Below are 115,343 nucleotides of genomic sequence, written 5' to 3' on the forward strand. Positions count from 1 at the left end.
GGGAAGCGAAGTTTCCCGTCCCGCCGCCGGCTCCGAACGATCCCCCTCCCGATCCGCGAATCGCGCAGGCCCAGGACGTGGTCGGCCTGCAGGACCGGATCACGCCGGAGTGGGCGACGATGCACAAGGTGGGCGCCGAGCTGCCCGTCGAGTGCATCGAGTGGACCTACTCGTCCTTCGTGTCCTACGCGTTCTCGGCCTCGTTCTACGTCCCGAACTACACGAAGTACGTGGCGAGCAACGACCACCGCTCCGCCTTCGCCTGGCACAAGAAGATCCTGCAGCTCCTGCAGTCCACCGGCCGGCCCGGGCACTGGCTCCTCAAGGGCCCGACGCACCTCCCGGTTCTGCCCGCCCTCTTCGAGGCCTATCCCGACGCGAAGCTCGCGCTCATGCTGCGCGACCCGGTGAAGTCCGCCGCGTCGGTCGTCGACGTGTCCGGCGTGCTCTACTACATGCGGAGTGACGACACTTCCCTCGGCAAGGGCTTCGGCAAGTCGATCGACGGCAAGGAGACCTACCAGACCCTCCAGGACATGATCGAGTGGATGGAGGACGGCACGATCCCGAAGGACCGGGTCTTCCCGATCGACTACCTCGCGTTCTTCGCCGACCCGGACGCTGCGCTCGAGAAGCTCTACGGCGAGCTCGCGCTCCCGCTGCCGCCGGAATCGAAGCGGGCGATGGTCGACTACGTGGCGAACAAGCCCAAGGACAAGTTCGGCAAGCACGACTACGAGATGGGCGATCCCGAGACGATCGCCGCGGCCCGCGCGGCGTTCCGACCCTTCCAGGAATACTTCGGCGTCGCGAGCGAGGTCTAGGCGCCGTCGGCAGAGGCGGTCAGGCCGCCCTCACTGGGCTCTCGCCTTTTGGGCTCGGGTGGAGCCCCCGGTTGCCGAAGCGCGCCTGCAGGCCTTCCCAGTCCATCATGAGCTCGCCGCCCATCGCCTCGTGCTGCTTCTGCCAGTTGATCAGCAGGTCGAGGCAGGCGTGGTCGATGTAATCGAGGCCGTGCAGGTGGACGTGGAGCTTCATGTCGTTCGGAAGCTCCTCGAGCGTTCCGGCGAGCTTCGGGAGCGAGACGACGGTCGCGGAGCCGGAGAGCCACATGTCGTGGTGGGAGCCGTCCGGAGCCGCCTCGATCTTCACGTCGAGGTTCGCCATGTCGTAGAGGATCCGCGCGAGCGAGAGCGCGATGCCGGCGACGACGCCGGTCAGGAGATCCACGGCGACGATCCCGATCACGGTCGCGGCGTAGATCCCGACCTCCTGGCGGCCGAGCTTCGCGATGCCCTGGAGCGCCACGATGTTGACCAGCTTGTAGCCGGTGAAGACGAGGACCGCGGCGAGGACCGAGGTCGGGATCTCGCGCAGCACGAAGGGCATGCCCACGCAGAAGAGCAGGAGCCAGCCGCCGTGGAGGATCGCCGAAGCGCGGGTCTTGCCGCCGGCTTCGACGTTGGCGGAGCTTCGGACGATGACGCCGGTCATGGGCAGCGCGCCGAGCGCACCGCAGATCATGTTGCCGACGCCCTGTGCCGCGAGCTCCCTGTCGAACTTCGCGCGCGGGCCCGTGTGCATCTTGTCGACGGCGGTGGCGCAGAGCAGCGTCTCCGCGCTCGCGATGAACGCCATGGCGAAGCCGGAGCCGAGCACGCCCCAACCGAGCGCGGTCAGCGATTCGACCGGCGGGACCGCGATCGCGTCGAGCATGCTCTCCGGAACGTTCACGCGCAGCAGCTCGAGGTCCAGAAACGAAGCGACGAGCGTGGCGCCGATCACCGCGGCGAGCGGCGGCGGCACCGACTTCAGCTTGCCCGGCACGACGAACTTCCAGGACACCAGGATCGCGAGGGTGAACAGGCCGATCATCGCCGCGTGGAAGTGCACGGAGTCCTCGGTCGGCGTGTAGCCCTTGATGATCGCTTCCGGGATCGCGAGCAGGTTGGCGAGACCACTCCCGCGAGGCGCGTCGTCCACCATCACGTGGAACTGGCTCGCGAAGATGAGGATCCCGATTCCGGCGAGCATGCCGTGGATCACCGCGGGAGAGACGGCGCGGAACCAGCGACCGAAGCCGATCAGGCCCGCGACGATCTGCACGCCGCCGGCGACGAGGACGATCCAGCCGAGCGCGCCGTAGCCGTGGGTCTGGATCAGCTCCCAGACGATCACCGAGAGGCCGGCGGCGGGGCCGCTCACCTGAAGCGGGGCGCCGGCGATGAAGCCGACGACGAGTCCACCCACGATGCCCGTCACGAGACCGGCGGCGGGCGGCGCACCGGAGGCGATCGCGATGCCCATGCAGAGCGGAAGCGCCACCAGGAAGACGACCACCGAGGCGAGCAGATCGCTCCGGAGGATGGTTCGGAAGTCGATCGCGGAGGACTCGTTGGACATGGGCTCCCTCTCTTCTCTCTATCTCTTCGCTCGCGCTCGCGGGTCAGCGGCCGTGAGGGCGGTTCAGATCTTGGAGAAGTTCCCGTTCTCGTCGCAGGCGTAGACGTCGCCGCGCTCGAAGTCGTAGACCCAGCCGTGCAGCCGGAGCGTGCCCGCCTCCAGCCCCCTGGCGACGCTGGGATGGCCGCGGAGATGATCGAGCTGCTGGCAGACGTTGGCCGCGACGAGCTTCGTCAGGTCGTCGTCGAAGCCACTCACATGCTCCCGACGGTCGAGGCTTGCGGTCGAGGTCTCGATCCACGCCTTCACCGAGGGCAGACCGTCGGCTGAGCCGGGCTGACCGAGGGCCGCCATCGCACCGCAGTGGGTATGTCCGCAGACGACGATGTCCGGGATGCCGAGGGCCTCGATGCCGTACTCGATGGTCGCGGCTTCCGCGGAGGGGGCGGCACTGTGGGGCGCGACGAGGTTGCCGGCGTTCCGCACGACGAAGACCTCACCGGGATCGGTCTGGGTGACCATCGAGGGATCGATCCGGGAATCCGAGCAGGTCACCAGCAGGATCTTCGGCTGCTGTCCGCCGCCCAGCGCCTCGAACGCCTCGCGGCGGTCGGGAAAGACGCTCGTCCGAAAACGCTCGATGCCCTCGAGAATGGACTCCATACGACTCGACCTCTCCTTCGCTCGTTAGCGTCCGAGCGTTCCAGGAACCATCGTCCGGATTCTGGATTAGACAATATGAAAATTCACAAGATTCGATTCGCTAATCCCTAACCAAGAGTAGAATACACCGTAAGCATCTGATTTCTCGGACTTTTCTCTCTTTCGTAAGAGATTGACGAATTTTGCGAATTCAGATTAGATTATCGTGAACCGATCGATCAACCCTGCATGGCACTCGACTGGCTGAACTTCCACCACCTCCTCTACTTCCGGGCCGTCGCCCGCGAGGGGGGTGTCGTCCGTGCGGCGAAGCGTCTCAACGTGAGCCCGCCGACGGTCTCCTCCCAGCTGAAGCAGCTCGAGGAGCAGATGGGGGGCCAGCTCTTCGTCCGGACCGGACGCAGCCTGGTCCTGACCGACCTCGGCCACGTCGTCCTCCGCTACGCCGACGGCGTCTTCGAGCTGGGCGAGGAGCTGAAGACCGCCGTGCGGACCGGCGAGGACGCGCACGCCTCTCGCTTCACGGTCGGCCTCTCGATGTCGGTGCCGAAGCTGATCGCCCACCGACTCCTCGAACCGGCGCTCGAGAGCGAGGTCCCGATCGAGCTCGTCTGCATCGAGGGCGAGCCCGAGCAGCTGATCGCGAAGCTCGCCACCCACTCGATCGATCTCGTCCTCACCGACGCCCCACGCGGCGCCGACGTCGCCGTCCGGGCCTTCGATCACCTGCTCGGTGAGTGCGGCGTCACCTTCTTCGCGACGAAGGCGCTCGCAGCACGCTTCCAGCCTGGCTTCCCCATGAGCCTCGACGGCGCCCCGATGCTCTTTCCGACGCCGATCGCCGCGCTCCGCACCGCCCTCGAGCACTGGTTCCAGGATCTCGGAATCCGGCCACGCAGCGTCGCCGCCTTCGACGACTCGGCCCTCATGAAGGTCTTCGGCGCCACGGGCCTCGGCGTCTTCGCCGCCCCGAGCACGATCGAAGACGAGATCGTCGAGCAGTACGGTGTCGAGGTGATCGGACGGACGGACGACGTCCGCGAGCGCTTCTACGGCGTCTCCGTCGAGCGCCGCCTCCAGCATCCCGCGATCGTCGCGATCTCGGAGAATGCCCGCGGTCGCCTCTTCACCGCCCCCCCCGATGAGGAAGGTCAGAGCGCGGCGAGCTGATCGAAGGCGACCCGCCGAACGGTCGGCGCGGGATCGTGCGACGCCTCGAGGAAGCGCAGCGTCCAGACGCCGCGATCATGGCCTGCCGTATCGAGCCAGTTCGTTTCGGCGATCCCGGGATTCCGGTGGGCGATCAGGATCCGGACCGAGCCATCGGAGCGAAGACACGCCGTTCGGTCGTTCACGTGGATGTTCCAGTACCGGTAGTCGAAGGAAGCGCCCCAGTAGTCGCAGAGCGCGAGCCCCCAGTAGCGGCACGCCGGCGGCTCGAAGTCGACGACCAGCGCCTCGTCGGGACCGACCTCCCACCAGCCGCTCCGGTAGAACTGATCGGGAATCCCCAGCGTCGACGCAGCCTGCTCCCTGTCGCCCTCCTGGAAGACGTTCGGCTCGGGGACCCAGGCGTCGACGATGTCGAAGAAGGTCTTCGCACTCCCGCGCATGAAACGGATCGACCGACGGAAGGCGTTCACCACGAAGTCCGCGGAGAGCGGCGGCGGGGCGTCGTCGGCGAGGCACTCGATGTGGAGCACGGCCCGCTCCTCTTCCGACTTGCGCGTGAAGGTCTCCCGGACCATCAGGGTCGTCGCGTCTTCTTCGAGGGGAATCCAGTTTCCGGGCTTCTCTTCCTTCGAGAGGACGACCTCGAAGCGACCGTCGACCCCGACCTCGAGGTCCTCGATCTTCACGAAGGCGACCGTGCGTCGTCCACCGTCACGCCCGAGCGATCCGCCATAGACCGCGAAGCTCATGGTGTGCGCGTCTCCGATCCGCCCCCACACTCGATAATCGTGGTTGCCGTTGATGTAGGCGTTCGTGTGATGGTTGTCGGGATTGTCCCAGCCGCTCTTCTGGACCTCGCACAGGCTCGGGAAGAAGACCGGGAGCCTCGGGTCGCCGGCCTCCATGATGTGTTCGAGACCGAAGCGGACCATGCGCGCGAGGTAGCGGTGGCCTTCGGCCAGATCGAGCGGGCCCTTCGGCGCGAGCTCCCGGAAGAGGTCCTGCCCGCCGGCCTTGATGCCTTCGCAGTAGTCGGCCCAGGCGTCACCGGAGGCGAGGTACTCGTCGGGGTCGCGGCTCATGTCCATCGGGCGCTCCTCGTTCGCGAACGGAATCGATCGCGCGAGTCGATGATGACACCCGGGCGGAACCCATGCCCGATCCCGACCCGCTACCGTCGAGACTCGAACGGAGGATCCGCAGACCGATGGAATTCGTGATCAGCTACGACCTGCGCGCCCCGGCTTTCGGAACGCCCGCGCGCGAGATCTATGCCGCCACCCTCGACCAGTGCGAATGGGCGGACGCGCTCGGCTTCGACGCCGTCGGACTCGGCGAGCACCACGCCTCGGAGGACGGATATCTGCCGTCGCCGATTCCCATGGCCGGCGCGATCGGCGGCCGCACGAAGCGCATACTCGTCCGACCGAACGTCCTGCTCGCGCCGCTCTACGAGCCGGTGAAGCTCGCCGAGGATCTCGCCGTCCTCCAGTACATCTGCGACGGACGACTCGAAGTGGTGATCGGCGCCGGCTACGTCCCGTACGAGTTCCAGATGTTCGGCAAGCGGCGGGAGGATCGAAAGGCGCTCTACGTGAACGCCTTCGAAGTCCTCAAGAAGGCGTGGAGCGGCGAGACCTTCGACTACGAGGGGCGGAGCGTCACGGTCCGTCCGGTCCCGGACCCGCCGCCGCGTCTCCTGCTCGGCGGAACGCACAAGGCCGTCGCGAAGCGCGCCGCGAAGATCGCCGATGGCTTCTATCCGCCGGCGGGGGAGAACTGGGACGTCTATCGGGAGGCCTGCCTCGAGCTCGGCAAGCCCGACCCCGGGGCTTCCTTCAAGGCCCTCGGCCCCATCTACACCCACGTGACCGAAGACCCGGACGGCGACTGGGCGAAGATCGCCCCCCACGCGAAGCACGTCGTCGAGTCCTACGCGAAATGGACCGTCGAGGCCTATGGACGCGCCGCCGGCCCCTTCGCGGGGGGCGTCGACATCGACGACCTGAAGGCGAGCGGGAGCTACCTCTGCCTCCGACCGGAGGAGGCCGTCGAGATGATCGAAGGGCTCGGCCGCGACCGGACCTTCATCCTGACCCCGCTCCTCGGGGGCCTCGATCCGGAGCTGTCGTGGTCGGGTCTGCGTCTGTTCGAGGACCGGGTATGGCCCCACGTGAAACACCTGCAGGATGGAACGAATCGCGGCGATTGATCGGGATCTGAACCGAGGAGGACTCAGGATGTTCGACCTGACCGGCAAGGTCGCGCTCGTGACGGGCGCGGGCCAACACGTCGGCCGCGGGATCGCCGAAGCGCTCGCGGCCCAGGGAGCCGCCGTGGCTGTGAACGACATCGTGCCCGACCGCGCGGAAGAGGCCGCCGAGGCGATCCGGGCGACCGGTGCCCGGGCAATCGCCGCGCCGGCGGACGCCACGGATCGCACCGCCGTGGACGAGATGGTCGCGAGGGTGGCGGCGGAACTCGGCCCCGTCGACATCCTCGTGTCGAACGCGGGGAACTCCGGGGCCCGACCGGCCCGGCCCGCGAAGCTCGTCGACATGGATCCGAGCGACTGGAGCCAATACGTCGACATCAACTTCTACGCCGTGCTGAACGGAATCCACGCCGTGCTGCCAGGGATGATCGATCGCGGCGGGGGCCGGATCATCACGATCTCTTCCGACGCCGGCCGCCAGGGCATCAACATGGGCATGTCGATCTACAGCGGCGGCAAGGCCGGCGCCCTCGGCTTCCAGCGCTCGCTCGCGTGTGAAGTCGGCAAGCACCGGGTGACCGTCAACGCGGTCTCCCTCGGCATGATTCCCGGCGACTGGGACCCCGGGCCGCCGAAGGGGATCCCGATCGGACGCTACGGCCAGCCCTCTGACGTCGGCCCCGCGGTCGTCTATCTCGCTTCCGACGAAGCGAGCTGGGTCACCGGCCAGATCCTGTCGGTGAATGGCGGCGTCTACCGGAACGTCTGAACCGCAGCTGATCCCGAAACGGTTGAACGGGCGCGGCTCTCGCGCCCACGGAGAAATGCATGACCGATGCTCTCGTCCTCGCCCACGGAGAATCCCATGACTGATGCTCTCGTCCTCGCCCACGGCGCCTTCCACGGTCCCTGGTGCTGGCAACCGACGATCGAACGGGTCGAGGCGCGCGGCGTGCACTGCGTCGCGGTCGACCTCAACCGCGGGGGACTCGAAGCGGATCGCGACGCGCTCCAGGAGGCCGTCGACGCGCTCCGGGAGTCGGGCCATCGCGTCCACGCGATCGGGCACTCGCTCGGCTGCTGCTCCGTCGCGGCGCTCGATCCGTCGACCCTCGCGACAGCGATGCTTCTCGCCGGCCCCGTCGCGAACCACCCCGATCTCCCGCACGACCGGGAATTGATCACCGACGGCTTCATCGAGAACCTGAAGCCCCAGGACGACGGGCGCGCGATCCTGCCCCGCGACTTCGCCCGCGCCGCGTTCTACCACCGCTGCACGGAAGACGAGGCCGAAGCCGCCCTGGACCAGCTCCGCCCGACCTTCGTCTACGGAACACAGCCTGCCGATCCGCCCTTCTGGGAGCAGCTCCCGGTCACCTACATCGCCTGCTCCGACGACCGGGCGGTCCGCTTCGCCTACCAGGAGGCGGTCGCGAAGCGCCTCCCCCATTCGACGATCCTCGACTTCGATCACTCGCCGATGCTCGGCCACGCCGAGGCGCTCTCCCAGGCGATCTTCGAGGCCATCGCGCAGACGAGCGCGAGCTAGGCCCGAAACGCCGATCTGCTACACCTCCGCCGCGCCCGCCGCCGGAGGTGTCCCATGTCCACCCGTCCCGCCGCGCCCTCGTCGCTCTCGCCGCATCAACGCCATTTCGTTCGCCTGGCCCAATACAACACCTGGTTCAACGGTGAGCTCTTCGGACACGCGTCGAGCCTCGGCGAGACCGAACGCAAGCGCGATCGAGGCGCGTTCTTCGGCTCGATCCACGACACCCTCGACCACGTCCTGCTCTGCGACCGGAGCTGGCTCGGACGGGTGCGGAAGTCATCGCTCCGCTTCTCCTCCCTCGAGGACGCGGACCTCGTCGAGAACCTCACGGATCTGCGCGCGGGCGTGACCCAGGACTGGGACGAGCTGGTCGAGTTCCGCCGCGAGACCGATATCGTCCTCGAGCGCTTCGTCGACAAACTCACGCCCGATCTGCTCGCCTCCGATCTGGAGTACCGAAACAGCAAGGGCATTCCGTTCGCGCAGCCCCTCTGGCACGTCGTCGCCCACGTCTTCAACCACGGCACCCACCACCGCGGCCAGGTCACGACCCTCCTCATGCAGGCGGGCGTCGATCCGGGCCCGACCGACTTCCTGATCACCGCCATGATGCCCTTCCCCGGCGCCGACTGAGCGGGAATCCGCACCTTGAGGGAGCCACCACGAGCCGACTACCCTCGCTCCTCCACGACGCGAACGAAGCGGGAGGGAAGGCGATGGGAAGCCTCGAAGGAAAGGTGGCCTGGGTAAGCGGCGGCAGCGGCGGAATCGGCTCTGCGACACTGCGCCGGTTCGTCCAGGAAGGCGCGGCGGTCGTCTGCTCCGACATCAACGACGAAGGCGGCGAGAAGCTCGTGGCCGAGCTGCAGAGTTCCGGCGGACGCGCGATCTACTCCCGCTGCGACGTGGCGAACCTGGACGAGGTGAAGGCCAGCGTCGACCTCGCCGTCTCCGAGTTCGGTCGGATCGACGTGCTCTTCAACAACGCCGCGACGAGCACGGGCGGCTACGTGGCCGATCTCGATCCCGAAGGCTGGGACCACAGCCTCCGGGTCATGCTCACGGCGGCGATGTACGGCATGAAGGCCGCGATTCCGCACATGATCCGGCAGGGGGGCGGTTCGATCGTCTCGACGAGCTCGATCTACGGCCTCGTCTCGAACGCCGGCAACGCGCCCTACTCGACCGCGAAGGCGGGCCTCATCAACCTGACGCGAACCGCCGCGCTGGAATACGGCCGCAAGGGGATCCGCGCGAACTGCATCTGTCCGGGAGCGGTCGAGACGCCGATGCTCGACGCGGTCGTCGGGATCGGCCTCAAGAGCCGCGAGGCGATCGCGGACATGCATGCCCTCGGCCGCACGATCCAGCCGGAAGAGGTCGCGAACCTCGTGCTCTTCCTGGCGAGCGACGAGTCCTCGGCCATCACCGGCCAGGCGATCCCGGTCGATGGCGGCCTGCTGGCCGGCTGTGACCTCACCGGCATCCCGCCCCTCCAGTAGGAGACCCGCAGACCATGCCCGAATCGAACACGCTTCCCGAGTCCATGCGCGCCTGGCGCGTCCACGAGTGGGGCGACAACCCGAGCGAGGCTCTCCAGCTCGACACCGTCCCGCTCCCGGAGCCGCAGCCGGGCGAGGTCATGGTGCGCGTCGAGGGCCTTGCCCTGAACCTGAACGACCTGGAGCGGATCAACGGCGAGAACATGATGGTCCGGCCGGAGCTCCCCTGTACGCCCGGCATGGAAGTGATGGGAACGATCGCCGCGTGCGGCGAAGGCGTTCCGGAAGACCAGCTCGGACGACGCGTCGTCGCGACCACCCGTCAGGCGACGGGCGGCTTCGCCGAGTACGCCTGCGGTCCCGCGACCGCGGCCTTCGACATGCCGGAGGACATCGCTTTCCCCGATGCGGCCGCGCTCTATTTCCCCTTCCACCTCGCCTGGCTCGGACTCGTCGACCGGGCGGAGCTCGCGGCCGGGGAGAGCGTGCTGATCCACGCAGCCGCCGGCGGCGCCGGCTCCGCCGCGGTCCAGCTCGCCAAGAGCCTGGGCGCGACGGTCTTCGCGACCTGCGGCGGACCGGAGAAGGTGAAGCTCGTCGAAGGGCTCGGTGCGGACGTGGTCATCGACTACGAGAGCGAGGACTTCAAGTCGATCGTCCTCGAGAAGACCGCGAACCGCGGCGTCGACGTCGTGTTCGACGGCGTCGGGGAAGCCGTGATGGACGCGTCGATGGCCTGCACGGCGTACAACGGCCGATACCTCATGATGGGCTTCGCGTCGGACAAGAAGTACGTCGACGAGAAGTTCATCGTCCCGCGTAAGGTCTCCGCCGGAAACTTCCGACTCTGCGGCGTGCTGCTCTCCTACGCGAACCCGGTCATGGCGGGCGTCATGAAGCAGGCGACGGGCTGGAACTTCGCACCGGACTCCCTGGGTGCTGCGATCACCGCGGGTGTGGTCGAGAAGGTTCGTTCGGGCGACGTCAAGCCGGTGATCGGCGAGGTCGTCGAGTTCGAAGGCTTGCCCGACGCGATGACGCGGATGCGGGATCGCGGGACGACGGGCCGCGTGGTCGTTCGCGTCGGCTGAGCGCGGATCCTCGACGGTCTTCGAGGACCTGCCGGTCGCGCCGTCGATCCTGATTTCCCGGGCGGCGCGAGCGGCGGCTAACGCCAGCGGAACTCGCTGAAGCCGCCGCTGATCGCGCCGGCGAACTCGTAGAAGGTCGGCGTGTGTTCGATCATCTTCTTCGTGACCGCGGGATCGCCGAAGTACCGCGTGTCGTCGACGAAGACCTCGAGCGAAGGGAAGCGCTCGATCACGATCCCGAGGTAGCGCGGCGCGTCGGGCGTGAGCGGCCGGGTGATCGCGTTCCGGATGTAGGAGTCGCGCTCCGGATGGAGATCGAAGGAGATCTCGGAGTGGACCGCCCACTCCCGGTAGAAGTCGTCGAGGGCGACGGCCTCGGGCTTGTCGTTGATCGTCCACTGCGAGACGCCGGGAACGCGCGCTCCCCCATCGAGATCGTGGGGACACGGATCCATCGTCGACTCGGTCACGAGATAGCCCCAGAGCGTCTCGCCGTGCTTCGCGAGCGCCTCTTCGATCTCACTGCGCCGATCGACGGTCGGCAGCCAGCACTCGAAGATCGCCGCCACCCGACCGAACTCCCCCATCAGTCGCGCCGGACATCGGTCCGCGATCGCGTCGAACTCGTCCGGCAGCAGGAGCGCCATCCGCTCGCCGCCGACGCCGCGCGCCGCAGGAACGACGTCCGCCGCGAGTCGGTCGAATCGTCCTTCGATTGCGTCCGTGGCCCCGACCAGGACGTAGATCAACTTCTCCATGCTTCCTCCCCTCGGCTTCGATCGGATCCCGCGACCTGCGGAATCGTCCGCCGCTCACGGAAACGAGGCCCGTCACCCCTGTGTGTACCGTCTGGTTCACGCAACTCACGAGCAAGTTCGCGTGACGAATCCGATCCGCCCACGCGGCGCGCGATCCGACGACCCTGTTCATGCGGCCGTTGACCAAAAGTCACGGGCGGTCCGATTCTGTCGCTTGACTCCCGCAACGAATAATGGCGAATTGGACTGGGTGGGTGCAGTGATGAGGCCGACCCCTGGGCTGACCTCACGAGGATCGCTGCACCCGCCCCTTTCGGGACCAGAAGCGCGCCGCGTCGCCGGATCCTCTACCGAGCGAGCGCTTCGAGCTTGCTCCGGGAGGCACGCAGGTCCGCCTCCAGCAGGCCGATCTCGCTGTAGTTGCCGAGTCCTTCCCTCGCCCCGACGAGCAGGCGCTCGACCGCTTCGATTCGCGTCTCGAGCACGCACCGGCTCTCGTTCCCCGCGGCGACGTCGAGCAGACGGATCGCCTCGAGCGGCTTGTCCTTCTTCAGGTAGCGCCGCGCGCGGTCGGCGATCTGGTTCGGCCCCCCGGCCATGTCGACGAGGTCCTCGTGCACCGCGGTCGGTGGCACGTGATAGAGGTTCGCGATCGTGTCGTAGTAGTACCAGCCGGCCACGAGCTCCCAGGCGGCACGCACCGACCACGAGACCTTGCCGTGTCCCTGCGAAAGCTCGAGCTCCGGCGGGAGCTGGATGTCGCGCATCAGCTCCCACACGGTCTTCCCACCGTTCATCCCCTTCCGAACCTCGTCCCACATGTACTGCACGGCGTCGCGCATCTTCGTCACGCTGGCCTGGATGTAGGCCTCACCCTCGGCGTTCCGGAAGTGTGAGTGGGCGATCGTCCGGGGCTTCAACTCGAGCACCCGGTCGAGCGCATCGATGTAGTCGAGGGGGTCCCGCACCTTCTCACCGCGCACCGTGTAGAGGTTCGGGAACATCGGATAGAGCGTCCCGAAGAGATCCCCCGTGAAGAGGATGCGCGACTCCGGCAGCCAGACGAGAATGCCGTCCTCGCCTTCGCCGCCGTTCTCCGGCGCGATCACGACGAATTTCACGCCGCCGAGCTCGAACGCGTAGTCGTACCCCGGGAAGACCGGACGGGTGGGCTCCATGTTCCAGTAGGGTCGCGGCTTCTCGGGACCGAGATCGACCCGGTTCGGATAGAGCACGTGATACCGCGTCTTGAAATAGGGCAGGAAGTCGTCCTGGAGGCGCGACATGTAGCCGTAGCGATGGTGGGCGACGAACTCGATCTCGCCTGCGTCGATCCGGTCCTCGAACCGCGGCAACCCTCCGGAGTGGTCGCCGTGGGCGTGCGTCACGATCACCTTCCGGATCGGCCCGGACGCATGCTCCGCGACGAGGCGCATCTGCTCCTCGTTCTGGGGAAGCGACGTGCCGGTGTCGACGAGGACGGCGCCTTCGCTCGTGTTGATCAGAAAGAAGGCGCCCTCTCCCTCGATCCGGTAGACGAAGTCGTTCATCGGCACGGCCGCAGCACCCATCCGCTGCAGATCGTCGACCCGCACGTCGACGTCCTTCTCGACCTCCTGGGCCGGGAGCGCCGGCACGATCAGGAAGAAGCTCATCAGGCTGAGCACGAGCGATCGAATCCTCATCGGGTCCTCCAGGCGGCGGTTCGAAATCTGCCGGAAGGGGCAGCGTAGCGCCCGCCGAGGCGCCTATGCTCGGGCGTCTGCGCGTCCTGGTTCGGCGAAGCGAACCGCGGAGGCTTCGTGCGAACCCAGGATCGGCTCACCAGCTCGACGCTCTTCGGCTACGGCATCGCCGTCACGCCGGTCATGTACAGCTACGTACTGATCCTGATCATGTACATGAAGTACGCGGCGGTCGAGCTCGGCGCGTCCACCGCTGCGGTCGGCACGGTCTTCCTCCTCGCGAAGGTCTGGGACGCCGTCACGGACCCCGCCGTCGGCAATCTGAGCGACCGGACCCGTCATCGCCTGGGAAGGCGAAGGCCCTGGATCATGGCGAGCGCGCCGCTGCTCGCCGTCTTCAGCGTGATGGCCTGGTCCCCGCCGAGTTCCCTGGACGGCGCCGCGCTGATCGCGTGGATCACCGTCGCGGTCTTCGGTTTCTACACCGCGTACACCGCTTTCGAGGTGCCGCATCTATCGCTGGGGGCGGAGCTCTCGCTCGATGGCGCCGAGCGCAATCGCCTCTTCGCCGTGCGTCAGTTCCTGAAGACCCTCGGACCGCTCTCGGCGGGACTCGCCGGGACGGCGATCGTCGCGATGGGCGCGGGACCGACGCGCTCGATGTCGTTGGTCGTCGCGGGCATCACCCTCGTGATGATTCTCGGGGGCGTGCGTCTCCTTCCTCCGGAGCGAGCCGAGTTCCAGGGCCGGGGCGGCGAGAACCCGTTCCGTGCCGTCGGCGACGTCCTCTCGAACCGGCACGCCCGTCTGCTCCTGCTCGTCGTGTTCATCGACGCGATCGGGACGGGCGGCATCGGCGTGCTGACACCCTTCGTGGTCGACTACGTCGTCGGCCGGGAGGACCTCATCCCGATCCTGCTCGGCGTCAACATGCTCGCGACCCTCGCTGCGATTCCGCTCTGGCTCTGGCTCGGACGGCATTTCGAGAAGCGCCGACTGATGATGGTCTCGATGTTCGGCAGCGCGCTCGGCTACGGCCTGATCACGCTGGTCGGCCCCGGCAACTGGCAGATCATCGCCATCTCGGGCCTGATCGCGGGCACCGCGTCGAGCTGCCCCAACGTCCTGGGCTACACGCTGAAATCCGAGATCGTCGACTGCGACCAGCACGCCACCGGAGAACGCAAGGAAGGCGCTTACTTCGCGGGCTGGAGCTTCGCCAACAAGCTCGCCGCGGGCATCATGATCGGTGTCGTCGGTTGGGCCCTCGAGTGGTCGGGCTTCGACGGAGACGCGGAGACCCAGAGCGAGCTCGTGAACACGACCATGATCGTCCTCATGGGCGGCTTCCCACTGGTCTGTTACCTGCTCGGCGCGCTGCTCTTCAGTCGCTTCAACCTGACCGAGGCCGAGCACGCGAGGATCCGGGGCGAGCTCGATGCACGACTCCGGGACGACGCGACCCGCGCCTGATTGCCCTATTCTCCTCGGCTCCTGACAACCTTCCGGAGCCCCCCCGATGACCGCGCCCACCGATCTCCCCGAGAACCCGAACCACCCCGGAACCTGGGCCGCGCGCACGCCGGACAAGCCCGCCGTGATCATGGCTTCGAGCGGCGAGTCGATGTCCTACGCGGAGCTCGAGGACAAGGCGAACCGCCTCGCCCAGCTCTTCCGCGCCGCGGGTCTCCAGCCCGGTGACCACATGGCCTTCTGCATGGAGAACCGCCTCGAGTACCTCGCGGTCCTCTGGGGCGCCCACTACGCGGGCCTCTACTACACCGCGATCAGCTCCCGCCTCACGACCGACGAGCTCGGGTACATCCTCGAGGACAGCGGCAGCCAGGCCTTCATCTCGAGCCCCTACAAGGCCGAATCGATCGCCGGGCTCGGTGACGTGCTCGACAAGATTCCGACGAAGCTCGCGATCGGTGGCGAGATCGAGGGCTTCGAGGACTTCGAGGCGGCGATCGCGAAGTACGACCCGACGCCGCTGCCGGATCGGATGGAAGCGCAGCCCATGCTCTACTCGTCCGGCACGACGGGTCGTCCGAAGGGCGTGAAGCCCGCCTTCTCGGGAGCGCCGCTCGGCGCGACGGACGGCTTCGCGATGATGATCCAGGCGCTCTTCGGGGCGACCTCGGATTCGGTCTACCTCTCGCCGGCGCCGCTCTACCACGCAGCCCCCCTCCGCTACTGCGCGACCTTCCAGCGCTTCGGCGCGACGATCGTCGTGATGGAGCGCTTCGACGCGGAAGGAGCGCTGGCCGCGATCCAGAAGTACGAGGTCACCCACAGCCAGTGGGTGCCGACCATGTTCGTCCGAATGCTGAAGCTCGAAGACGAGGTGCGCAACCAGTACGACGTGAGCAGCCTGACTTTCGCGATCCACGCGGCGGCGCCCTGCCCGGTCGCGGTCAAGGAGAAGATGCTCGACTGGTGGGGACCGGTGATCCACGAGTACTACGCGGGAACCGAAGGCAACGGCATGTGTTACGCCTCGCCCCAGGACTGGCTCGCCCACAAGGGAACCGTCGGCAAGGCCCTGACCGGCGAGGTCCACATCGTCGACGAGAACGGCAACGAGGTCCCGGTCGGCGAAGAAGGCGGGGTCTACTTCGGCGCCGGCAACATGCAGCAGTTCGAGTACCACAACGCCCCGGAGAAGACGAAGGACGCCTTCCTCGCGAACGGCTGGTCGACCCTCGGCGACATCGGCAAGCTCGACGAGGACGGCTTCCTCTACCTGACCGATCGCAAGGCCAACATGATCATCAGCGGCGGCGTCAACATCTATCCGCAGGAGACGGAGAACGTCCTCACGATCCACCCGAAGGTCGCCGACGTCGCGGTCTTCGGCGTACCGAACGCCGACTTCGGCGAAGAGGTGAAGGCCGTCGTCCAGCTCGTCGACCCGTCACAGGCCAGCGAGGCGCTCGCGCTCGACCTGATCGCCTACTGCAAGGAGCACCTCGCCGACGTGAAGTGCCCCCGCTCGGTCGACTTCCGCGAAGAGCTTCCGCGGCATCCCACGGGCAAGCTCTACAAGCGTCTGCTCAAGGATGAGTATTGGGCGGGCCACGAAACTCGATTGCTCTGAAGTCGGCCGCCGCTAGCGGCGGATCTTCGCGAGCTTCTCGCTGCGGCCTGCTCGCCGTACGGGAGTACGGCTGCGCGGGCCTTCGCTCCGAGGCTCGCGAATCTCCACCCCTATCGACGCCCTCAGGCGGTTGGGGTTTGGTGGGCGTTCGGCGCGTTGCTGTTCGCTAGGCCGTCGGGCTTCGGCGGAAGGCGTAGGCGACTACGGCGCTGCAGGGGACGACGAGGACGCCGTAGAGCAGGGGGGCGACGAGGACTTCGGGGGCCTGATCGGCGGGGAAGCTCAGGGTGACGACGGCGAGGGCGAGGGGGGCGTTCTGGATGCCCGTCTCGAGGCAGACGGCGCGGCGCTGGGGCGTGTCCAGGGAGAGCAGACGGGCGCCGATCCAGCCGAGGCCGAAGCCGAGAGGGCCGAGGAGCGTCGCGGCGAGGTAGACCTCGGGCGGGATGCTCAGCAGGATGTCGGCGTCGCGGATCACGCCGCCGAGGATCACGAGGGCGAGCACGCCCCAGCCGCAGAGGCCCCCGAAGCGTTCCGCCCGGGAAGCCCAGAGCACGCTCCGAGACCGGAGCCAGACACCGAGGGCGACGGGTACGATCACGGCGACGAGCGTCGTCACGATGCTGGTGTACGGGATCTCGAGGTCGGGGCGCGTGAAGGGCCGCGTCCAGATGGAGAGCACGAGCGGGATCGCAACGACGCCGACGACCGTCGACGTCACGGTCATCGAGATCGACAGAGCGAGATCGGCGCGCGCGAACCAGGTGAAGAAGTTCGAGCTCGTTCCTCCCGTCGAGCACCCCATGATCACGAGCCCGATCGCGACCGCGTCGGGGAGCTCGAGGGCCCGTGCGATCACGAAGGCCGCGAAGGGCATCCACAGGAACTGGCTCACCAGTCCGATCAGGAGCGGCCTCGGGGCCGCGACGACCGTCGCGAATCGTTCGCGTGACAGCGTCGCGCCCATCCCGAACATCAGGAGGAGCAGGAAAGCGGCGACGAGGGTCGACTGGAGCGCGGAGAGCGTCACGGCGCGAAGCTGGAGCGACCCCTGATCCCCCAGTGGGGCGCGCCGTGGGCACCGGCCTCCAGGGTGAGGACGTAGAGGGAGTCGAAGCGCTTGATGACGCTGCCGTCGGCACGGAGTCGGACGAAGGTGGTCGCGACGTGAACCTTCTGGTCGTCGGCCTGCACGATGTCGCGGCGGGTCCATTCGCTTCGGACCCAGTCGGGCTCGAGGACGGCGCGGACGGCTTCGAGGCGATCCGCCTCGGGCAGTGCGAGCACGGGCAGCGCTTCTTCGGGGGTCGCCCAGACGACGATCCGTCCGCTCGCGTGGCGATAGTGCGGAAAGTGGTAGGTCGACACGTGGCGTTCGAGGTCGAGCGCGTTCAGCCCGTCCATGTAGCGGTCGAGCACCGCCATGATCGCCGCGTCGCGCTCCGCGTCCGGGGCCGCGAGCGGCGGACCGGACGAGGACACGCAGGCCGCCAGGAGACCGGTCGCCCAGAGTCCGAGCGCCAGGCGAACCCGTCGTCGATACATGAAATGGCCCTCCGTCGTAGCCGATCGCGCTTCTCGCGCGACGGACGTCCGTCTCCGGGCCGCTTCGGGTCCGACCCGGCGTTGACGCCCGACTTCCCCATCGTACCGTCGATGCGGTTCCGAATCCTGCGCCCCACCCCATGCACGGAGACTCCGATGTCCGAACCCTCTCGCGCCCAGAAGGCCTGGAACGAATTCGCCGACGCGCTGAAGCGCATCGGCGACAAGATCGTCGCACCGACCGGTGCCCGAGGCGAACGCGAACGCGCCGAGGGCTACCGCTATCTGCTTCGTCTCATCTCCGCTGCCCACGACCTCGAGATGGAGTCCGACCGTCGATTCCCGGAGCTCAAGCGGATGATGACGCCGATCCGGAAGTTCAAAGGGGATGGAACGGACACGCTCTACCGCGAGGCGAAGCTCGACGAGAACCTCGTCTACAAGTACGCCATCCGACGCGGCGACGACCTGTTCTTCTCGGCGACCGTCTACGCCTACGACGAGGAGGACACCTACTACATCGTCGATCACCTGATCGACGACGATCTCGTTTGGGACAACGTCTTCGGGCAGCAGATCGCCGAGGTCTACCTGTCCGAGAAGCGCCCGGACGGTGCCCGGAACTGGATCGAGCTCAAGGGTCGGAACCCGATCCTCTTCACGCGAGAGTACTTCGACACCTTCGTGGACGCGGTCGATCGCGGGGAGAAGCGATCGGCGGCGATGACCCTCGAGTGCCTCTCCGAGACCGCCCCCCTCGCCCACTACGACGAAGAGCAGCTGGAGAGCGGGCTCCGCCGGGTCGTCGACTTCGTCGAGGATGCGACGGACGTTTCCCTGGGCCTGTCGATCTTCATCGGCTTGAATCGGATCGAGTACGAGGGAACGAGCGAACGCAGCGGGAGCATGACCCGGATCGAGGAGGGCGAGCTCGTCCTGGACGAAGCGTCGTCGGACGAGTACACGCCGGAAGAGCTCGCGGCCATGATCGACCCGAAGCTCGTCCGCAACAATCTGCCCGGGCCGGGGATCCAGTACATCGGCGGCACGTTCAAGATCGCCGCGGACGAAGTGATCCTGGTCGAGGGGAAGGACGTCCCGTGCCGCTATTGGAACCTGCAGATCCTGACCCGCTATCTCGAGAGCGGCGATTTCCGGCACTACAAGGTCGGCATCCAGGGCAGCGACGTCGTGTCGAACGCCGACGGCAGCTTCAGGATCTACGCCGCGCCCGAAGACCCGGGGACCCTCAACTGGATCACCACACAAGGCAACAAGAACGGCCAGATCCTGATCCGTACCCTGCTCGCCGACCCCCTCATGGAGGCGACCTTCAAGGTCATCAAGGCCTCCGACATCCCCGCGGCGGACCGACGTCCCGCGTAGCGCCCTCGCCGCCGGCGAAGACGCGAACCCGAAAATAGGGAAGGGTGATCTCTTCGGACATCTCCTCGAAGAACACTTCGAGCGGCGTGCCGATCGCGACGTCCTCCGGCTCGACGCCGATCAGGTTCGAGAGCATGTGGTAGCCCTCTTCGAGCTCGACGATCACGACCGTGTAGGGCGTCTCGAAGACCGGCTGCTGGGGGCGATAGACCGTGGAGAAGCTGTAGAGCGAGCCGCGCCCGGTCGACTCGACCCACTCGAGGTTCTCGCCCATGCACTCGCCACAGCAGGGCTGCGGAATGAAGGTATAGGCGTCGCAGTCCTGGCATCGCTGGACCGTGAGGCGTCCTTTCTTGCAGGCGTCCCAGTACGGCTGCGAGATGGGCGTCGGACGCGGGAGGGGGATCTGTTTCCCGGCGCTCATACGGGCTCCTTTCCGAGGGCCATGACGTCGCAGAAGAGCGCGCCGGAACCGCCGTTCGTCGCCAGCGCGACCTTCGGTTCGTGCAGTCGGAGTTCGGGGGTGATCTGTCCGCGCAGCTGCTGGACCGCCGCGATCGGCTTCTGGAGGAGCTGCGCCACGCCCGCGTGGGAGTAGGACATGATCCCGCCGTTGGTCGCGACGGGGAGGTCCCCGTCGATGCGGATCCGTCCCTCGAGCACGAAGTCGGCGCCCTCCCCTTCCTTGCAGAACCCGAAGGCTTCGAGCTGGCGGATGATCTCGAAGGAGAAGGGGTCGTAGAACTCGGCGAAGTCGACGTCCTTGTGGGACAAACCGCTCTGCTCGAAGGTCATCTCCATCGCGCGGCGCCCGACCCAGCCGTAGCGCTCCCAGACCGGCGCGGTCACGTAGGACATGCCCTGGCGATCCATCCCGCCGCCCAGGACGTAGATCGGTTCGCAGTCGAGATCCTTCGCGCGCTCGGCGGTCGTGAGCACCATCGCCGCACCGCCCTCGGAGGCGATGCAGCAATCGAGGAGATGGAAGGGGTCCGCGACCATCCGCGAGGCTTCCACCTCCGCCGGCGAACACTCGCGACCGAAGAAGACCGCGTCGGGGTTCAGCGCGCCGTTGCTCCGGATCGAAGCGGCGACCTCGGAGAGCGCGGCCCGGGGTGTGCCGTAGATGTGCATGTGCCGCTGGGCCATCAGCGCGAACTCCGCGGCCGTGTAGAGGCCCCAGCACTCGACGAACTCGTTCTCGGGTCGCGTCCACGAGACGGTCGACTCACGGTCGGTGTACTCGCCGCACTGCGCCGTCGCGATCACGATCGTCTCGGCCTGCCCGGTCTGGATCGCGGCGGCGGCTTCGAGCACGCCCTCGACGCCCGGGGACGCCGTCCCCGTCCAGGCCGGTCGACCTCCGAACCACTGCGCCGTGGTGCGCGAAGCGATTCGCGTGACCCAGCTCGAGATGTTCACGCCATCGACGTCGCCCGGGGTGAGGCCCGCGTCGGCGAGTGCGCCGCGGATCGCATCGAGGACGAGGCCCTGCTCCGTCCAGTTCGGCAGCTGCTTCGCCTGGACCGTGTTGTATGCGCCGACGATCGCGACGCCATCGAAGGGATTCCTCATGCGATCGATGTTGCCACAAAGCACCCGTCCGGACGTCCCCATCCAAGCCGTCGGAATCGAAGAGGAAAACGAGACGCCGGCCGCCTGGGTGTCCGACGGAGCGCCGTCGCTTCGCTTCGCTGCAGACGCGCTATTCGGCTTCGGGCTTGCGGTACAGGTGGAAGAAGCGGTCGGTTCGTCCGCGGAGCTCGGGGTCGAAGGCGCTCCGCGAGAGATCGTCGGCTGGATTGCGGAGGTGCGGGGACACGTCCTCCAGGACGAAGCCGGCGGCGGTGACTTCCTTCTCGACGACGCGTGGCGCGATCCGGTGGAGCGATTCGACCACCGACGTCCCGGCCGCGGCCTCCGCCCGGTGATCGATCACGACGAAGGTCCCCCCCGGTCGCAGCGCTTCGAAGATCCGCCGATTCATCTCGACCCGGTCCAGCGCCATCCAGACCGTGTCGTGATAGAAGAGCGCGAGGAAGATCGAGTCGAAGCGCTGCGAGCCGAGATCGAGTTCGTCGAGCTCCTGCACCACTTCCTCGACCCCCTCCAGGCCCCCCGTCGCTCGCCGTTCCGCGATCCGTTCGCCGTAGCGTTCTGCGACGAGCGCGCTGTTCTGGGAGACGACGTGGCCTTCCGGGCCGACCGCCGCAGCGAGGACCTCGCTCCACCAACCGTCGCCCGCCATGAGGTCCGCGACCCGATCGCCCGACTCGATCCCGGAGAGCGCAATCGCGGTCAGGGGCTCACGCAGTCCATCCTTCTCCGGATCGGCGCCGACGCGCGCCTGGACACGTTCCGCCATTGCGTCCACCGGCCGCGCCCAGGGGCGGCTCAGCAGCAAGCCCCCGCTCGCACGCAGCGCCTTGCGATCCCCGGGAAGCAGACGATCCGCGAGCCCGTAGAGCGGCGCGACCCCCGACGTGAGCGCGGTCCCGAGGCTGCTCAGGATCGTGCCGTCCGCGAGCACGACGGTGATCCCGGTCGAATCGTCCGGGAGCTCGAGGAAGTCGCCGATTCCCCGGCCCGTCGCCCCATCGATCTCCACGAGCGCGGACTCGACCGGCCAGGGAATCGTCCGACCGAAGAGCTTCGTCTCGTAGCCGTAGACGACGGGGACGACGACGTTTCCGCCGACCACCGTCGGATTTCCGTTCCCGATCGCCTGCGGCTCGCCGAGCCAGAAGCTCTTCGGGAGCCTGGCCTTCGCGAGGTGGGCGAGCTCGCTCTCCCACCGGACGGTTCCGTCCTCGCGCATCGCGATCAGCGCCGGCCCGAAGGCCTGCAGCGCGTAGACGTCTCCGTTCCCCCCGACCGCCGCCGCCGCGGAGGTCGCTTTCGTGTCGACCTGCCAGACGATCGATCCCGCGCGCGCATCGATCCCGTAGAAGACGCCGTTCTCGTCGGAGACGTAGACGCGATCCCTGGCCGGCGAGAGCGTCGGGCTCGAGCCGCTCCCGGGGCCCATGTCCGTGACGAAGGCCGTGCGGATGACGACCCGGCGCGCTTCGCCCTGCCCCTGCGTCTCGAGGTCCAGCGCGTGGAGGGCCCCGAGCCCCTCGGTCGTGGAGGTCGCGGCGACGAAGATGCGTCCCGTCTCGACGTCCACCGCCGGCGTGTTCGCCGACGGCATCGCCCCGCCCGCCAACAGCTGCCAGGCCCACTCGCGGATCGCCTCCGCCACCAGCCCTCCTTCGAAGATCGAAGGCGGGCGCGGCATGACCCCGGACTCCGGCGGGACGTGGCCGGGAAGGCGGAGGTCATCGTTCAGGCGACGTCCGGTCGCGCGATCGAAGACGACGACGTCCCCGAAGTTCGTGACGCCGAAGACGTCGCCGTCCCGCGTGAACACCGCCGTCGTCAACGCATTGACCGGGAGCGCCTCGGACACGATCCAGTCCCCGTCCCGGGTCGGCGGGAGATCGACGGTCCACTTCGATCGGCCGTCCGCGTGGAAGGCGAAGAGCTGGTTGCAGTCGCCGATGTAGACGTCGCCGGCCGCGTCGACGATCGGGCTCGAGAGGATCGCGCAGGGATCGACGCCAGCGGCCGGATCGGTCCAGGCCGGGGCACGCCAGAGCGGAGTCCCTTCGCGGTCGAAGGCGTGGAGGTTCGAGGCGCCCTCGCCCTGACCGGTCGTGACGAAGAAAGTCTCGCCATCCGGCGTGAAAGTCGGCGCCGTCAGTATGGCGGCTCCCTCCAGCAGGTGGCGATCGGTCCGAGCGATCCGGAGCGGCGCCGACGGCACGAACTTCCGGTTCGCCGGACTCCGGTGGAGCGTCGACCAGCCGCCCTCGGCGTAGACGCCGCCGATCGGCGAGGCGTCCGCGTCGACCGGTGCTTCTTCCGGCGCGATGAAGGTCGCGCTCGCCACGAGCGGCGCCAGGACGCCCCCCGCGACGAAGGCCACCGCCTGCCGAACCGAATGCCATCTCGTCACGCGTCCCCTCCTCGTCCCGCGTGCCTACGCGGGTCGCGAGCATAGACGAAGGGATCAGCAGACGACGCGCGACGTCGGCTCGCCGATCTGTCTCGCGAGTTCGAAGAGGCGATGGGCCTCGCGATCGGTCCCCGCGGCGGGCGGATCCGCTCAGTCCGCGTCGCGATGCCGGGCGAGGAATCCGGGCCACCCCTTCTCCGCCGCGCGCATCATCGCCGGGTAGACGATCGCGTGGCGGAACGGCCCGATCGCCGCCATGTACAACCGACCGAATACGCCCCGCGGCTTGACGTAGACCGCCATCTGCGGGGACCAACCGCCCTCGACTTCCACGCGACCCAGGTGCATCAGGGCGTGGACCGTCGCGTTCCGGATCTCGCCGAGGCTCTCGTTCTCGTTCCGATAGATCGCGTCGAAGCCGATGTCGCCGTCGATCCGCAGATCCGCCATCGGGTCCGCCGCGTCCCGGTCCGCCGCCGGGAGCCGGGCCCGAAGGGACTCGCGTTGCGGCGTATCCTCGTCGGGCCTGCTCTCTTCGCGATCCCAGCCGAAGCGCTCCCCGAGCCATCCGCGCAGGCGGAAGAGGCGGGCCGCCGGCCCGTTTCCAGAGACGAGGGCTCGCTGGGACTCGACCATGAACTCGAGGAAAGTCGCGAAGGCGACGTCCTTCGGCGCGACGATCGGGTAGCGCCAGACGTCGAGCAGCTCGAAGTCCGGCGCGAGGGCGTGCACGCGATAGGGCTGGGCGAGGTGGTCGTCGTTCGGTCGTCGCATGGCGGGACGACTCCTTCGGGCGCTCTCCGAAGGTAGGGAAGGCTTGCGCGGCGCCAGTGCAGCGAATCGGGGCGTCCGGGACGGGACTTGCGCCGGACCGTCGATCGACGACGATCGAGCCGAGGCCCGGAACGAGGAGGAGATCCGACATGCTGCGAGGTGCGATCATCGGCTTCGACGGCAGCCGGGACCCCGGATTCGTCCGGGACGCGGGTGCGCTGATCGAAGAGCTCGGCTTCGACTCGCTCTGGGTCCCGGAGCATGTCCTCTTCTTCCCGGAGTACGAAGCGAAATATCCCTACTCGGACGACGGTCGGTTGCGTGGCGATCCGAAGGGCGTGCTGGATCCCTTCGCGGCCCTCACCTTCCTCGCCGCCACCACCTCCCGCATCCGCCTCGCAACCGGCATCTGCATCGTCCCCCAGCGTCACCCCGTCTACCTCGCCAAGGCCGTCGCCGATCTCGATCGTCTCTCCGGCGGCCGCTTCGACTTCGGTGTCGGCGTCGGCTGGCAACGCGAAGAGTACGAAGCCCTCGGTTTCCCCTTCGAAGAGCGCGGACGACGCATGGACGAATCGCTCGAGGCGATGAAGGTGCTCTGGACCGACGAGGTGTTGACCTTCGAAGGCGAGTTCCATTCCTTCCGCGGCGCCTGGGCGCATCCGAAGCCCGTGCAGACGCCCTATCCGCCGATCCTCGTCGGCGGCGAGAGCCCCGCAGCCCTCCGCCGCGTCGCCACCCACGCCGACGGTTGGTTCGGCTTCGACCTCACCCCGACCCGCTGCGCCGAGCATCTCGAGCACCTGTCCGAACGTCTCTCGCGCGTCGGTGCATCCCTCGCAGACCGGCGGATCATCGCGTCACCCTCGAAGGACGCGAAGAGCGCCGCCGCGGTCGCCGAGTTCGCGAAGCTCGGCGTCGAGCAGATCGTCGTACCGGTCGTCGGTCGCGATCTCGACGGGCTGCGCGCCCACGGCGAGCGCATCCTCGACTGGCTCGGCTGAGCTCGGATCGGAGCCCCGGCGTCAGTCCCGGTCGAGGCGTTCGATCGTGCCCCGATCGCCGTCGAGGACCACGCGTTCGCCGGTCCGGAGGATCTCGGTCGCGTTCCCCGTGTTGAGGACGGCGGGCAGGCCGTACTCCCGCGCCACCACGGCGCCATGGGACACGGCGCTCCCCACGTCCGTCACGAGGCCGCCGATCACGGCGAAATAGGGCGTCCAGCCCACATCCGTGATCGGAGCGACCAGGATTTCGCCCGGTTTCAGGGATTCGGCCTCCTCGAGGCGCTTCACCACCCGGACCCGGCCCTCGACCCTTCCCCGGCTGACCGGCTTGCCGACCACGACGCGGTCGTCCCCACCCGAGAGGTCGATCGGCTCCGGCTGCGGATGTCCGACGGCGACCTCCGGGAACCGGAGCGTCTCCTGATAGGCCAACGCCTCACGACGACCGAGGGCTTCGTCTCGCAACGGGTGTCCCGGCGCAGCCGCGGCGAGCGCCTCGAGCTCTTCGTGCAGCAGGAAATAGACGGCATCGGCGTCGGGCAAGCGCCCCTCCGCGACGAGCTGCGCGCCGAGCGCGCGATAGGCGCGCTTGAAGAGCGCCGTCGTCTCGACGAGGAGCGACTTGGTCCGCTCGCGATTGCGGACCGCAGCGTGCGCGAGGAACTGGAAGCGATCGAAGCGTGCCGCCCCGGCCGGTCGCTGGGCGGGCGCGCTCGCGCGCGTTGGCGTCGACCCGGCCTGCGAATCGAGACGACCCCGCACCTGCGTCTGCAGCGATCGGAGGACCGGCGTCGGGTCTTCGCGCCACTCGGGCTGACGGATGTCGAGCTCCCGGAGGCTGCGATGGCCGTGGCGCGCCAGATAGTCCCGGAAGGCGGTGCCGGCCCCGCCCGACACGTCGCCCGAAAGCCAGGCCTGCGCCGACTCGAGCGTCGAGGCCGCGAAGGTCGCCGCCGACTCGGGCTCTGCGAGGATCGCCTCGAGCACGCGCTCGGCGCCGAGCGCGATGTCGGCGCTCTCGACGTCGGTCGCCCCCGAGAGAACGGACGCCACGACGGCATGGTGCTCGTCGCTCGGCGCTTCGCCCCGCGCGAGGATCTGCAGGAGGATCGGCGACAGGGCTCCGGCGGTGGACGAGACGACGAGGTGAAGCTGATAGGCCTCGAAGAGCTCCCCGATGCGTGCATCGATCGCGCGCCAGGACGCGAGCCCGTCCTCCCCGGCCGGAACCGGCCCCTTCGCGACGAGCGCCTCCATCCGGCGGATCCGCGGACCCGGTCGGAGCATCGACGTGATCTGGCGCAGCAGGCGCGGAATCCGCTGCCAGAGCGGCGCCGCGGGAGGCTCGACGATCTCGGGCACGATCCGGCCACAGAGCGCGAGGCTCTGTTGATCCGCCGTCCCGCCGCTGACGCCGGAGGCGAAGCGCACCCCCTCGCTCATGTTGATGAAGAGGTGGCCATGGGACATCGCGAGATAGGGCTCGGCGGGGAAACGATCCCGCGGCATGCGCAGATCGTCCTTGATGCGCTGCCAGCCTTCGTCGATCCCGCGCGCGCAGGTCGAGTAGGTGAGCGGAGACACGGCCCCCGGCATCATCTCGCCGACGTTGCAACGGGTGTGCACGTCGGAGGCGAAGCGCAGCGGCGTATCGAGCGCCTGCGGATCGGGGCCGAGGGTCGTGATCGGCCGCGCCTGCAGCCACCAGAGGGTGCCTTCGCGATCGATGGACCACTCGAGATCGAGGGGGAGACCGACCGTCTCTTCGGCGCGGATCGCGTCCGTCGCGATCGCGCGACGTTCGGCGTCCTCGAGAACCGCCTTCTCCCCGGCACATTGGGTCGGCGCGAAGATCTCTTCGCGGCGCAGGAGCTCTTCATGGTCCGGACTCGCCGCCCCCGAGACCAGCGCTTCCCCGAGACCCAGCGCGGCATCGATCACGAGGCGGTTTCGACGATGGGTGACCGGGCAGGCCGTGAAGCAGACCCCCGACACCCGTGCGTCGACCATCCGTTGAACGACCAGGGACATGACGGGCTCGCCCTCGTCCGCCGATTCGTCCTGCGTCTCGCGATAGGCGCTGGCCCGTGCGTTGTGGGCGGAGGCCAGACATCGTTCGATCGCCGCAACGAGCGCAGCCTCGCCCTCCACCTCGAGCACCGTCTCGTACTGCCCCGCGAAGGACGTCTCCGCACCGTCCTCCCCGATCGCCGAAGAGCGCACCGCCAGCCGACCCGGACCGAATCGCGCGAGGATCGCTTGCGCACATCGCGCGCGCGCCGCCGAGTCGCTGTCCTCGCCGAGCCCCACGACCGCGATCGCGTCCGGCACCCGCAGCCCCATGGCCATCAGCCGGGCGAGCCCCTCCGCCTTGCCACCGACGGGCGCACCCGCGATCGCATCGAGCTCGAGGAGTTGGATGGAGGAGGACAAGCGGAATCCGGAGGGAGGACGAGGGAGGCACGCCCGCGGCAGGGCATCGGCGCGGCGGGAGTATGCCCCAGCTGCCGGCGCGAGCGACGCCGCGAAGGCCACCCGCGCGGACCGGCAGACGCCGCGCGGAAGCCCGGCACCGGTGATCGCCGTCACCCGCACCGGCCCCGCGACGCCGATCCGTCCAGAACCACCCGATCGACCGGCGCGGACCGGTCCGGAGATTCCCGTGGCGACGCCCCTGCGCCCCGTGCGCTCTCGCGAGTACCAGCTCCTGACCGACGCCCATCGCGCCCGCACCCGGGGCAAGGCGCGCGCCGCGATCCGGCTCTATCGCCGCCTCCTCGTCGAAAACCCGGCGAACCTCGAGGTCGCGCTTCGGGTCGCACCGATGCTCGCCTGCGCGGGGGAGCCCTTCGAGGCCTGGCAGCTCTATCGCCGGGCCGCGATGGACTACGCCCGCGCGCGACAGTACTCCGAGTGCCTCGCGGTCTATCGCGAGGCCTGCCGATTCGTTCCCGGCGAGTTCGAGGCCTGGCGACTCTGCGCCGAGCTCCAGCTCAAGATGAAGAAGCCGGAAGGCGCCTTCGAGACCTTGATCGAAGGGCGCATGCATTTCGGTGGACCGAACCAGCGCGGCCAGGCGATCGCGCTGCTCACCCGCGCGCGGGAGATCGAGCCCTGGGACGATGACCTGCTGATCGATCTCGCGGCGCTCTACGCCGCGAGCGATCAGCCGGAGCTCGCCCTCGAGCTGCTGGCGACGCTGGCGCTTCGCGTGCGAGGGACGATGCTCCGCCGCGTGCGCGCGCTGCAGCTCCGACTCACCGGATCCCCGCGCTTCGCCTGGCTCTGGCTGCGCAGCTTCGGACGGAGCGAGTCGCTTCCCCCGATCGTCGAGCGGGACTTCGAACCGCTCGTCGAATCGCTGGCCGAAGTGATCGAGTCGCCCCCGCGACTGCGTCGCGTTTCGACGGGCTGACCCCCTCCGACGGGAGGCGCGGCTACTCGGGCCGCGACCCCTCCCAGCGATTCCAGTGCGTGACCTCCGCCGCACCCTTCCGATCGGCGGGTCGAAGAACCGCTCCCTTCGTCCAGGCCACGGGCAGCAGGATCGTCTGCGTCACGTCCTCCGGAATCCCGAGCGCCTGCGCGACGCGCTCCTCCTCGCTCACGAGCAGCGTCGTCCAGGTCGTCCCGAGCCCCGACGCGCGCAGCGCGAGCATGAGCGACCAGGCCGCCGGCAGGACCGAGCCGTAGAACGCGACCTGCATCGCGGTATTCGCGGGGTCCGGCCGACCGAGCGAGCAGACCAGGATCAGCGCCGGCATCCGCTGGAGATTCTCGGCGAGCCCCACGTACGTCGGCCGCTCACTCGGGAGCTTCGCGCCCTTCATGGCCTCCGGGAGCCGGTTGGCCATCCGCTCGGCCAGCTGGGCCATGCTCTCGCGATAGAGCTCGGCGACCGCTCGCTTCGGTTCCGGATCCGTCAGCACGACGAAGCGCCAGGCCTCGCGGTCGAGCCCGGTCGGCGCCTGGACCGCCGCGTCGATGCAACGTTCGATCAACGACGGCGCCACCGGGCGATCGAAATCGAGTCGCCGCCGCACCGATCGCGCCGTCGACACGACCTCGAAGAAGTCATCGCTGGCGGTCCCCTCCTCGAGCCCCGCGTCCGTTCCGTCGCTCATCCTCTTCCCTCGCCGAGCCGTTGCTCCCGGACCCTAGACTAGGCGATGCTCCGCGCTCCACGAGGAGCAGCCCCACCGATGACCGCGCGCATCCGATCGATCGACTACGACCACGACGGCCACCCGCTCCGAGGCGAGCTCGCCTGGGACGACGCGTGGACGGAGCCGCGGCCCTGCGTCGTCGTCGTGCACGACGCGATGAAGAGCAACCAGGGATTCGAAGAGGAACGCGCCGTGACCCTCTCCGGCCTGGGCTACGCCGGCTTCGCCCTCGACGTCTACGGAGCGGACGTGAAGGGCACGGACGACCAGGAGGCCTATCAGCTGATGGAGCCCTTCCAGGCGGACCGACGCCACCTCCAGGCGCGACTGCGCGCCGGCCTGGAAGCCGCCGCAGCGCTCCCGGAGGTCGACGCCACGCGGATGGCCGCGATCGGGTACTGCTTCGGCGGGATGTGCGTGCTCGACCTCGCGCGCATGAACGCCGACCTCGCCGGCGTTGCGAGCTTTCACGGTCTGCTCGCCGCCCCCGCGCTTCCGGACGGAAGCGAAGCGCTCGCCGGGCCGATCGAGCCGAAGGTGCTCGTCCTGCACGGCTGGGACGACCCCTACGTCCCGCCGGAGGCGATCCCGGACTTCGCCGCGGAGATGAGCGCGCGAGACGCCGACTGGCAGCTCGTCGCCTACGGGAACACCGTGCACGCCTTCACGAACGCGCGATACCAGGAGCCCGGCGGCGCCGCCCTCTACTCCCCGTCCGCCGATCGCCGCTCCTGGCAGACGCTGACGGATTTCCTCGCCGAGCTCTTCCCGTCCTGACCCGGCGGACGCGGCGCGCGCCCCCTAGACTGGCCCCATGTCCGACCTCGGCCCCCACGACCTCGTCTTCAACACGACCAACATCCTGGGAGGCGGCGTCCGCGAGATCGTCGCCGCCGCCGTCGCCGGCGAGTACCAGGGCATCACGATCTGGCCCTCGGACGTGGCCCGCGCGGAGTCGGAGGGCCTGTCCCTTCGCGACGTGAAGGCCTTCATCCACGATCACGGGCTCGTCGTGACGGACGTCGATTGTCTGCTCGGCTGGACCGAGCAGGCGCTGCCGAAGCCCGGAGAGGCGATGGTGGAGATCGTCGGAACCGATCGCTTCCTCGAGATCGCCGAGGCCCTCGACGCGGACGCGATCAACGTGGCGCAGGGGTTCGGCAGCGAGCTCGACCGCGACCGCGCCGCAGAAGATCTCGCGAAGATCGCCCGGCGGGCCGGCGAGCAGGGGCGGAACGTCAACTTCGAGTTCCTGCCCTGGTGCGGCGTGCCCGACGTGACGACGGCCCTCGACCTCCTCGAACGCACGGGCTGCCCGAACACCACGATCATGTTCGATTCGTGGCACTGGTTCCGCGGCGCGCGGGATCTCGAGGCTTTGGCGAAGATCCCGGGCGAACGGATCGGCAGCACCCAGTTCAACGACGCGCCGGAGCGACCGGGCGAGAACCTGATGGTCGAGGCGATGGAGGCGCGACGGCTTCCCGGCGACGGGGACATCCCGCTCGTCGACCTCGTGCAGACGCTCGACTCGATCGGGTCGCTCGCGCCGATCGGCGTCGAAGTCATCCAGAAGGACCACGAGACGATGTCGCCCGAGGAGGTCGGTCGTCGGACGGCGGACGCGATGCGCGCGGTTCTCCGGGAAGCGCGCGGAGAGAGCGCTTGAGCGACGAGATCAACGCCCTGGCCGCCGATCCGGAGCTCTGGCATCTCGAGGACTACGCGGAGGCCCTCGAGGCGGGCCGGCGACTCGAAGGCGGACGCTACGTCGTGACCGAGGAGGAGATCCTCGAATTCGGCCGCCGCTTCGACCCGCAGCCGATGCACACCGACCCGGTCGCCGCGAAGGACGGCCCGTTCGGGGGACTCGTCGCGCCGGGCTGTCTCACCTTCGCGATCCGGAACGCACTCCACAACCAGCTGCCCGTCCGGCCGGCCCTCTACGCCGGACTCGGCCTCGACCAGCTGCTCCTGCCGAGCCCCGTGCGTCCGGGCGACGTCCTCAGCCTGCGCCTCGAGGTCGTCGAGGCGCGGCGCTCGAAGTCGCGTCCCGAGACCGGCGTCGTCCAGACCCGCCAGACCGTGCTGAACCAGGCGGAAGAGACCGTCCTGACGATGGACGCGAAGATGATCGTCCGCGCGAGAAACGCGAGCTAGGCGCTTCCGAGCCGCGAGCTAGGCGCTTCCGCCGGATCCGTCGTCCAGCATCTCGAAGTCGTCGAAGTCGAAGCCCGGCGAGACGACGCAGCCGACCAGGGCGTAGCCCGCCGGACCCTCGAGCGCCCGGGCCGTCTGCCAGTGCCCCGCCGGCACGATCGCCTGCAGCACGGCGGCCGGATCCTGCCCGAGCGTCGAACGTCCGGCCTCTGCCCTCGCGGCCTCGATCGTCGGTCCGATCCCGAGCTCGACGGCGTCCCCCTGATGATGGAGCCACAGCTCCTCGGAGCGGACGCGATGGAGCGCCGACGACGCTCCCGTCGGCAGCAGGAAGAGGATCGACGTCATCGCCGCCCGCGGTCCCGGGTAGCCCTCGGGCAGGGACTCCGCCGCGAGCTCGATCGGCGATCGCCAGGTCTCGCGAAAGAAGCCGCCTTCCGGATGCGGCACGAGCGCCAGGCGCTCGACGAGCTCGCGGACCGCGGGCGCGAGGGAGGTCGCCGCGTCGCTCATGCGGCCTGGTAGCGGCCCGGCTCGACCTCGCTGGCCTCGCCGCGTTCGAGCATGCGCGCGATGTGGAGCTCGGCGCTCCGGCGTTCGACCGGGTCGGCGATCGGCGTCTCCGCCGTCGGTCGGTAAATGAAGCGGTGGCGGACCATCTCGTCGATCGAGCGCGGTTCGGCGAGGAACTCGAGCATGGCCCCGTGGCGCCGGTCGATCACGCCCGCGAATCCGTCGAGTCGCCTCAGGAAGTCTTCACGTCCTTCGATCACACCCTTCTGGTGGAAGGTCACGTAGTAGGCGGCTTCTTCGTCACGGACGCAGCGCAGGCTCTCCTCGAACTGATCGAGGTCGCTCCAGGCGTCCCCGTAGTAGGGACCGAAGCCGGTCAGGTCGATGTCGGCGAGGAAGAACACCTCGCCCTCGATCCGGAAGCCGCTGTGGCCCCGGGTGTGTCCGGGGAGATGGACGGCTTCGATCGCGATCCCGCCGAGGTCGAAGCGATCGCCGCCGGCGAAGCCCTGCGCGTCGGGCCGAGGCTCGAAGTGGAACTCTTCGAGGACCATCTTCTCGAATCCTGCGGCGACGCCGGGATCCTCGATTCCGTAGATGCCCATCAGACCGTCGACGCTCTGGATCCCGACCAGATCCCGTTCGTGGATGTGGACCCGTGCGTCGGGAAAGAGGCGGTTGCCGCACATGTGGTCTTCGTGGGCGTGGCTGTGCAGGAGCGCGTCGACCGCGGCCGGGGCCCCGCCTTTCGAGACGACGGTCACGGACGGATCGATCAGGAAAGTCTCGCTCGTACCGCGAACGAGGACGGAGTTGCCGTGCGGATAGCCGCCGCCCTTCTCCCCGATCAACACGCTGACCCGATCCGTCAGCTCGCGTTCCTGTTCGCCCCAGTCGATGGCCATCGCGGGGAGGCTAACCGGCCGTCCCCGGGCCTGCGACGCGCGCCGCGGTCGCCCCCCCCGCGGGCTGCGTGCCCGTGTATCGAAGAAGGGGATCCGTTCCCACCAAAAAGATGACCTTCGGACGCAAATGAACGGGCACGGGCCGCAGACGGGAGATCACCCATTCTCCGAACCCCATGGGAGTCGAGTACGCCATGCGTGCCAGCGAGAACGAAATCGAAACCACCGTCCCGACGCAGCTGGAAGACAGCCCGGCGCGCTTCGAGGACCCCGACGCGGAGCTCGTCCGACGCTGCCAGGCGGGAGGCCCGGACGCCGCTCTGGCCTTCTCGCTCCTCGTCGAGCGCCACGCGGGCCGGATCAAGGGCCGCGCCACCCGCATCCTCGGGGACGAGAGCGAAGCCGAGGACGTCGTCCAGGAAGTGTTCGTGAACGTCCACCGCTTCCTCCATCGCTACCGCCCCGACCGGCCCTTCTCCCATTGGCTCTCCGTCGTGACCCTGAACGCCTGCCGCATCGAGCTCCGCCGACGCGCCGGCCGCGATCGCCGCCACGAGGCCTACCGGCTCGATCCGGGCCGCGACAGCGAAACGCACATCGACGGCGATCCGCTCCTTCGCGACTGGCTCGATTCCGCCCTCGACGAGCTCCATCCCCTCACGCGGCAGGCGATCCTGCTGCGGGCCCTCGACGGCCTCGGCTACCGCGCGATCGCGGAGCGCCTCGGCCTCTCCGAGCCCGCCACGAAGATGCGCGTCCTGCGCGGACTCAAGGATCTGCGCGCGCGCTACGACGCGGCGGACGGCGACGGAAAGAAGCGCGCGGCCCGACGGCGGAGCCCCGTCGCCGCCTGACCTACGGGGGCCGCCTGCGGGACCCTGCGATCCCGACCGTCTCGCGCCGCTTCAGTCTGCCGCGGGCGCCGTGGACGTTGCGGGGGCCGCAGACGTCGTGGGCGCTGCGGGCGCCGCAGACGTCGTGGGCGCCGCAGGCGCTGCGGGCGCGGGTGCCTCGCAGGCACGCTCGAGGCGCGCCAGGACCTCGCACACCGGGGGAATCGAGCGACCCGCCGCGCCGGCGCCCGCCGCACGGAAGAGCTCGCCGCGCGCGAGCTTCGGATCCCCGGTCACGCTCGTGAGCACGGCCAGCGAGCCGGTCACGTGGGCGGCTGCGAGGCTCGTCCCGTTCCCGAACGCGAAGGCGCTCCCAGGGACCGTCGAGAGGACATCGACGCCGGGCGCCATCAGCTCGACCCAGGGTCCGCGATTACTCGCCTCGAAGAGCCGGCCCTCGCGATCCACTGCGCCCACCCCGATCACGGAGGGATAGGCCGCGGGATAGCGGCGATCGCGCGTCCCTTCGTTCCCGGCGGCGGCCACGACGACGGCCCCGAGCTCCTCGAGGCGGGCGACACCCCGCTCGAGCAGGACGTTCGCCGGCCCCGAGAGCGAGAGGTTCACGATCTGCGCCTGGGCGTCCCAGGCCTGGTCGAGGCCCTGGAGCAGGTCGTAGATCGTACAGCGCCCGCCCGCGCCGGCCGTCGGACGGCAGACGGGGATCGAGACGAGCGCCGCCCCCGGAGCGACCCCGGCGATTCCGAAGCCGTTGTCTTCGATCGCGTTGATCACGCCGGCCATCAGCGTGCCGTGGACGCCGACCTCTCGCGCCGGTCCGCTGGCGAGCGGCACGATCCGGGCGGCGGAGAGGTCGCGGTGCTCGGTTTCCGGTGCGGAGTCGAGGAGCGCGACGGTCACGCCCTCGCCGCTCGAGATCATGCGTGCCTCGCGCACGCCGGTGACCGCCAGGCCGTATTGCAGGCTGGCGTAGGGGTCGGGCTCGACCTCCGCGGTGTCGGGCGCGTCGAGGGTCTCGATCTCCGCCGCAGCGCTCGCGTAGACGTCGTTCGGCACGAGGGCGCTGCCGTCGGGCAGGACGGTCACGAGCTGGTCGATCGGCGTTCCGGGCGGGCCGGCGATCCTCGCCACCGTCGCGCAGACCACCGGGCTCCAGTAGCTGTCGGCGACGCGGGTGTCGGGCGCGAGCTCGAGGTCCTGCGGAAGCTGACCCGACGGGTCCTTCGGCAGCGCGAGGATCGCTTCGCTCGGACCGCCCGCCGCGGGCGAAGCACCCGTCGTTCCCGGCGCCGGCAGCGGCACGATCGAGCCGGGATCGCCGGCCGTACGGCCCGCGCTGATCCCGGGTTCGGCGAGCTCGCTCACCGCCTGCGCGGCGGCGCCCAGCGCGAACGGACCACAAAGGGAATCGTCCCCTGCAAACGCGACGAACGGCGTGCCGAAGAGGCACGCCGCTGCGACGAGCGCGAGCTGCAGGGAACGTCGGATCATGGCGAGGCAGGCTCCGCGAAGAGGGCGAGCGGCGTCGGCCCCTCCCTGAGTCGGGACGCGATCACCTGGAGGTCCGCCTCGGCTTCGGGCCCTTCGATGCCCGTCGCGCGCAGACGGTACCGACCCACGCTGGACGGACCGGACACGATCTCGAGCCCCGCCGCGCGCAGCCCTTCCCCGATCTCCCGGGCGGTCACGCCTTCGACGAAGACCACGTCGAGGAGCGCGCCGGAAGCGACTTCCGCCGGCGCCGACGCGAGGGTGTAGTCGGCGCTCTGCACGAAGGGGTTCTCGACCACGGCGCCGCCGAGGAGGCCGAGGCCGAAGATCGCGGCGGCCGCGGCGGCGATCTGAACCGGACGGATGCCCCAGGGGCCGCGGACGACGTCGTCCACCGCGGAATCCGTTCGGATCTCCGCTTCCCGCTCACGCTCTTCGCTCAGCACCCAGCGGGTCAGCTCGCGGACTTCGTCCTCGGTCAGCGGCGCGGCGGCTTCGATCGGGACGACCTCCGCCTCGGCGGGCGAGGCGGACGGCGCGGGAAACGGGGGGGCCGTGTCGACTCCATCGGCCTCGCCGGCGTCGATTCGCGCCGTGATCTCGTCGAAGACCCGGTCGGGATCCGGCAGGGCGACATCGATCTCGAAGGGCGCGCCGGAGATCATGTCGAGCTCGGCGCGACAGTCCGCGCACTCCGCGGCGTGGGCCTCGACGGCGCCCCGCTGCCGGGCGTCGAGCAGGCGTTCGCCTCGCTCGTCGGTCTCCCCGTACCAGGGAATCCAGCCGAGAACGCTCTGCGGACAGCGAATCGATCGCGCCTCTCTCGTCATGCCCCCTCCTGATCCATCGCGCCCTCCGGCGCCGAGCCCATCATCCGTCGGAGCGCGCGTCGCGCCCGCGAAACCCGGGTCTTCACGGTCTCCCGCGTGACCCGCTGCCGCTCCGCCACTTCTTCCAGGGACTGCCCCTCGATCACCGTCCAGAGGAGCGCATCCCGCTGATCGGAAGGGATCCGGTCGAGCATCCGCCCGACGCGCCGCAATTCTTCCCGTGCATCCAGCTGAGTCGCCGATGCACGCTCTTCCGGGACCTGCGCGATCACCTCGTCTTCGGTCGCGATCACCCGCGAACGCTTCAAGCGGCCGCGTTGGCGCAGGGCCTCGAGGCACTTGAAGCGCGCGATGCCGAAGATCCAGCTCGAGATCTTCGATTCGCCCCGAAAGGTCGGGGCGCTCGCCCAGACCTCGAGAAAGACGTCGCTGGTGATCTCTCGCGCCAGTTCCTGATCCTCCAACCTACGACGTACAAAGACGAAAACGCGCGGGTAGTAACGGTCGAAGAGCGACCGGTACGCGTCCCGGTCCCGACGGGCGGCCACGGCCTCGAGCAGCTGCGCGTCCTGGTCGTTCCGGCCCTCCGCCTTCTGATTCATCCGAGTCGTTTCCGTAGGTCGTCGCGAGCGGCGATCGGGTGCCCGAAACCGCTCCGGTCCGTGAAGAAAACCCGCCCCTCCGGAAGGGCCGGCTCACACGACCGAGGTTACCCGGAAACGCGCGAGCAGCGGACCTCGCGGACGTTGGGACCCGGCCCGTCCCGGATGATTGCCCCGCGGGTCTAGCGTGCGCGGGCGGGGCGGCCACCGGGGACGACCGGTCGCGGTTCGGGCGGCGGCGGGGCGCCGGGCAGGCCGAAGCCGGGCTCGGTCGAGCCGCCGCGCGGTCCCGGGATCACGGGGCGAGTCCCGGGCGAATCCGCGAGGGCTCGCTGGCAGGCGGAGCCCCCAGCCTCGCAGGCGCCCGGATAGCGAACCGCCGTGGCGGCGCTCGGCGCCGGGCGTGCCGGCGCCCCGGGCGCCGCAGCGACGTCGTTCGGGCTGAAGAAGCTCTGGAGCGGACCGACCATGTCCATCGGAGAGGCGCTCCCACTCCCGGGAGCCGCCGTTCCCGACACCGCTTCCCGCGGCTCCGCGCAGGGGCCGGGCGGGGCCAGACCCGCAGGCAGCTCGGCGGTGGCGCTCGACGCGATCCAGAAGATCGAGGCCGCGACGAAGGCGCACTTCCGCGTCAGGAGGGAGGGTCGCATGCCGGCATCCTAGCAGGACCTGGGGCCCATATGGGTGCAAAAACCACCATTTCAACCACCACTTCAGCCACCGAGGCCGACCCGGACCGAGAGCCCGAAGAGATCCCGGGTGTAGTCGAAGACTTCGGCGCTCGAGCGATTGCGGGTCCGGCTGTAGCGGGCCGTGACCCGCAGGTGCTCGCCGATCGCCCGCGAGAGGGAGATCCGAACGCCCGTCTCGTGCTCTTCGCGATCGTCGTCGTCTGGTACGAGCGTGCCCGGATCCGGGAAGACCGTCGGATTGCCATAGGGCACCCAGGCGTAGCGACCGCTCACCCGCAGACCGATCTCGAAGGGCAGCGTCGCACCGACCCCGACCTCGATCTGGTGGCGTTGATGGTCGTATTCGCTGCCCTCGCTCCAATAGCGCTGGTAACGGTACTCGCCTTCGAGCCACCCGTCTTCGACGCCGGGAACCCGTAGCGCGAGCGGGGCGTGGTGGAGCGCGCTCGCGCTCACGCCGACCCCGTCGCGGTCGGTCGCCTCCTCCTCGTTCCGGTCGGGCGGCGGCAGCGCGAGATCGAAGCGCTCGTACTTGTAGTCGTCGACGCCGACGGAGGTCCCCAGGATCGTGTACTGCCCGCCCTTCCACGGCTTGAAGATCGAGGCACCGACGACGTGGCTGATCACGAAGGGGTCGAGGTTCTGGTCGCGCGGCGCGTCGATGAACGGCGCGTCGAAGTCGTACTGCAGACGCAGCGAGGCGTCGGTCTCCGGGATCGCGCGATCGAGCCAGAAGGTGAGTCCGGGGGCGAGCGTGTCGAACTGCTCGAGATCGACGTGCTCGGAGCCGGCGAAGCGGAGCGTCCCGCCACCGGTCACCTCCTCGAACTCGAGGAAAGAAGCGCCGGCGTCGAGGAACCAGAAACCACGAACGTCGCTCTGGCCGGACACTTCGCTCGGCAGGCCGACGCCGCGTCCGCGGAGAAGCGCATTGTCATCGACCTCGAGGCCGAGCTCCGCCGTCACCCACCAGGGAACGTCGCCCCCGCTCTCCATCTCTTCGAGCGCCCGCGCCGCTTCGGTCGCCCACGGCGTTCCGGGATGCTCCTGCACGACCTTCTCGAAGGCCTCGCGCGCACGCACCGGTTCCTCGGCACCCAGCCGCGCGCGCCCCAGGAAGAACGAGGCCATCGGCTCGACCGGCGCCTCCGACAGCTGCGAGGCCGCGTCGAGCCGACCCACCGATGCCACGTAGTCGGTCTGTGCGTAGGCCACGAGTCCCGAGTAGAGCAGGAACTCCGCGCGATCCCCGTCGCTCGCCCCCGCCCGCGTCAGGGCCTCCGCCGCGTCGTCGATCCGACCCGCGTGGTAGTAGGCCATCCCCAGAAAGAGATCGACCCCAGGGACGAGCGGGTCGAGGTCCCGGGCGTCCTCGAGACTCGCGATCGCACGACGGAAGTCCTGGAGACGGATCGAGCAGAGCCCGTCGCGAAGCGCGACTTCCGCGTCGTCGGCCGGGTCGCCCTGCACCCGCGCGAGCACCTCGAGGGCCGGCCCGCATCGTCCCTCGTCGGCGAGCCGCAGTCCGAGCGAACGCTCCGCCTCGTCTGCGACGGCCGTGAACGCGACGAAACCGATCGTCACGACGACGAGGGTCGCGAGCCGAACGGCGCCGACGGGGAAGACGGCGACGCATCCGTCAGCGGGTCGCTTCACGGGAGCGGCGGGGAGCATCGGGCGCGGCAAGGGCAAACGGGGTCGGATCCTCGGGTCGGGTGCAGAGTCGTGAGCGATCCCGATCCTGGCCTCGGGTTCGTCGCGCGAAGGTACCCCGGTCGGGACAGCGAGACACATCGATGCGAAACCGGGAAGGCGACGGAATGCCAAGACTTTCGTGGGCTAAGTTCCGATCCAGGACACCAAGGGCCGGCGCACGCCCCCGCTTCCGCCCGGTCCGCTCACCGTCGCCAGGAGGGCGCCGCACATCATGGCCAGGCTCTTCCCGCATCCCCAGGACAAGTATCCCGTCATCCACATCGAGGACACGGACCTCGATCTGCCGAAGCACGTCCGCAACACAGACATGCGGTACACGCAGTTCAAGACGATCGCGAAGGGCGGCAAGTGCCTGATCCAATCCTGCAAGGACTATCACCTTTCCCGGGTCGTGGCCTACAAGAGCCTGCTGAAGGAGATCGCCGACGACCCCTTCGAACAGAACCGCTTCCTGCGCGAGGCGCGGGTCACGGCGATGCTCCAGCATCCCAACACGATCCCGATCTACGAACTCTCCCGAGACAACCGCGGCCACTACTACTTCACGATGAAGCTCGTCGAGGGCTACACGCTTCGCGAGGTGATCGACCTCTCGATCGAAGAGGGCACCCAGGCGGTCGACGGATACGGCTTCCACCGCATGGTGACGCTCCTCATCCAGGTCGCGAACGCCCTCGACTACGCCCATAGCCACGGCGTCGTCCATCGTGACGTGAAGCCCGCCAACATCCTGATGGGCCCCTTCGGCGAGGTCCTGCTCCTCGACTGGGGCCTCGCGAAGGTCTGGAGCGAAGCGCCGGAGGAGACGCCGGAGATGCCGCTCCTCGGCGACGCCGACCCGTCGCTCACGGCCCAGGGCAAGCTGCAGGGCACCGCCCACTACATGTCGCCGGAGCAGGTCGAGCAGTCGAAGGACCTCGACCATCGCTCCGACGTCTACTCGATGGGCGCCGTGCTCTACGAGATCCTCGCCGGCCGCACGACCTTCGAGGGCGAGAAGGTTTCCGAGGTGCTCGCCCAGGTCCGCAACGACCTGCCGCCGAAACCCTCCGAAGTCGCCCCGGACCGCGACATCCCTCAGGCGCTCGAAGACATCTGCATGCAGTGCATCGCCAAGGACCCCGACGAGCGAATCCAGTCGGCCCGCCGCCTCGTCGCCCAGCTCCGCAGCTGGCGCCTCCGCTGGGCCTCCGAGACGAGTTAGGCGTTCGCCGAACCCGCCGATCCGAGACCCGAGCCCTCAGCGCGAGTCGCGTCCCAGAAAGGACGCGACGAGAGGCGCTTCGCGCCGACCGATAATCAGTGAATCGTCCGCCCACCCGTGACGAGCAGGTGCTCTCCCGTGACGTACGAGGCGCCCGGGCTCGCGAGGAACGAGACGGCGTGGGCGATGTCCTCGGGCTCACCGATCCGGCCGGCCGGGACGGAGGCGATCGACTTCTCGATGCGCTCCTTCGGCATCGCGTCGGTGAGCGGCGTGCGGATGATGCCGGGGCAGACGGCGTTCACGGTGATGCCGTGCTTCGCGACGTCGAGCGCCAGGGCCTTCGTGAAGCCGAGCAGACCCGCCTTCGCCGCGGAGTACTCGGTCATCCCCGGCGCGGACAGGAAAGCCCGCTCCGAGCTGGTGTTGATGATCCGACCGGCACCCCGCTCGATCATCTCCGGAAGAACCAGCCGGCTGCAATCCGCGGCGACGCGTAGATTGAGATCGAGATAGGCGTCCCACTGCGCCGCATCGGCCTTCGGGAACGTCTTCGGCGTCCCACCGGCGGCGCCGCCCGCGTTGTTGTGCAGGATCTCGAGGAAGCCGAGCGCCTCCCGCAGGCGATCGAAGGCCGCCGAGGTCGCCTCGCGATCGGTCAGATCGACCGCGATTGCCTCACAGCGTCGCCCCTCCTGCTCGACCAGCGACTGCGTCTCGGCGAGCGCCTCCTCCTTCAGGTCGAGCACGCCGACCTCCGCCCCGTCGCGGGCCAGGCGGATCGCGCAGGCACGCCCGATGCCCCCGGCGGATCCGGTGACGACGGCGACCTTGCCTTCGAGACTCATCGCGATCCTCCTCGGCCCTTCAGCAGCACGACTGCCCGCCGTCGACGCAGATCGTCTGACCGGTGATGAACTTCGCGAGCGGGCTCGCCAGGAAGACGTAGAGCGGCGCCACGTCCTCCGGCGTCCCCCAACGCTTCATGGGCGTGCGTTCGATCTCGGGATCCTCGAACTCGGTTCCCCTCATGCCTTCGGTCATGTTGCTCAGGACGAGACCCGGCGCGGCAGCGTTCACGCGGACGTTCTCCTGCGCCCAGGCCGCCGCCATGTTCTTCGTCATCTGCACGACCGCCGCCTTCGCCGCGCCGTAGCCCGGCACGACGGTCACGGCGCGGAACGCGGACATGCTCGCCATGTTCAGCACGCTCCCCCCGCCCTCGATCGCGCTCTGCGAGATCCGGTCCTTGAGCCTCACCGCGAGTCGGAACGACCCGAAGAGATGGAGCGACACCGCGCGCTGGAACACCTCGGGCTCCCACTCGTTCTCCGCCATGAGCGACGCCCCCGCGTTGTTCACGAGTACGTCGAGGGAATCGAAGGAAGCCGCGAGCTCGTCGAGCCCCGCCTCGTCGGTCATCTCCGCCTGCCGGTAGCCGAAGCCCGAGAGGTCCGATTCGTATTCCGAAGCGCTGGCGCGCCGGCCGGTCACGGTCACCTGCGCGTTGGCTTCCGCGAAGGCCCGGGCGATTCCCAGGCCGATCCCGTTCGAGCCACCGGTGACGAGGACCGTCGCCCCGCCGAAATCGAAGCTCGTCTCAACCTTCATCGTTCCCTCGCCTCCCGCCCCGGCGCCGTCGCGCGGCGCCGCGTCGTTTCTCGTCCATGCCCGTCGGTTCTAGAGCGCCTTCAGGCGCTCGCCGAGCTTTCCCGTCTCGTTCCGAAGCCAGGCGGAGAGCCAGAAATTCGTGCTCTCGGGCTGCAGCGCTTCGTGGATCTCGATCCCGAGCTCGAGCGCCGCCGCGCTCGGCTCCTCCTGCGAGAAGAGGACATCCAGCAGATGCAGTGCTTCCTCCCGATCCCCCGCCCCGAAGCGCGCGCGAGCGCGTTCGACGATCGCGTCCTGCCCGCCCGCGAGCTCGATCAGGTCGCCGTGGATCGACCGCTGGGGAACCGAGTAGAGCTCGGTCGTGGATTCGTGGTGGAACCAGCCGGCGTAGTGCTCCCAGATCGCCTGCACGTCCCAGCGCACCATGCCGTAGCCTTCGCCGACGGCGAGCTCCGGCGGGAGCTGGATCTCCTGCTTGAGGGTGAAGAGGTCCTTGCCCTCGTTCATCCCCTTCACCGTCTCGTCGTGCACGTAGAGCGTCGCGTCGCGAATCCGAGCGAGCTCGCGCTGGATCAGCGCCTTGCCCTCGATCGGGCCGTGGTGGCCCGGCAGCAGGAGCTTCGGCTGGAGCGCCGCCACGACGTCGCAGGCCGCGGCGCAGGTCAGCGCGTCCCGGTAGCGATCGCCGCGAACGGTCACGAGGTTCGGGATGTGACCGATCAGGCAGCCGAAGAGATTGCCCACGAAGCAGATCTCGTGGTCGGGCAGCCAGACGATCAGCGAGTCGTTGGTCTCGGCGCCCGGGACGGCGATCAGCTCGACGCGCAGGCCGCCGAGGGTGAAGGCGTATTCGTCCTCGAAGGTGATGTCCGGGACCGGCTCCGCCTGTGCGGGCAGCTCGCCGTAGTCCGCCATCGCCTGTCGGATCGTCGCGCCGTTCTTCTGCAGGAACGCGAAGCCCGATCGGGAGGCACGGAACCTGAACAGCCGCTTGTCGTATGCCTGGTGCTCGACGTTGCCGGCCTGCGCGATGACCTCGGTCGAGTCGTCGCGCAGGAAGTCGGTCCCCCCGACGTGATCGACGTGTCCCTGCGTGAAGATGATGTACCGGGTCTCCGCCTGACTGACGGCGCGATAGCTGTCCCGGTGATAGGGCGCTTCGAAGAACATCCCGGTGTTGACGATGATGTTCCCTTCGTCGGTCGTGATCAGGAAGCTGTTGGACAGCCCCTCGGAGAGGTGGATGAAGTCGTTGATCTTCTCGGTCCCGACGACCGCAGCGAACATCTCGCCCGGACGGGATTTCCAGATCGGCTCTTCGTCGACGAGGGCAGACATGCGGAACCTCCGGCAACGACCCGCGCGGGGCCGGAAAACAGGAGGACCATTGATACAACGACGGCCAGAAGCTGGCCAAGCGGGCGGGATCGAGCGCGTCCGTCCAGGCGCTCGGGAACGAGGAGACTTCGGCGAGCACCCACCGGCGATGGAGATGGAGATGGAGGGAGGATCAGTCTCCGCTGTAGCCGAAGAGACGGCCCTTGCGGATCACCTCGGCGACGCCCGGCTCGACGTGCTTCTCCCAACGCGGGTTTCCGTCGCGAATCCACTGGTAGATGTGGTCGGACTTCACCCGGAGCGCGTCGTCCGAGAGGCCCTCGAGCGGCTGGACGTAGCCGCGATCGCGGAGGTAGTCGAAGAGCTGCCGGACGGTGTCGGGCATTTCGATCGTGTCCAGCGCGAGTCGCTTCCCCGTCTCGGAGTCGAGCCAGGGATAGACGTAGACCTTCACGCCCTGCCCCATCAGCCGGCCGGTCGCCTCGAGGAGCCCACCCGGGAGGTGCTCGTATCTCGATTCGCGGATCAGCTCCGTGAAGTTTCCGATGCCCATCGGGAGCGCGATCTGCGTCGCCGAGTAGCGCGCGAGGTACTCGGCGACGAGGTAGTACTCCGGATAGTCGGAGACGATCACCGATTGGTTGCTCGCGGTCAGCGCGTCGAGTCGATCGAGGAAGTCCTGCACGCCGACCTCGGCGGTCTTCCGGAGCTCACCGACCGAGATCTCGAGCAGCGACACGATCTTCGACGCGTCGACCTCCGGATCGGCCGCGAAGCGCTCGAAGGCCCGGCGCTGGATGTCGGCGTGAACCAGGTTCGGAGGACGGAAGCGACCCCGCTGGAGGATCACCGGCTTCTTGTAGAGCATCTCCGAAGGGCGCAGGACTTCGCCCTTGGCCGAGAACATCGCGGCCTTCGACAAGCCGTACTCGACGAGCCGCAGGCTCAGCAGCCGGTGGTCGATGTCCTCGAAGGCCCGCCCGCTGAACTCGATCATGTCGATCTCGATCCGGCGTCGACCCAGGTTGTCGAGGAGCGAACCGAGGAGGATCTCGGGTCGGTCGTGGTGCTTGAAGGCGCCGTAGATCAGGTTCACGCCGAGGATGCCGAGGGCCTCCTGCTGCATGATTCCATCCGGGTCGAGCATCCGGGTGTGGAGGATGATCTGGTTCGATTCGGACTGGGGATGGTCCTGGAAGCGGATCCCCATCCATCCGTCGCAGTCTGCGTCCCCGCGATAGTTCTGGGCCGTGACCGTGTCGGCGAAGGCGAAGAACGCGCTCTCCTCTCCGCGCTCGGGGTCGAGGCGCTCGATGAGCAGATCGTACTCGTGGTCGAGCATGGCGATCAGCCGACCGCTCGAGACGTAGCGTTCGGCGGTCCCGTAGATCGCGTCGCTGACCTTCTTGTCGTAGGCCGACATGGTCTTCGCGATCGTCCCGGCGGCACCCCCCACGCGGAAGAACCAGCGGCCGACCTCCTGACCGGCGCCGATCTCCGCGAAGCTGCCGTAGATCCCGGGATCGAGATTGAGCGCGAGCGCCTTCGCCTGCGTTGTCATCGGCTCGGACACGTCACCTCCACAATGGGCCCATCGGCTGGAAAGTGCCATGCCCGAAGCAGGATTCCCATCCGAACGAGCGAGAAGGGGCGCCGAGCGCGCTACCCGAGGCCGGTGAGCCCCGCGGAGGCGAGCGCCTGATCGAGATCGTCGAGCAGATCGTCGACGTGCTCGATCCCGACCGAGAGCCGCACGAGCCCGTCCCGGATGCCCACCTTCTCCCGTTCGGGCCGCGGGATGCTCGCGTGGGTCATCGACGCCGGATGGTCGATCAGGCTCTCGATCCCGCCGAGGCTCTCGGCCAGGGCGAAGACCTCCAGTCCGGAGACGAAGGCCGTCGTCGTTTCGAGATCCGCATCGAGCTCGAGGGTCACGATCCCGGAGCCCCCGCTCATCTGCTTCTTCGCCACGTCCACGTGCGGGTGCGAGGCCAGGAAGGGATGGCGTACCCACTTCACCGAAGCGCAGCCCTCGAGCTTCTCGGCGATCGCCAGGGCGTTCGCGTGGTGCTGGTTCATCCGGAGGGCCAGCGTCTTGACGCCACGCTGGACGAGCCAGGTATCGAAGGGCGACGGATTCAGGCCGACCGCCTTCTGGGCGAAGATCATCTTCTCCTGCCAGGCGGGATCGTTGGTCACGACGACGCCCCCCAGACAATCCGAGTGCCCGTTCACGTACTTCGTCGTGCTCGAGAGCGAGAGCGTCGCCCCGAGCTCGAGGGGACGCTGGAAATAGGGAGAGGCGAAGGTGTTGTCGACGAGGACGGGCGCCCCGACCTTCGCCGCCTCCGCCGAGATCGCCGCGATGTCGAGGATCTTGAGCATCGGGTTCGTCGGCGACTCGAGCCAGACGAGGGCCGGCGCCTCCTCCGCGATCGCCGCGTGCTGCGATTCGTCCGCGAAGTCGACGTAGCGCACGCGCAGGCCGAACTTCTCGAAGACCTGCGCGAAGATGCGGAAGGTGCAGCCGTAGACGTTCTCCTCCGCGAGGACGAGATCGCCGCTCGACAGCGTCGACAGGACGGCGGTGATGGCGGCCATCCCGTTCCCGAACACGGTCGCGAACTCACCGCCTTCGAGGCTCGCGAGGGTCCGGCCCAGGCGCGTGAAGTTGGGGTTGCCGGAACGCGTGTAGTCGTAGCCGCGGGTCTCGCCGGGGCCGGTCTGCGCGAAGGTCGACGTGGCATAGATCGGCGGCATGACGGCACCGGTCTGCTCGTCGGGCTCCTGGCCAACGTGGATCGCGCGGGTCTCGAACTTCATGAGGGCCTTGCTCCCGACCCCGCGCGTCGTGCGGGGTCCGATCGAAGCGCCGGACGATAGCGAAGGCGCGTCGTCCCTTGACCCGACTCCCGCTCCGGAGAAACCCGCAGGCGCGCCCCCGTTCCCGGGCATGGAACGCATCCACGCTTGCGTTGGATGTCCGGCGGGCCGAAAGCCCGGACATGGAGTCCCTGGCGGCCGTTCGCAGACGCACGTTCGAGGTCCTCGAGACGGGCGCCGAGGGCGACGAGCTCTCGCGCACGATCGACGTGATGATCATGGGCCTCGTGCTCGGGAACGTCGTCGCGGTCGTGCTCGAGTCGGTCCCCTCGATCGGGCGCGCCTATCAGGATCTCTTCATCGCCTTCGAGAAAGTCTCCGTCGCGGCCTTCTCGGCCGAGTTCCTGCTGCGCTTCTGGTCCGTGGCCTCCGATGCGTCCCCTCGCGAACACGCCCTCGCTCGGCGCCTCCGCTACCTCGGCTCGCCGATGGCGATCGTCGACGTGCTCGCGATCGCCCCCTTCTATCTCTCCGCGTTCTTCGCCCTCGACCTTCGATTCCTTCGCGTCCTACGCCTGCTCCGAATCGTGAAGCTGACCCGCTACTCGGCGGCGCTCGGTCGCCTCTCCGAGGTCTACCGCCTCCAGCGCGCCGCCCTGACCGCGTCCTTCTTCGTGATGGCGGTCGCGATCGTCCTCTCGGCGAGCTTCGTGTACGTCGCCGAGAACCGCGCCCAGCCCGATGCGTTCGGCTCGATCCCCGCGGCGATGTGGTGGGCCGTCTGCACGCTGACGACCGTCGGCTACGGCGACGTCACCCCGACCACGCCCCTCGGCAAGATCCTCGCGTCCGCGATCCAGATGGTCGGCATCGCGATGGTCGCCCTCCCGACCTCCCTCTTCGCCTCCGGGTTCGCGCACATCATGGACCGGAACGAGGAGACCCTGAAGGAGGAGGCGATCGAGGCGGCAGCGGACGGCATCGTGACCGCGGACGAAGCCCACGCCTACGCCGAGCTCGCGGAGCAGCTCTACGTGGAGCCCGAGGTCGCGGAAGAGATCATCGCCGCTGCGATGCGCCGCCAGGACCTGATGGACCACACCGGCGCCTGCCCCCACTGCGGCAAGGCCCTGGGCGGGTCGTAGGCTTTTCGACGCGACGAAGCGTCCTCGCCGGCCGGGTCGCCCGGATACGGCAAGCGACGCCCAATCTCCCCGTCCGCGCTCACGAATCCGGTTCAGTTCGCGGTCTCCCGGTCGATGTAGAAGGCGGGGAGCCGGCCTCTGTGCACGTCCCCCAGACGGGAGCCCGGACGTGTCCGAAAAAGAGCCGAACCAGACGGTCGAGGAAGCGCGAGCGGCGGACTTCGTCCTGCTGACGCTCGCGATGGTCGTCTCGCCTCTGGCCTTTCGGGGCTTGCAGGCCGCTCACGCGAACGTCTCGATCGGCTACGGCGACGTCCGCGGCCTGCTCGCCGACCTCGGGCTCGCCCTCGCCCTCGCCGGCCTCGTCGCCGGCGCGAACCTGCTGCTCGGTCGAACCCGTGCCCTGGCCGTCGCGGTGCCGCTCGTCGCGCTCTGGGTCTTCGGCAACAACGCCAACCTCGAGCACGTGCGCAATCTGGGCACGCTGCTCGGTGCGGCGAACATCGCCTTCCTCTTCGACGACACCTTCGTCTCCGGGTCGGCGACGCACCTGAGCCATCCCCTCGCTCTCGCCCTCCTCTTCGCCGCGACGGCCGCCGCCGGCTTCGCATCCACGCGACGCCGCTTCGATGGACACCGCGCAACCGCCCTCGTCGCGATCGGCGCCGTGGTCCTCGGCCTGCGCCTCGCGCTCCCGGCCGCGAGCGACGCGGCGACCTGGCGCCAGACGCACTTCGTGCTCGAGAACCTGCGCTGGCTGACGAGCGCCGGGGGCACGGCCGTCGCCGCCCCGGAGCGACCGATCCCGGGGCTCTTCCCTGCGACCCTCGACGGACAGGCGATCCTTCCGCTCGATCATCGCGGCGAGAACGTCTTGCTCGTCGTCCTCGAAGGCGTCTCCGGCGCCTACGTCGATCGTCTGGCGGCGATGCAGGGCCTCGACGGCGAACGCCCCCGCCTGCCCTCCCTCGACCGGGCGAGTCGCCGAGGCGTCACCCTCGTCAACTTCGCCAACCAGCAGCGACAGACGAACCGCGGGCTCTACGCCCTCGTCTGTGGCGACCTCCCGAAGCAGACGACCGCCGCTCCCAAGATGTCGGACGTCGGCGCGATCGGGCAGGACGCCGAGTGCCTCCCCCGCGCGCTGGCCCGCAACGGCTACGCGACCGCCTTCCTCCAGTCGGCGCCACTCTCGTTCATGGCGAAGGACAAGTTCATGCCCTTCGCCGGCTTCGAACGCTTCCACGGGATCGAGTTCTTCGACGCCTCGAGCGAGAAGCAGGCCTGGGGCGTCGACGATCGCGCGTTCCTGCAACAGTCGATGCGTTTGATCGACGAGCTCGACCGGGGCGAGAAACCGTGGTTCCTCACCCTGCTGTCCAGCGGGACGCACCACCCCTTCCACGTGCCGACAGATCTGCTCGAGGAGGGCGAGGTCCCGAGCTTCTCCCGCGCGATCGAGTACCTCGACTTCGCGTTGGACGAGTTCCTTTCGAACCTCGAACGCGAAGGCGTCCTCGAAGACACCGTCGTCGTCCTCACGAGCGACGAGTCCTTCGGACTCGACACCCGGAGCGGCGACCTGAGCGATCCCGAGCTGATGCTGTCGCAGGCCTGGGGCGTCCTCGTCACGCTCCTCCCGTCCGGCGAGCAGATGGACGTGACCACACCCACCTCGCAGACGGACGTCGCGGTCTCGATCCTCGATCTCCTCGGACTCCAGCACGAGACGCGACACTTCCGCGGGCGCAGCGTCTTCCGCGAATACGCCCAGCCGCGGGCGGTCCCCTTCGCGAACACCTACATGCGCATGAGCGCACTCGCCGAAGCGGACGACACGCTCCTCTTCTGCAGCGAGGACCGCAGCGACTGTGAACGCGCGCGCCTCACGAATCCGCCCTTTCTCTTCGCGGGACACGAACGGATCGAGAGCGCAGTCCCGACGACCGACCCCGGTCGGGCCCTGCTCGCCCGGATCCAGGCGCGGAGCCTCGAGCTTCCGGTCCTGCAGGATGCGAACGCCGCCCAGAAGCGGATCGAGTACGCGCTGATCGAAACGCCCTCGACGATGATCCTGGACGCGGACCACTTCCGGGAAGAGCTCGCGCGGACTCGCAGCGAGCGGAACCAACAGGGTCGCGACACCATCGACTTCCTGAGCTTCCAGCCGGTCTTCGCGAACCAGTACCTGGCCCTGCCGAAGGGGTACGTCGCCCGCGTCGAGATCGAGGCGGAGGTGAAGGGGAACGTTCCGCTCGACCTCTACCACTCGCTCCGGGCGGTCCCGCTTCGTGCGATGCCGTCGACCGCCGAATACCGGTCGGCGGCCGCCGCGGGCGCGGAGATCCGCGGCCTCTCGGACACGTTCGGCATGCGGCCCCGATTCCTCGAGCGAACCGTGGACCTCGCCCTCACGGGCCGCTCGGTGGCGCCCGACGAGCCCTTCGTCCTCGTCTACGAGTACTCCGCCGCCGAGGACTTCGAGCGACTGAACGCACGCATGGGCGCACGCAACGACCTCGAGGGCATCGCGGGACTCGTCCTCCGCCGGGCCCAGCTGACGATCGAGCCCCTGCCGGAAGGCCAGGCGCCTCGTGGCCTCGAGATCCTCGAGTACAGCCACCGCAACGATCGCAACAGCGTGGCGGCGAGGCGCTGAGATCGTCGTGTTCGGGAAGTACCTCGTCGACCGCGGCCTGCTCCGCGAAGAAGCCCTCCTCGAGGCGCTCGAGAAGCAGGCGAAGATGACCGTCTCCTTCGGTCGCCTCGCGCACCAGCTCGGATTGATGACCCTCGACCAGGTCGTCGACGTGCTCCGCACCCAGGAGAAAGAGCCCGTCCGGTTCGGCGTCCTCGCCGTCGCGAAGGGCTACCTCGAGCCGCAGCAGGTCGACGCGATCCTCGAGACCCAACGCGAGACCCATCTCCCGCTCGGCCAGGTCCTCGCCCAGCTCGGACTCCTCGACCCGGAGACCCTCGACCGGGAGCTCGGTCGCTACCTGGAGCAGCTCCGCGCCGAAGACGGGACCTAGCGCGTCGCCGGGGCGAGGCGTGGGCTAGCCTCCCCCTTCCCGCGCCGGAGTCCCTGCTTGTCCGACACGTCCCGCCCCCGCGAAATCGACGTGGTGCTCTTCGATCTCGGAGGCGTCCTGATCCGCCTCGGCGGCATGGGCGACATGGCGATGCTCGCCGACGAGCCGGACGAGGACGAGATCTGGCGCCGCTGGCTCTCCTGCCCCTGGGTCCGCCGCTACGAGCGCGGCGAGTGCGGGGAGATGGAGTTCGCACGCGGGATGGTCGAGACCTGGGCGATGCCCGCCTCCCCCCACGAGTTCCTCGATGCGTTCATCTCCTGGCCGAAGGGACTCCTGCCCGGCGCGCGCGAGCTCGTCGCCGACCTCCACGGCCGGACCCGACTCGCGTGCCTGTCGAACACCAACCGCGCCCACTGCGAACGCTACGAAGAGCAGTTCGGCCTGATGACGCTCTTCGACGAGCAGTACCTCTCGTACGAGATGGGGCTCGTGAAGCCCGATCGCGAAGCCTTCGACCACACCGTCGAAGGACTCGGCTGCGACCCGCGACGCGTGCTCTTTCTCGACGACAACCAGATCAACGTCGAGGGCGCGCGAAGCGCCGGATTGACGGCCGAAAAGGCCGTCGGTCCCGAGGAAGCGCGCGTGGTGCTCACGCGATACGGGGTCTTCTAGGGCGTCTCCGCGCCGAAGCCCGGGTGGGTCTCTTCCCAGCGCGCGAGCCAGGCGGGCTCGGCCAGGAGGTCGATCCGCTCGTTGACCCGGTAGGAGACGGGATACGTTCCGGTGCCCGAATGCTCGCCGCGGGACAGCGCCTGCAACGTCGCGCCGAGATCGTGGACGTCCTCCATCGCGAGCCGAGGAGCGCCCGGCGGCTCGACGCGATGCGCACCGAAGAGACGCGCGTCCGGGGCGACGCGCGCCAGCACCGTGCTGGCGGCGCGCTGGTAGTCGCCGAGGCTGCTGTTCGACAGGAACGCGAAGAGCGGCCCCGGGTAGAGGAAATCGCCCGTGAAGAGCAGGGACGCTTCGCGATCGAGGAGGGAGATCGAGTCGGGCGTGTGTCCGGGCGTGTAGAGCACCTCGAGGCGCCGCCCGCCGAGCTCGATCGACTCCCCGGGCGAGAGCCAGCGGTCGACCTCGAGGGGGACGGGCGCGACGCCCTCGGTCACCCCCAGATGTTCCTCCCAGGAGAGGGCCAGGCGTCCGTCCGGCGCCCGCTCTCGCAATCCGGGCAGGTCGATCACCGCCACGTCCTCGAACGTGACCTCGTTGCCGACGTGGTCGTAGTGGAAGTGCGAGGGGATGAAGAGGATGGGGCGCATCGTGAGCGAGCGCGCGACCGGGCGCAAATCCCGTACGCCGGGTCCTGCGTCGAAGAGCACGGCCCGATCCGCCCCCTCGATCAGGTAGCTGAAGTTGAACTGGGCGTACCGGGGCTCGCCGATCGCCCAGGTGCCGCCCGCGAGCTCCTCGACGGTGAACCAGTCGTCGAACCAACGAACGCCGGGCCCCTCGTCGGTCTTCGGAAGCGGAGGGGGCGGGCCGTCCGTCGCGATGGCGCGGACGATCAGCGCATGGCGGTTGTGGATCGCCAGCCCGAAGGCCATGGCCAGCACGAGAACCAGGCCGACCGAGATCAGGAGAGGACGTCTAGGCATGCGTCGCGCGTGCTCCGGACCGCGCGCCCGACCGTCCGATCGTTCGCTCAGCCAGGACGACGAAGCCTGCGGGCGCGGACGGCGAGGAGCACGGCACCGAAGCAGATCGCGCCGCCGACGGCCGGCTCCGGCACGTACTTCCGCTCGAGAGCCTGGAAGCCCGAGATGAACTCGTAGTCGCGCCCCATCGCGCTCGTCCGACCGTCTCCGAGGAAGTAGGCGTCGATGAACGAGACCTCGTGGATGTAGGTGTTGCCGGGCACGATCCCGTTCGGGGTCCAGCTCGTCGCGGCCGGGTTCGTGAAGAGCGCCTCGTCGATCCCGTCGTCGATCGCGGCATCGACGAGATCGACCGAGATCAGCTCGGTCCAGGCGGGCGCGGTCGCCCAGACGAACGTATTCCCGGGCGGCAGGTTCGTGTCGCCGGCGGCGGGAGCGACCATCACGGGCCCACCCGGCTGCCCTGCGCCGTTCTCGTAGTCCGCGACGGGCACGACGATCGTGTCGAGCTCACCGAACTCGCCCAGGAAGTCGAAGGTCAGCGCGCCCAGCGCGTCGATCTCCGCGAGCGAGTCGAAGCGGCGACAGAAGTCGCCGGCCGGGTCGTCCCAGACGAACTCGTCGTCCTCGACCTCGGTCATCGGCAGGGTCGCGCCGGATCCCGTGTCGAGCGCGACGCCCGCGATCCCGCTCCCGAAGACGACCGGGTCGAAGAAGAAGCCTTCGTGGACGCCGTCGAGGGTGCAGGGCCCCGACGTCACGATGACTTCGTCGATCACCATCTGCGCGCCGGCGCCGGGCGCGAGCACGAGCGAGGCGAGACCGAGCGCTGCGAGCCCGGGGCCGAGTCGGAGAGAGCCGTTCATGCGGAACCCCTCGTGGTCGCGGCGCGCCCCTCGCCCTGGGCCGCTCCGCACACACCGCCAGTCTACCGGGCCTCGTCCGGCCGCTCGAATACCCCGCGGGAGCCTATACAGAACGGTGCGTCTCGTATATAGTCGGCGGGCGCGGTTCGCACGGAATCGCCCCTCCACCCCCCGCCGCACGCCCCTCGCCACGATCGATGGCGACCCGTACGCGGCGGCCCCAGGAGTCCACGTCATGGATTTTGATTTCAGCCCCGAAGAACAGAAGTTCGCCGAAGAGGTCGACGCCTGGCTGGTCGAGAATCGCGACCCGGTCGTGATGGACCACCACCGCGAGAACTTCACGCAGCTCTCCGACACCCCCGAGCGACGCGCCTTCATGAAGAAGCTCGCCGCGAAGGGCTGGCTCGGCATGTCCTGGCCGAAGGAATTCGGCGGCCAGGAGATCGAAGGCGTCTACGAGTACATCCTCAACGAGGCCCTCTCGAAGCACGCCGCGCCGCAGATCGGCAAGGGCGTCGGCATCATCGGCAAGACGCTGATCCGCCACGGCAACGACTTCCTCAAGCAGAAGTTCCTGCCGCTGATCCTCGACGCCGAGATCGAGTTCGCGGTCGGCTACTCCGAGCCGGAAGCGGGTTCGGACGCCGCGAACATGCAGCTTCGCGCGGACAAGGTCGAAGGCGGCTGGCTCCTGAACGGCCAGAAGATGTGGACGACCTCCGCGCACTTCGCGGACTGGTACTGGGTCGGCGCGCGGACCGACCAGGACAAGCCGAAGCACGACGGCCTCTCCCTCTTCCTGATCGACATGGACAACCCGAACCTCGAGGTCCAGAGCCTGCCGACGATCGGCAAGGACACGACCAACCAGGTCTTCTTCGACGACGTGTTCGTGCCCGACGAGTATCTCGTCGGCCAGCAGGGCAAGGGTTTCCAGATGATCTCGGAAGCCCTCGACCTCGAGCGCTTCACGATGTTCACCCTCTCCCCGATCGCGAACCGCTCCGAGGTTCTCGTCGACTGGGTGAAGGAAGCGAAGCGCGACGACGAGCCGCTGAAGGACGACACGAACGTGCGCCGCACGATCGCCCACATCATGACCGATACTGCGGTCGCGAAGGCGCTCTCGACGCGCTTCGTCTGCGCGGCGAAGTCCGGCGGCAAGCCGCCGACGATCGAGTCGTCGCAGTACAAGCTCTTCACGACCTCCCTCTCCCAGCGAGTCTGCAAGGACGCGCTCGATATCCAGGGTCACGAGGGAACGATCATGGAAGGCCAGGACGACGCACCGCTTCGCGGACGTTTCGAGGGTGCGTATCGCGCCACGATGAACGAGACGGTCGGTGGTGGTTCTTCGGAGATCCAGAAGAACATCATCGCGCGGCGACATCTCGGACTGCCCAAGAATTTTTGACAGACTGTCAGCCATGGCGTCCGGTATGGGCGCGATCTCCCCAGCTGGCGGTTTCCCGGGAAGCAGCAACGTCCCGTTCGCTCGACTCGGATAGCCACCGGCTCCGGACATAGGAGAATCCAAGATGGATCTCGAACTCGCAGAAGAACAGCAGATGGTGATCGACATGGCGAAGGCGATGCTCGAAGAGCATTGCCCGACCCAGCTCGTTCGCGACATGGAAGACGATGCGCACGGCGTCCCGGCCGAGCTCTGGAGCCAGATGAGCGACCTCGGCCTGAACGGCCTGCTCATCCCGGAGGAGTACGGCGGCGGCGGCCTCGGTCTCCTCGAAGGCGCGTTCGTGTACGAGGAGCTCGGCCGCGCGATGGCGCCGGTCCCGCACTTCGTGTCCTGCGTGCTGAGCGCGAAGGTGCTCCTCGCCGCGGGCAGCGACGCCCAGAAGGAAGCCTGGCTCGGCAAGATCGCCGACGGCTCGGCGATCCTGACCCCCGCATGGCTCGAGCCCGAACGGGGCCAGGGCGAGAAGGGCATCGCCCTCGAAGCCAAGTCCGAGGGCGCCACCTTCAAGCTCACCGGCCGCAAGCGCTCCGTGCCCTACGCCTCCGCCGCGGACCAGCTGGTCGTCCTCGCGCGCACGGACGCGGGCGTCGACCTCTTCCTGGTCGATCCAAACGCTTCGGGCGTCACCATGAAGCAGCTGCTCTCCCAGGGCCGCGAACCCCAGTACCAGATCGACTTCGACGGCGTGGCCGTCTCGGCCGAGAACCGGATCGGCGAAGCCGGTACGGGCTGGGCGACCTGGAACGCGGCGATGCACGAGGGGATCATCCTCCTCGCGGCGCAGGCGATCGGCGGCGCGGATCGATGTCTCGTGGAGACGGTCGACTACGCGAACCAGCGCATCCAGTTCGACAAGCCCCTCGGTGCTTTCCAGGCGCTGGCCCACTACATGGCCGATGCCTCGACGCGCATCGACGGCGGGCGCGTGCTGGTACACGAGGCCGCCTGGAACGCGGACCAGGGCCGCACCATCGCGCGCTTCGCGCCGATGGCGAAGCTCTTCTGCTGCGAGGCGTACCGCGAGACGACGCGGGTCTGCGCCCAGATCTGGGGCGGCGTCGCCTTCACGATCGAGTACGACCAGCAGATGTTCTTCCGCCGCGCCAAGGCGCTCCAGCTCTCCTGGTGGGACACGCCCTACCTCGAAGAGCTGATCGCCAGCGACGTCCTGGACTAATCCTCCGGCTGCGGGCGCTCGCCGGGGTCCTCCGACTGCGGGCGCCTCGATCGGATCGAACGAAGGAACGCCTCGGGTCCTCTGGGTCCGGGGCGTTCTTCGTTCGGGAGCGGAGCCGGCTCGACTAGTGCTTGCTCACGAAGACGCGGACGCGTCCGTCGGACTGCGCCGAGCGTTCCGAGAGCAGGTGGACATAGGGGACGCTCGTCGTCGTGATCACGAACGCGTCGTAGTTCGAGAGCGACCGCGGCGCGTACCAGGGCCGGATCGGCTCCGCCTTGCGCGCCTCGACGGCCCCGATCGATCCGGCCGCCGGTCCGAGCCGCAGCTTCTCCTTCTGGCGTTCCACCCAGCTCCTCGGCGCCACGATCTCGAACGCCCAGTCGTCGGTCGTGACGATCCCGATCCGGAAGCCGTAGGTCACGACGACCGAGTGGACGACGTCGACGCCCGGCGGAACCGCCTCCCGGAAGATGCGCTGGTAGTTGGCCGCGTCGTCGGACTCGAGGACCGTCGCCGGCGTCGAGTTCGCGTACTGCTGACAGCCCCCGAGAACCGCGAGCAGGAAGAGCGCGACGAGCCCGGAACGGCCCCCGCGATCACGCATTCATGCTGCCCAGCCGCCACTCGGTGGACTCGAGCAGCCGGTCGTAGAAGGCCTGCGTATAGGCACCCTCGGGATCCTCGCGGAGCATCCGGTCCAGGACGTGCGCATCGTCGCCGACGAGGATCCGCCAGCGCCCGGCCTTCACGCCGTCGAGGATGATCGCTGCAGCCTCGCCCGCGGTCGTCGGCGCGTCGTCGCGGAACGACTCGCCCTGCATGATCAGGCCCTGTCGGATCTGGTCGTTCGTCGCGTTGCCGAGGTCGAGGCCACGCCGTTCCAGTCCTGCACGCATCTCGTCGAGCTGCTCGTCCGACATCTCCTTCGGGTCGTTCCCGAGGACCTTGCCCGAGTTCGCGATGATCGAAGTGCCGATGTGGCCCGGCATCACGACCGAGGCCTTCACGTGAGGCGCGTTCAGCTCGAGGTCGTTGATCAACGCCTCGGTGAACCCGCGCACGGCAAACTTCGCGGAGGCGTAGGCGGAGTGGGGAATCCCGGGGCCGAGGGCCGCCCAGAGGCCGTTCACGCTGCTCGTGTTGACGATGTGCCCCTCCTCGGCGGCGACGAGCATCGGGAGGAAGGTCCGGGTGCCGTAGTACACGCCGTACCAGCAGATGCCGAACGTGCGCTCCCAGGTCTCGCGATCGCCGTCGATCATGCTGACCATCGCGCCGATTCCGGCGTTGTTGAAGACGAGGTGGACGCAGTCGGTCTCGTGGTCGCGCATCACCTGGTCGCGGAACCGGAGCAGGTCCTCCTCTCTCGAGACGTCGGCGACGCAGGTCGTGACGCGGATGCCTTCCGGACTCTCCGCGTCACACAGCGCCTTGGTCTGGGCCATGTTGTCGTCGGACACGTCGCAGATCGCCACGTGGCAGCCCGCGGCGGCGAGCTGTCGGGCGAGCTCCCGACCCATGCCGGTTCCGCCGCCGGTGATGACCGCGATCTTGTCGTCGAAGGAGTCCATCGTTGCCTTTCGTCCCGGGCGCAGACCGGGCAGCGCGCCGCGGCGCGTTGGTGTCGGGGTGCGCGACGCCCCGCGTGATCATCCCCCGGATGCCTCGATCGCGCCGCTCGCGACGAAGCGATCGATCTCGTCCCGGGAGAGGCCCAGGATCTCCGTGAAGACGCTTTCGTTGTCGTGGCCGATCGACGACCCGGAGTGGGTCGTCTGCCCCGGCGTTCCGGTCAGCCCGAGCGGAATCCCCGAAGCCGTGACGCGGCCCCGCTTGAAGTGCGGGATCTCCTCGAAGAAATCTCGCGCGGCGAGCTGGGGGTCGCGGCGAAACATGTCCTCGGTGTTCTGGACGACGCCCGCGACCAGTCCGAGCTCGCGCGCATCGTCGACGATCGCGTAGTCGTTCCGGCTCGACGTCCACTCGGCGAGATGCGCGTCGATCGCCTCGCGATCGGCGACGCGGCCGGCGGCTTCGTCGTAGCGCGGGTCGCGCGCCCAGTCCGGATCGCCGACCAGTCGGCGCAGCCGGCCCCAGTCCTCGTCGTCCTCGACACAGAGCACGACCCAGCGATCGTCGCCCTCGCACGGGAAGCAGCCATAGGGCGCCCGGTCCGCCTCCCCGTTCCCGAGCCGCGAAGGCTCCCGCCCCGTGCCCGCGAACCCCGTCATCAGGCGGCCGATCGACGCGACCGTCGTCTCGAGCTGGGAGAGGTGGATCACCTGGCCCTCGCCGGTGCGGTCCCGCGACGCGAGGGCCGCCATCAGTGCGACCAGCCCGTGCAGCGCCGAGAGCGGATCCGGGTAGGCGAAGTGGGAGATCGTGCACTCGTTCTCGGGAAAGCCAGACAGACTGCAGAGCCCGGAGAGCGCCTCGATGTTCGGGCCCCAGGTCACGTACTTCGAGAGCGGTCCGGATTCGCCGTAGCCGCTCGACTCGAGCATCACGAGCGCGGGATTGCGCTTCGCCAGGGTCTGGTAGCCGACGCCCAGCTTCTCGAGCACACCGGTGCTGTAGTTCGCGATGACCGCATCGCTCTCGTCGATGAGTCGCCGAGCGAGCTCCGCGCCGTCCTCGTTGCGCAGGTCGAGGGAGACGAAGCGCTTGCCCGCGCTCCAGTCGGTGAACCAGGGCGAGCACTCCGGCTGCGTGCCCTCTTCCGGAGAGCGCGGAGGAACGAAGAGACGCGGCACGTCGGGATGGCCGTGGGACTCGACCTTGATGACCTCGGCCCCGGCCCAGGCCAGGATCCGACCGATCCAGGGTGCGGCGAGGCCCGTCCCGAACTCGACGACGCGCAGGCCTTCGAGGGCACCTCCATTGCGCGGCCCGCGGGTCGCCGACGGCCGATCGACGAGAGGGCGCGGCGGGGGTCTCACCTCGGCGCGCACCGCCTCGCCGTGCTCGTCGGGGGCCGGCAATCCGCGCGCCTGGCGCCAGGGCTGCTTCGCCGGGCGATACGGCGCCCCCGGCACGGCAATCGTTCCGGCCGCGCCGTCCTCGATCTCGACGAAGAAGCCCCGCGCCTCGAGCTGCGGATCCTTGGCGAGGCGGGCAGCGGTCTGCACCGGAGTGAACGCGATGTGGCGGCGCTGGCCTTCGTGATAGGCCTCGTCGACGGTGAGCGTCGCCGTCAGATCGCTGATGAAGAGGTCGAGCAGCTCGCGATAGGGAAGGCGCGCCGAGGAGGGTCCGTGGAACACGTCCATCAGGACTTCCTCGTTGCCGGTCACCTCGTGGATCCAGTTCGCCAGGGCGAGCCAATGGGCCGGGCGATTCACCATGAGATAGACGAGACCGTCCTTGCAGCGATAGGCGCCGGAGGGCACCGAGGCCACGAGCCCGGTCCCGACCCGTTTCGGGATCACGTCGTCCTCGAGCCACTTCCCGACGCCCGCGATGTGCGTGATCGCCGCGATCGTCTCGAGGCTCGACACGTCGACGACCTGCCCTCGCCCCGACCGCGCGGCGTGGTGGAGGGCGACGAGGGAAGCCGCCGCGGCGTTCGTCGCGGTGATGACGTCGGCCTGGTGGCTCGCGAGCCGGACGGGGGGATCCGCGGGATCCCCGATCGACGTCATGGCGCCACCGAGCGCGCTCGCCACCAGATCGTTCGAGCGCAAGCCGGCCAGCGGCCCGGTCCGTCCGAAGCCCGAGAGCGAGGTGACGACGAGGCGCGGGTTCTCCGCGGACAGGATCTCGAAGCCGAGCCCGAGCCCCGACAGACCGTCGCCGGGCAGCGCTTCCAGCACCAGGTCGGCGTCCCGCGCCAGGGCACGAAACGCCTCCGCGCCCTCGCTGCGCCCGAGGTCGAGCACGAGGCTCCGCTTGTTCGTGTTCTCGTACCGGAACGGAAGGCTCGTGCCGTCCGGGCCGAGGGGCGCCTCCCGGCGCGCGGGGTCACCGCCCGGCGGCTCGACCTTGATCACGTCGGCGCCGAGATCGGCCAGCAGCTTGCCCGCGTAGGCGGCGCTCGCACTGGTCGCGTCGAGCACGCGAAGGTGGGAGAGCGCGCCCGCCGTGGCTTCGGCGAGCCCGGTCGCAGCAACCGATCCCCCGTTCATGCCGCCCGCCCCGCTCACCGGTCGCTGGTCCTCCCGCCGTCCTATGGGGCGTCGACGTGGTCGCCCGGCAACGCCGTGACCCGCAGGGTAGATCGCGCGGATGCGGACCTGCCACCGACGGATTCTCATCAATCTAGAGGGAATACCCCAGGAAGAAGTCGGAGAAAAACCATTCGAGAACCAGAAAACCCGGAGCCTCTCAGGGTTCTCCCCCATGGCAGGCTCGGGGAATTCCATAGCTTCGTGACCAGCGCCTGAACGCCACGCAGGGAGGAAGCGACATGACTTCCGACGCTCTGGTCTTCCGTGCCCCCCGAACGGCCGCCGTCCTGGCGACCCTGTTCCTCGTCACCGCGGGCTGCGCCGCGCTCCGAATGCCGGACGCGACCGCCCCCGCCCCGACCGCCCCTCCGCCCCTCGTGGGCATGATGGAGGTCGACACCGGCGGCCGCGGCCTCTTCCTCCTGCGACCGGACCACGAGCTCGGCCGCTACGACGACGTGCTGATCGAAGAGGTCGGCTTCCGCTACAGCCCGAACCAGCGATGGCTCTCGTACCGCGACGAGGACCGCATCAACGCGATGCTGACCGCGGCGGTCCAGGGCACGCAGGACGGCACCGTCGGCGTCGTCGACGAGGCGGGGCCCTGTGTGCTCGGCGTCCGCTTCTACGTGACCGATCTCGAGCTCCATACACCGGACGTCGAAACGGGCTCGAACGTCAGCTTCGTTCGGTCCTTCGGGCAGGCGACGATGATCCTCGAGCTGACGGACAGCGAGACGGAAACTCCGATCGCGCGCTTCCTGCAACGCCGGGACCTCGGCGGTGGGACCGCGCACGGCATCACGGGCACGAGCATCAGCAGGCTCGGCTCCGTCGTGGGCGTCGCAATGCGCGACATGGGACGTCAGCTCCAGAGGATCACGCCACCCACTTCCAGCGGCTGGAACGCCGAGTGCAAGGGGAGCATGGCGAAGGCCGCCAACGGCTTCCGCTGAATCCCGACGAGGAGACACGCAGGGTCACGGATCGCAGACAGGCATCCACCGCGGTACGCCGCGGAGGTCCGGCGCGAGTGCGCGCCCGACCGAGGAAGGGCCGCGACCCACCCCGCGTCCACGCCCCGGCGCCGACTCGATCCCCGTCGAGCGGCGACCGGGGCATTCGTCTCTTCACGCGTGGCCCCGTCCGGGCCCGGCGAAAGGCGGCCGGCTCAGGCGCGGCCCTTCGTCTTCTGCATGTCCTGGATCGCCTTCATGCCGCGCCAGTCCGAGATCCCCACGATCGGCCGCTCGCCACCCTCGCCGGGATCCTCACCGTAGAACGCGATCGCCCCGTGGACGTTGGCGAGATAGACGGTCTCCTCCGGATGACTCGTCGCTTCGTGAACCGCGCCGTTCGGCTCGTAGATCCAGTCCCCCGCCTTGGAGCTGCCGCCGCGATAGTCCATCGCGCCCGAGAGGACATAGAAATCCGCCGGGCCGAGGTGGATGTGCGGCGGGTTGACGGTCCCCTTCTCCGCCTTGAAGAGCGCCGTGTAGGAACCGGTCTCTTCCGAGACCCGCAAGACCTTGATCGAGTTGCCTCCGGGCGTCTCGAACCACTCGATTTCGTCCGGGTCGACCAGGGTTCCGAAGCCTTCGATCTCCATTTCTTCTCTTCCTCGTGAGCGGACGCACCGCGGGGTCGAGCCAGTCTATCACCGGCCGGAACCCGCGCCGGCCACCCCCGCCGGCGCCGTACGGGGCCCATTTCGCTGTGATAACGTCGATCGCATGGGAATGCCGACCGACGCACCGATCATCGACCTCATGCTCTCCTTCCCGATCCTCGACCTCGAGAAGACCTACGGGAATCTGCGCGCCGCCGCGAAGGACAAGGACTCGAAGGAGTTCGAGTTCCCGGCGCAGTACATGTTCAAGGGCGTCCCACACGGCTGGGGCGAAGGGCGCGACCCGGTCGAAGTCACCCTCGAAGAAATGGACAAGTGGTCGATCAAGCAGGCCCTCGTCGGCGTCGGACCGCTCGGCGGCCCCTCCGCAAAGGCGCTCGCGAACCACCCCGATCGTTTCCTCGGCAACGTCCACGTCGATCCGAACGACGTGATGGGCGCCGTGCGACAGATCGAGGAGGCTCACCAGGAGTTCGACGTGCGCATGGCGACCACGTTCCCGGCCGGAAACCTGCCGCAGATCATGGTCGACGATCCGCAGATGTATCCGATGTACGCGAAGTGCTGCGAGCTCGACATCGCAGTCGGTCTCAACATGGGCGTGCCCGGTCCGCGGCTGCCGATGGACCCGCAGAAGGTCGAGCGCCTCGACCGCATCTGTTACGACTTCCCCGAGCTTCGGATCGTGACCTACCACGGCTGCGAGCCGTGGGAGGATCTCGCGGTCAAGCTGATGCTCAAGTGGCCCGGACTCCACTACTGCACGAGCGCCTTCGCGCCGAAGCACTATCCGGAAGCCATCATCAAGTACGCGAACACCCGCGGTGCCGACAAGATCCTCTACGCCGGCTACTTCCCGATGGGCCTCTCCCTCGAGCGGATCATGACCGAGATGAAGGACGTCCCCTTCCGCGACCACGTCTGGCCGAAGTTCCTCTACGAGAACGCGCGGCGCGTCCTCAAGATCGAGGACTGAGGCGGACCCGGCGGGCGAGACGGAGTCGATCGGGGTGACCAGCGAGAGCGAAGCGGGAGACGCTGGCCCGACCGATTCGATGGACGCGGCGGCTTCGACGAATGGGGCGGGGCTTCGCGCGCGCGCGAAGACGGTCCTGCCCTGGCTCGTCGCCGCCGGCCTCGTCTACTACGTCTTCACCCGTGTTCCCTTCGCGCAGGCGTGGGAGGCGGCGCGAGAGGCGGACCTCGTGCGCTTCGCCGGCGTCGTCGGAGCCGCCGTCCTCGCCTGGTTCGCGATCGAGTCGACGCTCTACGCCTGGCTCTTCACGCGCTTCAACGCCCCCGTCGACCGCGCGGAGGCCCGCGCGCTCCGCGGCATGTCCTACCTGCTCACGCCGATCAACTGGAACGTGGGCAAGGCCGCGGTGATCCTTCGACTCAAGCAGACGAAGGACGTGCCGCTCCTCGAGTCGACGAGCACCGTCATGTTCTACCAGTCCGTCGACGGAATCATCCTCGCGGGATTCGCGACGGCGGGGATGACGCTGCTCCCGACGCTCGTGGTCGGCGCCGAGGATCTGTCGGAGGCGCGCGGGTGGGCACTCCTCGTGATCGGACTGACGATCGTGAACCTGGTGATCCTGCGCGCGAACTGGCCGACCTTCCGCTGGCTCCGCTGGTGGCGCGAGATCGCCCTCCATCAGGCCCATCGCCGCTTCGCGCCCCGCGACCTCGGGATCCTGCTCGCCGGCAAGGCCACCTACCACTTCCTCTACATCCTCGTCTTCTACTTCGGCACCCGAGCCTTCGGAATCGACCTGCCCTTCCCCCTCGCCCTCGCCGCGACGCCGATCATCCAGGCGGTCGGGGGGCTCCCCATCTCTCCGGCCGGCCTCGGGACCCAACAGGCCGCGATGCTCTACTTCTTCGGGACCCGCTTCGGCGGCTCGGATTCGGAGGCAGCGATCGTCGCCTTCGGATTCAGCTTCCCCGTCGCCTTGATCGTCGGCCGCTGCCTCGTCGGCGTCTTCTATCTCAAGGAGTTCGCCGCGGTCCGGTCGAGCACGAGCCCGGCCTAGAACCGCCCGACCCCCTACTCTCTCCGAGTCACTCGCTCCAGGAGCCCATGATGACCACGCCCGCCCTCGGCTACATCCCGCCCATGACCAAGGGGATCACCGACGACCCCGCCTACGTGATCGCGCTCGTCGAGATGCTCGAAGAAGAGGGCGTCGAGAGCGTCTGGACCGTCGAGCACGTGATCATGGCCGACCAGTACGAGCCGCTCTATCCCTACTCCGAAGACGGCCGGGCGCCGACCGCGCCCGATACCTTGATGCCCGACCCGCTCGAGTGGCTGGCCTTCGCCGCGGCTCGGACCGAGCACCTCCGCCTCGGAACCGCCGTCGTAGTCGCCTCTCAGCACAGCGCGGCGATCCTCGCCAAGCGGGTCGCGACCCTCGACGCCCTCTCCCGCGGGCGCCTTCGCCTCGGCGTCGGGATCGGCTGGCAGCGCGAGGAGTACGAAGCGATCGGCGTGCCCTATCGTGATCGCGGGCGGCGACTCGACGAGACGATCGAGGCGATGCGCATTCTCTGGCGCGAGGAATTCGCGACCTACCAGGGCAAGCACGTGACCTTCGAGAACGTCCACATGGACGCCAAGCCTGCCAACGGCGAGAGCGTCCCGATCCTGATCGGAGGCAGCTCCGAGTTCGCCGCCCGGCGCGCCGGCCGGCTCGGCGACGGCTGGTATCCCTACGTGATCTCGCCCGAAGCCTTCACGGAGGGCGCCGAGACGATCGCGCGGACCGCGAACGACGCGGGCCGAGACCCCGCCGAGATCGAGCTCACGATCTGGCCGGCCAGCTTCGACTTCATGCGGACGATGGACGTCCCCTTCGTCCGGTCCTACGTCGACGCCGGCGCCAGCCGCGTGATGATCAGCCAGGGCGAGTCCCAGACGATCGAGATCGAAGGCCAGCGCGCCTTCGTCAAGCGCTACCAGGACGAGGTGCTCGCGAAGCTGTAGAGGCCGAGACGGCGCGTCGCGCGGGACTCAGAGCGCCTTGACGGCCTCTGCGACGACGGTGTCGTCGAAGAAGGACGGGTTCGCTTCGCGCCACATGCTCGCCGCGTTCACGAAGGTGAAGTCCCGGAAGTCCTCTTCCGAGAGGAGTCCCTCGTCGACGAGCTCCCAGGCCTCCTCGACGGTCTCGGACATGTCGGTCACGTCCCAGTGGCCGATGTCGGAGCTGAAGATCGCGCGGATCTGCGCGCCCATGGGATTCACCGAGCGGTTGAAGCCGACCGCGTTCATCGGGTCGTCCGCCTCGCATCCGAACCGGAAGTTCCGCTCGAAGATCGTCTTGATGTCCTCGGCGCTCCCGATCCCGCTCGCCTCGAAGTCGTCGCGGAAGAGCCCGGGTCCCGACAGGTGGGAAAGGCCTTCCTCGAGCTCGTCGAGGTGCTTCTTGAAACGCGCCGAGCCGTGGCTCTCGAAGAGCGCTCGGATCATGTCACGGTCGATCTTGTCCGGATCGTAGGCGTGGACGCCGGGCACCCCGCGCTTCTCGAAGTGGCCCACGAAATCCGAGTAGAGGTTCGCTGCCCAGGCGACGCCGCCTTCGAGGAACGCGCAGCGCAGCGCGGGGAAGCGCATGGGCACCCCGTGCATCACCAGCGACCGACAGGTCGCTTCACCGGCCTGCGCGAAGTTCCCCAGATGGTTGTAGACGTAGTTCGTCTGGGACATCCGCGAGCCCCAGCCCATCGCGCTCGAATGGAAGGTCGGCGCGACCCCGAGCTCGACGCATCTGGCCCAGACCGGGTCGTAGTCGTAGGGGCTCTCGGGCCCGAAGGTGTCGACCCATCGCGCGCCCCTCGGCGCCGCGGCGTCGTCGACGAGCGGTCGGTACACGAGTCCGTTCAGGAGCACCGCCTTCAGCCCGAGCTCGGTCACGCAGTACTCGAGCTCGTCGATCGCCTCCCCGGGGTCGTACATCGGGATCATCGCCACCGGCGACAGACGATCCGAGTAGGGCGCGTACATCTCCGCAGCGCAGCGATTGAACGCGCGGATCGACGCGCGGCGCAGGTCGGTCTGATCGAGGCTCATGCCCGTGAGCCCCATCGTCGGATAGAGCACGGCGTAGTCGATGCCGAACTCGTCGAGTCGGTCGTAGAGCAGACCCGGCAGCATTCCCGTGGCGCGGTCGCGGGTGTTCTCCGCCGGATAGGGCCACCAGGTGAGCTTGAAGGCCCCCATCGCCCGCCGGTCGTCGATCGACAGCGACTCGAGCGCACGCCCCGCTTCGACGACCTGATCGAACTGCGCCGCGAGTTCCCGGCCTCCTTCCTCGACGAGGAAGTCCCGGACCGCGGGCAGGAACTCGATGATGTGTCCGTCGGCGTCGATCACCGGATGATCGAGGCGGGCGCGGATCTCCTGGGACGTGGCATGGGGCGTGCTGGACATGGGACCTCCGGAGTCGGTCCTTCGACGCTACCGCGTCGCGCCCTCTCGCGTCACGGCTCCTGCCGGGCAACGCCGCCCGAGATCGGCCCGGGCCCCGCGAGCGGCGCCGAGGGTTCTCCCTCTTCCGGCAGGTTGTGCGCCCAGACCCGCTGGTTCCGCCGTTCGACGATCGCCCAGGATCCGTCGCGCAAGGCGAAGCGATCCTCGTAGCGCGTCCCGCTCACGTTCTGCATCACGAGCCCCGCGGCGTCGGGCGGATAGGTCGCGGAGTTGATCGAGTAGGTGTCGACCCGGGCCTCCCCCGCTTCGAGGTCGAGCTCGATCCAGGGCGTCCCGAAGACATGGAGCGTCGACTCGAGCTCGGGCAGCGATGCGGACAGGAACGACATCGTCGCGTCGAGGTCGCCCGTGAAGAAGTCGCCGTAGTGGACGCGCGCGTCCGCGTGGAAGCAGGCGCGGACCGCCTCGAAGTCCCGCGCGTCCACCGCGCGTGCGTAGCGCTGGATCACCCGCGTGATCGCCCGCTCCGCGAGCAGGATCGCCAGCGCTTCGCCCTCTCCCATGCCCGATCTCAGCCCAGCTTCGACGTCTTCACGACCTTCGTCCGGACCCGCTTGGGTTTCGAGGTCGGGAAGATGTAGCGCCAGTAGATCGTGCCGGCGCCCTGCCCTTCCGTGTCGAGCCAGTTCGGCACGCCCGGGTCCTCGTGGGCGATCACGATCCGGAACGAACCATCGTCCTCGTAGGTGATCTGGTTCCGGTTGAGCGAGATCTGGCGATTCGCGTAGTCGTAGCTCTGCATGAACGCGTTCCAGAGCACGACGTTCGCGAAGCGGCAACCCGGGAAGCGGCCGGTCATGACGAGGGCCTCGTCCGGTGCGAGTTCGTACTTCGTCTGCGCGTACCAGGCGTGGGTGTTCCCGTAGGCCTGGTCGCCGGACGCGCTCGCCCACTGGCCCGGCGCCGTGAACTCGTTCTTCTCGAGCGAGACCCAGCCGAGCTTCTTCGCCATCTCCGGGCTCGTCTTCTGGAACGTCATCGCAGAATGCTCGCGCACGAAGTTGGCGACCCACTCGAGATGCTTCGCGACGCCCTCGTCCCCTTCGTTCGGCGGAAGCGGTTCGGGATCGATCACCTCGAGGTTGATCGGGATCACGCGACCCGGGATCGCCGCCACGTTCTGGCGCGCTTCGTGGTAGTGGCGCGTCGTGATCTGGCTGGCGCCGTCCTCGAGCTTCATCCAGTTGCCCTTCGCGGGCTTGTCGCGGCTGACGATGATCTCGTAGCTGCCGTCGCCGTTGATCTCCATGTCGAGATCACTGAGCGCCGAGATCGAGCCACGGGCGGCGTGACCCTCGTGGCTGCCGCGTTCGATCGTGAAGGACGTGAAGACCGCCGCCCCGACGTTGCCGGTGACGCGATAGGCCATGTCGTCCCGGATCGGCGCGAAGTAGTAGACCGAATCGGGATTGCAGCCGAGCAGCTTCCGGGTCGGCGTGACGTACGGACGGAAGACCGGACGGTGGGGCTTCGCCTCGAGCCAGAAGTCCAGCGCCGTATAGAGGATGTGCGCGAGCGAGCGCTCCGCCTCCGCGAGCTCCGCCTGCGTGAAGCCGCGATCGGCGCGAATCAGCTGGTCCTCGACGCCGCGGATCGTGTCGAGGAGACCGCGCATCGCCGCCCGGGCAGCCGTCCCGCTTCCCTCGGCGTGTCCGTCGGCGCTCGCCATTTCGGCCAGGCCCCCCGTCATCATCGACAGGCCCCCGGCTGCTCCGACACTCTTCATGAAATCCCGTCGATCCACGGCGCCTTCCTCCTCGGTTCCGGTGGATGGCCTACGATGGACACCTCCGTCGGGAATTGCAAGTCGCGCGCGCCCGCGCGGCGTAGGCAGGAGTTCTCTCATGAAGGTCCTTCGTCTCCTCCTCGTGCTCGCCGTCCTCACCGCCGCTGGCGTCGGTATCGCCCTCGTCGCGACGCGGCCCACGCCCCTCGACCCCGGCACGACGAGCGCCGCCCGCCTCGAGCCCGGCCCCTACGCCGTCTCGACGACCGACTTCACGTGGGTCGACGAGACCCGGCCGACGGCAGCGAACGGCGACTTCGCAGGCAGTGCCGATCGGACCTTCGCCGTGACCCTCTGGTCGCCCGAGGACGCGCCGGGGCCGCATCCGCTGCTCGTCTACAGCCACGGCTTCATGTCGAATCGCCACGGCGGAAGCCACCTCGCGGAGCACATGGCGAGCCACGGCTACGTCGTCGTCGCGACGGACTACCCGCTCTCCCACTTCGGCGCGCCCGGCGGCCCGAACGCGATGGACGTGGTGAACCAGCCCGGCGACGTCTCGTTCCTGATCGACTCCGTGCTCGGGCTGACCGCCGACGCGCGCCCCTTCGAAGGCGGCATCGATCGCGGACGCATCGGCGTGATGGGCCTCTCCCTCGGCGGCCTGACCACGACCCTCGCCGCCTTCCACCCGGACCTCGGGGATCCACGGATCGCCGTCGCGATCTCGATCGCGGGCCCGTCGGCGATGTTCGGTCCCGACTACTTCGATCAGGCGGACGTCCCCTTCCTGATGATCGCCGGGACCCACGACGCGATGATCCGCTACGAGGAGAACGGCGCACCGATTCCGGACCGGATCGCCGACGGCGGCCTCGTCACCCTCGACGAAGCCAGCCACGCTGCGTTCTCGAGCATCGCGGCGGGACCGATGCGGCTCCTGGGCAACCCGGACGGCCTCGGCTGCCAGAGCCTCGTCGCGAACCTCGACCTCGAGCCGGGGGACGACCCCTTCCCGAACCTGGGCGGCCCGGACGAGGGGCTGCTCGATGCATCGGACGCGACGATGCCCTGCGAGGTCACCTTCGACGACGCGATGAGCGCCGGGCGACAGCACTGGCTCACGACGCTCGCGGTCCGCGCCTTCTTCGGCCAGCACTTCGCGGCCGATCCCAGGGAACGGGCCGGGCACGCGACCTTCCTATCCGAGACCTTCCCCGCGGAGCACGACGACGTGCACTACGCGTCGGCGCGGCGCGCGACCCGAAGCTGAAGGTCCGTCCACGCGCCGCCCGCACGCCCGGATCGGCCGGGGCGCGCACCGATCACATCGCGCCGGGCCCCCGCGCTTCCGGCGTCCCGACCGCGCCGAAGACGCGACGGAGCAGCGCCGTCGATCGCGCGGCAGGATCTTCCCGGATCCGCCCCTCCTCCTTCGCGATCTCGGTGAAGAGCGCTGCCAGGGTCTGATCCGCGACGTAGCCCTCGAGATCGACCGCCGGCGGCTTCGTGAAGGGGATCTGGTCGTATCGCGCGACGATCTCCGTGTAGATGCTGTAGAGCCCGACCTCTCGCATCGCGTTCGTGGCGACCGGGCGAAACCGCGCTCGAAGCGCCTCGCTCGTCCGCTCCCGGAAATACTGCGTCGCCGCGTCGTCGGGTCCGTTCAGGATCTGGAACGCATCGGCGATCGTCATCTGGGTGATCGCGCCGGTGAAGACCGGAACCGCCTGCGCCGCCGCTTCTTCTGCCGCCCGGTTCATCGAGTTCTCGAGCGCATCGACCTGCGCCCCGAACCCGACCCCCCGGAGCACTTCGGCGACCCGCCCGAGCTCGCCGGGCAGGCGCAGCCGCAGAATCGGATCGTTCCCGAACGCGCCCGGACGCGAGAGCGTCGTCGTCGTCCGCTGGGTCCCGACCTCGAGCGCCTGCTTCAATCCGGTCGCCACCGTCGGACCGTCGAGGGGCGCGCCGGCCACGAGGATGTCGTTCATGTCGATCCCGGCGGCCTCCATCCGGGCCTGCATCTCGGCGCAGCCTAGGAACGAGAGTCCGACGAGAGCAAGGATGCCGGCGCGGAAGGCGTGGGAGCGAGGACGGCGAGCGAAAGCGTGCATGAGAACCCCTCTGGGCGTGCGGTGGGACGAAGGAGGGCCGAGCCTAGCCCGAAGCCGGACTCGCGCTCGTTTCGAGTCGGACGGAAAGCGGCGCAGAGCGTTGATCCGAAGCCGGGACACGCCATCCTCGCGCGCCATGAGCGAATCGCAAACGCCTGCTTCGAAGACCGCCCTCGTGACCGGCGCCAGCTCCGGGATCGGCGAGGCCGCCGCCCGCGCCCTGGCCGAGAAGGGCTACGACGTCGCCCTGGTCGCCCGCCGCACCGACCTCCTGGATCTGTGCGCGAAGCGCGTCGAGGAGCTGGGACGCCGGGCGATTCCGATCGCCGCGGACCTCGCGGACGAGGTCCAGACCGAGCGGGTGGTCGCAGAGGCCCACGAGCGGCTCGGTCGGATCGATCTGCTCGTGAACAATGCGGGGTATTCGCCGGGGGCAGCGATCGAGCAGTTCTCCCGCGCCGAGCTGCGACACATCTTCGACGTGAACCTGCTCTCGGCCCTTCAGCTGATCGGCCACGTCACACCGATCATGCGAGAACAGGGCGGAGGCCGGATCGTCAACGTCGGCTCCGTCGCCGGCATGATCCCGGCGCCCCTCGCGATCCCCTACGCCGCGACCAAGGTCGGGATGCACGCGGCGACGGACGCCCTCCGCCTCGAGCTCCTGCCCTTCGGCATCCGGCTCTCCCTGGTCATCCCGGGCTTCGTCGATACCGCGGTCTTCGACAACGCCCGCGACGGCGCGCAGCACCTGCGCGAGGATCCGGACAATCCGTACCGCAAGACCATGTTCGACCTCGACGAGCTGGCCAAGAAGAACCTCGAGAACCCGCTCTCGCCGGAGGACGTCGCGAAGGTGATCGTCCGCGCGGCCGAGGCCCGACGCCCGAAGGAGCGCTACTACACGCCCTTCTCGGCCCACGTGCAGGCGGTCGCGATGCACCTGATGCCCGCGCGTCTCAAGGACCGGGTCCTCTCGAGGGTCTATTCGCTGACGACCTAGTCGGATCGCGGGGCACGCGCACCCGGGAAGCGTTCGATCCAAGGCGCGCACCTGGAGCGGCTCGAGACCGCGTGTCCGATCGGACACGCGGCCGGACCTGAGCGCGCCCGAACCCCACCGGGACTCGATTCCCCACGGTGGTCTGCCTACTCTGCACGCCTGAGCCTGAGGGGGGCGAGGCATGCCGGAGAACGATCCGCGACTCGAAGCGATCGAAGCGCGACTGGCCCGAATCGAGGCGGCCCTCGGGCTCCACGACGCGGAGGAAGGAGCGGCATCGGCCTCCGCCACCACCTCGGCGACCGCGACCTCCGCCGACGACGGTCGCGCCGCTCGCCGCGAGCCCGCGCGCCGTCCGCGCCCGAGCGGGCCGCGCCTCGATCCGACGCAGCTGATGGCCTGGGGCGCCAGCTTCGCGTTCATCCTGGCCGCGGGCTACTTCGTGAAGCTCGTCTACGACGCGGGTTGGCTGACGCCCGAACGTCAGATCGGCCTCGCCGGACTCTGCGGCATCGCCCTGATCGGTGGAGGCCTGGCCTTCGCCCGCGTCGATCGAAGCTATGCCGCCTATCTCCCGGCGGTCGGAACCGTCGTCCTCTACCTGGCCGTCTTCTCGGGCCACGTCTTCTACGACTTCTTCGGTCTGATGACCGCGCTCGCCGCCGTCGCCGCGATCACGTTGACGGCGATCTGGCTGGGTCGACGACTCGGGAACAGCGCCTACTCCCTGCTGGCCGCGACGGGCACGTACCTCACGCCGCTGCTCATCGACGCGGCCCGCGCCGACATCATTGACCTCGTCGTGTACTTCTCGGCCTGGGGTCTGCTCTTCTCGTTCGTCGCCCTGCAGGAAGGTCGCCGAACCACCTATCTCGCCGCGCTCTACTTCGCCCTCTTCGGCTTCGACATCGCGTTCCGCATGACCGACGAGTCGGCCTGGGCGCTCGCGGCCGGCTATCAGCTCCTGCAGTTCGCCGTCTTCTCGGCGACTTCCGTCGCCTTCACGATCCGCCACGAACGACCGATGACCTCGGGCGAGGCGGCGACGCACGGACTCGCACTCTTCTACTTCTACGCGATCGAGTTCCTCGTGCTGAAGGAGCACGCACCGGCGCTGGCGCCATGGCTCGCCCTGGCGAGCGTGGCCGCGGTCGTCGTGCTCTATCTCTTCGCCCGCTCGCGGATGGACGACGCCGGTCGTCTCGAGGCGGGTGCGCTCCTCACGAGCACCTACGCGTCGGTCGTCACGGCACACATCGTCTACGTCGAGCTGATGCCCGACGGATGGCATGCCTGGGCCGGCCTGCTGGTTCCGCTTGCCTTCGGGTTCGTGCTCCGCACGACGCCCCGTCCGAGTCGCGCGCTCCTCCCCGCGGCCGCCGTCTCGGGGATCGTCTTCGTGGTGTCCTTCTTGCGAGCCATCTTCGGCCCCGAAGGTGGCGACGACGTCCCGATGCCGGCGCTCCTCCTGATGCTCTACGCCGCCGCGCTCTACGGGATCTACGGCGTCTTCCGTTCGCGCCCGGAGGGCTTCCGCGCGGCGCCGCTCTCGCTCTACGCCGGACACGGCGCCCTGCTGACGGCGAGCGTACGCTTCCTCGACAGCGCGATGGCCATCTCCGTCGCGTGGGCGGTGCTCGCGATCCTGCTCCTGCTCTACTCGATCAAGCGCCTCGATCGTACGGTGGGCCAGTCTTCGCTCGTGATCTTCACGGCCTCGAGCCTCAAGGTCCTGATCCACGACCTGTCGGACAGCACGCCGATCGTGCGCGTCGTCACCCTCGTCGTGCTCGCGGCGAGTCTCTACGCGGGAGGCTGGCTCTACCAGAAGATCGGCGGCAACGACGACGCCTATCATCCCGATCCTCGCGTGAACGAACAGCTCAACCTCATCCGACGACTCGCAGGCCCCGACCGGAGCGACGAGGACGTCGCGGCGGAGCTGGTCCGGCGCGGCGTCGAGTGCCTCGACCCCGGCAAGGAGTGGACGGCCGACCTGGTCGCGCGCATTCGCCAGGAATTCGGCTTCCGCTGAGGCGCGGAAGCCTGGGGAGCGACGCGCTCGCGAGGCCTCTCCCGGGTCTGCCCGATCTCGCCCCGGTCGGGACGCCGAGTGCGGAATCGGCGCGGGCCGCGACCGATCGTCAGCTCCTCCGGGCGCCCTAGCGGAACACGCCCAACAACATGACCGAGTCGTAGAGCTGGCTCGACGAGGGCGGCGGGCTGTATCCCGGATCCTGTGCCCAGCCGAGCGTGTGATCGCCCGCCTCCAGGAGCGCGCTTCCCGCGTAGGCGCGTCCGTCATGGAAATCCGTGATCGGCTGGGTCGGGTTCGCGTAGGTCGTCAGCCCGTCGCCGACGGGTACGGAGTCGATCGCAGCGCTCGAGGAGAGAAAGCTGAGCACGATCGACTCGGTCGTCAACGTCACGTCGAGGGTCACCTCGAGGACAGAGGGCGACTCGTCGGTCACCAGCACCCGGTCCTGCTCCAGGGCCGAAGCGCCCGCCAGGGTGACGGCGGACAGCGTGGGGCGCCGCGCCCTCCCGCCGACGAAGTCGACCTGGATCGTCCCCGAGTCGCCGCGCAGGACGGGCAGCATGTACATCGCGCCGTGGGTGAGTCGCAGGCCGGGCGTCGCGGTCTCGCCCTCGGCCACGAACGTCATCGGCGTCCCACCGAAAGTCGGCGTGAGCGCCTCGGACGGGTCGTACCAGCTGACCGTGAGCACGAGGAGTCCGTCGCTCTCGACCGAGTAGGGGAGCGAGATCGCCGACACGCCCCAGGTCGGAATCCCCGCGGTCCGGACGTTGTCGAGGAAGAGAGGGCCGCCGGTCGGCGCCGTGCACGTGAAGCCGTTGCCCACCATTCCCGCCGGGCATTCGCATCGGAAGCTGCCCGGCGTGTTCGTGCAGAACGCGACAGGGTCGCAGCCCGCCGTGCCCGTCGCGCACTCGTCGACGTCGGCGCAGTCGTAGCCGTCTCCGGAGTAGCCCGGCGCGCAGGCGCAGCTGAAGTTGCCCGGCGTATTCGTGCAGATGGCGTTGGCGCGGCAGTCGTCCGTGTCGAGCGTGCACTCGTCGATGTCCGCGCAGCTCCGTCCGCTGCCCTCGTAGCCGGGCCCGCATTGGCAGTCGAACCCGCCGAACGTGTTCGTGCAGACCGCGTTCGGATCACAATCGTCGAGCGACTCGGCACATTCGTCGACGTCCCGGCAGTCGAGACCGTCCGCCCGAAAGCCGGCATCACAGACACAACCCGCGGGTTGACAGGTGGAGTGCGCACGGCAGTCGCTCTGGGTGGTGCAGGCACCGGCGATCTGACTGCTCGGCGGACCGACCGAGCCGACGCCCGCCGCGGAGTCGCCACCGCCCCCGCTCGGGCAGCCGCCGAGCACGAAGACCAGGCCGAGCGCGAGCGCCGAGGCGAGAATCACGCCCCGTATCCCACCCCGACATCGTCCCGGTCCCGTCGACATTCGCCTCTCGCCCCTCTGACTACAGGCCACATCGCTTCAATGCGGGCGCCTCCCGCATCGACACATCGAGCGGTTCCGACGCCTCACCGTGGCATCGGTCGAGTCGTCGCCGCGCCCCATGACGCGGATCACGACTGGGACGCTCGTCCGTCGATGGAATTGCGGTTTGGAGCCCACGCGGGCGGCGCGATGATAGCCCGATGCGCTCGTCGCGCAGCGTCCACTCGGGGCGAAGGCCGCAGAGGAGACCTTACGCTCCGTCAGCAACCGGCCTCTCGCTGAGGGTCTGCACCGCGCAGATCAGTGCCGGCGGACGAAGGGCTCCGCGGCCACGTCGAAGCGCTCTCGGTAGCCCTTGAACGCCGCGTTCACGGCGTCCTCCTCGAGACCGAAGGCCTCGAGGCTGTAGTGGTGGGTCCCGAACTCGTCCTTCGGATGAAGGGCGAGGTACTTCTGCATGCGCGCGCGGGCCTCGTCCGAGAGGTCGAGCTCGAAGTGGCGGTAGATCTTCTCGACGCACGCGATCGGGTCGCCCACGACTTCGCCCATCGACAGATCGAGGATCCGCGCCTCGCGCTCGGGATGACGATCCCGCGCCGCCATCCCCTGGTCGAGAAGCTTCGACCAGACCGCGAGCATCTGGCGCCCGACCCGCGCCGGGTCGACGTCGTCCGACGAGACGAGTCGCATGGTGTACTCGAGGTGTGCGACCGACGGGATCACGCGGATCGGGTCGCGGTGGGTCTGGACGACCATGGCGTCGGGATAGGTCTCGAAGAGCGCGTCGATCGGCCCGAGATGACCGGGCGATTTGAGGATCCACCGCTCGCACGCGTGGCGGGACTGCATGTGCTGCAGGAAGCGCCGATGCCAGGCGTAGGTCGGGCGCATGTCCTGCTCGAGCAGCCACTCGTCGTAACGCTCGACGTCGAAGGCCATCTGGAAGCGGATGCTCATGAACTCCGAGGCCGTCGGGACGATGCACTCCTGGGGCATCAGCGCACCGACGGGGTGGATGGTCTGGAATCCCGGCGCGAGGGTCTTCACCTGGTCGAAGCGCGCCTGGGTCGTGGCGATCCGGGGATCCGTCTCGTAGGTCGCGCTCTCGGCGGGCGGACTCGGCTGGTCGATCTCCCAGGAGAGCGGCGCGCGGTTCGCCGGGTCCTCGGCGAGCAGGCCGTAGAGAAGCGTGGTCCCCGTCCGCGGGAGCCCGAGGATGAAGAGCGGCCGTCGGATCTCGACCTCCGCGATCTCGGGACGACGCTTCCGCCAGTCGGTCAGCTCGAGACGATGGGAGAGCAGCTCGAGGAGCTGACGTCGCGCGAAGAAGCGGCCGAAGAGTGTGAGCCGACCGTCCGTCTGCACCGAGTCGAGGAGCTTGCGCAGGCCGGGCTCGAACGTGTCCGGACCGAAGTCGGACAGCCCCGTGTCCTTGCGCGCGGTCTCGAGGAGCTCGTCCGGATCGAGCGAGATCGGCACGATGCCCACGCGCGCGAGACCGCGACCGATCGCGTTCATCGCGCGAATCGGAAGGGGCCGGAACGGTTTCGAGAGCAGATCTTCGTCCACGCGAGCGTCGTCCTCGGGCGCGGACGGAGAACCCGCCCGCGGTCGCGCAACACTAGACAGGGATCCCGCGACGCGCCTTCACGAAGGCGAAGGATGCCCGACTCGGGCGCAAAATCGGTCCAACGACGGCGCACGCCCGCGAGCGGCGGAGTCCGGTCGGGTCAGCGGAACGCGGCGCGCGCCTCCGCGAGCTTCTCGCGATAGGCGGCGGCGCGTTCGAGCTTCAGGTCCTCGTAGCCGCGAACCGAGTCCGGCAGCGACGCGAGCGCCACCGCGGCCTCGAGGCTCGGCGCATCGAGGCCTTCGAGGACCTCCTCGATCGCGTTTCGGTACTCCCCCGGGAGCGCCCGCTCGACGCGCCGGACTTCGGCGTAGCCGAAGACGTCGAAGGGCGTGCCGCGCAGGAACCGTCCCTTCGCGAGGAGCCGGACCAGCGGCGCGGCCCCGAAGCCGACCCGGATCTTCGTGCGGAGGCCGAGGGCGCGCAGGATCGGCGGATGGAGACGCCAGGCGATCCGGCCGTTCTCGCCCGCGACTTCACGGGCAGCGGCCAGCCCGTCCGGATTCGTCATCAGGCGCGCGACTTCGTACTCGTCCTTGTAGGCCGTCAGCTTGTAGAGCTGCTCGGCCACGACCCGGGTCAACCGACGACTCCCCGGGACCACGCGTTCCTCGCTCGCGAGGGTCGACTCGACCAGGTCGAGCCATCGTGCGGCCTCGGCCTGCCCGCCCCAGGCGACGAGCTCGCTCGCGAGCCGCCGGAGATCGGCGGCGAGGGCCTCGTCGACGTCGAGGCGCACGACCCGGGCTTCGAGGGGCGCCGGGACCGGATACGAGATCGAAGGGGCCACCGGGACCGGCGCCCGCGCGCCGGCGCGACGGGCTTCCGCGACGTCCTCGGGACACGCGACCTGCGCCCGGCCCCACCGGAACGCCGCGAGATTCGCGTCGACCGCGACGCCGTTCAGACGGATCGCTTCCTCGAGGCGTTCGGCCGCGACCGGCAGGCAGCCCGCCTGGATCGCCATGCCGACGACGAAGAGGTTGGCCGTCGTCGCGTTGCCGAAGAGATCCTCGGTGATCGCGGCGGCATCGGCCCAGAAGCTCGCGTTCGGCCGGGTCCGCGCGCCGATCCGCTCGCTCAGCGCGGCCGCCGAGGGCAGCTGGACTTCCGGGTGCGTGATCATCTCGCCGGTGGGCGTCGCCGTCGTCGAGCCGACGACCGTCGTGCGCTCGGGGTCCGTCGTGAGGAGCCCCTTGTCCGAGGCCGCGACGAGCTGATCGAAGGCGAGGAGGAGGTCGGCCTGCCCCTCGCCGAGCCGATTCGTCGACGTCGGCGCCGTGCGCGAGAGACGCAGGTCGCTCACCACCGGACCGGCCTTCTGCGAGAGGCCGATCTGGTCGAGCCCGCGCACGTGGAAGCCGTCGAGCATCGCCGCCGTCCCGACGACCTGGGCGACGGTCACGACGCCGGTCCCGCCGATGCCGGTGATCCGGACCGCGAAATCGTCCTCGGGGACGATCCGCGGAGGAGTCGGAGAGACCGGCGGCTCGGGCACGGGGTCCGGGGCGGACGACGACGCCTTCTCGCTCATGCCCGTCACGGTCATGAAGGACGGACAGTCGCCTTCGAGGCACGAGTAGTCGAGGTTGCAGGTCGTCTGGTCGATCTCGGTCTTGCGTCCGAAGGGCGTCTCCACCGGCTGGACCGAGAGGCAGTTGCTGACCTGGCCGCAATCGCCGCACCCCTCGCAGAGTCGGTGGTTGATGACGACGCGATGGGGCGGCGTCTCGACCTTGCCCCGCTTGCGCGCCCGGCGCGCCTCCGCGGCGCAGCCCTGGTCGTGGATCAGGACCGTCGTGCCGGGGACCTCTGCCAGGACCTCCTGGGCTTCGATGATCCGATCCCGCGACCAGACCGAGACACCGGCCGGAAGCGAGATGGCGTCGTAGCGAGCGAGGTCGTCGGTCGTCACGATCACGCGGGCCACGCCCTCGTTGAGCAGCCCACGCACGACCCTCGGCACCTCGAGCTGCCCCTGCGGATCCTGTCCGCCGGTCATCGCGACCGTCCCGTTGTAGAGGAGCTTGTAGGTCACGTTCACGCCGGCGGCGACGCTCGCCTGGATCGCGAGCTGACCGGAGTGGAAGAAGGTTCCGTCGCCGAGGTTCTGGATGAAGTGGTCCCGGTCGAGGAAGTCGGACATCCCGATCCACTGCACGCCTTCGTTCCCCATGCAGCCGAGCCCGCCGATGTCGCCGACCCGCTTCTCGTCCATCAGCAGGACCATCGTGTGGCAGCCGATCCCCGCCCCGACCAGCGCCCCGTCCGGGACCCGGGTGCTCCGGTTGTGCGGGCAGCCCGAACAGAAGAAGGGGGAGCGGGCCACCGGGAGGACGGTGAGCGCGTCCTGCGGCGCGGGCTTCTCCGGCACGAGCCGGTCGGCGATCCGCGCCGAGAGACGTCGGCGCAGGACCGGGATCACGCCGTCCGCATCGAGGGCGCCGTGGCCCGGGACGAGGGGCGCGCCGTCGGCGTCCTGCTTGCCGACGATGACCGGGCGATCGACCTCGGCGTAGAGCGCGTCCTTGATCAGGGACTCGAGTCCCGGGCGCTTCTCCTCGATCACGAGGACCTCGTGCAGCCCCTTCGCGAAGCCGCGGACCGTCGCCGGGTCGAAGGGCATCGGCATCCCCATCTTGAGCAGCCGGATCCCGCAGGCGGCGATGTCCTCGTCGCGGCGTAGGCCGAGCCGCGCGAGGGCCTCGCGCACTTCGCGGTAGGTGATGCCCGAGGAGACGATCCCGATCCAGGCATCGGTCGGGTCGACGGTCACGTGGTTCAACCGGTTCGCGGTCGCATACCGTCGCGCCAGCTCGTAGCGGACCTCGACGATCTCACGCTCGACCTCCACGGTTCTCGGCGTGAGGAGCGCGCCGTCGGCATGATGCTCGTAGAGCCGGCCGTCGATCCGCGGGATCACCGGCACGACGCGATCGGGACCGAGCTCGACGCTCGCGGTCGCGTCCGCCACGTCCGCCACGATCTTGAGGGCGCTCCAGAGTCCCGTCGTCCGGGAGAGCGCGATCGCGTGACGCCCGAGATCGAGGGCCTCGGCGGGATCCCCCGGATAGAGCAGCGGCACGTGCATGTCCGTCAGGACCCCGGCCGAGGACGAGGGCACGGTCGAGCTCTTGGCCGCGGGGTCGTCGCCGACGATCGCGACGGCGCCGCCGTGCATCGACGTCCCTGCGTAGACCGCGTGGCGAAGCGCATCGGCCGCGCGGTCGACGCCCGGCGCCTTGCCGTACCAGAGTCCGACGATCCCGTCGTAGCGACAGTCCGGCTGGGCGGCCGCGAGCTGGGAGCCCATGACCGCGCTCGCGCCGTACTCCTCGTTCATCGCGGGGCGACACGAAATCGGCAGCTCCGGCGCGAGGGCCGCGGCCTGCGCGGCGGCCCGGTCGTAGCCACCGAGGGGAGAGCCCGGATAGCCGGAGATCAGCGCGGCGGTATGGAGGCCCGCGGCCCGATCCACGCGCAGCTGCTCGAGGGGGAGTCGCGCGAGGGCCTGGATCCCCGTCAGGAAGACCACACCCTCGTCCGACAGGTAGCGATCGTCCAGCGAGTAGCCGGACGTACGGTCCGAGTCCTTCGACCTTCGATCGTCCATTCGCCCCCCGGCGCGCGGCGCGCCGTAGAGCATAGATCGGCACTCGGGACGCTCCAATCAAGTGCAGGCGGGATGCACCCGGGCGGCGGACCGAAAGCGGATCGAACGAATCAGACGGCGATGCCGCTCTCGCGCAGCTTGCGGTCGACGCCCTCCCAGACGGCGGTCTCGGACCCGAAGCTGATGTGAGACCCCTCGTACCAGACGATCTCGGGCTCTTCCCAGTGTCGCCAGAGATCGCGCACGTGATCCGGCGTGACGAGACGGTCGCCGGTGGCGCCGAAGAGGAAGCGGTTTTCCTTCGGCACCTGCGGCGTGAGCGACGTCGGCGTGATCACCCGGAGCAGATCCGCCGCGCGGTCGAGATCGAAGCCCAGCGACTTCGCCCAGGCGAGCTGGGCGGCGGGCGCATGTCGCCGGAGGATCCGTTCGATCGACATGAGCGGAATCCCCGGCAGCGCCGCGGAGAGCCCCGTCGCGAGGCTCGCGAAGTTCGCGGTCGTGAGGCCGCCGAGCGAGAGGCCGAACGCCCCGATCGCGGGCGCGTCCTGGGCACGTACCCAGGAGAGCAGACGGCGCATGTCCCAGAGTCCCTGGGTCTCGGCATGGATCGTGTCGAGGACGTCGACGCCGAGGAATCCCTGTCCCGAGTGCCAGTGGGTCTTGCGCGGTCCATGGAGCGGCAAGACGGGAATCAGGAGGTTCACCCCGAGCCCCGCCGCCCCCTGGCTGCCGGGCCGTCCGTAGTCCTTGAAGAAGCGCGCGAAGAGCGAGACGTCGATCCGCGCGTGCCCCATGCGGTAGCCGTTGGTCGCGATCAGCCACGGGCGCGGCGGTCCTTCGTGACGGAGGACGTAGGCCCAGGCTTCTCGGCAGGGTTCGTAGCCGAGCCAGCGCTCACGACCGGGCTCGCCTTCCGGCGGCGCGTAACCACTCTCGAAGCGAAGGATCTCGACGCGCTGCCTGGCGATCTCTTCCACCCGCACGTCCGGATCGACGAGGTCCGGAGGCGTCACGTGATAGGTCTCGGGCTTCTCGAGGAAGCCTTCCCGGGTGAAGAACGAATGGGCCCGATCGAGCTCGTCGATCACCCGGTCGAGGGTTCCGTCGGTCGGGATGGCGCCGGTCCCCGAGAGTGTCTCGAAGCCGAGGATGGCCTCGTCGACCGCGACCTTCGCCGCGGTGGAGACGCGGGTTCCCGGCTTCGGCACGCCCTCGACGTGGGGCTCGACCTGGATCGCCATTCGGCCCGCGCCCCACGCGCCGACCAGCGCCGAGAGGAAGAGCGCGGCGCCGGCGCCGAATCCGACGAAGAACGACATCGGCAGGGCGACGAGCGCGCCGGCGAGACCGGCGAAGGCGCCGAGCTGGGTGATGCGGTGATCCCCGGGCGCGAGAAGCTGCATCACGCCGGAGGCGCCCAGACCCGCGCCGATGAGGCCGATCGGGAGGGCGGCCAGCCCCGAATGCGAGGCGGCGATCGAGATCCAGACGATCCCCGCCACGAGGGTCGGGGCCGCCCAGATCGAGAAGCGCGGCTGTTCGAACAAGATGGCTCTCCGAGGATGGGTCGCTCGCGTGATTCAGTCGGCGCGTCTGCGCGCCATGGTTCGCATGATCCGTCGGAAGATCGGCCGTGTCACCTGACCGAGGAAGCGCTGGACCGGCGTCACGATCTTCGTCCGTTCCGCGGCCGCGAAAGCGTCGATACCGAGCTCGTCACGGATCGTCGCCGTTCCGACGTTGACCACGGTATCGAGGGGAATTCCGGTTCCGTCCGCGATCCGGACCATCCGCTCGAAGTTGCCGATCACCCCCGCTGCATCGACGAGCGCCGGCGCCCCCAGGACCTCGCGCACATGACCCCGCGCCTTCGCGATCGCCGCCTCGTCCTCGAGGAGCGCCGCCTCCACGAACCCGACGAGCGCGTCGGCGCCGGGGATCGCCGACTCGGAGGCGGCATCGCCGTCGGTGATCGCGCGCAGGTCGACCGCGCCGCCTTCGATCTCGATGCTCTCACGGAGCATCATCGCGTGCGAGCTCGTTCAATAGAAACACTCGTTGAGGGCGGACACGCGGCCTGCGATCAGCTCCGTCTGCGCCCGGGACAATGGCCCCCTCCCCCGCGAGAAGTCCATCATCTCTCCGCCCGCCATCGGCAGGTAGTGCGCCTGGGACAGATCCTTCAGCCAACGGACGCCGTCGGGCACGAGGCTCAGCGCCTTGATCACGTTCGGGACCATCGGCGCTGCCGGGAAGAGATCGTCGTTCTCCGCCTCGAGCTTCGCCGGCACGATCAGCGGCACCCAGGCGGTCCTGGTCTCGGTCACCGCCGGCCGCTTCCGGCTCGGCGCTCCCGTCTCGCTCGCCGGGAACGGCGTCGGCAAGGGCTCGGGGGCGAGCCCCATGGCGCGGTGAAACGCGTCGATGCTGCGGATGGCGACGACGATGCTCAGGAGCTCCACATAGTGGGTATCGGGTACGCCCTTCTGCGCCAGACCCTCGATCCAGCTGCCGCTGAGCCGCGTCGCGTCGGTGACCAGGCGATGGACCGCGTCGACGGCAGCCCTGGGAAGCACGTCTGCCGTGACGTGGGCGTGCTCCCCCTCGACGGAGAAGGGCGAGAGCGCCTCGCGCCGCTCCCGACAGAACGGGCAATAGACCGCCGCGCGCGTCTCGGCGGCGATCGCGACGCGCTCCTCGGCGGTCCACCAGGTTCCGGGGCGGGCGAGTCGCGCCCAGGCGCGTCGATGCGCGGCCGGAATGTCCTCGCGGATCGCATCCGAGAGCGCACCCGACGAGAACGCACCGGCGTAGTCGAAGGCCCCTTCGAAGGCCGCGGCGAAGCCCGGCACGAAGGCTTCGTCCCGCGCGGAGGTCGCGTCGGCAGCGATGGGTCGCGTGGAAGCGGCGGCCATGGTCGATCCTCACGCTCGGGCTTCTCCACAAGACTCCCTCGTGGAGGGGCGGGCGTCAACGGATCGCGATCCGACCCGGCACCGTTTCGTCCGCCGACAAAACCCGTGCAAGGCCATGCCCTCACTCGCCTTTCCCGCGCCTCGCCGGGCTTCTGTCGGGCTTTTGTCGGGCCTCGGACACGACTCCGGGGCGCACGGGGAAGCGATGCAGGACTGCTAGGCTGCGCGCCATGCTCCCCTTCCTGGACGACGACGACGTGCGCGCGTGGGTGCGCTCCCGCGTCGGCACGTTCTTCCTGGTCGCTCTCTTCGGCGTCGCCCTCGCCGGTCCGGCCGCCGGTCAGAATCCGCTCCTCGGGGCGCTCGATGCATCCGAAGAAGGGCCGGCGGCGGCAGAGCCGGATCGACCGAGCGACGCCGATCCCCTGAGCGCGATCGAGATTGCGCTGACCGAGGCCCGTAGTCGCCTCGCCGCGCTCACCAGCGCCCAGGCCTCGGAGGACGAGGAAGACGGCGAACCGCTGCCGCCCTCCGCCTCGATCGAGCTCGCGAACCGCCTCGTCCGGGTTCTCGAGCAGCGACGCGAGGCCCAGCTCAAGATCGATGCCCTCGAGGTCGGTCGGAGCATGATCGAGTCCGGACTCGCACGAGACCCGTCGGAGATCGTCGCCGATCCTCCGCCCTTCCCGGTCCCGACCCTCGATGGCGTGCTCCAGGCCTGGCGGGACGCCGCGCGCGAGGAGGAGAAGACGAGGTCCATTCTCGAGGATCGGCGCGCGAACCTCGACCTCGCCCGCAAAGCCCGCGACGACCTCGCCAGAGAGCGACGGCGCGTGAAAGACGTGCTCGAACGCGAGAAGCAGGAGGTCGAGCGGATCCGGCTGCGGACCGAGCTCCGCGTGCTCGAGGACCAGCTGCGGATCGCCAACGAGCAGGTCCTGCTCGCGGAGCAGCGCGTCGCGAGCGTCACGATCGAGCACGACATCCACGTCTCGATGACCCGCCAGACCCGCGCGGCGCTCACCTGGGTCGAGACCCAGCTCCAGCCCCGCGAGTCGGATCTCACCGATGCCATCGCCCGCCTCGACCGGGAGCGCCTCGACCTCGACCGCGAGCTCGACCTGAAACGCTCGCGTCTCGTCGCCGCGGAGGGCACGCTCCGCACGACCGAAGAGCGGCGCGGACGTGTCGACGCCGGGAGGTCCCCCGACTTCGCGCTCGAGCTCGCGACCCGACGCGCCCAGCTCTCCCATCGCCAGGAGATGGTCTCCCTCCTCTCGGAGCGGATCGAGCGCCTGGCGCGGATGCGCACGACCTGGCAGCACCGCTACGCGGTGCTCGGCCCGGACTTCGACCTCGAGGCCGCCCCGGGCTGGCGCGCAGCCGCCAACCTCCAGCTGGAACGGCTCCAGAACCTCCAACGCATTCACGAGACCGAACGCGCCGAGGCCCAGCTCGCCCAGGCCGACCTGCTCCGGCGCTCGACGGAGGTCGGGAGCGAGTCCCCCTCGGCCCAGCGCTTCCTCGAGCTCGAGTTCGAGGACCTGGACGAACTCGTCGCGCTCTACGACGCGGACCTGCTCTCGTTCGACGCGGCGATCGCCCTCGAGGAGCGACTCGTCGAGGAGCTGACGTCCCGGATGAAGCGACGCAGCCTGAGCGAGCGGGCCCGCTCCGCCTGGGCCACGATCACGTCCTTCTGGACGCGGGAACTCACGACCTCCCAGGACAGCCCGATCACCCCGGGCAAGATCGCGATCGCCCTCGCCGTCTTCGTCTTCGGCCTCTACGTCGCTCGCCTGGTCCGCTCCCAGCTCCGCCAGCGCTTCTTCCCCCAGTTCGGCTTCGACGCCGGCGCCTCGAGCGCCTTCGCCTCCCTGACCTTCTACGCGCTCATGGCGGTCGCGTTCCTGCTGGCGCTCCAGGCCGTCAACATCCCCCTGACCGCCTTCGCCGTCGCCGGTGGCGCGCTCGCCATCGGGATCGGCTTCGGCTCCCAGACCGTCATCTCGAACTTCATCAGCGGGCTGCTCCTGCTGGCGGAGCGACCGATCCGGACCGGCGATCTCGTCGAGGTCGGCGGCGTCGTCGGCACCGTCGACACGATCGGCCTGCGCAGCACGCGAATCCAGACCCCGGACAACTTCCACATCATCGTGCCCAACGCGGCCTTCCTCGAGAGCAACGTCGTCAACTGGACCCACGAGGATCCGCTTCTTCGCCTGCGCGTGAGCGTCGGCGTCGCCTATGGCTCCCCCGCTCGAGAGGTGGAGGCGCTGCTCCTCCGGGCGGCGAGCGAGCACCCTCGGTGCCTCCGTCGGCCGAGCGAGCCGAGCGTGATCTTCCAGGACTTCGGGGACAGCGCGCTGCTCTTCGAGGTCCGCTTCTGGGTCCGCTACACCGAACAGACCGACCGCGCCGCGATCCGCAGCGACATCCGCTACCGGATCGACGAGCTCTTCGCGGAGCACGGGATCGTCATCGCATTCCCGCAGATGGACGTCCATCTCGACGTCGCCGGGAAGGAGTCGTCCTGAGGGCCCGCCGAAGCGCCGCCGTCCCTACTTGATGTTCGTCGGTCGCCACTCTCGCTCGTCGCGGAGCCTTCGGATGGCGTGTTCGATGCCGTCGTCTCGACGCTCCTTCGTCCGTCTCTTCCGATCCTCGTAGCCGGCGTAGTTCGGCGGGATGGCGAAGAGATAGGCCGCCTGCGGCCCGCGCTGGACTTCGCCGTAGTCGATCCGGACCGTACTCGCGCCGTCCCGACGCTCGACCTCTCCCTCGAAGCGGATCGGAACGCCGTCCATCGAGATCCAGGCGACGCCCCGGACCCGATCCCCTTCCACCTCGAATCGACGCGCCGGCGTGCCGGCGATCTCGTCCACGCCCGCTTCGCGGAACCGGCCCTCCATGCGCGGACCGAAGGGATCGGGTGTCAGGAACGCGTCGACGTCCGTATTGCGCAGCCAGAGCTCCTCGAAGGCCTCCGCTGCGGGATCGAGGATCCAGGTGACGGCGAGATCGGGTCGGTCGATGACGACCAGGTCGTGCCCTTCGATCGTCGCCTGGCGGCGTCGCAGCCCGCGGGCGTAGAACTCGGTCAGCTGCTCGACGGGGCGGCGCTCCCCGTCCGGATCGACGACCTCGACCCGGACGTCCGCCTGATAGGACACGCCGGGCGGGGGCGGACCGAGGCGGACGCACGCGCAGAGCGTGATCGCGAGGGCCGGAAGCAGCAGGCGGACTCGCCGCCATCGGATCGGTGCGCTCTTCGCCATGCTGGGACCCTCCGGCACGAACCGAGAAGGTACCGCAGGACGAGCGTTGCGATCGCCACCCCCCGGAGACGCGTCGGGGGCCTAGAGCCGCCCCGAGCCCGGGGCCATGACCGGACGGACGGTCGCCGGCCGCGCGCCGACGAGTCCCTTCACGCCGTCCTCGAGGCCGTTCACCGAGAGGTGGTACATCGGGAACATCCCGGAGATCTGGCGGCACGTCGACGACATCGCCCACTCGACGGGGCGATCCGGATTCAGCCAGACGCTCCGGTCGAAGTGGCGCTGGAGCCGGTCGAGCCAGGCAGCGCCGCTCGTCTCGGTCTCGTTCCGGAAGTTGATGTTGCCTCGCGCGGAGTTCAGCTCCGACGGGTGCATCGCCGCGTCGCCCACGATCATCAGCTTCCATCGCTCGCCGTAGGTCCGGAGCAGGTCCGCGGTCATCATCGACTCGCTCCGCAGCAGGCGCGCCGTCGTGTAGACCCGCTCGTACACGCAGTTGTGGAAGTAGTAGGCCTGGAAGTCCCGCAGGCCGCGCTCTTCGTGAAGGGCCGTGAGCAGACGGCTGACCGGCTCGTAGTACGGGTCCATCGTTCCGCCGACGTCCATGAGCAGGAGCAGCCGGACGTCGTTCTTGCGCTTCGGCCGAAAGACGAGCTCGATCTCGCCCGCGTCCTTGCAGGTCTTGTCGATCGTCCCATCGATGTCGAGTTCTTCGGGGCCATCGGTCCGCGTGAGCTGTCGCAGCCGCCGCAGCGCGAGCTTCACGTTCCGCGTGTCCAGCGCGACGTCGGTCCGGTAGTCGGTGAACTGGCGATCTTCATAGACCTTCATCGCGGAGCGCTTGCCGGGCGCGCCGCCGACGCGAATCCCCGTCGGGTGGGTTCCGCCGTGACCGTAGGGGGACTTGCCGCCGGTCCCCACCCACTTGGAGCCGCCGTCGTGGCGCTCCTGCTGCTCGGCCATCGTCTCCTGGAACTTCTTCATGAGCTCCTCGATGTCGAGGTGCTCGAGGGCCGCCAACTCCTCCGGTGTCAGCTCGTCCGCCGGCTTCGGGTTCGCGAGCCACTCGAGGAGCTCGGGGGAGAGCTCGATCGCCCCTTCGATCCCCCGGAAGTAGTCGGCGAAGACCAGGTCGAACGTGTCGAAGTCGCTCTCGCTCTTCACGAGGCAGGCGCGGGCCACGTGGTAGAAGCCCTCGACGGTCGAGCCGTGGAGCCCCTTCTCGAGGCACGTGAGGAGCATGCGCCACTCCTGCAGCGTGCTCTTCAGTCCCGCGGCGCGGAGCGCGTAGAAGAAATCGAGAAAGACCATCGGCGAGCCTCGTTGATCGGCGGACCTCGTGGAAAGTGCGGCCTCGCGGAGCCGGTCCCGGCCTAACGCCGGCCCGGGCCCTTCAGCTCGTCCAGCGACGTCGGGAGCTTGCCGTCCCGATCGAGGTACTGGGAGATCACCTTCGTGTCCTGCTCGTTCTTGAGGAGCGCGCCCATGAAGGGGAGCTCCGCCTCGAGCTGGGCGGGGTTCACACCCGCGCGGAGGAGTGCGGTGATCCAATCGATCAGCTCCGAGGTCGAGGGCTTCTTGCGAAGCTCCTTCTGTTCGCGGAGCCAGTAGAACTTGACGAGCACCTGCTCGAGGAGCGCCTTCTCGACCTGCGGATGATGGACGTCGACGATCTCGCGCATCTGTTCGACGTCCGGGAACTCGATGAAGTGGAAGACGCAGCGGCGCAGGAACGCGTCGGGCAGCTCCTTCTCGTTGTTCGAGGTGATGATCACCATCGGCCGCTGCTTCGCCACGACCTCGTCCCCGGTCTCCATGACCGTGAACTGCATCTCGTCGAGCTCGCGCAGGATGTCGTTCGGGAACTCGAGATCCGCCTTGTCGATCTCGTCGATCAGCAGGACCTGCCGCTGGTCCGCAGAGAAGACGCGACCGAGGGGCCCCTTGCGGATGTAGCTGCGGATGTCGCCGACGTCGCCATCGCCGAAGCGCGCATCGTTCAGGCGCTGGACCGTGTCGTAGACGTAGAGGCCGTCTTCGGCCTTCGACGTCGACTTGATGTGCCAGCTGTCCATCTCCATGCCCAGGCCCTGGGCGACGTGATGGGCCAGGAGGGTCTTGCCCGTGCCGGGCTCCCCCTTCACGAGCAGCGGCCGCTCGAGAGCGAGCGAACAGTTGACGGCATCGATCAGCGAACGAGAGGCGATGTACCCGCTCGTTCCCTCGAAGCGTTCGAAACGCTCCACGGCGGCAGCATTGGACATGGGGGGCTTCTTCTTTCTTGGATGGGATCCCGGAACCTGGGGCCCGAGGCGATCCGCCCGACGCGGACGCGAACAGAGCCCACGCCCCGAGCCGGTCCGCCCAGCGCAGCGGCAAAATCCGCCCAGCGCAGCGGCAAAAAGTGCTAGGGGCGCTCGTGGATCAGGAGCTTCTTCTCTTCGCCGAAGAGCACGGCGATCTTCCCGCGACCGGTGACGCCCTGCACGACGCCCTCGCCGAGGGTCTTGTGCGCGATGCGATCTCCGGGCTGGAAGCTCTCGCGAATGTTGTAGGTCCGGACCGGGCGCGACAGGTCGGCCTCGACGATCTCGTCCGCCGGATCCGTCTTCTTGGGCTTCGGCTTCGGCTTGAGCTTGCCCGCGCCGGTCTCCCACGCCTTGTCGAGGGTCACCGCCCCGGACAGGACCGCACCCTCGTCGTCGTAGGTCCACCCGACCCCGTCCGTCGTGTCGGTGGAGAGCGCCACGAAGAAGACCTCGCTTCCGATCGATTCGCCGATCTCGCGGGCGAGGCGCTCGAGCTCGCGGATCCAGCCGGCGCCCTTCTGCGCCTCGCGCTTCCGGCAGAGCTTCCAGTACTGCGGGCTCGCCGCGAGGATCACCGCGGGCGCTTCCTCGCCGAGCGTCTTCCCGGTCGCCTCGGCGATCTCCGCCTTGAGCGCTTCACGATTGCCGTCGACGGCCGCCGCGTGCGTGAGTCCCTGCAGGAAGAGACGAAGCGGGGTGTCGCCGGCGCCACTTCGGGTGGCTTCGGGCTCGAGGAACTTCAGGACCGCGACCGCCGGCCGGTCGTCCCCGATGACGGCGAGGAGCGGGATTTCGTCGACGCCCGCGTTCGGATCCGCGTCGCCCTTCTCCTTGTCGGCCGCAGCGGTCTTGATCGGAACGCTGTGGTCCACGATCGTGAGCGTCTCGCCGGACGGAAGCTCGAGCGTGGGCGGGCTCTCGCCCTGCGCCGCGCGCGCGATCGCCTCGGCGAGGTGCTTCTCGTCCTTGTTGTTCTGGCGCTGCTTGGCCTTTCGGCCGACGCGGACGCCGAGATACTTCAGGTCCTCGGCCGAGCGCTTCGGGACGTTCGCGGTCTCGGTTTGGTAATCGGCCTCGAGGGACGCGCCGGTCAGCTTCTCGGCGGCGGCACGGAAGCCCTTCGCTTGCTTGACGTCGCGGTCGTTCGCGAGGGCGATGAGCGGATGCAGACTCAATTCGGTTCTCCCGGGGAAGCGCGCAGGGGCCGGCAGGCGCGCGGGATGCGGGCAGGCGCTGGGATCGAGCGGTGTTGGTCGAAAATCGGGCGCAGCCGGTGCCCCAATGGATTCGAGGCCCCATCGTGGTCCGAGGGGCCTCGAGAAGACGTTAACACCGCTCGTCGGAGATTTCCGGGCCTGACCGGGGGGATTCAGCCTCGTCGGCTGCACGCGCGGTTCGACGCGCTCGCCGGGATCAGCGCTTCCGCTGCTCCGCGCGGAGCCGGAGCTGCCCCGCGTCGAGCTCGAGGACGAGCTCGTAGGGATCCCGAGCGGCTCGGAAGACCGTCGCGTCGAGGGCGGCCTGGTGCTCGATCGCGCTCTGCGGTTCGCTCGGCCCCTCGCACCACGCGTTGGTCTCGTCGTGCGACCCATCCGGGTTCAGCGAAGTCGTCCCTCTACTTCTACTCATCGATCTTCGTTCCACGTTCTTCAGCGCGGGTCGTGCCCGCTTCCGCGTTCGGGTCCTGCCCGCTTCCGCCTCGTCCGGGTGGCCGTCGACCGCCCGGCAAAGAGGCGGCAACCGATTGGACTTATCGCGACGCAACCCCCGGCCCTTTACGGCTTTTCCCGTTTCGACGGACCCGAATCGCGGATCCCTGGCACTCTCTCCAGACACCCCGGAATCGCTTCGTTCTGGTTGGAAGGCGACGTTTCGACATGCAATGGCCCATCACACTCTGGAGGACGATCGCGACCCTCGCGCTCGCGACCGCACCGCTCGCGCTGGCGTCCTGTGACGCCGGCGCCCCTTCCGGGGAACCCGAACCGACGCGCACGCAGGCCGCCACCACGGAAGACCGGGCGGCGACGCGCGCCGCCGGGCCGGCGGAGCTGGAGTCGATCCAGCGCCGCGCCGACGCCGCCTTCGCGGCCCTCGACGAGCCGAACACCCGGAGCGAGAGCCGGATCGGGCCGCAACCCTGGCCCGCCGACCTGCCCGCGCGGTGGCCGCGCCTCGAAGGCGGGCGGGTCCTCGCGGATACCCGTCGCAACGGAGACCGACTGCTGCTGGTCGATCTGCCCGGAGAACCGGACGCCGCACGCGAACGCTACGGCGCGGCGCTCCGCGCCGAGGGCTTCGAAGTCGTCCCGGGCGCGGACCGCGGGGCGGGTTCTCTCCGGGCGACCGGGCCGACGGCCGCCGCGGATCTGACTTTCTACCCGCGCGAGACGGTCACTCGCGTCGAAATTCTCTTCCGCGATCCGCCGACGGGCTAGCGGACGTCTCGACAGAACCCCTAAGCCGGACGAGACTCGCCCCGTGCCGACCGACCTGCCTCGCCCGCAGCGGCCCCGCCTCGTGCTCGCCGCCCTCTTCGCCGCCACGTTCCTCCAGGCGGGCTGCGGCGTGTTGCTCCTCGCCGGCGGCGCCGGCACGAGCGCGATCGCGTTCGCGACGGGCGAGCTGCGGGTGACGGAGGGCGTGCCGATGGCGACACTCCACGAGGCGGTGAAGTCGGCGGTCGAAACCCTTCGCTACGTCGACGTCGAGGCGGTCCTCGAAGACACCGGCGATCGGATCCGCTGGCGCGCGACGACGGCGGGCGGAGACCCGGTCGACATCCGTCTGATCGCGAAGGGTGACGAGCAGACCGATCTCCGGATCCGGATCGGCGTCTTCGGCAACGAGGCCCGCTCGCGCCTCGTCCTCGAACAGATCCGGCAGGCTCTTTGAACGGAATCGCGCCGCGGCGGGACGCGCACGGGGAGTAGTCGGCGTTGGAGGTCTCGCACGGGCTGATCGAAGCCGTCGTCCTGCTCGCGCTGGCCTCCGCGGGCCTCGCCGCGACGGAGCGACTGCGCCTGCCCTCGGTCGTCGGGTTCCTGGTGGTCGGCGCGATCGCGGGCCCCGGCGCGCTCGGGCTCGTTTCGGATCCCGACGCGGTACGCGAGCTGGCGGAGCTCGGGGTCGTCTTCCTGCTCTTCGAGATCGGGCTCGAGCTGCCCCTCGAACGCGTGCGCACGCTCTGGCGGCCTGCGCTCGTGGGCGGCGGCTTCCAGGTCGCGGTCACCCTCGCCGTCGTCGCGGCGGCCGCCGCCGCGGCGGGACTCACGTGGCCCGCGGCCTTCGTCGTCGGCGCGGGGGTCTCGATGTCGTCGACTGCGATCGTCCTGCGGCTGCTGACCGACGAGGGGCAGATCGACGCCCCGAGCGGTCAGCTCTCGGTCGCCGTCCTGCTCATGCAGGACCTCGCGATCGTGCCCTTCCTGCTGATCGTGCCGCTCCTCGCCGGGGACGTCGGGGGAACCGGCGCCCTCGCCTTCGCGGTCGGCAAGATGGTCGTCGCGCTGGCCCTGGTCGGCTTCGGCGTCTGGTTCCTCGTCCCGCGCCTGCTCGACCGCGTCGCCCAGGATCGCGGCGGCGAGCTCTTCAGTCTCTTCGCGCTGCTGATCGTGCTGGGCTCGGCGCTCGCCGCCGAAGCCCTCGGCCTGACCCTCGCCGTCGGCGCCTTCCTCGCCGGCGTCGCCGCGAGCGGTTCCCCCTACGCCCACCAGCTCTTCAGCGAAGTCGTCCCCCTCCGCGGCGTCCTGCTCGGCATCTTCTTCACCGCCGTCGGCATGTTCTTCTCCCCGGCCCAGGTCGCCGAGGCGCCGGGCACCCTCGTGCTCGACGTCCTCGCGATCCTCATCGGCAAGAGCCTGATCGTGGTCTTCGCCGGCACGGTCCTGCTTCGCCGCTCCTTGCGCGTGAGCCTCGAAGCGGGTCTCTCCCTCGCACAGATGGGCGAGTTCGCCTTCGTCCTGCTCGGCGTCGCCAGCGCCGTCGGCGTGATCGAGCCCGTCCTCCAGGCCCGGGTCGTCGCCGCGTCGATCGTGAGCCTCGTCCTCTCCCCCTTCCTGATCGGAAGCGCACCGGCGATCGCCGGCGCGATCGCCGAACGCCTGGGGCACCCCGGACAACGGTTCGCCGAGGACGCGGCGCTGCCGGCCGCCGACGCGGGGGAACGGGTCGTGGTGATCGGCTACGGGCCGGCGGGACAGACGCTGATCCGACTCCTGCGCTCCCTCGACGTGCCCTTCATCGCCGTCGACACGAACCCGAGCGCGGCGCTCGAGGCGCGCGAGACCGGGGAGCCCGTGATCTACGGCGATGCGACGCGGCCGCAGGTCCTGCGTCATCTCGCGGTCTGGGACGCACGGCTCGTCGCCGTCGCGATCTCGGATCCCCTCGCGACCCGGCGGATCGTCTCACGGATCCGCGCCATGGCCCCGGACACGCCGATCCTCGCGCGCACGCGCTACGTGCGCGAGGTCGACCGCCTGTCGATGGCCGGCGCCGACGTCGTCGTCGCCGAGGAGTTCGAGGGCTCGATCGAGCTGGTCGCCCGGGCCCTCGAGAACTTCGAGGTCCCGGGCGGCGCGATCGCGCGCTTCACCGAGGCGCTGCGCGAAGAGGGCTACGGCGCGATCCGGGCGCCGGCGGCGCTGCCCATCGATCCCTGGCTGATGGAGCTCCTCGAACACACCGACACCGAGTGGGTCGAGGTCCCGCTGGACCTGACGACCCGGCCGACCCTCGGCTCCCTCGACCTGCGCGCGAGGACGGGTGGTTTCGTCCTCGTCGTCGAGCGGGGCGACGACAGCCACGCGAATCCGAGCCCGGACTTCGCCCTGGAGCCGGGCGATCGGCTGCTGGTCCTGGGCGGCGCCGAGGAGCTCCTCCGCGTGCGCGCGCTGCTCGCCGACGCCGAGGGCTGAGCGGACGCGAGACTCCGGGATTCCCCGGAGCCGACGTGACCGGAGTCACGCCGATCCCGACTCGACCGTTGCTTTTTCACCCCTCCCCGTTCGCGCCCGTCGAGAAGCTTCGTGCGACGGCTCGAACGGCCCGGTCGGGCGAAGAAGTTTCACTACAGCGGGCCCTTAGGCGCGCCGATCCGACCCGAAAGCGACCAGATCGGGGAGAACTGTGTGCGCAGCGTGCCGGAAGCCGAGATTCCGGGCGCCGCCGTCGTCTCCCCGTCTCGTTGGCGCTCTTCGCGCCGCCCATCGGAGACGAACCCTATGTCGATCCACTTTCCCCGTGTGTTTCCCCGACCCGACCAGCTGCGTTCCGCACTGATCTGGGCTTCGGTGCTCGCACTCAGCGCCTCGACCGCCTGTCTCGACTCGAACATGGACGGCGGCGGCGCTGGCGGCGGAGGCGGCGGCGGGGGCAGCAGCGTGTCGAGCGTGTTCTCCGACCCGGCCCCCACGCCGAACCCGGGCGCCGCGGGTGCGATCGGTGCGGCGACCAGCTGCGTCACGGACACCGTCGCGGGTGTGGCCGAGACGGGACGGATCGGTCTCCCCTTCGACTCCGGCGACGTGATCGCGCTCTGCGACGGATGGGTCCTGATCGCCGACAAGACCAACGAACGGCTCGAGCTGCGCAACATCTTCACGGGCGAGTGGGACACGCGCTGGGACCTGCCCGGCGCGCCGGACGACCTCGAGCTCGATGCGACCGAGGACTATGTCTACGCAACCCTGCCCGACCAGAGCCTGATCGCGGCCGTCGACCTCGACGCCGGAACGGTCTATGTCGCGGCCACGAACAGCGCGCCGACCTCGATCACCCAGAGTGCCAACCATCTCCTGGTCTCGGCCAATGCCGGCGCCGAGCTCCGCGCCTACAGCAAGCCCCAGCCGACCTTCGTCGGCCTCGACGCGACGCTGGCGGGCACCGAGATCATCTACAACGAGACCACCGACCAGCTGATCGGAATCGACGACAGCAACATCACGCTCTTCGACTACGCCGAGGGCGGGGTCGTCCTGACCGCGACCGGCGACGAGGACCCGTCGACCGGCACGGTCCTCGACCTCGACCTGTCCCCGGACGACAGCCGGATCGCCTTCGTGAACGAGTCGGGCAACGCCAGCTTCGCCGGCAGCAACGTCATCAACGACATGTCGACGGCGGACGTCGACACGGTCATGGGCGCCTGGAAGGTCGAGGTCGCTCCCACGGCGGCGGCCTTCAACCCGATCGGCGGTGAGGACTTCCTCCTCGCGACGAGCGCCTCGTCCTACGTCGTCTTCGACTTCGCCAGGCACGCCGAGATCACGCGAACGACCCCGACGAGCAGCTGCGGCGGCAGCTTCGACGAGGCCGAGTTCTCCGCCGGCGGCGAGATCGCCATCGCCAAGATGAGCTGCTCCGGGACCGGCACCGAGCTCCACTGGTACGCGCCCGCCGCGGGCTTCGGCGACTCCAACAGCACGATCGGCGTCCCGGCCGGCATCCTTGCGACGACGATCGGAGATCCCTTCTGCTCGACGGACACACCCCCCGGCCCGACCCGGGGCTCGCTCGCGGTCCCGCGCGGCGAGGACTTCGAGCCCTTCTGCGACGGCTGGGCGTTCGTGACCGAGCGCGGCACCAACCGCGTCGTCCTGAAGGACATCGTGAGCGGTACGACCGCCGCGGAGTGGGACCTCCGGGACGTCCCGGTCGAGATGGTCGTCGACGAGGCGACCCAGTTCCTCTACGTCGCGATGGGCGCCGGCGGTGGCCTCGCCCGCATCGACCTCGCCGGCGCGGGCGCGGGGACGCTCGTCCAGCAGGAGGCCCCGGCCTTCCCGCAGTCGCTCACTCTCGGCAACGGCGGCGACGTCTGGACGACCGGGTTCTACGAGCCGGGCGAGATCGGCATCAACGTGACGAACGGACCGGGCATGGTCGACGGCGGTGCCTTCGGCGCGAGCCCGTCCTTCACGACGGATCCGCACACCTTCACGAGCGGCACCACCCAGATCGCTTTCGACCGCACCAACAACGTGATGTTCGTCAGCGGAACGAGCGGACTCGCGAGCTTCACGGAAGGTGCGGGCACCTTCGACCAGCAGGACGTCGACCTCGAGGTCTTCGACGACCTCGCCTCAGAGATCATCCTGGCTTCGCCGGATGACGTCTCGATCGCGATCGTCGACCAGAACGCCGACCTGATCTTCGACCTCGAGACCGGCGACACCCAGGACCTGACCGACACGTTCTGGATCGTCGACTCGCTGCTCGACATGACGGGACTCGCCTTCACCGGCGGAACGGGGAACCGCCTCGGCGTGGCGACGACGCAGGAGCTAATCGTCTTCGACGCGAACGGAGCCCACGACGAGATCGTGACGGTCCAGCCGACGTCCTGTGACGTCGACTCGGAGGCTCGCCCGGGCATTTCCCGCGGCGACGGGATCGGCTTCTACAAGACCGACTGTGGCGACCCGAACTCGCTGACCGAGACCATCTACTGGTGGCAGCTCTAGGGACGCCTCGGCGATCCACCACCGAACGAGGAGACGGCTGGTCCGGCCTCCTGGAACGTCCGCGGCCCCTGCCGCGGGCGTTTTCGCTTGGGCTGCTAGGATCCGGGCACCCCGTGGTCGCCAGGCGCGCACCCCCCATCGCGCCGGCTCGACAGGTCCCCCCGCATGCCTCAGCCGTCTCCTGAATCGTTCCTCGCGAAGGTCCGTCCGTCGGACACGTTCGCCCGTCGCCATCTCGGTCCCCGAACGAGCGACCTGCCGGAGATGCTCGCGCGCGTCGGTGTCGACCGGCTCCAGGACCTCGCCGACGCGACGATTCCGGCGTCGATCCGTTCGAAGGAAGCGCTCGTCCTCGACGGACTGCCCGAAGCGCCCCTCGGCGAAGCCGAGCTGCTGGCCGCGCTGCGCGAGATCGCCAACGAGAATCGCGTCCATCGCAGCTATCTCGGCCAGGGCTACCACGACACGATCGTGCCCGGGGTGATCGCGCGGAACGTGCTCGAGAATCCGGGGTGGTACACCCAGTACACGCCCTACCAGGCGGAGATCTCGCAGGGAAGGCTCGAGGCGCTCCTCAATTTCCAGACGATGGTCTCGGATCTGACGGGACTCGATCTCGCGAATGCCTCGCTCCTCGACGAGGCGACTGCGGCGGCGGAAGCGCTCGGTCTCTGTCGCGCCGTCGCGAAGGGAGACCGGAAGAACGCGATCTTCGCCGCCGACGACTGCCACCCGCAGACCCTCGGCGTGCTCCGGACCCGCGCCGAGGGCCTCGGCATGACGCTCCACGTCGGCGACCCGGAGACGGCGGACTTCGACGCGCTCGGGGTCGGCGGCGTGATCCTCCAGTATCCCGCCACCGACGGCCGGGTCCGCGACCCGCGCGGAATCATCGAGCGCGCCCACGATGCCGGCGCCCTCGCCTGCGTCGCGGCGGACCTGCTGGCGATGACGCTGCTCACGCCGCCCGGCGATCTCGGTGCGGACGTGGCCTTCGGCACGACCCAGCGCTTCGGCGTCCCGATGGGCTTCGGGGGTCCCCATGCTGCCTATTTCGCGACGCGCGACAAGCACGCACGCCGGATCCCCGGTCGACTCGTGGGGCTTTCGCGTGACCGCGACGGTCGCCTCGCCTACCGCCTCGCCATCCAGACCCGCGAGCAGCACATCCGCCGCGAGAAGGCGACGAGCAACATCTGCACCGCGCAGGTCCTGCTCGCGATCCTCGCGTCGATGTACGCGGTCTACCACGGACCGGAAGGCCTCACCCGGACGGCGAAGCGCGTCCGCGCCCTGACCGGCGCGCTCAAGCGTGGTCTCGTCCGACTCGGACAGGAGGTCGAGGACTTCGACTATTTCGACACGCTGCGGGTCCGGCCCGTCGGCCTCTCCGCGCAGGACGTGCTCTCCGCGGGCTGGGAGCGCGAGCTGAACCTGCGCGCCTTCTATCGTCAGGGCGCGGAAGGTGTGGAGCCCGATGGTTCGCTCGGCATCTCCCTCGACGAGACGACGACCCCGGACGACGTGCTCGACATCCTGTCGTGCTTCGCGGGCGAGGCGGATCTCGATTTCGACTTTGACGCCCTCACGCCGACCGACGAGAACGAGGACGCCCTTCCCGAGTCCCTGGTCCGCACGAGCCCGTTCCTCACCCACGAGGTCTTCCACCGGCACCACTCCGAGACGGAGATGCTGCGATACATCCATCGCCTCGAGGCGAAGGACCTGTCCCTCACGACGTCGATGATCCCGCTCGGGTCGTGCACGATGAAGCTGAACGCGACCGTCGAGATGATCCCGGTCACGTGGCCCGAGTTCGGCCAGCTCCACCCCTACGCGCCGGCGGACCAGGCGGCGGGCTACTCGATGCTCTTCGAGCAGCTCGAGACCTGGCTCGGCCAGATCACCGGACTCCCCGCCGTCTCCCTGCAGCCCAACGCCGGATCCCAGGGCGAGTACGCAGGCCTGCTCGCGATTCGGCGCTACCACCAATCCCGAAGACAGGCCCGCGTCGAGGCCGAGCGCGACGTGTGCCTGATTCCGGTATCCGCCCACGGCACGAACGCGTCGAGCGCGGTCATCGCCGGCTTCCGCTGCGTCGCCGTCAAGTGCGACGAGCGCGGGAACATCGACGTCGCCGACCTGCGCGAACGGATCGACGAGTACCGCGACCAGCTCGGTGCGCTCATGATCACCTACCCGTCCACCCACGGCGTCTTCGAGGAAGCGGTGGTCGAGATCTGCGGCGCGATCCACGAGGCGGGCGGTCAGGTCTACATGGACGGCGCGAACATGAACGCGCAGGTCGGCCTGACCTCGCCCGCCGAGATCGGCGCCGACGTCTGCCACCTGAACCTGCACAAGACGTTCTCGATTCCGCACGGCGGCGGCGGTCCCGGCATGGGGCCGATCTGCGCGGCCGAACACCTGCGCGACTTCATCCCGGGCCACCCGGTCTTCGGAGAAGGCGCGGTCTCCGCGGCGCCCTTCGGCTCGCCCTCGATCCTGCCCATCTCGTGGGCCTACATCGCGCTGATGGGCGCCGAGGGGCTGACCCGCGCGACCCAGATCGCGATCCTCAACGCCAACTACATGGCTCGCAAGCTCGCGGACCATTTCGAAGTCCTCTACACCGGACCCGGCGGTCGCGTCGCCCACGAGTTCATCATCGACTGCCGCCCCTTCGAACGAACGGCGAACGTGACCGTCGAGGACATCGCCAAGCGCCTGATCGACTACGGATTCCACGCGCCGACGATGTCCTTCCCGGTCGCCGGAACGCTGATGATCGAGCCGACCGAGAGCGAGTCCAGGGAAGAGCTCGACCGACTCTGCGAGGCCCTGATCGGGATCCGGCAGGAGATCGTCGCGATCGAGCGGGGTGACGTGGCCGACGGGGAATCGCCCCTCAAGCACGCCCCGCATCCGGCGGAAGTCGTCTGCGGCGACGACTGGCCCTTCGCCTACACCCGCGCCGAGGCCGCCTACCCGGCGCCCTGGACCCGGGAGCACAAGTTCTGGCCGCCGGTGGCGCGAATCGACAACGCCTACGGGGACCGAAACCTGGTCTGCACCTGCCCGCCCCTCGAAGAGCTCACCGAGAACTGAGCCGTCCTCGACCCAGCCGACCCGGGGCTGCCCCGGAGGCGGCCCGGCCTCGGATCCGCGCTTGCGTGCCAGTGCTACCGTTTCGCGCTTCGATGCGTGCGGGCGCCGGCGGGCGCGACACGCGAGGGGTGCTCGTAGCGTGGGTGATCCGGACTCGTTGTTCTCGATTCTCTGGCCGTCCGATGGGACGGGCCAGCAGGCCCTGTGGGTCGTGCTCGGCGCCGCCGCCCTCGCGGCGATCACGGTCTACGGCCCGCTCGCGGTCCGGCTCGTCCGCCTCTTTCTGCTCGAACGGCGCCTCCGCGACCAGACCCGGGACGCCGGGCAAGGGAGACCGCCCGGCGACGCCGGGGATCCGCTGCGCGACGCGATGGCGGACTCGCCCCTCGCGGACGCCTTCGCCGAGTTCGATCGACGCTGGTCGACCGCCCAGCTCGGCGAGGCCGGCGGCCGGGCCCCGATCCGACTGATCGACGTCTTCGAGGACAAGCCCCTGCTGCCCTTCGGACCCCGGCGAAGCCTGCTTCCGACGCTGCCCGGGATCTTCCTCGGACTCGGGGTCTTCGGCGCCCTGGCCGGGCTGATTCCGAGCCTTTCGAGCCTGGCCGCCGACGAGGCCGGCGCAGACGCGCAGTCGGCCTGGCTCGCCATGCAGCTGGGCCAGGCGCTTCGCGTGACGGCCTGGGGGTTCCTCTGTGGCCTGGGCGCCTCGCTGACCGGTCGCCTCCTCGAAGGCGGCTTCAACGCCCGCGCCGTGGCGCTCGACGAGGTCGTCGAGCGCGCCTACGGCTCGGTCTCCCCCGGCGAGCTCGCCGAGATCACGCGGCAGACCCAGCAGCGCAGCCTCGAGACCCTGGGCAAGGAGCTGGGCCAGTTCGGCAACGAGCTGAACGAACGCCTCGACCGCGGCCTGCAGCGGATCGAGCAGTCGACCTCGCGCGCCGCGAGCCTGGTCTCCCAGGAACAGCGCGGCGCCCTCCACACCGTCGTCCAGGAGCTCTCCCTCTCCGTGCGACAGGGCGTGGAGCACCACCTCGCCGAGCTGCGCAACGCGCTCCAGCGCGCCACCGAACACCAGGGAACGGTCACGAGCGGCCTGGCCGAGACCTTCGAGCGAATGGTCGAGAACGCGCAGACACAGGACCGCATCGCCCGCACCCTGATCGAGAGCGCGAGTGCCGTCGAAGAGGCGGCGCGCACGATGCACGGGACCGCCGGCGAGATGCAACCCGTCCTCGACCACCTCGGATCGACCAGTCGGTCGCTGTCGAACACCGCGGATCGCATGGGCGACACCCAGCAGGTCGTCGCGCGAACGGCCGAGGGCGTCCGGACTTCCCTCGAGCACGCCGCGGAAGGCGTCGAGGAGCAGCGACAGTTCGTCGAGCGCTCACTCTCCGAGATCCGACGCGCCCTGGTCGGCCTGGGGGACGGACTCGGCGACTCGCTCCAGCGCTCCCTCCGCGAAGTCGACGACGTGCTCGGCCTGACGGTCGGCCAGCTGCGCGACACCCTCGCCGAGAGCAACGAGACGATCGACCGGCTGGCCGGTCCGATCCGCGCCGCAGAGGGCTCGACCCGCGAGACCCACGTCGCCCTCGACCGCGTCCGCAACGAGGTCGAAGCCCTCGGGCAGTGGATGAATCAGGCCATCAAGCCGCTCCGGACCGGAGTCGGCGACGTCGAGGCCCGCGCCGAAGACATCGCCCGTGCGATCGGCGAGTTCACCAGCCACACGCGCCAGATCGACAAGACCATGGACGCGCTCCGCCAGGAGATCCACGAGGAGAGCCGGAGGCTGCAGGGCGCGGGCGGTGACCTCGGTCGGCGTCTCACCCAGGCGACCGACGCCGTCGCGCTCCTCGAGACTGCGACCTCGGAAGCGGCGCGCAAGGCGCGGCCGAAGGACATCGTCGCCGGGGCGCCGCGGGAGCGCGAGTCCGGCGTGGCGCGGGAACGCAACTGGTCTCCGGCCCCGCCCTCGGATCCTGCCCGGGAGACGGAGCCGCCGCGGGACACGAGCCGCGCCGTTCGACCGCCGCGCGAGCCGGAGCCCCTCGCGAACGAGCCGACGACCCCCGCCTTCGCGGCGGCCGAGGCGAGCGAGGAGCCCCACGAATCGACGGGGCGCGACCTCGCGCTCTCCGGCTACCGGATGGGAACACCGCGCGCCCAGGGTCCCGACCCCTACGCGCGCTTCGACGACGCCGAGTCCGAGCCCCAGTCGAACGTACGCCACTTCCCGACCCCGGATCGCGAGCTCGGTGAGGATCTCAAGCTGTCGGGACTGCTCGGAACGAGCGCGAAGGACCGCGACGACGAAGCGGACGACGAAGAAGAGAAGGACTGACGCGTGGGCGCACGATTCCACGGCAGGAGCGCGAACGCGCGGGACGCGGGGCAGCCCATCCGCGGCGGACTGACGCCGGCGGGCGCGTCGGGATTCGGCGAGTGGTGGGGCGGACTCGTGGCCGTCGCGCTGGTCGCGGTCGGCGTGGTCCTCCTGACCGGCAGCCGCGATCCGGGCGCTGGCGGGAATCGGATCGATCCATCGCCCCGGATGCTCGCAGCGATCGAGCCCTCGGCCCGCTCCCTCGAAGCCGTGGATCGCGCCTTCGCCTCCCTGTGCGCAGATCCCGTCCTGCTCGCCCTCGAGCTCGAGCCGAATTGCGAGACCGGCGTGATCACGCTCTCCGACGAGCTCTTCGACGGCTTCGGCAGCGCCGCCCTCGGCCCGGAGGCCCAGGAGGATCTGCTCGCGGCGATGCGCGTCTACCTGGCGAAGCTGCGCGCGCTGCCGTCGATCTGGAGAAGCCTCGAAGCGATCGAGCTCCGCGGACACGCCGATCCGCGTGCGGTCCGAGACCCCTACGTCACGAACCTGGTCGGTTCGCAGCAGCGGCCGCTCGGCGTGCTCCTCTTCCTGGTCGGCGAGAACGGCCTCGGCGCGGTCGACCGGGCCGACCTCGAGCGACTCGCGGTGGTGTCGGGCGTGTCGTTCTCCCGCCCGCCGGAGACGTGCCCCGACCGCAGCCGCGAGTGCTACCCGGAATGGCGCCGGGTGGAGATCCGACCCGTCCTCTCCGAGTCGCTCCGTCGCGGTGACTGGTCGCGAACTCTCGAAGACGTTCGCGTCAGCGCCCGGCAGCTCCGGGCGGAACTCGCCGAAACGGAGCCCTGATCCGCCGGGCTGCCCGGACCTCGCGGCCGACCCGCCGGCGATCCAGCGGCCCGGGAATCCCGCCGTCACACGGGAAGAACCGCCCGCCCCGTCTTCGCGAGGAAACGCCCGCTGGCCCAGCGGGTTCCTTTGGTATGCTCTGGCCGCTTCAACTCCAGGGGAGACGCCCGATGTCCCGTTCTCGATCCGCCCTTTCCTTCCTCGACCGCCGCCCCGTCGCGGCGATCGCGGCTGCCCTGATCACACTCCTGGCCCTGGCGGGCTGCGAGTCCGGAACCCAGGAGCCGGAGGCCCCGACCGCCGAGCCGGTCGAGTTCGGCGCCGATCCGACCCCGGAAGCCTCGGAGCCGAGCGCGACCGCGTCGGGTTCGGGCGCCACGGGCGCCGGTGGAATCGCGGCCGAGCGCTTCCCCGAGGCGCTTCCGGATACCGCAGAGGCTGCGATCCCGTCGAACTTCCCGAGCAGCCTGCCGGTCTACCCGAACTCCGTGCCCGCGCTGGGCATGTCCGGCAACGTCGAAGGCAGCGAGCGGAGCGCCGTCCAGCTCCTGTCGAACGACCCGCCGGCGGAGGTCGCCCGCTTCTACAGCGACGAGCTCGAGGCGAACGGGTGGGAGATCACGGCCTCCGAGTCCGGTGCCTCCGGCGAGTCGATCACCGCCACGAACGGGTCGACGACGACCGTGCTCTTCTTTCGCGCCTCAGCGGACGGCGGCACGGACATCTTCCAGCTGAACGAGGGCGGCGTCTGAGCGTCACGCGCCTCGCCGCTCCCGGCCCTTCCCGGACGGCTCCGGGAAGCGCTCGAACCAGAACGGCGTCGCCTGCGGGCGGCGCCGTTTCTCGTCGGGGCGTGATCTTCCCTGCCGATGGGCAGTCGCGGATTCAGGCGCCGCTACGAACGTCTTCGGGTGCGAGGAAACGATCCACCCGATAGAGCGGCCCCCCGTCGCCCGCGAGCTCGCCGACACTCGTGACCGGCAGGTCCTTGCCGACGCTCTCGAGCGTCTGCTCCGAGATCAGCATCGTGTTCGGCTCGGCCTGCTTCTGGATGTGCCCCGCGGTATCGAGGACTTCGCTGTACGCGATGCCCGCCGAGAGATCGACGAGAGACACGCCGGTATGGGCGCCGATCCGGAAACGGAAGGGCTTGCCGAGCAGGTTCGAGTCCTCGTTGAACGCTTCGAGGCGTTCGAGAATCGCGCTGCCGGCCAGGAGCGCCGATTCGGGACTCTCGAAGAAGCACATCAGCTCGTCGCCGTTGCTGTTCAGGACCTGCCCTTCGAACTCTTCGCAGATCCCGGACACGAAGCCGCGGAAGCGATCGAACGACACGATGATGTGTTCCGCCTTCTCGCCGCCGCCCTTCATCTTTCTGGACTCGACGACGTCGACGTCGAGGAAGCTGCCCATCACGTTGAACTGCTCGATCTCCCGCTCGAGATCGAGCTTGTGCTCCATGCGAGCAGAGAGGGCGGAGCCGGAGAGCGAACTCGCGGCGCGCTCGGCGGGTCGCGCCTTCGCCGCGAGGGCCAGGCGGAGCACCACCTGATCCGCGAGCTGGATCTCGTCCCCGTTCTCGAGCTCGACCCGATCGACGACGGGAAAGCCGTTCACGAAGGTCTGGTTCGTACCGCTCTTGTGGACCAGCTCGAGGGAGCGGCCGGCGATCTCGATCTCCGCATGGAGCCGCGACACGCCGCGCTCGGGAATGCGGACATCGACGTCATCGCCACGGCCGATCGTGGTCGTCCCCATCGAGATGGGGAAGCGTGCGCTCGCGAGCTCTTCGATCCCACGCGCGACGATCAGGTCGCCGATCTGCACGTCCACCGGGCGCATGTCCGTCGCGTCGCTGACGATGCCCGCGCCGACGTCGACGGTCGAAACCGTGACTTCGGAGGCGGAATCCCGCGGCGAAGGCGAGCGGGTCGCGGCGGGCTGGGTCACCGCGGAGCGCAGGGTGGCCCCCGTCGCGGTGCTCTCCCGCGCGGCGTCCTCCATGATCTCCGTCAGACCGGAGAGGTTCATGCCCTGCCGCGCGCGCACGTCGATCGCGACCCGGCCCATCTCGATCCGGTCCCCGACCGAGAGGCGCGCGCGAGAGATCTCGGCCCCGTTCAGGAGGGTCGGGTTCGCGGCGGTCGGGATGTGCTCGATCGAGGTGCCGGACGCGTCGCGGCGGATCCAGGCCTGCTTTCGCGAGATGCTCTTGTCGTCGAGCCGGATCACGTCGACCTGGCCGCTCGCAGGCTGGCCGCGGCCGAGCAGGACTTCGTTGCCCTCGAGGGTGAACTGGCTGCCTGCGTCCGCACCCGCGACGACCAGGAGCTCCATGACGGGCCCCGTGGGCTCGCGCTCCTCACGACTGCGCCAGGCGGTCAGCCAGGTCGACAAGGGTGCTCTCCCCTCCATCCCCGATCGGGCCCCATGAACGGGCCCGAGAACCGGCCGAGCCGGCTCGTTCGGCGAACGGGAGACACCATAGGGGGCCCTGTCGGCCGAGGGAAGCAACGGAGCATGGCGGGCCGGCCTTCCCCGAGGGGCATTCGTTCTCGGCTCCGGTCGAGTCGTCTTCGTCGGCGGATCGGGGCGTGCGGATGAGCCGGTTCGTGGACGAGGGGGAATCGAACCAGGGCAGGTCCGAAAGCGTGTCGAATCAGCGCTGGGCCTTCAGGCTCTTCGCCAGCAGCTCGTAGGCAAGGGTCGCCAGCGGCGTCTTCTTCCGAGACGCGAGACGGTTCAGCCTCTTGAGCTCGGCATCGGTCAGCATGATCGCGACGCGGTTCCTGCGCGCGTTGGGCGAAGGTCCGCTTCCGGATCCCTTCGGACGCCCCGCCCCGGGACGCGCGCCGCCCCAGCCGAATTTCTTCTTCGCTGCCATGATCTCTCCCACTCGAGGGCGTGGGTCCCCGTTCGCATGCGAACGGAACCGGCCCCCGAGCCGAGTCGTTGGCCAACCGATCGTCCGCCCCGTCGAGCAGATCGATCGGGCGAACCCAACAATTCGAGGTGGGAGAAGACCGTAGTCGCGCCGAGCCCTTCGAAATCGAAGGACTCAGTCGTCATCTCGTCGGTGGCGACGCTCACGCTTGACCGCACTTCTGCGACGTTTCTCCTGCAAACGTCGCTCGACGGCCCCCTTGCGCGGCTTCGTCGGCCGCCTGGCAGGCGCCTGATAGAGGGCCGTCCGAACGACCTCGAAGAGGCGATCGTGGGCTTCTTCGAGGTTCCGGCGCCGGCTGCGATGGCGGTCCGCATGGACCACCAGCACGCCGTCACTCGTGAGCCGGCTCGCCAGCTTGCGGAGCAGGCGTTCCCGGCCGTCCGGCATGAGCCCCCTCGACGTGCGCAGGTTCCAGCGCAGCGAGACTCGGGTGCTGGACGTGTTCACGTGCTGGCCGCCGGGGCCGCTGGCCCGGCTCGCCAGCTCCTCGATCTCGAGGGCCGGGATACGATTGCCGCCCGGCAGCGCCCGATCCTCGCGCCCGCGCCTCGCTGCCATGGTGCCTCCCTCCCCTCCCTGCGTCCGTACCCGCGGTGGCCGACTCTGGCCGCTCCCGGCACCCCCGCCCGCCGACCGATCGGAAAAAAGGGGCCGACCTCGGGATTCCGATTGCCGGCGCCGGATTCCTCGGTCGGGGCTTCAGACCGGGGCCCGAACGGTCGAATCGTCCAGAGGGGAAGCCCCCCTTGTCGAGACGCTCCGCGGCGCCGCCCGGACCCTCGATTCGCGGGCAAGGGAAGCGCGACTTCGTGAGTGAGTCCAGCAGCGAACAGGTGAATAGCCGCGCGATCGTGATCCAGCGCGCCGGCGAGCTCTCCGAGTTCGTGACGATCCTCCAGAAGCTCGCGGTCACCGTGGAGATCCACGACGGCCCAGGGCTTCCGAGCCCCGACGAGGTCGCGAACGCGTCGGTCGTCATCGTCGCCGGCAAGCGCCTGCTCGAAGGCCGTACCCCGAATCTCTCGCTCTGGCCCCGCACGCTCGCGGTCGCGGACAACGCGAGCAAGACGATGCTCGCCCACTTGAACCGGGTCGGGGCATCCCTCGTCATCCGCCGACCGATCCACCCGCGTACGCTTCGCCTCGTCCTGCTGCACCAGCTCTACCGGGGTCCCGAGCGTCGCAAACGCAAGCGCACCCACATCGGTCATCCGATCCGGGTCGGTGCGGGCCTCTTCAAGCAGCGGGCGACGCTGCTCGAGCTCTCGGATACCGGCGCACGCGTCGAGCTGCCGAAGGAGCCGAAGGTCGGGATGAAGCTCAATCTGCTGCTCGGCAAGGAGCTGACCCTCGGCAAGCCGCTCAAGCTCAGTGCCAAGGTCGTCCGCGGAATTCGCGCCCCCGGCGAGAACGGGCGCCAGGACTCGATCATCGGCGTCGCCTTCGTCGATCCGCGCCAGCACCACAAGGCCGTCTCGGCGATCCTCGATCGATTCGCCGCTGGCCCGGCGAGCTGGAGCGGCAAGCTCGAGGCGACCGCAGGCGAGGCGCCCGCCAAACCGACGAGCCCGCCGATCGAGCCGGTCCCGCTGCCCGAGGAGATCGATCCCGAAGCGTCCGCGCGCAGACTCCCCCCGACCCGAGCAGCGCACCCGCGGCCCGCGGCTGCGGTCGCTGCGACACCTCCGGCGACCGGGACGCCCGTCGAGCCGGTTGCCATCGACGAGCCCGCGGCCGCCGCCGCGACCGCAGCGCCCGAGCCGAAGATGAAGGTGAACGCCGAAGCGGAGGCGGCCCCGGCGACGGACGAGGGCACTTTCCACGACGACCTGACCGAGGCGATCGAGCCGGATGCGCTCCCGGACCCGGACGAGATCGAGTTCGAAGCGGACTTCGATCCCCTCGCGCCGCCGGTCGAAGACCCGGAAGAAGTCTTCGAAGACGAGGTGGCCTCCGCCCTCGACGTGCTGGGCGGCGAGGAAGTCGAGCCCGAAGAAACCGACGTCGACGAGCGACGAAGCGACCCGCGGATCCCGTACGACCGCCGCATCGTCGCCCTCGGCGAGGAGGCCGCGCGCGTCCTCGTCGGTCGCGACCTCTCCCATGGCGGGATGCGCATCGGCCCGACCGATGCCGTCGACGTCGGCGACACGCTCCGCGTGGCGCTCCATTGCGGGACCGAGCTCGAGCCCCTGGTCGTCCTCGCGACGGCGCTCCGGGACGACGGGGTCGCCGGGGTCGTGCTCGAGTTCCAGGAGCTCTCGGACGGTCAGCGGGACCACCTCGAGAAGATCATCGCCAGCAGCAGCCCGCTCCGGATGGGCCGGGACGAAGACCTCTTCGAGAAGAGCGGCGCGGTCGTGATGGGCGAGATGCTCGAGACGATCTCGAAGGCGGGTCCGCCGCCGCCGAAGGACAAGCTCGTCGACAGCGACGACGAGATCAACGCCCACCTCGACGATCTATTCGACGCAGACTAGTCCGTAGAGGACGCCGGGGAGCCCGAGCGGGCCCTCCCCGTCTTCGTCGAGCCAGCGCTCCTCGAGCGCCTCCGCCCCCGCCGCGCGGCGCAGGGCCGAGGGCGACGGGTCGATCTCCCGCGCCATGCGCGCGACGCCGCGGCCATCGTCGAAGACGCGCTTCTCGATCCGGCTCTCGAGGGCGATCGCCAACGCGAGGCGCGCATCCCCGAGCGCCGACGCTTCCTGATCCTCGGCCTTCCAGGTCGGCCCGGAGATCCCCGTCGCACAGACGCGCTCGGCGGCGCTCGGTGCCTCGATCAGCCAGCGCGGGTATTCGAGGTCGGGAAGCCCGCTCAGGTCGGCGTCCGGGAAGCACGCGAGGGCGTGAACCTGACGAAGGCGGGCGCGCCCCTGCATGCCCGGATTCGTTTCCGCCCAGAGCGCCGCGATCCGCGCGTCCGCGAGAACCCCGGACAGGGATTGCGTCGTCATCTCGAACTCGCCGCGGGAGCCCGTTCCCGTGATCGACTGGACGTCGACGGAGAGCGAGCCCGCCGCGAGGGCATCGATCGCGGCGACTCGCGAATAGCGAATCGCGTTCCGCGGATTGAGCGTCGGCCCCGAGGACCCGACCGCACATCGTACCGGCGGCTGATCGACCCAGGCCGCCACCGGCCGCGGCGGCTCGAACCGATCCACCACCGGCGGCCCGCCCCGCTCCGCCCCCGCGCACGAAACGAAACAAGCCACGAGTCCCAACAGACTCGTGGCTCGTTTCAACATCATCATCTCCATCGGAGCGTCCCGGTCAAGGAGAGGATCATTCGCCGGTTGCCGGCTCGCTCGGAGCTGGCTCCCAACTCGCGCCGAGCGCCCCTGGAGCCGGAGCGAACTCCAAGCTCGCCGAGCGCCCGCAGGCGAAGGATCAGTAGTCCTCCATCTCCTCGTCGAGCTCCGCGAACGACTTCTTGGCGCGGGACTCGATGAAGGTGCGGAGCTTGTCGCTCATCTCGTCCATTTCGCGGACCGAGTTCTCGAAGGCGGCCACGTCGAGGGCGACGAGGACGTAGAGCTCGTTGCTCGGCGAGATCCACGTGTCCTGCTGCTGGGTGCCGTTGAGGGTGGCCTTCGAGAGGGAGACGGTCGTGCTCGAGAACTGCTCGGCGGTCATCTCGGACTCGCCGTCGGTGACCTGCTCCTGGAAGTCCTTGACCATGTTCTTGACCTTGGTCTCGAGGGTCCGGCTGATCTCGGCGCGCGCTCGGGAGGTCGCCTTCGTGCGCGTGATCGACATGTTGCCGGTGAACTTGGCGTTGCCGACGCCGCAAATGCGCGCGCCGCCATCGTCGCCCCAGTAGGCGCTGCAGCCGGAGAGCACCCAGTCCGGGGCGCCGGCGAACTCGCTCGGGATCTGCTCATCGGGGGTCGACACGTCCTTGCCGCAGCCCGCGGTCACGGCCACGACGGCCAGCGCCGCGACGGTGAGGAAACTTCGAATCATTCGGTTCTGGACACGCATTCCGTGTGCCTCCAATCCTTGCTGGCTCATCTCGTGCGACCCCGACCACCTGGTCCCCTATGGGTCGCGCTCTCGATTCTGTAGGCGCGATTCCTGCCCGGATCGGGCAACCGCCCAGCGCATTTTTTCTCAGCGCCCGTCTCGCACGCTCACCGCGTTCGCTGCGCCCCACGCCTCACCGGCCCCGCAGGCCTCCGAAGCCATGGATCGCCGCGTCGCAGGGGACACCCCCCCGGCGGCTGCTGGGATTAAGTAGCGTATCCCTTCGAATAGGTTTCACGCGGTTTCGCGCTTTTTCGACGGAAACGCAGGCGGCCCGAATCGGCACTCCCGATCGCGTATCTCCCCTTCTTCCCTTGCCCCGTCCAGTCCATTCGATCGGACGACGCGGGGCCCGGGCCGACGCGCTTCCCCGGAGGATTTCCCCACATGCATCGCCGCGCATCCGCCCGATCCGCGCTCGCCGCCGGCCTCGCCTACTTCCTGTTGGTCGCCGGCACCCTCGTCCCCGGCCCCGGCGCCGCGGCGGCGACACCGGACTGGGTCGAGCAGAACGGCACGGCCGCTGCCTTCCCGGCCGGACGATTCCTGGTCGGCTTCGCGCAGACGACCGGGAAGAACGAAGATGCAGTCGAAGCGGCGAAGCAGCAGGCCGCCGCCGACCTCGCGCGACAGGTCTCGGTCCAGATCGAATCGAACGTCGTCGACGTCCTCCACGAGCAGAAGGGCCACATCGAGAACGAGCTCACCAGCCGCATCCGAGCGACCTCGGACATCCGCCTCGACGGCGTCCGCTTCGAGACCCACCGCAAGCGCAAGCGCGTCTACGCCCTCGCCATCCTCGAGCGGCTGCCGGCGGCCGGCGCCCGCCGTCGCCAGCGCGATCGCGCCATGGCCGAGACCGAAGGCTGCCTCGAGGCCGCGGCGGCCGAAGAAGCGGCCGGCCGAGCCCAGCAGGCGCTCGACGCCTACCGCGGTTGCCGCCGTTCCCTCGACGAGGCCCTCGAACACGAAGCCGTCGCTGCGGCCCTCTCGCGCGGCGGGCTGCTCGGGGACGACGTCGGCGCGACCCTGGCCGCCCAGTCCACCCGGATCAGCGCGCGCATTCGCGCTCTCCCCCATGAAGACGCGACGTCGATCCGGGGCGCGACCTCGGCCCTCGCCGCCCAGCTCGCCGAAGCCGGCATCGGCCGCGGCGCCACGCTCGTCGTCGCCCCGCTCCTCTATCAGGGCCGCGACGTCTCGAGCCCGTTCGGACGGGAGGTCGCGCTCTCCCTCGAATCCGCCATCGGTCGGAGCGAGGTCGGCTCGGCGCCCGCCAGCGGCACGGTCGTTCTTCGCGGGACCTATGCAGAGCTCCAGGCCGACCCCTCCGTCGAGGTCGTCGCGGACGTCGGAGACACCACGGGGCCCGCCCACGCCGCGTCGAAGCGCGACGCCCCCGCCCGCGACTTCCAGCTCCGCGTGAACGCCAAGGAAGCCGCGACCGGGCGACTCCTCGCCAGCGCCGAGGTCGTGCTCGCCGGCTCCGGTGTGCCGGCGACCCTCGCGACGCGACCGGCGAACTTCGAGCGCTTCGCCGAAGATGCGGACAAGCTCGCCGGCGGCGACGTCGTTTCCGGCGACCTCCGCGTCGAGGTCCGGACCGACCGCGGCGACCGCGGCATCGTCTACGACGAGGGGGAGGAGCTCTCGCTCTACGTGCGCGTGAACCAGCCCGCCTGGGTCCGCTTGATCTACGTCCTCACGAGCGGCGACCACGTCCCCATCACGCAGGAGTGGTACATCGACCAGGACAAGGTGAACCAGCTCGTCGAGTACCCGTCTTCGTTCGAGATCGTGCCGCCGTTCGGGGTCGAGATGATCCACGCCATGGCCTCCAACGAGCGACCGCCGAAGCTCGTGACGCGGACGACGACGATCGACGGGGAGCGCTACACGGTGATTCCGGACGGCGCGGACCAGGTGGTCCGCACCCGCGGCATCGCCCGCCGCGCGCGCAAGCAGGTCGCCGAGCAGACGCTGACACTTACGACGATGCGCAGGCCGCGGTAAGAGCGTTCCTCACGACGATGCGCAAGCCGCGGTAGCGGCGTAATCCATCGCTCCTCCGCGTTCTCTCGCGAAACGACGCCACGCGGATCCCGCACGTCGTTGCCGGTCGCCTGCCGACCGCCTGCCGGCCGGCGGAGTTTCTGCGACCCGGCTTCCGCACGTGACAGATCGCACTCCAGCGACCCTCCGGTCCCGACGATGCATTTCTCGTCATGAACGAACGACTTCTCCGATCGGATCGCCTACGAGGATTCACGCTGATCGAGCTGATGATCGTCGTCGCGATCCTGGGGATCCTCGCCTCCATCGCGATCCCGATGCTCGCCTCGCAGCAGCTGCGCTCGAAGACCACCGAGGCCAAGACCAACCTCGGCGCCATTCGCGTGGTCGAGGAGGCGAACTTCGGCGAGACCGGCGAATACATCGCGGCCAACGCCGAGCCGGCGGTCATCCCGGGCTCGGTCGCCGTCGACTTCGACGTCGCCGGCAGCGACTTCGCCGCACTCGGCTGGTCGCCGGAAGGTCGCGTCTTCTTCTCCTATGCCGTCGCGATCTCCGCCGATTCCAGCGGCTACACCGCCGACGCCGCGGCCGACCTCGACGAGAACGGCGTGGTCCAGATCTGGGGCTACAAGAAGGCCGCCGGCAACGGCAGCTTCGTGAACGGCGGTCTCGGCTGCGACCACACGACGCTGACGCCCGAGATCCTCGGCTCCTGCATCACGAGCGGAACCGTCTACTAGGTCTCCGGCGCGGTCCCGCCCGCCCGGCCTGCCGATCGAGGTTTCGCATGAGCGCCGAGACGAGCCCGAACGCAGCGACCACCCAGGACGATGCCCTGAGCCCCCGACTCGCTCGTTTGAGCGACCTGCGCTCGGCCTGGGGCGTGCTCGCGCCGGCCGGCATCGTCGAACACGCCGACGAGATCGGAGCGACGGGCCGCGCGCTGACCAAACACCTCTCGACGATCATCGACTCCCGCAGCGACGTCTCCCCGAGCGCCCTCGCCGGGATCGACAACCTGCTCTCCGAGTTCGAGACCTCGATCCGCCACGTCGCGACGGGCGTGCCGGTCGGACAGCTGCGATCCGCCCTGCCCGGCTTTCGCGACGAAGATCGTCGCAGCCTGCTCCACCTGCTCGATCTCCTGGTCGGCCCGGACTTCGCGGGCGCTTCCGGCATCGAAGAGCGGATCGGAGCGATCGACTACCTCGTGACCCTCCTCTGCACCCACGGTGCCGAACGCGGCTCCGTCCGCTTCGATCCGGTCACGCTGACCGAGCGCCTCTCCGCCCTCTGCCAGACCCACGACGATCCCGACGATCCCCGCCTGGCGGAGATCGAAGGGGAGTTCTTCGCCGCTGCGAACCTCGACGCGGAAGAGCTCCGGGAAGAGCTTCGCCAGCGCACCCTGCGCCAGCGCAAGGCCGAGCTCGGCCCCCTCTACTTCGCGCCGAGAGTCCTCCGTGCGATCGTGACCTACAACGCCGCCCTCCTCGCCCGCGTCGAGGACGAGCTCCTCGACTCCGCCGACTGGGGCGACGTCGGCGCGGGCACCCTCCGGACCCCGAAGACGGAACCCACGTCGGTCTTCGAGTCCGCCCCGCTTCGCGCGGTCGCGGAAGCCGTCCGCCGCCGACTCGCCGACGGGTCGCCCGAGCCGACGCCGACCGACCGGATCGCCTGGGCCCTCGACTTCGACTATCTGGCCGACAGCGAGCGCCAGTCCCTCCAGAGCCCCGCGCTCGCCACCGCCGACGATCCGCTCGGAACCGCCGTGCTGATCGGTCTGCTCTGCCGCTCCGTCGCCGTGCTCGGCATCGATCTCCAGGACGCGGACCTCCCGCCGGATCAGCTGTCGGGTCCCTGGGTCGACGAGCTCGGCGTCGTGTTCCAGAGCGAGATCAACCAGAACATCGCGGACGATGCCTACAAGGTCGCCTGCGCCCTCTCGGAGCTGAAGAACAAGTTCCTGCTCGAGCCCCTCGCCGAGCACCTCCGCGAAGAACGGGCTGCGAAGCGCCAGGAAAGCCGGCCGCCCCAGCGCGAGCGCAAGGCACCGAACGCGGCGGAGGCGCCGCGAGAGAACGCCCGCGACCTCGTCCGCGAGGCGCTTCACGCCGACGACGAGAAGGTCGCGCCGGCGCGCGCCCGCTCGATGGAGATCCCGTGGGCCCGGGTCGCCCAGGGCCTTGCCCTCGCCGGGGCCATCGGAGTCGGGCTCTGGATCTACGCGGAACGTGACGGAGACCTCGACCGGCTAGGCCGCGAGCAGCTCGCGGCGGTCTCACCCTATCTCGAATCCGGCGGCCGCGACGCCGCCGGCACGGGCCGATCCTTCGTCGGCGAGGTCACCGACGCCTGGCTCGCCCTCCCCGACGCCGAGCGCGAGGCCAGCGCCCAGGACATCGTGTCGCGCCTCCGCGCGAGCGGCATGCAGCAGGTCATGATCTACGACGACGACCGCCGCGTCCGGATCCAGGCGCTGGGGTCGCAACCCGTTCGGGTGCTCTGAGACGGCGCAGCGCCTAACGCCCGTCGATCCGACCCGGTAGCGTCGAAACGATCCCGGCGGTCGCGTCGTCGGTCCAGGTCAGCGCCCCGCTCACGCAGGCGGAGACGCCCGCCGCTGCGCGCTCGAGCGCGTCTCCGGGCACGCCGCAGAGCAGCCCGATCTCGATCTCGTCGGAGCCCGTCGCGCGGGGGCGCGCGACCGCCTCGAGCCAGAGGAGCGGCGGCGGACGGTCCGCTACGTCGAAGAAGCCGCGACTCGCCGCTTCCGCCTCCCCGCTCCGGAGGGATCGCCCCGGTCGGAAGAGCAGGCCACGGAGCCCGCTCGTCACGGCCTCGACGGCCGAAACCCGCTCGGCGCGCTGCGTATCGAGCTCGGCCAGCAAGGCCTGCGCCACCGGGAGCGAGGGCGCCTCGTCGAGCTCGTCGAGCTCTGCGGCGAGTGCGTGGGCAGCGTCCGCCGAAAACGACCGGAGGCGCGTCCAGGGAGTGCCCAACGCGAAGCGCGCCCGCGTTTCGACGCGGGCACGCTCGGCTTCGGTCAGCGCCGGGAAGGGCGCCTGCGATCGCGGCAGCAGATTGGCCATCGAGGGAGCCCGACCCGCTGCGACAGGCTAGAAGTTGTCGTAGTCGTCGAAGAGCTTTTCCATCTCGTTGATCGACTTGTCGCGACGCTTCGTGAGCTCCGCGTACGCCTCGCGGACCTGCATCAGCGAGTCGTTCAGGTCGTTCTCGAGATTCGGCACGCCATACATGCGCGTTCCGTCCGGCGCGACGAACTCGCGCGCTTCCGGCTCGGCGGGCGCGGGCGGGGGCGTCTCGGCGCGCTGCGGGGCGGGGGCGGGCGGCGCCTCCGGAGCGGTCTCCGGCTGGTCGCCGAGCATGCGCGAGGGCGCCACGTCGCCGCGCGGGGCCGGCTCGGGCTCCGGAGTGGCCTCCGCACGCGGGGCGGGCTCGGGCGCGGGTTCGGCACGCGGCGCGGGCGCAGGCTCCGAACGCGGGGCCGGCGCGGGGGTCGGCGCCTGGGCCGAAGCGCGGGAGACGGCGCCGACGCGACCGGCCCCCTGGCGATTCACCCAGGCGAGCGCCAGCGAACTGCGCAGCGAGTAGTTGAGGCCCTCGAGCGGAAGGCCCTGCTCGTTCACGCGGCGCACGAAGGTGTTCACGCCGACCAGCCGGGCGTACTCGTCGAGGAGCGGACCGCCGGAGTTGCCGGGGTTGATCGCGGTGTCCGTCTGGAAGATGTCGCGCTTCTGGTCGCGCCGCTTGCTCGAGACGGTGCCCGTCGTGAGCGTCCAGAGACCGCCGCCGCCCGGGTGGCCGATCGCCGCGACGTTCTCGCCGATGTCGACCTCTTCCGAGTTCCCGATCGGGAGCGGGCGAAGACCGGGGGGCGCGTTCTTCACGCGGAGCAGCGCGAGGTCGAGCTCGGCGTCGCGGGCGATCACGTCGACCAGGAAGGGCTTCGTCAGGTCCTTCCGGTTGTCTCCGGAGATCGGATTCGGCTTGAAATAGACGACGAGGTTCGAGTAGAGCTTCCCGCTCTCACCCCGGGCGATCACGTGGTTGTTGGTCAGCACCAGCCCGTCCCGGGTCAGGATCGAGCCCGTTCCCGAGCTGCCGGCCCCGCTGTCCTCGAATCCGAAGATCAGCACGACCGAGCTCGCGGCCTCGCGATAGACCCTGGCGGCGGAGAAGGCCTGCGCCGATGTCGCGACGACGAACAGCGCTCCGGCGAGCACCCCGGCCCAGAGGAGCAGACTCCGCAGGCGAAGCACCCCATTCCGGTTTCCAGTTTCGATCCCCATCACTCACCTCTCTTGTTCGCTGCGTGGCGCCCGCTCGTTCACGGATCCCGGACTCGCCCGGGCTCGGCGCCCGCGTAGGCCGGGTCGTCGGGGAGATAGCTCCCCCGCCTGTCGGGCGCACGACCATCGGACTCTCGGACCGGCTCGGCGGCCGGCTCGTCCGTGCCGGGCTCGCAGGTCGAGCCCACCCCGCCGGCGAAGCGGGTTCACACGGTCGGTCGGAAGTGCCGCGCGGCGCCGATCGGGTTCCGGGGCGCGCACCCCGCGCCATGGAGGGAAGTCGCCCCCCCGCCCCGCGAGGGCTCAGTCCGGGGTGTTCTCTTCGAGGAACGCCTTGATGCGCTGATCGAGCTGGTGCGCCAGATCCCGCTCTCCGGCGCGCCGGGCCCGCAGGCGCGCGCTCGACGGCTCGGGATGACTCTCGGCGCCGGAGGTCTCGACGACGATCGTCGCCGGATCGCCCGCCACCGGGCTCATGACCTCGGCGGAGCCTTCATAGCGGTACTCGACCCATTCGGTCCCGCGCTCGACGCGGGAGAGCCGAAGCCGGGCGTTGACCGGCACGACCCGCGCGCCGCTGGCGGGGCCCACCTGGAAGCCGAGCTTGCTCAGGTTGCCGGCGATCTGCTCGCGCAGCTGGGGAAGCTCGGCGGTCGCGCGACCCGAGCGCGGATCGACGTCCGCGGTCCGAACCACGAACGAGAGCGCCGCCAACCGCTCGGCGGCTTCGCCCTTGAGCTGGCCGGTCGAGATCGATCGTGCGGGGGCGCACTGGGTCCCGAGGACGCGACTCCGGGCC

Annotated in this window: 97 protein-coding genes and 1 pseudogene (2 of these 98 running past the window's edge); 44 read left to right on the top strand and 54 right to left on the bottom strand. The window is 69.3% G+C overall.

Features of this window, described 5'->3' with window-relative positions; all coding sequences use genetic code 11:
• Nucleotides 1-824 carry the 3' portion of a sulfotransferase gene (locus tag NXI30_00515; GenBank protein ID MCR9092673.1) on the top strand. The gene continues 442 nt to the left of window position 1, outside the view, so the window shows 824 of its 1,266 coding nt (coding positions 443-1,266); its start codon lies beyond the left edge, outside the window; the stop codon is at nucleotides 822-824.
• A 19-nt stretch (nucleotides 825-843) separates the two neighbouring features.
• On the opposite strand, the gene NXI30_00520 is transcribed toward NXI30_00515, so the two are convergent.
• Together NXI30_00520 and NXI30_00525 are read right to left on the bottom strand one after the other, a co-directional pair.
• Nucleotides 844-2,403 (bottom strand): SulP family inorganic anion transporter, encoded by a 1,560-nt coding sequence (locus NXI30_00520; protein MCR9092674.1) that lies wholly within the window; start codon nucleotides 2,401-2,403, stop codon nucleotides 844-846.
• 63 nt (nucleotides 2,404-2,466) lie between these two features.
• Nucleotides 2,467-3,066, bottom strand: coding sequence for a carbonic anhydrase (locus tag NXI30_00525; protein ID MCR9092675.1), 600 nt, complete (start codon nucleotides 3,064-3,066; stop codon nucleotides 2,467-2,469).
• A 228-nt stretch (nucleotides 3,067-3,294) separates the two neighbouring features.
• Between NXI30_00525 and nhaR the strand changes: the two genes are divergently transcribed.
• The gene (gene nhaR / locus NXI30_00530; protein ID MCR9092676.1) at nucleotides 3,295-4,236 is read left to right on the top strand and encodes a transcriptional activator NhaR; all 942 of its coding nucleotides are present in this window, start codon (nucleotides 3,295-3,297) and stop codon (nucleotides 4,234-4,236) included.
• Here nhaR and NXI30_00535 read toward each other — a convergent pair.
• The gene (locus tag NXI30_00535) at nucleotides 4,218-5,321 is read right to left on the bottom strand and encodes a DUF1214 domain-containing protein (protein ID MCR9092677.1); all 1,104 of its coding nucleotides are present in this window, start codon (nucleotides 5,319-5,321) and stop codon (nucleotides 4,218-4,220) included. The genes nhaR and NXI30_00535 overlap by 19 nt on opposite strands.
• 125 nt (nucleotides 5,322-5,446) lie before the next feature.
• On the opposite strand from NXI30_00535, the gene NXI30_00540 reads away from it, so the two are divergent.
• From NXI30_00540 to NXI30_00565, 6 genes are all read left to right on the top strand, one after another.
• Complete coding sequence (locus tag NXI30_00540) at nucleotides 5,447-6,451, top strand: LLM class flavin-dependent oxidoreductase (GenBank protein ID MCR9092678.1); 1,005 nt, start codon at nucleotides 5,447-5,449, stop codon at nucleotides 6,449-6,451.
• Between the two features lie 28 nt (nucleotides 6,452-6,479).
• A complete protein-coding gene (locus NXI30_00545; GenBank protein MCR9092679.1) occupies nucleotides 6,480-7,223 on the top strand; it encodes an SDR family oxidoreductase in 744 nt (247 codons plus the stop codon).
• A 96-nt stretch (nucleotides 7,224-7,319) separates the two neighbouring features.
• Nucleotides 7,320-8,003, top strand: coding sequence for an alpha/beta hydrolase (locus tag NXI30_00550; protein MCR9092680.1), 684 nt, complete (start codon nucleotides 7,320-7,322; stop codon nucleotides 8,001-8,003).
• A gap of 54 nt (nucleotides 8,004-8,057) precedes the next feature.
• A complete protein-coding gene (locus tag NXI30_00555; GenBank protein MCR9092681.1) occupies nucleotides 8,058-8,639 on the top strand; it encodes a DinB family protein in 582 nt (193 codons plus the stop codon).
• 83 nt (nucleotides 8,640-8,722) lie between these two features.
• Nucleotides 8,723-9,508, top strand: coding sequence for an SDR family oxidoreductase (locus NXI30_00560; protein ID MCR9092682.1), 786 nt, complete (start codon nucleotides 8,723-8,725; stop codon nucleotides 9,506-9,508).
• Nucleotides 9,509-9,522: 14 nt separating this feature from the next.
• Nucleotides 9,523-10,599: a zinc-binding dehydrogenase gene (locus NXI30_00565; protein ID MCR9092683.1), complete on the top strand. Its 1,077-nt coding sequence runs from the start codon at nucleotides 9,523-9,525 to the stop codon at nucleotides 10,597-10,599.
• Nucleotides 10,600-10,676: 77 nt separating this feature from the next.
• Here NXI30_00565 and NXI30_00570 read toward each other — a convergent pair whose 3' ends face one another.
• Nucleotides 10,677-11,357 carry a hypothetical protein gene (locus NXI30_00570; protein MCR9092684.1) on the bottom strand — a complete coding sequence of 227 codons (681 nt, stop codon included), beginning with the start codon at nucleotides 11,355-11,357 and terminating at the stop codon, nucleotides 10,677-10,679.
• Nucleotides 11,358-11,704: 347 nt separating this feature from the next.
• Nucleotides 11,705-13,042 carry an MBL fold metallo-hydrolase gene (locus NXI30_00575; GenBank protein ID MCR9092685.1) on the bottom strand — a complete coding sequence of 446 codons (1,338 nt, stop codon included), beginning with the start codon at nucleotides 13,040-13,042 and terminating at the stop codon, nucleotides 11,705-11,707.
• 117 nt (nucleotides 13,043-13,159) lie between these two features.
• Here NXI30_00575 and NXI30_00580 point away from each other — a divergent pair, with 117 nt between their 5' ends.
• Together NXI30_00580 and NXI30_00585 are read left to right on the top strand one after the other, a co-directional pair.
• Nucleotides 13,160-14,515, top strand: a complete 1,356-nt coding sequence (locus NXI30_00580; GenBank protein ID MCR9092686.1) for an MFS transporter — start codon at nucleotides 13,160-13,162, stop codon at nucleotides 14,513-14,515.
• Nucleotides 14,516-14,561: 46 nt separating this feature from the next.
• Nucleotides 14,562-16,142: an acyl-CoA synthetase gene (locus tag NXI30_00585; protein MCR9092687.1), complete on the top strand. Its 1,581-nt coding sequence runs from the start codon at nucleotides 14,562-14,564 to the stop codon at nucleotides 16,140-16,142.
• A 166-nt stretch (nucleotides 16,143-16,308) separates the two neighbouring features.
• Here the strand turns inward: NXI30_00585 and NXI30_00590 are convergent, their stop codons facing one another.
• Together NXI30_00590 and NXI30_00595 are read right to left on the bottom strand one after the other, a co-directional pair.
• The gene (locus tag NXI30_00590; protein MCR9092688.1) at nucleotides 16,309-17,172 is read right to left on the bottom strand and encodes a bile acid:sodium symporter; all 864 of its coding nucleotides are present in this window, start codon (nucleotides 17,170-17,172) and stop codon (nucleotides 16,309-16,311) included.
• Nucleotides 17,169-17,687, bottom strand: a complete 519-nt coding sequence (locus NXI30_00595; protein MCR9092689.1) for a hypothetical protein — start codon at nucleotides 17,685-17,687, stop codon at nucleotides 17,169-17,171. Before NXI30_00595 ends, NXI30_00590 begins: the two co-directional genes overlap by 4 nt.
• Nucleotides 17,688-17,843: 156 nt before the next feature.
• On the opposite strand from NXI30_00595, the gene NXI30_00600 reads away from it, so the two are divergent.
• Complete coding sequence (locus NXI30_00600) at nucleotides 17,844-19,073, top strand: DUF1214 domain-containing protein (protein ID MCR9092690.1); 1,230 nt, start codon at nucleotides 17,844-17,846, stop codon at nucleotides 19,071-19,073.
• Here NXI30_00600 and NXI30_00605 read toward each other — a convergent pair.
• The 4 genes from NXI30_00605 to NXI30_00620 all read right to left on the bottom strand — a co-directional run bounded on the left by NXI30_00605 (nucleotide 19,030) and on the right by NXI30_00620 (nucleotide 23,847).
• A complete protein-coding gene (locus NXI30_00605) occupies nucleotides 19,030-19,497 on the bottom strand; it encodes an OB-fold domain-containing protein (GenBank protein MCR9092691.1) in 468 nt (155 codons plus the stop codon). The two genes, NXI30_00600 and NXI30_00605, sit on opposite strands and share 44 nt — an antisense overlap.
• Complete coding sequence (locus tag NXI30_00610; GenBank protein ID MCR9092692.1) at nucleotides 19,494-20,648, bottom strand: thiolase family protein; 1,155 nt, start codon at nucleotides 20,646-20,648, stop codon at nucleotides 19,494-19,496. Before NXI30_00610 ends, NXI30_00605 begins: the two co-directional genes overlap by 4 nt.
• A gap of 130 nt (nucleotides 20,649-20,778) precedes the next feature.
• Nucleotides 20,779-23,073, bottom strand: a complete 2,295-nt coding sequence (locus NXI30_00615) for a PQQ-binding-like beta-propeller repeat protein (protein ID MCR9092693.1) — start codon at nucleotides 23,071-23,073, stop codon at nucleotides 20,779-20,781.
• Between the two features lie 150 nt (nucleotides 23,074-23,223).
• Entirely contained in the window at nucleotides 23,224-23,847 is a 624-nt protein-coding gene (locus NXI30_00620) for a DUF2867 domain-containing protein (protein MCR9092694.1), read from the bottom strand.
• Nucleotides 23,848-23,996: 149 nt separating this feature from the next.
• Here NXI30_00620 and NXI30_00625 point away from each other — a divergent pair, with 149 nt between their 5' ends.
• Nucleotides 23,997-24,851, top strand: coding sequence for an LLM class F420-dependent oxidoreductase (locus NXI30_00625; protein ID MCR9092695.1), 855 nt, complete (start codon nucleotides 23,997-23,999; stop codon nucleotides 24,849-24,851).
• Nucleotides 24,852-24,872: 21 nt separating this feature from the next.
• Here the strand turns inward: NXI30_00625 and NXI30_00630 are convergent, their stop codons facing one another.
• Nucleotides 24,873-27,287: a PEP-utilizing enzyme gene (locus NXI30_00630; GenBank protein ID MCR9092696.1), complete on the bottom strand. Its 2,415-nt coding sequence runs from the start codon at nucleotides 27,285-27,287 to the stop codon at nucleotides 24,873-24,875.
• 229 nt (nucleotides 27,288-27,516) lie between these two features.
• On the opposite strand from NXI30_00630, the gene NXI30_00635 reads away from it, so the two are divergent.
• Nucleotides 27,517-28,269, top strand: coding sequence for a tetratricopeptide repeat protein (locus NXI30_00635; GenBank protein ID MCR9092697.1), 753 nt, complete (start codon nucleotides 27,517-27,519; stop codon nucleotides 28,267-28,269).
• 22 nt (nucleotides 28,270-28,291) lie between these two features.
• On the opposite strand, the gene NXI30_00640 is transcribed toward NXI30_00635, so the two are convergent.
• The gene (locus NXI30_00640) at nucleotides 28,292-28,978 is read right to left on the bottom strand and encodes a nitroreductase family protein (GenBank protein ID MCR9092698.1); all 687 of its coding nucleotides are present in this window, start codon (nucleotides 28,976-28,978) and stop codon (nucleotides 28,292-28,294) included.
• A gap of 78 nt (nucleotides 28,979-29,056) precedes the next feature.
• On the opposite strand from NXI30_00640, the gene NXI30_00645 reads away from it, so the two are divergent.
• The 3 genes from NXI30_00645 to NXI30_00655 are packed head-to-tail and all read left to right on the top strand — an operon-like array spanning nucleotide 29,057 to nucleotide 31,180.
• The gene (locus NXI30_00645) at nucleotides 29,057-29,797 is read left to right on the top strand and encodes a dienelactone hydrolase family protein (GenBank protein ID MCR9092699.1); all 741 of its coding nucleotides are present in this window, start codon (nucleotides 29,057-29,059) and stop codon (nucleotides 29,795-29,797) included.
• Nucleotides 29,798-29,834: 37 nt separating this feature from the next.
• Nucleotides 29,835-30,689, top strand: coding sequence for a sugar phosphate isomerase/epimerase (locus NXI30_00650; GenBank protein MCR9092700.1), 855 nt, complete (start codon nucleotides 29,835-29,837; stop codon nucleotides 30,687-30,689).
• Complete coding sequence (locus NXI30_00655; protein MCR9092701.1) at nucleotides 30,686-31,180, top strand: MaoC/PaaZ C-terminal domain-containing protein; 495 nt, start codon at nucleotides 30,686-30,688, stop codon at nucleotides 31,178-31,180. The genes NXI30_00650 and NXI30_00655 overlap by 4 nt, the downstream gene beginning before the upstream one ends.
• Nucleotides 31,181-31,198: 18 nt before the next feature.
• Here the strand turns inward: NXI30_00655 and NXI30_00660 are convergent, their stop codons facing one another.
• Both NXI30_00660 and NXI30_00665 read right to left on the bottom strand, forming a co-directional pair.
• Nucleotides 31,199-31,693 carry a cupin domain-containing protein gene (locus NXI30_00660; protein MCR9092702.1) on the bottom strand — a complete coding sequence of 165 codons (495 nt, stop codon included), beginning with the start codon at nucleotides 31,691-31,693 and terminating at the stop codon, nucleotides 31,199-31,201.
• The gene (locus tag NXI30_00665) at nucleotides 31,690-32,598 is read right to left on the bottom strand and encodes an MBL fold metallo-hydrolase (GenBank protein MCR9092703.1); all 909 of its coding nucleotides are present in this window, start codon (nucleotides 32,596-32,598) and stop codon (nucleotides 31,690-31,692) included. The genes NXI30_00660 and NXI30_00665 overlap by 4 nt, the downstream gene beginning before the upstream one ends.
• 194 nt (nucleotides 32,599-32,792) lie before the next feature.
• Between NXI30_00665 and NXI30_00670 the strand changes: the two genes are divergently transcribed.
• Entirely contained in the window at nucleotides 32,793-33,452 is a 660-nt protein-coding gene (locus tag NXI30_00670) for an RNA polymerase sigma factor (protein ID MCR9092704.1), read from the top strand.
• Between the two features lie 51 nt (nucleotides 33,453-33,503).
• Here NXI30_00670 and NXI30_00675 read toward each other — a convergent pair whose 3' ends face one another.
• The 5 genes from NXI30_00675 to NXI30_00695 form a co-directional block, all read right to left on the bottom strand.
• Nucleotides 33,504-34,943, bottom strand: a complete 1,440-nt coding sequence (locus NXI30_00675; protein MCR9092705.1) for a S8 family serine peptidase — start codon at nucleotides 34,941-34,943, stop codon at nucleotides 33,504-33,506.
• Nucleotides 34,940-35,773 carry a hypothetical protein gene (locus NXI30_00680; protein MCR9092706.1) on the bottom strand — a complete coding sequence of 278 codons (834 nt, stop codon included), beginning with the start codon at nucleotides 35,771-35,773 and terminating at the stop codon, nucleotides 34,940-34,942. The genes NXI30_00675 and NXI30_00680 overlap by 4 nt, the downstream gene beginning before the upstream one ends.
• Nucleotides 35,770-36,375 carry an RNA polymerase sigma factor gene (locus tag NXI30_00685; GenBank protein MCR9092707.1) on the bottom strand — a complete coding sequence of 202 codons (606 nt, stop codon included), beginning with the start codon at nucleotides 36,373-36,375 and terminating at the stop codon, nucleotides 35,770-35,772. Before NXI30_00685 ends, NXI30_00680 begins: the two co-directional genes overlap by 4 nt.
• A gap of 182 nt (nucleotides 36,376-36,557) precedes the next feature.
• A complete protein-coding gene (locus NXI30_00690; GenBank protein MCR9092708.1) occupies nucleotides 36,558-37,025 on the bottom strand; it encodes a hypothetical protein in 468 nt (155 codons plus the stop codon).
• A 63-nt stretch (nucleotides 37,026-37,088) separates the two neighbouring features.
• Complete coding sequence (locus NXI30_00695; protein MCR9092709.1) at nucleotides 37,089-38,723, bottom strand: tetratricopeptide repeat protein; 1,635 nt, start codon at nucleotides 38,721-38,723, stop codon at nucleotides 37,089-37,091.
• Nucleotides 38,724-38,994: 271 nt separating this feature from the next.
• Between NXI30_00695 and NXI30_00700 the strand changes: the two genes are divergently transcribed.
• On the top strand, nucleotides 38,995-39,987 hold the full coding sequence (locus tag NXI30_00700; protein ID MCR9092710.1) for a serine/threonine protein kinase: 993 nt from the start codon (nucleotides 38,995-38,997) through the stop codon (nucleotides 39,985-39,987).
• Nucleotides 39,988-40,082: 95 nt separating this feature from the next.
• On the opposite strand, the gene NXI30_00705 is transcribed toward NXI30_00700, so the two are convergent.
• From NXI30_00705 to NXI30_00725, 5 genes are all read right to left on the bottom strand, one after another.
• Nucleotides 40,083-40,835, bottom strand: a complete 753-nt coding sequence (locus NXI30_00705; GenBank protein ID MCR9092711.1) for an SDR family oxidoreductase — start codon at nucleotides 40,833-40,835, stop codon at nucleotides 40,083-40,085.
• 19 nt (nucleotides 40,836-40,854) lie between these two features.
• Entirely contained in the window at nucleotides 40,855-41,598 is a 744-nt protein-coding gene (locus tag NXI30_00710; GenBank protein MCR9092712.1) for an SDR family oxidoreductase, read from the bottom strand.
• 69 nt (nucleotides 41,599-41,667) lie between these two features.
• A complete protein-coding gene (locus NXI30_00715) occupies nucleotides 41,668-42,936 on the bottom strand; it encodes an MBL fold metallo-hydrolase (protein MCR9092713.1) in 1,269 nt (422 codons plus the stop codon).
• Between the two features lie 172 nt (nucleotides 42,937-43,108).
• Nucleotides 43,109-44,509: a TonB-dependent receptor gene (locus NXI30_00720; protein ID MCR9092714.1), complete on the bottom strand. Its 1,401-nt coding sequence runs from the start codon at nucleotides 44,507-44,509 to the stop codon at nucleotides 43,109-43,111.
• An 89-nt stretch (nucleotides 44,510-44,598) separates the two neighbouring features.
• Nucleotides 44,599-45,759 (bottom strand): PLP-dependent aspartate aminotransferase family protein, encoded by a 1,161-nt coding sequence (locus NXI30_00725; GenBank protein ID MCR9092715.1) that lies wholly within the window; start codon nucleotides 45,757-45,759, stop codon nucleotides 44,599-44,601.
• Nucleotides 45,760-45,941: 182 nt separating this feature from the next.
• Between NXI30_00725 and NXI30_00730 the strand changes: the two genes are divergently transcribed.
• The 4 genes from NXI30_00730 to NXI30_00745 all read left to right on the top strand — a co-directional run bounded on the left by NXI30_00730 (nucleotide 45,942) and on the right by NXI30_00745 (nucleotide 50,614).
• A complete protein-coding gene (locus tag NXI30_00730) occupies nucleotides 45,942-46,904 on the top strand; it encodes an ion transporter (protein MCR9092716.1) in 963 nt (320 codons plus the stop codon).
• Between the two features lie 169 nt (nucleotides 46,905-47,073).
• Nucleotides 47,074-49,563 (top strand): LTA synthase family protein, encoded by a 2,490-nt coding sequence (locus NXI30_00735; protein MCR9092717.1) that lies wholly within the window; start codon nucleotides 47,074-47,076, stop codon nucleotides 49,561-49,563.
• A 7-nt stretch (nucleotides 49,564-49,570) separates the two neighbouring features.
• Entirely contained in the window at nucleotides 49,571-49,936 is a 366-nt protein-coding gene (locus tag NXI30_00740; GenBank protein ID MCR9092718.1) for a hypothetical protein, read from the top strand.
• Nucleotides 49,937-49,993: 57 nt separating this feature from the next.
• Nucleotides 49,994-50,614, top strand: coding sequence for an HAD family phosphatase (locus NXI30_00745; GenBank protein MCR9092719.1), 621 nt, complete (start codon nucleotides 49,994-49,996; stop codon nucleotides 50,612-50,614).
• Here NXI30_00745 and NXI30_00750 read toward each other — a convergent pair.
• Entirely contained in the window at nucleotides 50,611-51,600 is a 990-nt protein-coding gene (locus NXI30_00750; protein MCR9092720.1) for an MBL fold metallo-hydrolase, read from the bottom strand. The genes NXI30_00745 and NXI30_00750 overlap by 4 nt on opposite strands.
• 47 nt (nucleotides 51,601-51,647) lie before the next feature.
• Nucleotides 51,648-52,466, bottom strand: coding sequence for a hypothetical protein (locus NXI30_00755; GenBank protein ID MCR9092721.1), 819 nt, complete (start codon nucleotides 52,464-52,466; stop codon nucleotides 51,648-51,650).
• 235 nt (nucleotides 52,467-52,701) lie between these two features.
• Between NXI30_00755 and NXI30_00760 the strand changes: the two genes are divergently transcribed.
• Nucleotides 52,702-53,883: an acyl-CoA dehydrogenase family protein gene (locus NXI30_00760; GenBank protein ID MCR9092722.1), complete on the top strand. Its 1,182-nt coding sequence runs from the start codon at nucleotides 52,702-52,704 to the stop codon at nucleotides 53,881-53,883.
• Nucleotides 53,884-54,007: 124 nt separating this feature from the next.
• Nucleotides 54,008-55,123 (top strand): acyl-CoA/acyl-ACP dehydrogenase, encoded by a 1,116-nt coding sequence (locus tag NXI30_00765; GenBank protein ID MCR9092723.1) that lies wholly within the window; start codon nucleotides 54,008-54,010, stop codon nucleotides 55,121-55,123.
• 124 nt (nucleotides 55,124-55,247) lie between these two features.
• On the opposite strand, the gene NXI30_00770 is transcribed toward NXI30_00765, so the two are convergent.
• The 3 genes from NXI30_00770 to NXI30_00780 form a co-directional block, all read right to left on the bottom strand.
• Complete coding sequence (locus NXI30_00770) at nucleotides 55,248-55,730, bottom strand: hypothetical protein (GenBank protein MCR9092724.1); 483 nt, start codon at nucleotides 55,728-55,730, stop codon at nucleotides 55,248-55,250.
• Nucleotides 55,723-56,697 carry an SDR family oxidoreductase gene (locus tag NXI30_00775; protein MCR9092725.1) on the bottom strand — a complete coding sequence of 325 codons (975 nt, stop codon included), beginning with the start codon at nucleotides 56,695-56,697 and terminating at the stop codon, nucleotides 55,723-55,725. Before NXI30_00775 ends, NXI30_00770 begins: the two co-directional genes overlap by 8 nt.
• A 78-nt stretch (nucleotides 56,698-56,775) precedes the next feature.
• Nucleotides 56,776-59,250 (bottom strand): CoA transferase, encoded by a 2,475-nt coding sequence (locus NXI30_00780; protein ID MCR9092726.1) that lies wholly within the window; start codon nucleotides 59,248-59,250, stop codon nucleotides 56,776-56,778.
• Nucleotides 59,251-59,531: 281 nt separating this feature from the next.
• Here NXI30_00780 and NXI30_00785 point away from each other — a divergent pair, with 281 nt between their 5' ends.
• Nucleotides 59,532-60,248 (top strand): DUF3313 domain-containing protein, encoded by a 717-nt coding sequence (locus NXI30_00785; GenBank protein MCR9092727.1) that lies wholly within the window; start codon nucleotides 59,532-59,534, stop codon nucleotides 60,246-60,248.
• Nucleotides 60,249-60,463: 215 nt separating this feature from the next.
• Here NXI30_00785 and NXI30_00790 read toward each other — a convergent pair whose 3' ends face one another.
• Complete coding sequence (locus NXI30_00790; GenBank protein ID MCR9092728.1) at nucleotides 60,464-60,901, bottom strand: cupin domain-containing protein; 438 nt, start codon at nucleotides 60,899-60,901, stop codon at nucleotides 60,464-60,466.
• Nucleotides 60,902-61,025: 124 nt separating this feature from the next.
• Between NXI30_00790 and NXI30_00795 the strand changes: the two genes are divergently transcribed.
• The 3 genes from NXI30_00795 to NXI30_00805 are packed head-to-tail and all read left to right on the top strand — an operon-like array spanning nucleotide 61,026 to nucleotide 63,911.
• Nucleotides 61,026-61,898, top strand: coding sequence for an amidohydrolase family protein (locus NXI30_00795; protein MCR9092729.1), 873 nt, complete (start codon nucleotides 61,026-61,028; stop codon nucleotides 61,896-61,898).
• A gap of 34 nt (nucleotides 61,899-61,932) precedes the next feature.
• Nucleotides 61,933-62,958: a flippase-like domain-containing protein gene (locus tag NXI30_00800; protein MCR9092730.1), complete on the top strand. Its 1,026-nt coding sequence runs from the start codon at nucleotides 61,933-61,935 to the stop codon at nucleotides 62,956-62,958.
• 50 nt (nucleotides 62,959-63,008) lie between these two features.
• Nucleotides 63,009-63,911 (top strand): LLM class F420-dependent oxidoreductase, encoded by a 903-nt coding sequence (locus tag NXI30_00805; protein ID MCR9092731.1) that lies wholly within the window; start codon nucleotides 63,009-63,011, stop codon nucleotides 63,909-63,911.
• A gap of 27 nt (nucleotides 63,912-63,938) precedes the next feature.
• Here the strand turns inward: NXI30_00805 and NXI30_00810 are convergent, their stop codons facing one another.
• From NXI30_00810 to NXI30_00820, 3 genes are read right to left on the bottom strand one after another with little or no spacing between them, the layout of a single operon-like run.
• A complete protein-coding gene (locus NXI30_00810; GenBank protein MCR9092732.1) occupies nucleotides 63,939-65,357 on the bottom strand; it encodes an amidohydrolase in 1,419 nt (472 codons plus the stop codon).
• Nucleotides 65,358-65,407: 50 nt separating this feature from the next.
• Nucleotides 65,408-65,920 (bottom strand): nuclear transport factor 2 family protein, encoded by a 513-nt coding sequence (locus tag NXI30_00815; protein MCR9092733.1) that lies wholly within the window; start codon nucleotides 65,918-65,920, stop codon nucleotides 65,408-65,410.
• Between the two features lie 8 nt (nucleotides 65,921-65,928).
• Entirely contained in the window at nucleotides 65,929-67,161 is a 1,233-nt protein-coding gene (locus NXI30_00820) for a DUF1214 domain-containing protein (protein ID MCR9092734.1), read from the bottom strand.
• Nucleotides 67,162-67,261: 100 nt separating this feature from the next.
• On the opposite strand from NXI30_00820, the gene NXI30_00825 reads away from it, so the two are divergent.
• The gene (locus tag NXI30_00825) at nucleotides 67,262-68,416 is read left to right on the top strand and encodes a hypothetical protein (GenBank protein ID MCR9092735.1); all 1,155 of its coding nucleotides are present in this window, start codon (nucleotides 67,262-67,264) and stop codon (nucleotides 68,414-68,416) included.
• 52 nt (nucleotides 68,417-68,468) lie between these two features.
• Here the strand turns inward: NXI30_00825 and NXI30_00830 are convergent, their stop codons facing one another.
• Entirely contained in the window at nucleotides 68,469-69,170 is a 702-nt protein-coding gene (locus tag NXI30_00830) for a DUF4197 domain-containing protein (protein MCR9092736.1), read from the bottom strand.
• Nucleotides 69,171-69,396: 226 nt separating this feature from the next.
• Here NXI30_00830 and NXI30_00835 point away from each other — a divergent pair, with 226 nt between their 5' ends.
• Both NXI30_00835 and NXI30_00840 read left to right on the top strand, forming a co-directional pair.
• On the top strand, nucleotides 69,397-70,263 hold the full coding sequence (locus NXI30_00835; protein ID MCR9092737.1) for an SDR family oxidoreductase: 867 nt from the start codon (nucleotides 69,397-69,399) through the stop codon (nucleotides 70,261-70,263).
• Nucleotides 70,264-70,444: 181 nt separating this feature from the next.
• On the top strand, nucleotides 70,445-72,298 hold the full coding sequence (locus tag NXI30_00840) for a DUF2339 domain-containing protein (GenBank protein MCR9092738.1): 1,854 nt from the start codon (nucleotides 70,445-70,447) through the stop codon (nucleotides 72,296-72,298).
• Between the two features lie 127 nt (nucleotides 72,299-72,425).
• On the opposite strand, the gene NXI30_00845 is transcribed toward NXI30_00840, so the two are convergent.
• The 6 genes from NXI30_00845 to NXI30_00870 all read right to left on the bottom strand — a co-directional run bounded on the left by NXI30_00845 (nucleotide 72,426) and on the right by NXI30_00870 (nucleotide 81,900).
• Entirely contained in the window at nucleotides 72,426-73,697 is a 1,272-nt protein-coding gene (locus tag NXI30_00845) for an EGF-like domain-containing protein (protein MCR9092739.1), read from the bottom strand.
• Nucleotides 73,698-74,039: 342 nt separating this feature from the next.
• The gene (locus NXI30_00850) at nucleotides 74,040-75,308 is read right to left on the bottom strand and encodes a sulfotransferase (protein MCR9092740.1); all 1,269 of its coding nucleotides are present in this window, start codon (nucleotides 75,306-75,308) and stop codon (nucleotides 74,040-74,042) included.
• A gap of 161 nt (nucleotides 75,309-75,469) precedes the next feature.
• A complete protein-coding gene (locus tag NXI30_00855) occupies nucleotides 75,470-78,982 on the bottom strand; it encodes an indolepyruvate ferredoxin oxidoreductase family protein (GenBank protein MCR9092741.1) in 3,513 nt (1,170 codons plus the stop codon).
• A gap of 110 nt (nucleotides 78,983-79,092) precedes the next feature.
• Entirely contained in the window at nucleotides 79,093-80,532 is a 1,440-nt protein-coding gene (locus tag NXI30_00860; protein MCR9092742.1) for an alpha/beta hydrolase, read from the bottom strand.
• A 33-nt stretch (nucleotides 80,533-80,565) separates the two neighbouring features.
• On the bottom strand, nucleotides 80,566-81,012 hold the full coding sequence (locus NXI30_00865) for a hypothetical protein (protein ID MCR9092743.1): 447 nt from the start codon (nucleotides 81,010-81,012) through the stop codon (nucleotides 80,566-80,568).
• Between the two features lie 15 nt (nucleotides 81,013-81,027).
• Nucleotides 81,028-81,900: a hypothetical protein gene (locus NXI30_00870; protein MCR9092744.1), complete on the bottom strand. Its 873-nt coding sequence runs from the start codon at nucleotides 81,898-81,900 to the stop codon at nucleotides 81,028-81,030.
• Nucleotides 81,901-82,130: 230 nt separating this feature from the next.
• Between NXI30_00870 and NXI30_00875 the strand changes: the two genes are divergently transcribed.
• Complete coding sequence (locus tag NXI30_00875; GenBank protein ID MCR9092745.1) at nucleotides 82,131-84,437, top strand: mechanosensitive ion channel; 2,307 nt, start codon at nucleotides 82,131-82,133, stop codon at nucleotides 84,435-84,437.
• A gap of 24 nt (nucleotides 84,438-84,461) precedes the next feature.
• Here the strand turns inward: NXI30_00875 and NXI30_00880 are convergent, their stop codons facing one another.
• From NXI30_00880 to NXI30_00900, 5 genes are all read right to left on the bottom strand, one after another.
• Complete coding sequence (locus tag NXI30_00880) at nucleotides 84,462-85,178, bottom strand: hypothetical protein (protein MCR9092746.1); 717 nt, start codon at nucleotides 85,176-85,178, stop codon at nucleotides 84,462-84,464.
• 81 nt (nucleotides 85,179-85,259) lie between these two features.
• On the bottom strand, nucleotides 85,260-86,489 hold the full coding sequence (locus NXI30_00885; protein MCR9092747.1) for a VWA domain-containing protein: 1,230 nt from the start codon (nucleotides 86,487-86,489) through the stop codon (nucleotides 85,260-85,262).
• A gap of 62 nt (nucleotides 86,490-86,551) precedes the next feature.
• Nucleotides 86,552-87,442 (bottom strand): MoxR family ATPase, encoded by an 891-nt coding sequence (locus NXI30_00890; protein ID MCR9092748.1) that lies wholly within the window; start codon nucleotides 87,440-87,442, stop codon nucleotides 86,552-86,554.
• A gap of 143 nt (nucleotides 87,443-87,585) precedes the next feature.
• The gene (locus tag NXI30_00895) at nucleotides 87,586-88,662 is read right to left on the bottom strand and encodes a hypothetical protein (GenBank protein MCR9092749.1); all 1,077 of its coding nucleotides are present in this window, start codon (nucleotides 88,660-88,662) and stop codon (nucleotides 87,586-87,588) included.
• A gap of 238 nt (nucleotides 88,663-88,900) precedes the next feature.
• Nucleotides 88,901-89,116 carry a hypothetical protein gene (locus NXI30_00900; GenBank protein ID MCR9092750.1) on the bottom strand — a complete coding sequence of 72 codons (216 nt, stop codon included), beginning with the start codon at nucleotides 89,114-89,116 and terminating at the stop codon, nucleotides 88,901-88,903.
• A gap of 248 nt (nucleotides 89,117-89,364) precedes the next feature.
• Here NXI30_00900 and NXI30_00905 point away from each other — a divergent pair, with 248 nt between their 5' ends.
• The 8 genes from NXI30_00905 (at nucleotide 89,365) to NXI30_00940 (ending at nucleotide 101,994) form a co-directional block, all read left to right on the top strand.
• Nucleotides 89,365-89,925, top strand: coding sequence for a hypothetical protein (locus tag NXI30_00905; GenBank protein MCR9092751.1), 561 nt, complete (start codon nucleotides 89,365-89,367; stop codon nucleotides 89,923-89,925).
• 43 nt (nucleotides 89,926-89,968) lie between these two features.
• Entirely contained in the window at nucleotides 89,969-90,382 is a 414-nt protein-coding gene (locus NXI30_00910; protein MCR9092752.1) for a DUF3568 domain-containing protein, read from the top strand.
• A 44-nt stretch (nucleotides 90,383-90,426) separates the two neighbouring features.
• Nucleotides 90,427-92,406, top strand: a complete 1,980-nt coding sequence (locus NXI30_00915) for a cation:proton antiporter (protein MCR9092753.1) — start codon at nucleotides 90,427-90,429, stop codon at nucleotides 92,404-92,406.
• A 306-nt stretch (nucleotides 92,407-92,712) separates the two neighbouring features.
• Nucleotides 92,713-94,953 carry a hypothetical protein gene (locus NXI30_00920; protein ID MCR9092754.1) on the top strand — a complete coding sequence of 747 codons (2,241 nt, stop codon included), beginning with the start codon at nucleotides 92,713-92,715 and terminating at the stop codon, nucleotides 94,951-94,953.
• A gap of 165 nt (nucleotides 94,954-95,118) precedes the next feature.
• Nucleotides 95,119-98,061 carry an aminomethyl-transferring glycine dehydrogenase gene (gene gcvP / locus NXI30_00925; protein ID MCR9092755.1) on the top strand — a complete coding sequence of 981 codons (2,943 nt, stop codon included), beginning with the start codon at nucleotides 95,119-95,121 and terminating at the stop codon, nucleotides 98,059-98,061.
• Nucleotides 98,062-98,200: 139 nt separating this feature from the next.
• Nucleotides 98,201-100,411, top strand: coding sequence for a hypothetical protein (locus NXI30_00930; GenBank protein ID MCR9092756.1), 2,211 nt, complete (start codon nucleotides 98,201-98,203; stop codon nucleotides 100,409-100,411).
• A 3-nt stretch (nucleotides 100,412-100,414) separates the two neighbouring features.
• The gene (locus NXI30_00935; protein ID MCR9092757.1) at nucleotides 100,415-101,242 is read left to right on the top strand and encodes a hypothetical protein; all 828 of its coding nucleotides are present in this window, start codon (nucleotides 100,415-100,417) and stop codon (nucleotides 101,240-101,242) included.
• A 170-nt stretch (nucleotides 101,243-101,412) separates the two neighbouring features.
• Nucleotides 101,413-101,994 (top strand): hypothetical protein, encoded by a 582-nt coding sequence (locus NXI30_00940; protein MCR9092758.1) that lies wholly within the window; start codon nucleotides 101,413-101,415, stop codon nucleotides 101,992-101,994.
• A 133-nt stretch (nucleotides 101,995-102,127) separates the two neighbouring features.
• On the opposite strand, the gene NXI30_00945 is transcribed toward NXI30_00940, so the two are convergent.
• From NXI30_00945 to arfB, 3 genes are all read right to left on the bottom strand, one after another.
• Nucleotides 102,128-103,639, bottom strand: a complete 1,512-nt coding sequence (locus NXI30_00945) for an FHA domain-containing protein (protein ID MCR9092759.1) — start codon at nucleotides 103,637-103,639, stop codon at nucleotides 102,128-102,130.
• 262 nt (nucleotides 103,640-103,901) lie between these two features.
• Nucleotides 103,902-104,126, bottom strand: a complete 225-nt coding sequence (locus tag NXI30_00950; GenBank protein MCR9092760.1) for a hypothetical protein — start codon at nucleotides 104,124-104,126, stop codon at nucleotides 103,902-103,904.
• 174 nt (nucleotides 104,127-104,300) lie between these two features.
• On the bottom strand, nucleotides 104,301-104,747 hold the full coding sequence (arfB, locus tag NXI30_00955) for an aminoacyl-tRNA hydrolase (protein MCR9092761.1): 447 nt from the start codon (nucleotides 104,745-104,747) through the stop codon (nucleotides 104,301-104,303).
• A 251-nt stretch (nucleotides 104,748-104,998) separates the two neighbouring features.
• On the opposite strand from arfB, the gene NXI30_00960 reads away from it, so the two are divergent.
• Nucleotides 104,999-106,669 carry a PilZ domain-containing protein gene (locus NXI30_00960; protein MCR9092762.1) on the top strand — a complete coding sequence of 557 codons (1,671 nt, stop codon included), beginning with the start codon at nucleotides 104,999-105,001 and terminating at the stop codon, nucleotides 106,667-106,669.
• Here the strand turns inward: NXI30_00960 and NXI30_00965 are convergent.
• Nucleotides 106,652-107,434 carry a hypothetical protein gene (locus NXI30_00965; GenBank protein MCR9092763.1) on the bottom strand — a complete coding sequence of 261 codons (783 nt, stop codon included), beginning with the start codon at nucleotides 107,432-107,434 and terminating at the stop codon, nucleotides 106,652-106,654. The genes NXI30_00960 and NXI30_00965 overlap by 18 nt on opposite strands.
• Before the next feature lie 142 nt (nucleotides 107,435-107,576).
• Complete coding sequence (locus NXI30_00970; GenBank protein ID MCR9092764.1) at nucleotides 107,577-108,152, bottom strand: LPP20 family lipoprotein; 576 nt, start codon at nucleotides 108,150-108,152, stop codon at nucleotides 107,577-107,579.
• 447 nt (nucleotides 108,153-108,599) lie between these two features.
• On the opposite strand from NXI30_00970, the gene NXI30_00975 reads away from it, so the two are divergent.
• The 3 genes and pseudogenes from NXI30_00975 to NXI30_00985 all read left to right on the top strand — a co-directional run bounded on the left by NXI30_00975 (nucleotide 108,600) and on the right by NXI30_00985 (nucleotide 112,740).
• Nucleotides 108,600-110,225, top strand: coding sequence for a DUF4384 domain-containing protein (locus NXI30_00975; GenBank protein MCR9092765.1), 1,626 nt, complete (start codon nucleotides 108,600-108,602; stop codon nucleotides 110,223-110,225).
• Between the two features lie 212 nt (nucleotides 110,226-110,437).
• A pseudogene (locus tag NXI30_00980) lies at nucleotides 110,438-110,542 on the top strand (prepilin-type N-terminal cleavage/methylation domain-containing protein).
• Nucleotides 110,543-111,015: 473 nt separating this feature from the next.
• Nucleotides 111,016-112,740, top strand: a complete 1,725-nt coding sequence (locus NXI30_00985) for a hypothetical protein (GenBank protein MCR9092766.1) — start codon at nucleotides 111,016-111,018, stop codon at nucleotides 112,738-112,740.
• Nucleotides 112,741-112,753: 13 nt separating this feature from the next.
• Here the strand turns inward: NXI30_00985 and NXI30_00990 are convergent, their stop codons facing one another.
• The 3 genes from NXI30_00990 to NXI30_01000 all read right to left on the bottom strand — a co-directional run.
• The gene (locus tag NXI30_00990; protein MCR9092767.1) at nucleotides 112,754-113,323 is read right to left on the bottom strand and encodes a hypothetical protein; all 570 of its coding nucleotides are present in this window, start codon (nucleotides 113,321-113,323) and stop codon (nucleotides 112,754-112,756) included.
• Nucleotides 113,324-113,350: 27 nt separating this feature from the next.
• Nucleotides 113,351-114,544: a serine protease gene (locus NXI30_00995; protein MCR9092768.1), complete on the bottom strand. Its 1,194-nt coding sequence runs from the start codon at nucleotides 114,542-114,544 to the stop codon at nucleotides 113,351-113,353.
• A 303-nt stretch (nucleotides 114,545-114,847) separates the two neighbouring features.
• Nucleotides 114,848-115,343: the 3' portion of an LPP20 family lipoprotein gene (locus NXI30_01000; GenBank protein ID MCR9092769.1), read on the bottom strand. Its footprint extends 557 nt past the window's final position; only the last 496 of its 1,053 coding nucleotides appear in the window; the start codon falls outside the window, past its right edge; it ends in the stop codon at nucleotides 114,848-114,850.

The sequence above is a fragment of the bacterium genome, assembly GCA_024742285.1.
In the GTDB taxonomy this organism is placed as follows: Bacteria; Myxococcota_A; UBA9160; order UBA9160; family UBA4427; genus UBA4427.

Coding starts and splice junctions, on each gene's coding strand:
- NXI30_00520 (MCR9092674.1), bottom strand. CDS start 2,403: ATGTCCAACGAGTCCTCCGCGATCGACTTCCGAACCATCCTCCGGAGC.
- NXI30_00525 (MCR9092675.1), bottom strand. CDS start 3,066: ATGGAGTCCATTCTCGAGGGCATCGAGCGTTTTCGGACGAGCGTCTTT.
- nhaR (MCR9092676.1), top strand. CDS start 3,295: ATGGCACTCGACTGGCTGAACTTCCACCACCTCCTCTACTTCCGGGCC.
- NXI30_00535 (MCR9092677.1), bottom strand. CDS start 5,321: ATGAGCCGCGACCCCGACGAGTACCTCGCCTCCGGTGACGCCTGGGCC.
- NXI30_00540 (MCR9092678.1), top strand. CDS start 5,447: ATGGAATTCGTGATCAGCTACGACCTGCGCGCCCCGGCTTTCGGAACG.
- NXI30_00545 (MCR9092679.1), top strand. CDS start 6,480: ATGTTCGACCTGACCGGCAAGGTCGCGCTCGTGACGGGCGCGGGCCAA.
- NXI30_00550 (MCR9092680.1), top strand. CDS start 7,320: ATGACTGATGCTCTCGTCCTCGCCCACGGCGCCTTCCACGGTCCCTGG.
- NXI30_00555 (MCR9092681.1), top strand. CDS start 8,058: ATGTCCACCCGTCCCGCCGCGCCCTCGTCGCTCTCGCCGCATCAACGC.
- NXI30_00560 (MCR9092682.1), top strand. CDS start 8,723: ATGGGAAGCCTCGAAGGAAAGGTGGCCTGGGTAAGCGGCGGCAGCGGC.
- NXI30_00565 (MCR9092683.1), top strand. CDS start 9,523: ATGCCCGAATCGAACACGCTTCCCGAGTCCATGCGCGCCTGGCGCGTC.
- NXI30_00570 (MCR9092684.1), bottom strand. CDS start 11,357: ATGGAGAAGTTGATCTACGTCCTGGTCGGGGCCACGGACGCAATCGAA.
- NXI30_00575 (MCR9092685.1), bottom strand. CDS start 13,042: ATGAGGATTCGATCGCTCGTGCTCAGCCTGATGAGCTTCTTCCTGATC.
- NXI30_00585 (MCR9092687.1), top strand. CDS start 14,562: ATGACCGCGCCCACCGATCTCCCCGAGAACCCGAACCACCCCGGAACC.
- NXI30_00595 (MCR9092689.1), bottom strand. CDS start 17,687: ATGTATCGACGACGGGTTCGCCTGGCGCTCGGACTCTGGGCGACCGGT.
- NXI30_00600 (MCR9092690.1), top strand. CDS start 17,844: ATGTCCGAACCCTCTCGCGCCCAGAAGGCCTGGAACGAATTCGCCGAC.
- NXI30_00605 (MCR9092691.1), bottom strand. CDS start 19,497: ATGAGCGCCGGGAAACAGATCCCCCTCCCGCGTCCGACGCCCATCTCG.
- NXI30_00610 (MCR9092692.1), bottom strand. CDS start 20,648: ATGAGGAATCCCTTCGATGGCGTCGCGATCGTCGGCGCATACAACACG.
- NXI30_00620 (MCR9092694.1), bottom strand. CDS start 23,847: ATGCGACGACCGAACGACGACCACCTCGCCCAGCCCTATCGCGTGCAC.
- NXI30_00625 (MCR9092695.1), top strand. CDS start 23,997: ATGCTGCGAGGTGCGATCATCGGCTTCGACGGCAGCCGGGACCCCGGA.
- NXI30_00640 (MCR9092698.1), bottom strand. CDS start 28,978: ATGAGCGACGGAACGGACGCGGGGCTCGAGGAGGGGACCGCCAGCGAT.
- NXI30_00645 (MCR9092699.1), top strand. CDS start 29,057: ATGACCGCGCGCATCCGATCGATCGACTACGACCACGACGGCCACCCG.
- NXI30_00650 (MCR9092700.1), top strand. CDS start 29,835: ATGTCCGACCTCGGCCCCCACGACCTCGTCTTCAACACGACCAACATC.
- NXI30_00660 (MCR9092702.1), bottom strand. CDS start 31,693: ATGAGCGACGCGGCGACCTCCCTCGCGCCCGCGGTCCGCGAGCTCGTC.
- NXI30_00665 (MCR9092703.1), bottom strand. CDS start 32,598: ATGGCCATCGACTGGGGCGAACAGGAACGCGAGCTGACGGATCGGGTC.
- NXI30_00670 (MCR9092704.1), top strand. CDS start 32,793: ATGCGTGCCAGCGAGAACGAAATCGAAACCACCGTCCCGACGCAGCTG.
- NXI30_00675 (MCR9092705.1), bottom strand. CDS start 34,943: ATGATCCGACGTTCCCTGCAGCTCGCGCTCGTCGCAGCGGCGTGCCTC.
- NXI30_00680 (MCR9092706.1), bottom strand. CDS start 35,773: ATGACGAGAGAGGCGCGATCGATTCGCTGTCCGCAGAGCGTTCTCGGC.
- NXI30_00685 (MCR9092707.1), bottom strand. CDS start 36,375: ATGAATCAGAAGGCGGAGGGCCGGAACGACCAGGACGCGCAGCTGCTC.
- NXI30_00690 (MCR9092708.1), bottom strand. CDS start 37,025: ATGCGACCCTCCCTCCTGACGCGGAAGTGCGCCTTCGTCGCGGCCTCG.
- NXI30_00700 (MCR9092710.1), top strand. CDS start 38,995: ATGGCCAGGCTCTTCCCGCATCCCCAGGACAAGTATCCCGTCATCCAC.
- NXI30_00705 (MCR9092711.1), bottom strand. CDS start 40,835: ATGAGTCTCGAAGGCAAGGTCGCCGTCGTCACCGGATCCGCCGGGGGC.
- NXI30_00710 (MCR9092712.1), bottom strand. CDS start 41,598: ATGAAGGTTGAGACGAGCTTCGATTTCGGCGGGGCGACGGTCCTCGTC.
- NXI30_00715 (MCR9092713.1), bottom strand. CDS start 42,936: ATGTCTGCCCTCGTCGACGAAGAGCCGATCTGGAAATCCCGTCCGGGC.
- NXI30_00725 (MCR9092715.1), bottom strand. CDS start 45,759: ATGAAGTTCGAGACCCGCGCGATCCACGTTGGCCAGGAGCCCGACGAG.
- NXI30_00730 (MCR9092716.1), top strand. CDS start 45,942: ATGGAGTCCCTGGCGGCCGTTCGCAGACGCACGTTCGAGGTCCTCGAG.
- NXI30_00750 (MCR9092720.1), bottom strand. CDS start 51,600: ATGCCTAGACGTCCTCTCCTGATCTCGGTCGGCCTGGTTCTCGTGCTG.
- NXI30_00755 (MCR9092721.1), bottom strand. CDS start 52,466: ATGAACGGCTCTCTCCGACTCGGCCCCGGGCTCGCAGCGCTCGGTCTC.
- NXI30_00760 (MCR9092722.1), top strand. CDS start 52,702: ATGGATTTTGATTTCAGCCCCGAAGAACAGAAGTTCGCCGAAGAGGTC.
- NXI30_00765 (MCR9092723.1), top strand. CDS start 54,008: ATGGATCTCGAACTCGCAGAAGAACAGCAGATGGTGATCGACATGGCG.
- NXI30_00770 (MCR9092724.1), bottom strand. CDS start 55,730: ATGCGTGATCGCGGGGGCCGTTCCGGGCTCGTCGCGCTCTTCCTGCTC.
- NXI30_00775 (MCR9092725.1), bottom strand. CDS start 56,697: ATGGACTCCTTCGACGACAAGATCGCGGTCATCACCGGCGGCGGAACC.
- NXI30_00780 (MCR9092726.1), bottom strand. CDS start 59,250: ATGAACGGGGGATCGGTTGCTGCGACCGGGCTCGCCGAAGCCACGGCG.
- NXI30_00785 (MCR9092727.1), top strand. CDS start 59,532: ATGACTTCCGACGCTCTGGTCTTCCGTGCCCCCCGAACGGCCGCCGTC.
- NXI30_00790 (MCR9092728.1), bottom strand. CDS start 60,901: ATGGAGATCGAAGGCTTCGGAACCCTGGTCGACCCGGACGAAATCGAG.
- NXI30_00795 (MCR9092729.1), top strand. CDS start 61,026: ATGGGAATGCCGACCGACGCACCGATCATCGACCTCATGCTCTCCTTC.
- NXI30_00805 (MCR9092731.1), top strand. CDS start 63,009: ATGACCACGCCCGCCCTCGGCTACATCCCGCCCATGACCAAGGGGATC.
- NXI30_00810 (MCR9092732.1), bottom strand. CDS start 65,357: ATGTCCAGCACGCCCCATGCCACGTCCCAGGAGATCCGCGCCCGCCTC.
- NXI30_00815 (MCR9092733.1), bottom strand. CDS start 65,920: ATGGGAGAGGGCGAAGCGCTGGCGATCCTGCTCGCGGAGCGGGCGATC.
- NXI30_00825 (MCR9092735.1), top strand. CDS start 67,262: ATGAAGGTCCTTCGTCTCCTCCTCGTGCTCGCCGTCCTCACCGCCGCT.
- NXI30_00830 (MCR9092736.1), bottom strand. CDS start 69,170: ATGCAGGCCCGGATGGAGGCCGCCGGGATCGACATGAACGACATCCTC.
- NXI30_00835 (MCR9092737.1), top strand. CDS start 69,397: ATGAGCGAATCGCAAACGCCTGCTTCGAAGACCGCCCTCGTGACCGGC.
- NXI30_00840 (MCR9092738.1), top strand. CDS start 70,445: ATGCCGGAGAACGATCCGCGACTCGAAGCGATCGAAGCGCGACTGGCC.
- NXI30_00855 (MCR9092741.1), bottom strand. CDS start 78,982: ATGGACGATCGAAGGTCGAAGGACTCGGACCGTACGTCCGGCTACTCG.
- NXI30_00865 (MCR9092743.1), bottom strand. CDS start 81,012: ATGATGCTCCGTGAGAGCATCGAGATCGAAGGCGGCGCGGTCGACCTG.
- NXI30_00870 (MCR9092744.1), bottom strand. CDS start 81,900: ATGGCCGCCGCTTCCACGCGACCCATCGCTGCCGACGCGACCTCCGCG.
- NXI30_00875 (MCR9092745.1), top strand. CDS start 82,131: ATGCTCCCCTTCCTGGACGACGACGACGTGCGCGCGTGGGTGCGCTCC.
- NXI30_00880 (MCR9092746.1), bottom strand. CDS start 85,178: ATGGCGAAGAGCGCACCGATCCGATGGCGGCGAGTCCGCCTGCTGCTT.
- NXI30_00885 (MCR9092747.1), bottom strand. CDS start 86,489: ATGGTCTTTCTCGATTTCTTCTACGCGCTCCGCGCCGCGGGACTGAAG.
- NXI30_00890 (MCR9092748.1), bottom strand. CDS start 87,442: ATGTCCAATGCTGCCGCCGTGGAGCGTTTCGAACGCTTCGAGGGAACG.
- NXI30_00900 (MCR9092750.1), bottom strand. CDS start 89,116: ATGAGTAGAAGTAGAGGGACGACTTCGCTGAACCCGGATGGGTCGCAC.
- NXI30_00905 (MCR9092751.1), top strand. CDS start 89,365: ATGCAATGGCCCATCACACTCTGGAGGACGATCGCGACCCTCGCGCTC.
- NXI30_00920 (MCR9092754.1), top strand. CDS start 92,713: ATGTCGATCCACTTTCCCCGTGTGTTTCCCCGACCCGACCAGCTGCGT.
- gcvP (MCR9092755.1), top strand. CDS start 95,119: ATGCCTCAGCCGTCTCCTGAATCGTTCCTCGCGAAGGTCCGTCCGTCG.
- NXI30_00940 (MCR9092758.1), top strand. CDS start 101,413: ATGTCCCGTTCTCGATCCGCCCTTTCCTTCCTCGACCGCCGCCCCGTC.
- NXI30_00950 (MCR9092760.1), bottom strand. CDS start 104,126: ATGGCAGCGAAGAAGAAATTCGGCTGGGGCGGCGCGCGTCCCGGGGCG.
- arfB (MCR9092761.1), bottom strand. CDS start 104,747: ATGGCAGCGAGGCGCGGGCGCGAGGATCGGGCGCTGCCGGGCGGCAAT.
- NXI30_00965 (MCR9092763.1), bottom strand. CDS start 107,434: ATGTTGAAACGAGCCACGAGTCTGTTGGGACTCGTGGCTTGTTTCGTT.
- NXI30_00970 (MCR9092764.1), bottom strand. CDS start 108,152: ATGATTCGAAGTTTCCTCACCGTCGCGGCGCTGGCCGTCGTGGCCGTG.
- NXI30_00975 (MCR9092765.1), top strand. CDS start 108,600: ATGCATCGCCGCGCATCCGCCCGATCCGCGCTCGCCGCCGGCCTCGCC.
- NXI30_00985 (MCR9092766.1), top strand. CDS start 111,016: ATGAGCGCCGAGACGAGCCCGAACGCAGCGACCACCCAGGACGATGCC.
- NXI30_00990 (MCR9092767.1), bottom strand. CDS start 113,323: ATGGCCAATCTGCTGCCGCGATCGCAGGCGCCCTTCCCGGCGCTGACC.
- NXI30_00995 (MCR9092768.1), bottom strand. CDS start 114,544: ATGGGGATCGAAACTGGAAACCGGAATGGGGTGCTTCGCCTGCGGAGT.